Source organism: Streptomyces sp. NPDC089915, from assembly GCF_040684675.1.
GTDB lineage: Bacteria > Actinomycetota > Actinomycetes > Streptomycetales > Streptomycetaceae > Streptomyces.
The window spans coordinates 1-94,497 of sequence record NZ_JBFBGN010000011.1; the positions used below are offsets into that span (position 1 = coordinate 1).

Consider the following 94,497-nt stretch of genomic DNA (forward strand, 5'->3'; position numbering starts at 1 on the left):
GACCGCTACGGCAGCCCCGTCGCCGCCTGGAACTTCTGGCAGAACAACCACTGGTACTAAACCACCAGCGGAAACACACCAGCACCACACGAAGAGCCGCTCCCCGGAGATCCCGGGCGAGCGGCTCTTCGCGTTGCGCTCAACCCCTCAAGCCCGGGGGCCGTCCCAGCGCATCAGGTTCTGGAACAGCTCGCCCTGCTCGATCGCGTCGTCGAGCGCGTTGTGCGTGTGGGGACGGTCCGACAGCAGGTGCCCCGGCATCGACCGCTTCGTCGCCTCCCCGATCCGCACCCCGGCCTTGGCGGCGTACAGCGACTTGAGGTCCAGGCAGCGCGAATGCCCGAAGGGCGAACCCCCGTCGGCGAACCGCATGAAGTACCAGTAGATCCACATCCAGTCGTAGCCGAGCGGGTACGCGACGAACACCGGCGTGGCGCCCAGCTCCGCGCGCACACCGGCGATCCACGCGGCGGCCGCGTTCATGGCCTCGGCGGGCTCCCGCCCCTCCCGCACCAACAGCTCCCGATCCAGCCCCCCGACGGCGAGCGCCTCCGGCTCGTAGGCGTCACTGATCGGCTTCAACTCGGCGTAGAAGGTCCGCTCGACGGGATCGAGAACCCGGAACCCGTCCCCGTCCCGCACCCCGACGACGGCCATCCCAAAACTGGACATCGAATACGGCCCGGGCACGGCCCCATCGGCCTCCACGTCAACGGAGACGTAGAACTCCTTACTGGCCAAACTCCTCACTCGACCTTTCGGAGAATTACCCGATAATTCCGGCTCAAGTGATCCTCCACCCGATCCAGGACCCATGTTCCACCACGGACACTGAACACGTCACCGATGCCGAGTTCATATTCTTCCACTGCATCGACTTTGACCCAGAGGAAAACCTTGACGACCTCACCGTCCGGGGCGTAGACATGGATCGCCATAAGTTCAACCTCAGCACAAATCTGAGGGACGGCGTGGCGCAGCACTACTTCCCCGGCCTTCACATTCACTCCGCCATCGCTTCGCTTCCGCCCAGACTCCTGATTTTTCTCAGGATTCCGGCAGGACGGGCTGCCTTTCATTTCCTCCGAACAGGAAATCGTAGAGATCGCTCAAGTAAACGTGCAGAGCGTCGTCGGTCTCAAACTCGATGGCCGTGAGCGATTCCCATTCCTGCGCAGTGAGCCGTCTTTCGTCCACGACTGCCCGCAGTCCCTTACGTACCCCTTCCGTCCACTCAGGCTTGAAGTGCTTGAGCGTCTCGCGAGTCCCCGGCATGTCGTCGTAGACCACCTCCCGATCCAGATAGACGCTGGCGAATCGGCGGAGTTCTTCATTCATGCTCGGCATCCTAAGGGTGTCTCATGTGTGCGGGGTTCGGGTACATCGTATGCAACTGCCAGTCCCCGTCATGGAAGCGGTATACCGGCTTGATGAACCCGCCCTCAAAGTCCACCTTGAGGGCGGTGTCGGGGTCGGACGGGTCGAGATAGTAGCCATTGCAGCGCTCGTGACCGTTCTCACCCAGAACGTCTTCGATGGGCACCTGATCGGGCGGAACTCCGTTGTCTTCGATGTACTGACGGCAGTACACATCTACGGCGACGAGGTCCTCCGGATTCTCGAACTTGGTCGCATAGGGTCCACACCGGTGCACCCCACCATGGACTCCGTCCACGGTACTGTTCGTAAGCGGGTCCTTCTGGTCCTGCAACTTCATGTGGCCTGCATACTGCGAGGCAGGCCCGTAAAACTTGGGCGAGCCGTCTTCCATGATCGGCTTGCCGAGGCGGTCCTTGAGTTGGCCGTCACTCACCTCCAGATGGCGACCCGGGGCATGACCCTCGCCGCCTTTTCGATCATCCAGCTTATCGATCCGCTGTTTAACGAATTCCGGATCGTAAGCCTCGACGGATTCCTCCCCCTCGTTGCCGTCCTCGTCGCCGCCGGTCGCGCCGCCATCATCGACCTCCTCCATTTCCGACGAATCCGCCTCGGAGCCGGAACTCTCCGGCTGCGCAGGCTGGACGCTCTCGCTCGCCGTCTGGTCGGTGACGCCCTCGGCCGCCTCCTCTTCATCGGACTCCTGGAGCCCGGTACTTTCATCGGAGGACACAGAGTCTCTCGTCCGCCTGTTCGGTACCTCCGGCGCCTTCGTGGATGCCTCATCCGGCTTCCCGGCGCTAAGGGATGCGACGTAGGCGGCCGAGTACGGCACCTCGCGGCGGGGCTTGAGTTCCAGCTCCAGCTCGGGCACTTCCTCGTCGGCCGGTGCTTCCGAGCTGCCGGAAGCGGCTGGTGCTTCCGGGGCCTCGCCGTCGGCGGGCGCGTCCGGCTCGTCGCCTTCCTCTACGTCATCGCGTTCCGGGTCGGCCGTGTCCTGCTCGGAGTCGTCCGGCTCTTCCTCCGCCTCGGGGTCCTCGGAGTTCTCCGGCCGTTCGGGCCCTTCCGGATCGTCCGGTTCGGCCTCCCCGCCATCGTCGCCGTTGTCGGCCGTCAGGGCGTCAGGGCCCTCGGGCCCGTCCGGCTGGGTATCCGCGTCGGTATCGGCCTCGGGCCCCTCCGGCTCTTCCGGCCCCTCCGGCTCCGCTTCGTCATCGGCTCCCGCGTCAGCGGCGTCGGCGTCGCCGTCGTGTTCAGCTGCCTCCTCGGCCGACGCTTCGGGCTCCGCCGGTTCCTCGAAGCCCTCGGGTTCATCGGTCTCATCGGGCTCATCGGAACCGGCATCGGCCGACTCCGGATCCGACTCCGGATCCTCCGGCTCCGCCGTGTCGTCCGGGTCCGGGCGGCGGGTGGGGGAATCGGGGCGGTCCGGTTCCGGGGCCTCCTTCGGTTCTCCGACCGGTTCCGGGCGGTCCGGCGCCGGAGGGGGTGTCGGGGTGTCCGGCCTGGTGGTCTCCGTCGTGTCGAGCCCGCTCATCACTTCTCCCCCGTCGCCGGCTTGCGCGGGCGGCGCTCGAAGACGGTGAGCGCGCGGGCGAAGCGCTTCGGCCACTCCTCCGAGGGGTCCGCGCAGCCGACCGTCCGCTCCAGCACGGACGGCGTGTGACGCCCGTGGTAGTACTGCCTCGTCTTCGTGCCCTTCCGGGCCTTCCACTCCGGCTCGGCGACCGGGCAGGGGTCCTCGCCGTCGAGCTGCGCCCGCATCATCGCCGCGACGTGCCCCGCCAGGGCCTCCGGCGCGTGCGGGGCACCGACGCGGCTGTGGACGGCGCGGTCTACGGCCTGGCCGATGGCGCAGTCCACCAGCCGCCGGTCCGACATCCGGTGGGGGGCCAGATCGCGGAGCATCCCCTCCCCCGGCAGGGGCGTGGCCCAGCCCAGCAGGTGGGCCGCCACGGCCATTTCGGCCCAGAGGGTGATGTGGAGCTCGTCCTGTTCCGTAAGGCGCTGCGCCGTGCGCAGCTGCCGGAGCGTGCAGGGGGCCGCCGAGCACTCCCCGCCGCAGGCCACGCTGCGCGGCGCGACCATCGGGGCCGGGGAGGCCGGGCGGATGGCCGACGCGTCCTCGCGCGCGGTGCCGTCCTCCATGCGGACCAGCAGCGGGTAGTCCATCCCGTCGGTGAAGACCGCTGCCTCGCCCGGCCGCAGGGTGACCAGGTACTCCGACTGCGCCTCGGTGATGTTCATCGTCGCGCCGACGGCCTCACGGTCGTCCTGGGCCGGGAGCCGGTGGACGACCTTGGCGGCGGTGTTCTTGATGACGTCGGGGACCAGCTTGCTCGGAATCTGGTCGGCGATGACCAATCCCTCGCCATAGGCGCGGATTTCGGCCAGCAGACCCGCGAACATCTCGACGGCGTGGGCGCTCGCCCCGCCTTCCTCCGAACGCCGCAGCAGTCGGTGCGCCTCCTCGAAGACCGTTATGTGGCGCAGGGGAAAAGCGATCCGGCGGGTCGTCCGCTGTTCCATCCGCAGGTATTCGATGAGCCGGATCAGGATGGTCCCCATCAGGAACGCCTTGTCCTTGTCGTCTCCGACGTCCTCGATCTCGAAAACGACGTTCCGCTTGAGGAGTTCACCGAAGTCGATGGGGTGGCCGCCCTCGAGGAAGCGGCCGGTGGTGCCGAGCCGCAGGCTCGCCAGCCGGATCTTGATGAAGCCCTGGACGTTGTCGGTGATCTCCTTGCCGTAGCCGATCTCCGCCACGATCCGCAGCGCGGTGTGTTCCAGGTCCTCCAGCGTCGGATAGCGCGGCTCGGTCCCGGCGGACCGCGGTTCGCCGAGAGTGAGGTCCCAGCCCAGGTCCTCGTAGCAGCGGGTGAGCGCGGCGCTCAGTACCTGGGGAAACGGTTCCTGCGGGTCGAAGGAGGCGAGGAAGAGGGCGCGGACCATGTCCAGGTGGGTCTGGAGCGGGAAGCGTTCCCCGTCGGCGAAGACGGAGGGCTCCAGGGGGTTCAGGCCGGCGGGGAGCGCGTCGCGGTCTCCGGGCTTGATCACGATGACCTCGTGCTCGTCGCCCAGGCGCGCGGACATGAAGCGGTACTCCGCCTTGGCCGGCTCGACGACCAGCCACGGCAGCCGCTCCCGCGCTGCCGCTTCGAGCAGTCCGCGTACCGTCTGGGACTTTCCGCCGCCCGTGGCCCCGCACACGAAGGTGTGCCGGTTGAGCGTCGAGCGCGCGAGGTCCAGGGGGCCCACCGGGCCGCGGTTGCGGTCGAGGACCGTGCCGAGCCGGATCGGGGCGGCGCCCGGCTGCGCGGCCCGCGCCGAGGTCTCTGGAGTCACGTCGAACTCGGGCCGCAGCGCGAACCGCACGCCGGGTATCTCCTGGACCGGGGGCCGGGCCAGGGCCGCCAGCAGCTCGGAGCTGCCGAGGAAGGGGGAGTCGGCGGGCCCCGGCGGGACGTCCGCGAGCCCGGCCGTGACCACCGTCGGGAAGTCGCCGACCTGCCCGGTCGGCCTGAGCGCGTAGGGAAGTCCTTCGAGGTCGGCCGACGCGCAGACCAGCGCGGCCACCCGCTGGGCCTCCTCGGGGGTGCGGCCGCCGGTCAGGAGACGGATGCGCCACAGCCCCGTGGCCGAGGCCTTCGCCAGCTCCTTGTGCCTGCGTTCCAGCCGGTCGGCCTCAAGGGCGTACTCGGGCGAGCCCGCCGCCTTGGACTGGGCCCTGCGCTGCCGGTCCGCCGCCTCACCGGTGAGCTCGTCGAGCTCCTCCGGCAGTACCGGGTCGGCCAGCAGCAGCCAGGCGAAGGCCTCCTGCCAGACGCCGAGCAGGCAGTCCTCCAAACCCGGACGCAGCCGGGACGTCCCCTGCTCCCGGGGTTCGTCCCCGACCAGCAGTCCGTCCGCGACCCCGGCCACGGCGGTCCAGTGGGGGAACCGGGCCAGCGACCCGACGACGGCTCCCTGGGCGTGCCGCCGCGCCCGCGCCCCGGCCGGGAGGCGGAGCAGGGTCGTGCCCGGGTCGGCCGGATCGTCGCCGCCGGCCAGTGCCGAGCCGCCCAGGAAGACGTCGAGGGGGTGGGCCGCCGACGGACGCGACCAGCCGACGAGGATGCCGCCCCGGGCCGGGTCGGAGGGCTGTCGGGCGTGGAAGGCGGACACGAGCGCGGCGAACCGGTGCGCACGCAGCTCGTCCTCGGGGCCGGCCGGCCGGGAGGCGTCCGGCCGCTGCCGCGGCACCTCCGCCAGTGCGTAGGTGGGCATGGCGAGGAGCCTGTGCCAGGCCTCGCCGGCGGTTTCGCGCAGCGTGCTCGACACAGCCCCGCCATTCTGTCGCTCGAACTCGTCGGCAGCATCCTAGAGTCGTTCAATGTGGGGTCCAACCCAGACAGGTTCGAAAGGTGTTGGCCGAAAGCGAATTGGACGTCGGGACGTGCGTGATGCAGCATGACCCGACTACAGGCCGATGAATGACTCTCCGCTTCGGCGGTCCGGCAGCGAGCCGAGTCGCCGGTCCGCCGCCCCGTGCACCACCTGCCGGGAGCATTTGGCCAACTGTCTTGATTTCAGCGCCATGTGTAGCGCCAGGTATCCATAGAGCGGACTTCCGTGAACCAGCCAGTCGATCCGAGACAGCCTCATTTCCCGCCGGGGGAAGGCGAATTCGCCGCACCGGCACCGCCGCAGGCGCCACCGCAGGCACCACCACCGCCGAACCCGTACGCGCAGCCGGCCGCGCAGGCCGACCCCCGTGTCCCACAGCAGGGCCACCCCCACCCGCCGGCCCCGCCGACGGCGGCGGCCCAGGGCTACCCCCTCGCACCCCCGGCCCAGACCCCGGGGCACCCCGCGACCCCGGCCCCGCCGCCGTACGCGCCCGGCGGCTTCGCGGCGCCGCCGTACTCCGCGGGGTTCCAGGCCCCCACCGCCCCGCCGCCCCCGTCCCAGGGGCAGGTACCCGGCCACCCCGCCGCCCCGGGTACGCCTCCGCCGCCCGTGCCGCCCACCCTGGCCAAGCCGGAACCCGGTCAGGCTCCGCCGGTGCCCGCCACCGCCCCCGGGTACCCGCCGGCCGCCTACGACCCGGCTCAGCCCCCCGCGTACGACCCGGGCGCGCCGCCGTCGGTCCGACGCGGGGCGGACGCCTCGTCCATCACCACGCTCCTGCTCCACCTCCCCCTGTTCCTGGGCAGCCTCCTCGTCATCTGGCTGGTCTCCCGGCTGCTTCCCGCAGGGCTGGACGTCGTCTTCGTCATCGCCTGGCTCGCGTCGGGCGCACTGATGTTCCACCGGCCGACCGAACGGGCCCTCGCCCGCGTCATGTTCAAGTTCCGCGAACCCACCGCGGCCGAACTCGCCCGGCTCCGGCCGCTCTGGGACGCGGTCACCCGGGACGCCGGTATCGACGGCTCGCGCTACGACCTGTGGGTCGAGGACAGCCTCGAGATCAACGCCTCCGCCGCCGCGGGCCACATCGTCAGCGTGACGCGCACGTCGTTGAACGGTCTTCCCCCGGAGGAGCTCGCGGCCGTCCTCGCCCACGAGCTGGGGCACCACGTCGGCGGTCACGCCTGGTCAAGGCTGCTCGGCGTCTGGTACGCCGTCCCGGCCCGGTTCGTGATGGCCGTCGTGAAGTTCTTCATGAGGGTGGTCTTCTCGGTGGCCTCCAAGGGCACGTCCTGCGTCGCGGCGATCCTCACCCTGCTCATCCTCGCGATCACCATCACCTTCGCCCTCACCTTCCCCCCGGCGCTCGCCCTGCTCGCCGTCCCGTTCCTCCTCGCCTGGGCGGGGCGCCGCGGTGAGCTGCGCGCCGACCGGTTCGCCGCGGAGATCGGATACGGGCCCCGGCTGCACGCCGTCTTCACCGGCTGGCAGGAAGGCGGCGCCGACGACGGCCACCTCCAGCAGGGGGTCGCGGCCCGGCTCATGTCCTCGCACCCGCCCATGCACGAGCGCATCCGCGCCCTGGAACCGTTCGCCACCGCGCCGGGCGGACCCGCCGCGCCGACCGGGGGCCTGCCGTCATGACCGTACGGAGCACCGTGCAGGACACCGAGGCCGCGACGGCCGGCCGGTACCTGCGCCTCTTCGAGCCCGGGCAGCGGCTCGGCTGGACCTACCGCGACCCCGAGGCGCTGCGCAGCCCCTTCCCCGAGCCCGAACCCCAGCGGCAGCCCCTGCCCGTGGCATACCAGAACCGGGCGCAGTCCGCGCGGCTGACGCACGAGGAGCGCAAGGGGTCGACCGCCAAGATCGGCGGCGGGATATCGCTGCTGTTCCTGCTCCTGGCCACGGTCGGCGGCGCCCTCATGGTGGTACTGGCCGTGATCGCGGCGGGGGCGACCGCGGCTCTGGTGCTCACCGCCGGGAGGGCGGCCGCGCAGGCGGGCGCACAGCTGGAGTCCAAGTCCACGGAACTGGAGCAGCACTTCCAGTACGCCTGGCAGTCCTGGCACCAGCGCGGCCTCCAGCACAAGACGGCCCAGGACCAGTGGATCAACGCCATGGACGAGTGGGGCGCGATGCCCGCGGGGTCCGGCACACTGCGGCTGGACGTCTTCGGCGGCAGCCAGCGCAGCCGGGAGGGCTTCCTCACCGTCTTCGGCACGTCGACCCTCCGGCAGCAGCCCCTGATCGTGGTCGACCTGACCCAGGCCCTCATCTGCGAGGAGCTGTCCGCGCTCGCCGGGCTGGCCGGCGTCCCCACGGACGTGCAGCTGCTGCCGAGCCGGATGGCCGAGAGCGGGATCGTCAGCGGTCTCACCGCGCAGGAGCTGGTCGACACCCTCGTGGAGGCGGTGCACGCCGACGACTCCGAGGCCAACCGGGCCACGCGGGCCCTCGACACCAGGATCCTCCAGCAGCTGTGCGGGGTCCTGGGAGCGGAGGTCACCCCGGCCCGGCTGGGCGCGGGCCTGCGCGCCCTGATGGGGGAGATCGACGACACCGACGCCCTCACCAGGGCGGAGCGCAACCGCATCGCGGACGACCTGGTGGCCGACAAGAACAAGGACCAGATGCGGGACAGCCTGCTGCGCCTCGCGTCCCTCCTGCATCCGCTGGAACGTCTGGGTACGGAGCGCGGCGGACGCGGCCCCGGCTACCTCACCTGCATCGCGCTGGACTTCGCCACCGGTTCGGCCAGTACCGAGCTGCTGGGCGACCTGGCGGTCCAGAGCGTGACCCGGCGCCTGGCGTCCTTCCCCGAGGCGGCCCCGTCGGTGGTCGTCGCGCTCGGCGAACGGGGCCTGCAGCGGCGTTACCTGGAGCAGCTGGCCGGCATCTGCGAGCGCCGCGGCGCACAGCTCACCGTCCTGCACCCGCACCTGCGCGAGGGGGCGGAGGAGGTGATCGGCAGCGGCACGGTCGGTTTCATGAAGCTGGGCAACCACCAGGAGGCCGGGATCGCGGCGGACTTCCTGGGCCGCCAGCACTCGTTCGTCCTGCACTCCCTGACGGACACCGAGGGCACGACGGTCAGCACCTCCGTGGCCAAGACGATCGGATCCTCGGTGAGCAGGGGAACCACATACAGCGAGTCGGTGAGCCGGGGTTCGAACTGGGGGAGCTCCGACACCTACCAGGGCGGCTTCAACCCGTTCTCGTCGAGCAGCTCCAGCAGCTCCGGCGGCAGCTACAGCGAGACCACCGGGACGTCGACCAGCACGACGCACTCGACGAACGAGTCCACCACGCACACGACCAGTGAGGGTACGAGCACCAGCCTCGCCCGCGGTGAACAGCGCGTCTACGAGTACGCGGTCGAGCCGACCCGGCTCCAGGCGCTCGCGGAGTTCAGCCTGCTGCTCGTGGAGCGCGGTCCGGACGGTTCCGTGACGGTCCACCCGGCCGACTGCAACCCGAACATCGTCCTGCTCGACCGGGTGAGCACGCGGCCGCTGCCGTAAGCGCCGCGGCGGCGGGCATACGAGGGCCCCGGTGGCCGGCCTCCCCAGGTCCGGCTGCCGGGGCCCTCGCACCCCATCCCACGGGTTCGGTGGGCGCCGTCAGAGGCGCTGGATGATCGTGCCGGTCGCCAGTGCGCCTCCCGCGCACATGGTGATCAGCGCGAACTCCTTGTCGCGCCGCTCCAGCTCGTGCAGCGCGGTGGTGATCAGGCGGGCGCCGGTGGCGCCGACGGGGTGGCCGAGGGCGATGGCGCCGCCGTTGACGTTGACCTTCTCCAGGTCCTGGCCGAAGACCTGGGCCCAGCTCAGGACCACGGAGGCGAAGGCCTCGTTGATCTCGACGAGGTCGATGTCGCGCAGGGACATCCCGGCCTTGCCGAGGACGGCCCGCGTCGCGTCGATGGGCCCGTCCAGGTGGAAGTGGGGGTCGGCGCCGACGAGGGCCTGGGCGACGATGCGGGCGCGCGGCTTGAGCTTGAGCGCGCGGGCCATCTTGCGGGAGGCCCACATGACGGCGGCGGCGCCGTCGGATATCTGGGAGGAGTTCCCGGCGGTGTGCACGGCCGTCGGCATGACCGGCTTCAGCCGGGCCAGGCCCTCCATGCTGGTGTCGCGCAGGCCCTCGTCCCGGTCGACCAGCCGCCACATGCCCTGCCCGGCGGCCTGTTCCTCCTCCGTGGTCGGGACCTGGACGGCGAAGGTCTCGCGCTTGAAGCGCTCCTCGGCCCAGGCGGCGGTGGCCCGCTCCTGGGAGAGGACCCCGAGGCGGTCGACGTCCTCGCGGGTCAGGCCCCGGTGGCGGGCGATCCGCTCGGCCGCCTCGAACTGGTTGGGGAGGTCGACGTTCCACTCGTCCGGGAAGGGCTTGCCCGGGCCGTGCTTGGAGCCGGAGCCGAGGGGGACCCGGCTCATGGCCTCGACGCCGCAGGCGATGCCGATGTCGATGACCCCGCCGGAGACCATGTTGGCGACCATGTGGTTCGCCTGCTGGGAGCTGCCGCACTGGCAGTCGACGGTGGTGGCGGCGGTCTCGTACGGGAGTCCCATGGCGAGCCAGGCGTTGCGGGCGGGGTTCATGGACTGCTCACCGGCGTGGGTGACGGTGCCGCCGACGATCTGTTCGACGCAGTCGGGCTGGATTCCGGTACGGGCGAGCAGTTCACGGTAGGTCTCGCCGAGCAGGTAGGCGGGATGGAGGTTGGCCAGGGCGCCCCCGCGTTTCCCGATGGGCGTGCGTACGGCTTCGACGATGACGGGTTCCGCGGCCATGAGCTCGTCCTCTCCTGCACACTCTGCACAGCACCTGCGCGGCGGGCCGTCCCGGCGGCCGCCGCGCTCGAACTAGTACGCGTTCTAGTTCTCCCCGCAGTCTTATGACCCTGACCCCCGCCACGCAAGGGTCTTGCACGCCCCCTCCACGGATTCCACACGCAACAGTTGACGCCGGGGCCCTTGTCACTTGTAGAACTCGTTACTACCTTCAAGCCAACTTCTGATGGGCCGTCAGACCTTCGCCCGACCTTGGAGTCGCCCGATGTCCTGTCCCGCGCTGCCCGAAGGCTTCGACGCCACCGACCCCGACCTCCTGCGGGAACGGGTCCCGCTGCCGGAGTTCGCGCGGCTCCGGCAGACCGCCCCCGTGTGGTGGTGCGCGCAGCCGCGCGGCATCACCGGGTTCGACGACGAGGGCTATTGGGCCGTCACCCGGCACGCGGACGTCAAGTACGTCTCCACGCACCCGGAGCTGTTCTCCTCCACCACCAACACGGCGATCATCCGCTTCAACGAGCACGTCCAGCGCGAACAGATCGAGGCCCAGCGCCTGATCATGCTGAACATGGACCCCCCTGAGCACACCCGCGTCCGGCAGATCGTGCAGCGCGGCTTCACCCCGCGCGCCATCCGCGGCCTGGAACAGGCCCTGCGCGACCGGGCGCGGAAGATCGTCGAGGAGGCACGGGCGGCCTCGGGCGACGGCGACTTCGACTTCGTCACGCAGGTGGCCTGCGAACTCCCGCTCCAGGCCATCGCCGAACTGATCGGCGTACCGCAGCGGGACCGGGCCAAGATCTTCGACTGGTCCAACAAGATGGTCGCCTACGACGACCCCGAGTACGCGATCACCGAGGAGGTCGGCGCCAACGCGGCCGTCGAGCTCATCGGCTACGCGATGAACCTGGCCGCCGAGCGCAAGGAGTGCCCGGCCAAGGACATCGTGACCCAGCTCGTGGCGGCGGAGGGCGAGGGCAACCTGCGGTCCGACGAGTTCGGCTTCTTCGTGCTGCTGCTGGCCGTCGCGGGCAACGAGACCACGCGCAACGCCATCAGCCACGGCATGCACGCCTTCCTCACCCACCCCGAGCAGTGGGAGCTGTACAAGGCGACCCGGCCCTCGACGGCCGCCGAGGAGATCGTGCGCTGGGCCACGCCCGTGGTCTCCTTCCAGCGCACCGCCACCCGGGACACCGAGCTGGGCGGGCAGAAGATCAAGGCGGGCGACCGGGTGGGGATGTTCTACTCCTCCGCCAACCACGACCCCGAGGTCTTCCGGGACCCGGAGGCCTTCGACATCACCCGCGACCCGAACCCGCACCTCGGCTTCGGCGGCGGCGGCCCGCACTTCTGCCTCGGCAAGTCCCTGGCCGTCATGGAGATCGACCTGATCTTCAACGCCCTCGCCGACACCCTGCCCGACCTGCGGCTCGCCCCGGGGAACGCCGGGCCGCGGCGGCTGCGGGCGGCCTGGCTGAACGGCATCAAGGAGCTCCGGGTCAGCGCCGGTTGACCTGCGGTCAGTGCTGGTTGACCCGTGGTCCGCGACGGTTGACCCGTGGTCCGCGACGGCGGGGGCCGTCACCTCCCACGCCCCCGGCCCCCGCCGTCCACCGGAACGGTTCCGCTCGGCGGGGCGCCGCCGGGCCGCGCCGGCGGCCGTCCGAGTGGCGGGATCCCGCGGGTGGGCCGATCCTTACAGGACGCGGCGATCCACCGAAGGGGCGCCGGGGCCGTCACGCCCCGGCGCCCCTTCGGCCTGCGGGGGCGTCAGGCGGCTGCGGGAGGGGGCGGCGTCGGACGGGCCGGTCAGGCGGGGGCGTCAGGAGGACCCGTCAGGAGGACCCGTCAGGAGTGGCGCAGGACCGCGCAGGTCGTCGTCCCGTGGGCGTAGAGCTTCCCGTCATGGGTGCCGGTGATCCGGGCCTCGGCGGTGGCGGTGGTGCGCCCGACGTGCAGGGCGGTGCCCTCGCAGCGCAGGGTGGGGGTGTCGGCGAGGACCGGGCGGATCATGTGGACGCCCAGCTGGACCGTGGTGTACGCGGTGCCGGCCGGGAGCCGGGTCATCACGGCCGAGCCGAGGGCGGAGTCCAGCAGGGTGGCGAGGAAACCGCCGTGGACCGTGCCCATGGGGTTGAGCAGGTGGTCACCGGGCTCCCCCTCGAAGACGGCGAAGCCCTCGCCGACCTCGGTGAGGCGGAAGCCCAGGGTGCTCGTCATCGAGGCGGCGGGCAGGGTCCCCTTCAGCGCCGCCTGCAGGATCTCCAGGCCGCTCATGTCCGCGAGCCCCGGGACGGAGGCCGGCTGCGGCTCCCAGGTGTGGGTGCGGCTGCGGGAGGCGGGGGTTCCGGTGGCCGCGGGGGCTTCGGAGCCAGGGGTGCCGGGGGCAGGGGTGCCGGCGGCGGCTTCGGGGGCGGCGGTCTCGTACGTGGTCATGGCATCGACCCTAGACAGCCGACCCGGGCGGCGGGAGTGTCGGATCCGGCGCCTTACGGTCGGATTCCGACAGCCGTCGGAACGCTAGGGTGGGTCCGTGAAAGTCGCCGTACTGGCCCTCGACGGGGTGTTCGACTCCGGGATCTCCGCCGTCCTGGACGTGCTCCACACCGCCAACGCCCTGCGCGGGCAGCTCTCCGGCGCCGCACCGCCGGCCTTCGCCGTCCACACGGTCGGCGTGCGCCGGCGCGTCCGTACGGGGCTGGGCCACCGCGTCGACACCGAGCCCGCCGCCCACGCCGAGGACGCCGAACTCCTCGTCCTGCCCGCCCTGATGGAACGCCGGCCCGACGCCCTGCTGGAGACGGTGGCCTCGCCCGCGCACCGCTCCGCCCGCCGGCTGCTGGCCGAGGCCCGCGAGCGCCGCACCCCGCTCGCCTCCTCCTGCACCGGTACCTTCCTGCTCGCCGAGTCGGGGGTACTGGACGGGCTGCGGGCCACGACCAGCTGGTGGCTGGCGCCGGTCTTCCGGGAGCGCTACCGCCGGGTGACGGTGGAGGAGACCCGGATGGTCACCACCTCGGACGGGGTCACCACCGCCGGCGCCGCGTTCAGCCACCTCGACCTGGCACTGGCCGTCGTGGCCTCGCGCAGCCCGGCCCTGGCGGACCTGGTCCGGCGCTACCTCGTCGTGGACGACCGGGTCTCCCAGGCCGCGTACATGATCCCCAGCGCCATGGCCCGCCACGAACCGCTGGTCGCCGCCTTCGAGGAGTGGGTACGCGCCCGCATCGCGGAACCCCTGTCCATCGCCGACGCGGCCCGCGACCTCGGCGTCAGCGAGCGCACCCTCCAGCGCACGATGGCCCGCACCCTGGGCGTCTCCCCCATCCGCCTGGTCCAGGACCTGCGGGTCGAGCAGGCCGAACACCTGCTGCGCACCTGCGGCCTGCCCCTCTCGGCGGTGGCGTGCAGGGTGGGGTACGAGAGCCCCGGCCCGCTGCGCGCCCTGCTGCGCAGGCGGGCGGCGGGCGGGGGCTGAGCGGGGCGGGGACAGAGCGGCCGCCGGGGCAAGGGCGGCCGCAGGGGCAGGGGACAGGGCGGCGCAGGGGCGGAACCGCGCCGGGCGTACGGCGTGCGGGCGCCCCGGCCCGGTGCCAGACTGGGGCCATGGCCACGGTCACGGCTGCGCCCGGCCCCTCCTTCCGGGGGCGGGTGGTGCGGCCCGAAGACCCCACGTACGACGAGGACCGGCGCGTCTGGAACGGCTCGGTGGACCGCCGCCCCGCCCTCATCGCCTGCTGCACGGGCGTGGCCGACGTCATGGACGCCGTACGGTTCGCGGCCGCCGAGGGCCTGCCCCCGGCCGTGCGCTCCGGCGGCCACAGCTTCCCCGGGCACTCCGTCTGCGACGACGGCCTCGTCATCGACCTCTCCGCGATGCGCGGCATCCGGGTGGACCCCGAGGCCCGCACCGTCCGCGCCCAGGCCGGGGTGCTGCTCGGCGAACTGGACCGGGAGACCCAGGCGTTCGGGCTGGCGGTCCCGGCCGGGATCGTCACGACCACCGGCCTGGCGGGGCTGACCCTCGGCGGCGGCATCGGCTGGCTGATGCGCAAGTACGGGCTGACGATCGACCAGTTGCTGTCGGTGGACGTGGTCACGGCCGACGGGTCGTTCCTGAAGGCGAGCGAGAAGGAGAACGCCGATCTCTTCTGGGGGATCCGCGGCGGAGGCGGGAACTTCGGGATCGTCACGGAGTTCGAGTTCCGACTCCACCCGGTGGGCCCCGTGGTCCTCGCGGGCCCGATCCTGTGGCCGATGGAGGAGTCGGCCCGGCTGCTGCGCCTGTACCGGGACTGGATCACCGACGTCCCGGACGAGCTGACCACCGCGGTCGTCCACCGCCGGGTCCCCCCGGTGCCGTTCATGCCGCAGGAGCTGCACGGGCGGCCGGTGGTGATGGTGGTCTGCTGCTACGCCGGGCCGGTCGAGGACGGCGAGCGGGTGCTGCGGCCGCTGCGCGAGGCGGGCCCGCCGCCCCTGCTGGACCTGTGCGCGCCGAAGCCGTTCACCGCACACCAGGCGATGTTCGACCCGTCCTTCCCGCGCGGCCGCTGGTACTACTTCAAGTCCTGCGACGTGGACCGGCTGGAGGACGAGGTCATCGACCTCACCGCCGCCCACGCCGCCCGGATCTCCTCGCCCCTCACCGCCTTCCCCGTCTTCCAGCTCGGCGGGGCGATCCGGCGGGTCGGGGACGACGAGACGGCCTTCGGCGGGCGCTCCTCCGGCCACACCTTCAACATCAACGGGACGACCGAGGGCCCCGAGGGCTTCGAGGCGGAACGGAAGTGGGCGCGCGGCCTCTGGTCGGCGCTGGCCCCCTACCAGACCGGGGTCTACTCCAACTTCCTGATGGAGGAGGGCGAGGACCGGGTCGCCCAGGCATACGGGGAGGCCAAGTACCGGCGCCTGCGGGAGCTCAAGCGCCACTACGACCCCGGCAACCTCTTCCACCTCAACCAGAACATCCCTCCGGCCGCCCCTGACACCCCTGAAACCCCCGACGCCTCCTGAACCCCCGCAGCCCCTACCGCCGTACGGCGGCCAGCCGGTCGGGTTCCCCCGCCCCCGCCTCGACCGGGCGCGGCGCGGGCAGGACGAGCCGCAGCCGGCGCGGCCCGGACAGGACGTGGACCAGCCCGAAGCCCGCCGCGACGACGGCCGCACCGCCCACCGCGTCCAGGACCCAGTGGTTGGCGGTGGCCACGATCGCGCACACCGTGATCAGCGGGTGCAGCGCGCCCAGCAGCTTCTGCCAGCCCTTCGGCGCCAGTACGACCACCACGATCCCGCACCACAGCGACCAGCCGAAGTGCAGCGAGGGCATCGCCGCGTACTGGTTGGAGATCGCGGTCATCGCCCCGTACGAGGGGTTCGCCAGGTCCTGCGCCCCGTGCACGGTGTCGACGAAGCCGAGGCCGGGCATGAGCCGCGGCGGCGCCAGCGGGAACAGCCAGAACCCGGCCAGCGCGATGACGGTCGCCAGGCCCAGCGAGGCCCGCGCCCAGCGGTAGTCGGCGGGGCGGCGCCGGTACAGCACGGCCAGGATCGCGAGCGGCACCACGAAGTGGAAGGAGGAGTAGTAGAAGTCGAAGAACGCCTCCAGCCACGGTGTGTCCACCACCGCCCGGTTGACGGCCCGTTCGATGTCGATGCCGAGGATCCGCTCGGCGCCGTGGATCCGGCTCCCGTTCCACTCGGCGAGGGAGCGGCTGGCGGGGGCGGCGGCGCGGATGTGCGAGTAGATCGAGTAGCCGACCCGTATCAGCAGGAGTTCCAGCGGCAGGCTGGGCCGCGACAGGGCGCGCCGCCAGAACGGCAGCAGCGGCACCCGCGCCCAGCGGGCGGGGGCCGGACGCCCGTAGAGGGCGGGCACGGGCTCGCGCCAGTACGGGGAGGAGCGCGGCAGGAACGGCACGGCGCAGGCCGCCGCCACGGCCGCGAGGAGCGGCACGTTGTCCCGTACGGGGGCCAGCGCGGCCAGGTTGGGCAGCAGTACGGCGCTCGGCAGGGTGATGGCCAGCACCACGGCGACGGGCCACACGCGCCGGTCGGCGGCCCGCTTCCCCACCTTGCCGGCCACCGCGAGCAGCACCCACAGCAGCTGGTGGCGCCAGCCCGTCGGGGACACGGCGACGGCCGCGCAGCCGGTGACGGCGACCGCGAGCAGCAGCTGGCCGTCGCGGGCGTAGCGGGCCGCGCGGCGCAGGGCGGCCCAGGTGACCGCGGCGGCGAGGGCGGCGTAGAGGAGGATCTCGCCGGGCCCGCTGAGGCCGAAGCGGAGCAGGGCGCCGTGGACGGACTGGTTGGCGAGGCCTTCGGGTGAGCCGCCGAGGCCGGTGCCGGCGAGGTGGTGGATCCAGTACGTCCACGAGTCGCGGGGCAGGGCGGCCCAGGCCAGCGCGGTGGCCCCGGCGAAGGTCGCGGCGGCGGCCCGGGCGGTGGGACGGCGTCCGGTCAGCCACAGCAGCGGGGCGAAGAGCAGCAGGGCGGGCTGGAGGGCGGCGGCGAGGCCGACGAGGAGTCCGGCGGGCTTCCCGCCGGGCACCCTGAAGAAGGCGAGCAGCACCAGCAGGACGGGCAGGACGGCGGTCTGGCCCGGGAAGGCGGCCGCGCGGACCGGCAGGGAGACCATCATCAGCGCGACCAGCACGGGCGCCGCGAGCAGCGCGGTCCGGCGCGGCACCGGGTCCGGCAGCCCGCGCGCGGCGACCACCCCGACGGCGGCGACCAGGAACAGGGTCGCGCAGGTCCAGGCCACCTCCAGGGAGGAGGGCGCGGCGAGCTCGGCCAGGGGCTTGAGGACGAGGCCGGCGAAGGGAGTGCCGGTGAACCGCCGGGCGTCGTAGAGGGTGCCGGGGACCGCGGTGCCCGCCGAGAGGTGCAGGTCGCTGAACCACTCGCCCGGGGGCACGCGCAGGACGGAGGCGGCCTGTCTGACGGCGAGGACCGCCGCGAGCGCCCACAGCAGGAGGCGCGCCGCCCCGAGTCTGCCGGCCCCGCCCAGGACCCCGGCATGTCCGTCGGCACCGCCGTGCTCCGCCGCGTCAGCCACGCCTCGCCGTCCTCCCGCCCTGCCACCGGGGTTCACCACCGGGTCGACGATATCCCCCGCGGGATCCCTAGGATGGCGGCATGAGCATCGTGAAGATCAACGCCCTGACCGTTCCCGACGAGCAGCGTGAGGTGCTGGAGCAGCGGTTCGCCTCGCGGGCGGGTGCCGTGGAGAACTCGGACGGATTCGAGTGGTTCGAGCTGCTGCGGCCGATCGAGGGCACCGACCAGTACCTGGTGTACACGCGCTGGCGTTCGGAGGAGGACTTCCAGGCGTGGATGGAGGGTCCGATGAAGGCGGCGCACCAGGGCGGCGGGGACCGGCCGAAGCCGGCGGCGTCGGGGTCGCAGGTGTGGTCGTTCGAGGTCGTGCAGCAGGCGGCGCCGAAGAAGGCGTGAGCGGGGCGGCGTGAGCGGAGTGGAAGGGCCCGGGGGCGCGCGCGTCCCCGGGCCCTTCCGTTCGGCTCCCGGCTCCTTACGACTCCTTAGGGCTCCTTGACGGCTCCTTCGGTCTCCTTACGGCTCCTCCGGCTCGGTCAGCTCGGTCAGCTCCAGAAGGCGTCGCTCTCGTCGATGTCCTGGGTGCACTGGTCGATGTCGGTGATCTTGCCGCCGACGATGGTGAAGAAGAGCCCTTCGTGGATCTCGATGCCCCGGTCGCCGCGGTCCGCCATGGCGAGGTGCGAGGACATCGCGTGGCCCCTGCCGTCGACCAGGACGCGCTCCAGGGTGACCCGGAAGGTGCCGCCGGTCTCCTCTCCCAGGCGGCGGTAGAGGTCGAGGACCGCCTCCCGCCCCTTGTGGTGCCCGGACAGGGGGCTGGTGCCGGGCATGTGGTGGATGACGTCGGCCGTCATCAGGCTGCCCAGGGTCTCCATGTCGCCCTTGCCGAAGGCCTCGTAGCCGCGGCGGATCAGGGCACAGTCCGGATGCTCCGACATGACCGTCCACCCTTCATTCGTGGGATTTACGCCTTTTCTCATCATCGGCCCGCGCCTGTGGATATTCCACGCGGGAGGGCGGGGCGGCTCTCCACAATGGCGGCATGGACAGGAACTCGATCACCACGACCACGACGGGCACGACGAGCACCACGACCACGACGAGCACGATGAGCGCCGCTGACGGCGGCCCCGGCTGGGCCGTCACCGCGGAGCCCTTCACGACCGCCGATGCCACCACGCTGCGGCGCGCGTACTACGCCGAGGTCGCCGGGCGGTACTGGAAGCGGTCCGTCACCGAGGCCGAGGTCGACCAGGGGATGCTGGACGACCCGGCCGACGGGCTCGAACCGCCGACAGGGCAGTTCGTGGTCGGGCGGCTGGACGGACGGCCCCTGGCCTGCGGCGGCATACGGCTGCTGGACCCCGCCACCGCCGAGCTCACGAGGATCTACGTCGACGCGGCCGCGCGCGGCACGGGCGGCGGGGCGGCCCTGCTGGCCGTACTGGAGGAGGAGGCCCACGCGCTGGGCGCCGAGCGGGTGCGGCTGGACACCCGGACCGACCTGGTGGAGGCCCGGGCCCTGTACGCGCGTCAGGGGTACCGGGAGATACCGGCGTACAACTCCGGCCCGTACGCCCAGCACTGGTTCGAGAAGCCGCTGGTCTGACCGGCCGGCCGGGGCCGGCCGGTCCGTCCGTCCGTCAGGGCGCGGCGTGGTCGCGGCGCGGGAGGGAGTCGTAGGGCTCCTCGGCGTCGGATCCGCACAGCTCCCGGTTGAGTTCCTCGACGAGTTTGACGAGGTCGGTGGGGCGTTCGGGGCCCCACCAGTCGCCGAGCAGTTCGGCGAGCGAGTCCTGCCGGGCCCCGGCCAGCCGGTCCGCGTGCTCGCCGCCCCGGTCGGTCAGGACGAGCGAGAGCCCCTGCCGGACGGCGAGCCCGCGCTCCTCGACCTGGCGGGCGGCGTCCGTGATGACCTTGAGGGGGACGGCTGTGCGTTCGGCGAGCATCGCCGGGTCGGTCGAGCCGTACTTCTTGATCCGCAGCAGCAGCCAGCTGGCGGCGGGCAGCAGGTCGTAGCCCGCCCTCGCGGTGATCTTCTCGTAGACGTGGACGCGGCCCTCCCTCGTGCCGAGTACGGACAGGGCGCGGGCGACCTCGTCCCGGGAGGAGCGCTGGACGGGGTTGGAGGCGAGGGTCTCCGTCACATCGGGCGCGGTGACGGAGGCGCGCAGCTTGTCCTCCTTGAGGAACCAGGAGATCAGGAACGCGAGCAGGACCACGGGCACCGCGTAGAGGAAGACGTCGGTGATGGCGCTGGAGTAGGCGTCCAGCACCCGGGGCCGCACGGCGGGCGGGAGGGCTGTGATGGCCCGCGGGTCGGCCTCCAGCCGCTCGGGGCTCGCGGCGGGCGGGAGCGGGATGCCGGCGAGGGTGGCGGTGAGCTTCTCGCCGAGCCGGCTGGTGAAGATCGTGCCGAAGATGGCGACGCCGAAGGAGGCGCCGATGGAGCGGAAGAAGGTGGCACCGGAGGTCGCGACCCCGAGGTCGGCGTAACTGACGGCGTTCTGCACGACCAGGACGAGCACCTGCATGACGAGGCCGAGGCCGGCGCCGAAGACGAAGAAGTAGGCGCTCATCTCCAGGTCCGAGCTGGTCCGTTCCAGCCGGTGCAGGAGCACCAGTCCGACGGCGGTGACGGCGGTGCCGGTGATGGGGAAGACCTTCCAGCGTCCGGTGCGGCTGACGATCTGCCCGGAGCCGGTGGAGGCGATCAGCAGGCCGAGCACCATCGGCAGCATGTGGACGCCGGACATGGTCGGTGAGACGCCCCGGACGACCTGGAGGAAGGTCGGCAGGTAGACCATCGCGCCGAACATGGCGAAGCCGACGATGAAGCTGATCACCGAGCAGAGGGTGAAGGTGCGGATCCGGAACAGCTTCAGCGGCAGGACGGGTTCGGCGGCCCGCCGCTCAACGAACAGGAAGGCGACGAGGAGGACGGCGCCGAGGACGGCGAGGCCCACGATCCGGGTGGAGCCCCAGCCCCAGCCGCCGCCGAGGGAGGCGACGAGGACGAGGCAGGTGGCGACGCCGGCGATCAGGACGGTGCCGAGGTAGTCGATGGTGTGCCGGGAGGAGCGGGCCGGGATGCGCAGGGCCGCGGCGATGACGACGAGGGCGACGAGTCCGATGGGGAGGTTGATGTAGAAGACCCAGCGCCAGGAGAGGTGGTCCACGAACAGGCCGCCCAGCAGGGGCCCGAGGACGCTGGTCGCGCCGAAGACGGCGCCGAAGAGGCCCTGGTACTTGCCGCGTTCGCGGGGCGGGACGATGTCGCCGACGATCGCCATCGACAGCACCATCAGTCCGCCGCCGCCCAGGCCCTGGAGGGCGCGGAAACCGATCAGCTGCGGCATGTCCTGGGCGAGGCCGCAGAGCGCGGAGCCGATGAGGAAGATGACGATGGCGTACTGGAAGAGCTTCTTGCGCCCGTACTGGTCGCCGAGCTTGCCCCACAGGGGGGTGGCGGCCGTGGACGCCAGCATGTAGGCGGTGACCACCCAGGACAGGTGCTCCATGCCGCCCAGCTCGCTCACGATCGTGGGGAGGGCGGTGGAGACGATGGTCTGGTCGAGGGCGGCGATCAACAGGCCCAGTAGCAAGGCCCCGATCGAGACGAGCACCTCGCGCGAGGCGTGCTCGGCGCCCTGGGCGGGGTTCGCTGGCGAGGCGGTCACATCCTGAGCCATCGGCTCCTCCTCACGCCGGATCAACATCTCCATCCTGAGCGGTCTGTCCCGTTATGGCCTCTCGGAAGGGTTGGGTGGGGCCGAAGGGGTCTGCATAATCGCTGGCAGTGTCCAGGGAGGGGTTATCAGTGAGCGCTGAGCGCTGTCCGGAATGCGGCGCCGTGGGCGCCGACTGCGCGTGTGCGCGCGGGGTGGGGTTCAACCCGCTGCGCATCCGCCCGTACATGCCCGCACCCGACGCCGAGGGGACGGTCCCGGCACAGACGCCGCCCCAGCCGGTCCTGGGCGCCGTGGCCCACCCGGGCCCCACCACCGGCTCCCCGTTCCCGACCGACCCGCCACGACCGGCCTCCGGCACCCCCGAAGCCCCGACGACGGCGATCCCGCACCTGCCGCCGGGCGCCCACCCCGGAACCCCACAGGATCCGGCGGCACCGACGACGACCATCCCCCACCTCCCGAGCAACCCGGGCCCCTGGCCCGCAGCGCACACGGAGGCCCCGACCACCATGATCCCGCCCGTGACGGGCCCGGGCGCCGGGGGGCCGGGTGGCCTCGACGCGGCGACGGCGGCCGTCCCGCACCTGCCGGGCGGCCCGGGCGCCGGGGGGCCGGGGGGCCTCGAAGCACCCACGACCGTGATCCCGCCGGTCTCCGCCGACGCCACCGACGCCTCCGCGCGGGCGGCCGGTGCCGCCGAGGCCCCGACGGCCATGTTCCCGCCCGTCCCGGCGCCGCCGCACGGCACCGGCATACCCGGCCCGCCGCCGGCCGATCAGACCATGCGACTGCGGACCGTACCCCCGCAGGGGCCGGGCCCGCGCGGCCCCCGGCCGGGTGCCCGGCGCCCGGAGCCGAAGCGGCGGCGGCGCGCCGTCCCGCTGCTGGCCGCGGCCGGCGCGGTGGTGGCCGCCGGGCTGGTGGCGCTCGCGCTGGGGCTGTTCACCGACTCGGGGAAGGACGGCAGCACGCTCGCGGACCCCAAGCCGTCGGTCCCCGTGACCGGCGCGGCCCCGGGCCCGTCGGAGTCGTCGGCCGGCCCCACCGAGAGCGCCTCGGCGTCGGCCTCGCCGTCCGCTTCGGCGAGCGCGTCCCGGTCGGCCTCGCCGTCCGCGTCCCCCAGCCCCTCCCGTACGTCGGCGGCCCCGTCGCCGAGCCCGTCCGCGAGCGCGCCCCGCGCCACCAAGCCCGTCGCCCCGCCCCAGCCGCCGCCCGCCAAGCCCGCGACCCTGCGCTCCGGCGACTCGGGGCCCGAGGTGCTGAAGCTCCAGCGGCTGCTGGCGGACCAGGGGATGTACGACGGCCGCTTCGACGGCCGGTACGGCCGCTCCGTCGAGCGGGCCGTCGCCGAGTTCCAGATGCAGTCCGGGGTCTACGAGGACTCCTGGGGCGTCTACGGTCCGGCGACCCGGCGGGCCCTGGAGGGATAGATCACGCGACCGGCGGTGGCGCGCACCGCCCCCGGTTTTGTATCGTGTAGGAACAAAGTGGTTCCGTCCACACCCCCTGACCGGTGGACGGAACCACTTGTTCTCTTCTCCCGCCCGTCTGGAGCCCCGCCGATGTCGGCCAGCACCGCTTCCGCCGCCCCCGTCGTCCTCACCGCCAGGGCCCTGCTCCTGGACATGGACGGCACCCTCGTCAACTCGGACGCGGTGGTCGAACGCTGCTGGCGCGCGTGGGCGCTGTCGCACGGGCTGGATCCACAGGAGGCCCTCAAGGTGGTCCACGGCCGCCAGGGCTACGCCACCATGGCCGTCCTGCTCCCCGAGCGCCCGATGGAGCTCAACCACGCCGAGAACGCCGAGATGCTGGCCCGCGAGACGGCCGACACCGAGGGCGTGGTGCCCGTCGGCGGCGCGCCGGAGTTCATGGCCGCGATCGCCCGCCTCCCGCACGCCCTGGTCACCTCGGCCGACGCCGCCCTGGCCCGGGTCCGCATGACGGCCGCCGCCCTGCCGATGCCGCTGGTGCGGATCACCGCCGAGTCCGTGGGGGCCAGCAAGCCCGACCCCGAGGGCTTCCTCCAGGGCGCCGCCGAGCTGGGCGCGGACCCGGCCGACTGCGTGGTCTTCGAGGACTCCGGCGCCGGCATCGAGGCGGGCCTGGCGGCCGGCATGCGCGTGGTCGGCATAGGCCCCCGCGCCGCCGCCCACGGCCCGACGGTCCACGTCGACGACCTCACGTCGGTCCGCGTCGAGGCGGACGAGGACGGCACGGTCCGCCTCACCCTCACCCCGTCGCGGTAGCCGCACGGGGTGAGGGGCGGCGGAACGGGCGTCAGCCCGCGATCGCCTCGTAGAGGGAGAACCCGGCCAGCGCCAGCATCACGCACGCCGCGACCTTGGTGATGAGCCGCAGCGGGACGTACTTCATGAGGGTGCGCCCGCCCAGGATGCCGATGCCCGCCACCGCCCAGAGCGCCAGCACGGCGCCGAGGCCGACGGAGAGCGGGTTGTCGTAGCGCGCCGCGAGGTTGGCGGTCATGATCTGGGTCAGATCGCCGAACTCGGCCACCAGGATCAGCATGAAGCCCGCGCCGGAGACCTTCCAGAAGGACTGGTCGGCCGGTGCCTTGACCTCTTCCTCCCCGTCGCTCTTCTTCAGCAGCAGCATGGCCGCGCCCGCGAGGAAGAGCACGCCGACGACGGCCTGGACGAGCCGGTGCGGCAGGAGGGTGAGCACGCTGCCCGCGGCGATGGCGAGCGCGACGTGCACGGCGAAGGCGGCGGCCACGCCCGCGAAGACGTACGAGGCGCGGTAGCGGGTGCCGAGCATCAGGCCGGCCAGGGCCGTCTTGTCGGGGAGCTCGGCGAGGAAGACGACGCCGAAGGCGATCGCCAGCACGGTGAAGCTGAACACGGGGAGAAACCTCGATCGGTCGGGCAGGACGCCATCGGGACCGAGAGACCTGGGGTGTTTCAGGGGTCGCTTCGGCTCGGCGGCGCCCTGGGATACGTCAACACGATGAACGCCGCGCGCATGCCGCGTGGGCATGCTGCGCCGCGCGCGTCGCGTCACATGGACAGGACACTGCGGCCGAAGGTCTCGCTGGCCGACCGCTGACGCGGTCCACCTCCGGGCGCCGGCTGGGGTGACCCAGCAGTATGTCGACGTTCCGGCGAAGAGCTACTCCCCTTCTGCTCCGTCCAGGGTACGCGACGACGGCCGCGACACCAGGCCGTCCGGAATGTGAGCTTGACCCCACCCTGCCCCCATCTCATCGGGCGGAATCTCAACCTCCCCTTGAACAGGGGCCGTTGATCTTCTTGATGTGACGTGCCCATGTCGGCAATCTGTCACCTGGCGCCCATCCCCTCGACATCCGGCGCCGCCACCATGGCCGCGCCCCGCCGGGGCCGAACGGCCACCACCCCCCGCTTCAGGGAGCCCCTCATGGCCCTCACGTCCGCCCGCACGCCCTCCTTCTACGCGCGTCACATCCGCCGCGCCGGACGCGCCGGCGTCCTCGCGTCCGCCGTCGCGCTCGCCGCCCTCACCTCCCTCGTGAGCGCCCCGGCCGCCCTCGCCTCCCCGCCCACCCCGATCAGCGCCGCCGAGGCCCGCGCCTACCTCGACACCGTCACGCCGGCCCCCGAGGGCTCCCTCACCGGCTACAGCCGCGCCCAGTTCCCGCACTGGATCACGATCTCCGGCACCTGCAACACCCGCGAGACGGTCCTCAAGCGCGACGGCGTCAACGTCGTCACCGACTCCTCCTGTGCCTCCGTCAGCGGCAGCTGGTACTCCGAGTACGACGGCGCCACCTGGACCGCCGCCTCGGACGTCGACATCGACCACATGGTCCCGCTCGCCGAGGCCTGGCGTTCGGGCGCCAGCACCTGGACGACCGCCAAGCGCCAGCAGTTCGCCAACGACCTCACCCGCCCGCAGCTCATAGCCGTCACCGACAACGTCAACCAGGCCAAGGGCGACCTCGACCCCGGCAAGTGGCTGCCGCCGCGGACCGCTTACCGCTGTACGTACGCCCGCTCCTGGGTCCAGGTGAAGCAGTACTGGGGGCTGAGCATGGACTCCGGGGAGAAGACCGCCCTGGTGAACATCCTGAACGGCTGCTGACCCCGCTCCTCCTCTCCTCACCCCGCCCCTCCCGGGAGGGTTTTCACCCCCGGTATCCCCCGCCAGGGGGAGGCCGGGCCCCCGCCCCGACCCGTACCGTGATCGAAAGGGCTGTCGAGGAGGGGGAGTCTGATGGCCGGACTGCGACTGGGACCGCTGCTGCGCCACGTCGACTGGGACACGGGCGGCTCCGCCACGATATGGATCGAGGCGGACCGCCCGTGCACGGCCGAGGTGCGGTGCGCCGACGGATCGGGCGGGAGCACCCGCACCTTCCAGATCACCGGCCACCACTACGCGCTGATACCGGTCACCGGCCTGACGGCCGGGACGGTCACGGCGTACGAGGTACTGCTCGACGGCGTCCCCGTCTGGCCCGAGCCCGGAGGCCGCTTCCCGCCGAGCACCATCGCCGCCCCGGCGGCCGGCGGCCCCGGCCGTCCCGAACCCGGCCTGCGGATCACCTTCGGCTCGTGCCGGCAGGCCGCCCCGCCCGCCGGCCGGCGCGGACCGCACGGCGCGGACGCCCTCGACACCCTCGCGGCGCGGCTCGCCGCCGAACCGTCGCAGACCCGGCCGGACCTCCTGCTGCTGCTCGGCGACCAGGTCTACGCCGACCAGCTGTCGAAGGGGACCCGGCGGTGGCTGGCGGCCCGCCGGGACCTGCGCGAGGCCCCCGGCGCGCAGGTCGCGGACTACGAGGAGTACACCCGCCTCTACGACGAGTCCTGGGGCGACCCGGAGATCCGCTGGCTGCTGTCCACCGTCCCGAGCCTCCACGTGTTCGACGACCACGACGTGATCGACGACTGGAACACCAGCGCCGCCTGGCAGGCGGAGATGCGCGCGACCCCGTGGTGGCCGGAGCGGGTCCTCAGCGGGCTGATGTCGTACTGGGTATACCAGCACCTCGGCAACCTCTCCCCCGCCGAACTCGCGGCGGACCCGGTCTACGCGGCCGTACGCGCCACCCCGGACGGCACGGACGCGCTGCGCGCCTTCGCCGCCGCGGCGGACGCCGATCCGGCGTCGGTGCGCTGGAGCTACCGGCGGGACTTCGGCCGGACCCGGCTGCTGATGGTCGACACCCGGGCCGCGCGGGTGCTGGCCGAGGACGGCCGGGCCATGCTCGACCCGGCGGAACAGCGCTGGCTCCGGGAGAACGCGCTGTCCGGGCACGGCGGTTACGACCATCTGCTGATCGGCTCCTCCCTGCCGTGGCTGATGCCGCCGCTGATCCATGACGCGGAGACGTGGAACGCCGCGCTCTGCCGCGGGGAGCGCGGGGAGCGGTGGGCCCGGATCGGGGAGGATCTGCGGCGGCGCGCCGATCTGGAGCACTGGGCGGCGTTCCCGGCGTCCTTCGCCGCGCTGAGCGATCTGATCGAGGAGGTCGGGACGGGGCCGAAGGCTCCGGCGACGGTCGCCGTCCTGTCGGGGGACGTCCACCACGCGTACGTGGCCGAGCCCCTCATACCCAGTACGGCGCGGGTCTTCCAGTTGACCTGTTCGCCGGTGCACAACTCCATCCACACGCTGGTCAAGTGGGGCTTCCGGCTGGGCTGGTCACGGCTGGGCCGCTGGCTGGGGCGCGGCTTCTCGCGCCACGGCCGCACGGGGCGGCCGCCGCTGAGCTGGCGGCGTACCGCCGGGCCGTGGTTCGGCAACCAGCTGATGACGCTGACCCTGACGGGGCGCGAGGCGCGGCTCAGGCTCGACCAGGCCCGCTCGCCGGGGCCCGGGGCCCGTCTGGTGACGGTGCTGGACCGGCGGCTCACCGGAGCGGCGGAGTAGGCCGGGGCACCGGAGCGGCGGAGTAGGCCGGGGCACCGGAGCGGGGGCGCCGGGCGTACGCTGTATGGCTGTCAAGCCGCCCCTGCCGCCTCCCCGCGACCACGCGGCGCTCCGGACTGGGGAGTCCCGCTGTGATCGAGACGATGGGGTCGCTGACCGCGAGCCCGTGGATCTACGCCCTCGTGGCGATGTCGGTCCTGCTCGACGTGTTCCTGCCGGTGCTGCCCAGCGGGGTGCTGGTGATCAGCGGCGCGGCGGCCGCGGCGGCGGCCGGCGGGCAGCCCGCGCGGGTGCCGGACGTGGCGGTGCTGCTGGCGGTCGCCGCTACGGCCTCGGTGCTGGGTGACATGGCGGCGTACCGTCTGGCGCTGCGCGCCGGTCCGCGCCTGGACCGGGTCATCGCCCGCTCCCGCCGCCTGACCCGGGCCCACGAGCGGCTGGGCGAGGCCCTCGCCCGCGGCGGCGGTCTGCTGGTGGTCCTCGCCCGTTTCGCCCCGGCCGGCCGGTCGGTGGTCTCGCTGGGCGCGGGCAAGACGCGGCGCAAGGTCGCCGAGTTCCTGCCCTGGTCGGTCCTGGCGGGCATCAGCTGGGCGAGCTACAGCGTGGCGCTCGGCTATTTCGGCACCCAGTGGCTGGGCACGGCCTGGCTCGGCACGGCGGTGTCGACGGCCGCCCTGTTCGCGGCGGGCTCCCTCGCCGCCGTCCTCCTGCGCCGCCCGGCGCCCGCCCCGGCGGCAACGGCCTGACCCCGGGCTTCGGGACCTGACGCCGGGCTTCGGGACCGGGCCACAGGACCAGGTCGCGCGGCCGGACCCCCGCTCGGACTAGGCCGGGCGGGGCAGCGGGTCACCCGTTCACCCGGCAGCGATCGCCGCCTCCCGCCCGGGCTTCTAGCGTCCAGAACACGGCGCGACACCGAATCGGCGTCACATCCGTGCCCCGGCCGCGCCGTTCCAGGAGCCCGAGGAGATCCCCGCCATGCCCCCCACGCGCATCCGGCATCGCCTGACCGGAGTCGCCGCCGCGACACTGGTCATCACAGCCGCCTCACCCGCCACGCTCGCCTCCGCCGTACCCGCCGGCGGTGCCACCCCCTCCGCCACCGTCTCCCCCGGCACCGTCTCGCCGGGCGGCCGCGTCGCCCTCAACGTCGACGGCTGCAGCACCCGGACCGGCCGGGCGTCCTCCCGGGTCTTCAACGCCGTCGCGCTGGCCCCCGGCAGCGCGAGCGCCTCCAACCTCTTCGGCTCGGCCACCGTCTTCAGCGACGCCACGCCCGGCTCCTACCCCGTCACCTTCGAGTGCGGCGGCCGCCGGGTCTCCGTCACCCTCCAGGTCGCCCCCGGCGCCGCCCGCGGCGGCCTCGGCGGCAGCGTCGACGCGATGAGCCGGTCCCAGATCGCGGTCGGCGGCACCCTGGCGGCCGGCGCGCTCGGTGCCGGGATCTGGCTGCTGCGCCGCCGCGCGGCGGAGGCCCGCTGACCCCCGCCCGGCCTCAGACGGCGGTGGCGGCCCGTCCGCGCACCTGCACCCCGTCCAGCAGCAGCCGCGTCGCCTCGGCGACGGCGTCCACGGCGGCGTCGAACACCTCCCGGTTGTGCGCGGCCGGCGCCCGGAACCCGGAGACCTTCCGCACGTACTGGAGCGCGGCCGCGCGGATCTCCTCCTCGGTGGCCTTCTCGGGGATGGCGGGCGGGCGCAGGGTCTTGATGGAGCGGCACATACCTCCACTATGACCCCGCGGGCGGCAGCTCCGCGCCGGAAAGCCGCATGATGAGCCCGGCCTGCAGCCGCCCCCGCAGGTCCGGGTCGGCGACCTCCTCCAGCAGGGCGATCGCCCGCCGGGTGTTCTCCTCGGCCCGCCGGTCCTGCCGGAGGGAGGCCGTCTGGGCCGTCATGTGCCGCAGGGCGGCGTCGGCCCGCCGGTGGAACAGCTGTCCGACGAGGGTGACGACCAGGCCGACGGAGCTGGTCACCACCCCGATGTACGCGTCCCCGGCGCTCTCGGCCTTCCACACCCCGAGCGCGATCCCGAAGAGCAGCACGGCCGCCCCGACCCCGGCGAACCGCTGGCTGGTGGCGAAGCTGCTGCGCGCCTGCGCCAGCCCGTACGCGTAGTACTCGACCAGGACCGTCGTGAAGTCGTCGCGCCGCTCCCCGGGCCCCTCCCCCCGCCCCGTCGAGGCGTCGACCAGCCGTGGGTCCCCCGTCTCCGCCGCCTCGGGCGGCCGCTCCCCCAGCCGCGCGAGCAGCCGCTCCCGCTCGGCGTCCCGCTCCCGCTCGAACCGGCCCCGGCCCGGCCACCAGGCCGCCAGCCCGAGCCCCAGCCCCCCGGCGCCGAGCCCGAAGGCCGCGACGGGCCAGACCCACTCCCCGACACCGGCCACACCCCTCACCTCCTGCGGGATGGTCCCCGCCCCGCCGTGCGGGAAACCGCCCCGGATCCTAGACTGACGAACGCCCGGAATGTCCGTTACAGGGGAACCGAGGGAGACGCCCGATGGCCAAGCGAGGAAACAAGAAGCGCGCCCGCAAGAAGAAGAAGGCCAACCACGGAAAGCGCCCCAACGCCTGACCGAGGCCCCCGCACCACCCCGAAGCCCCCGGCCGCGAGCGGCCGGGGGCTCGTAGATAGAGGATCACCTCCCGGGTACGCCGATCGGCATCGGCCCGTCGTGGATCAGCCGCCCCTGCTCCACGGCCGCGGGAGCCCGGGGCGCGCCCGCCGCCGAGGCCGGCGCCGCCAGGGACGCGATCCCGCCGGCGATGAAGGCCGCCGCGGTCAGGACCATCATGTAGCGGAACATCCGGCGCCTGGCCGGGGCGGGGCTCACGGTGTGCACGGGATGGGACATGACTGCTGCTCCTCTGCGCTCTCCGTCGCTCCGCCGTTCCGTCGCGACCTGACCTCAAGTAGGCGCGAGACGGGCACCCCGGGTCACGCCCCGGAAGAACGTGACTTGACGAACCGCCCCGCACCTGCACGACCGACGAACCCTCCACCGGATCTGATCGGACGACCCCCTCATCCGATCGAAAGGCAGAACCGGTGGACCTCGACGCATTCCTCGCCCGCCCCCTCGTGGCACGCGTCGCCACACAGGGCCCCGAGGTCCGGCCCGTGTGGTTCCTCTGGGAGGAGGGCTGCTTCTGGTGGCTGACCGGGCCCTACTCCCGCATGGAACGCATCCTCGCCGCCGACCCCCGCGCCGCCCTGGTCATCGACACCTGCGACCTCGCGGACGGCACGGTCCTGTCGGTCACCTGCCGGGGCACGGCCGCCACCGTCCCCCTCGACCGCCCCCGAGCCCTCCGCAAACTGACCCGCTACCTGGGCCCCGACCCCCACACCTGGCCGCCCCGCTTCTCGGACCCGCTGAACGACCCGGCGACCAAACTGATCCGCTTCACCCCGGCCCACCCACCCCGCCTGCGAGACCTCTCCTGGTGACCCCACAAACGCAGAAGGCCCCCAACCGTGACCGGTTGGGGGCCTTCGTACTGGTGGGCGCGGACGGTTTCGAACCGCCGACATCTGCTTTGTAAGAGCAGCGCTCTACCCCTGAGCTACGCACCCGTGGACGAGTGGACAGCCTACATGGAGGGCGCACCCCCCACGCAAACGCGTTCCCGTGGGGGAGAATGGACCCGGGCTAGGCGGACGGGGCACGGGAGAGGGATTGTGACGACGGCATCCCGGCGGTGGTTCGGAGGGCGGGACGAGGGGCGGCGGGCCGACGCGCAGGCGGCCAAGGATGCCGCCGCGGCCGCGTTCTACGAGCTGGACACCGCCCAGCGGGACCTGCGGATCTCGATGGAGACCATCGCCGCCGCCGACGGGTCTCCCGCCGCGCGGCAGGCCGCCGAGGGGTTCGCCGCGCTCGGGCGGCGGATCGACGAGGTCAGCCAGGTCTACATCGAGGCCGTCGACGCGCACGACCTGGACCGGGTCGATCTGGAGGGGTCCGTCGCCGCGCAGGCCAGGCAGCAGCTGACCCGGGCCCGGGAGGAGCTCGTCCGGGTCAAGGGGGAGCTGGAGCGGTTCGCGCAGGGGCTGCGGCCGCTGCTGGACACGGCCGCGACGCAGCTGGCCCGGGTCGCGCCGGCGCGGGAGCGGGCGAAGGCGGCGCTGCTGGCCGCGAGTGACGCGCTGGACTCCGTACGTGCCAAGGGGATGCGGGCCGACGACCTGGCCGCGCGCCTCGCCGCGCTGGGGCCCGAGCTGACGAAGCTGAACCAGGGCGCGGCGCAACACGGGGTGCAGGAGACCGTGCAGCGGGCCGACCGGATCCTGCGGGCCGCGGAGGGCATACGGGCCGAGGCGGAGCGGCTGCCGGAGCGCGCGGCGGAGATCGACCGCCGGCTGGTGAGCCTGCGGACCCGGGCGCAGGCGCTGCGCAACCGGGCGGACCGGGTGGATCCGGTGCTCAGCGAGTTGCGCCGCCGGTTCAGCGCTGCCTGCTGGCAGGACCTGCAGCACGTCCCCGACCAGGCCGTACGGGATGTCGCGCAGGCCGAGGAGCGGCTGGCGGAGGCGGGCCGGGCGCGTGACGAGCAGCGCTGGGCCGATGTGACGGCGCTGGTCGAGGCGGTGCGGACGGGCCTGGACGCCACCGACGAGGCGGTGTCGGCGGCGCAGGACCGGCTGTCGCGGCTGGAGGCGGTGGCGCGGGACCCGCAGGCGGAGGTGCAGCGGACCCGGTTCGCGATTCGGGACGCGCAGCGCCTGGCGATGGAGGGCCGCAGCGTGCCCGACCCCCGCCACGCGCGTCCACTGGACGAGGCGGTGGCCCGGATGGAGCGGGCGCTCGCCGGGCTGGAGGGGCGCCACCCCGACTACTGGCACTTCCTCCAGGAGATGGAGGAGGTCCGGGCGGCGGTGGGCCGGGTGGTGGCAGACATGCGGGGACGCCGCGCGAGCGGCTGAAACCGGCGGCGCGTGAGGAGCCGGCCCGCGCCCGGGGCCGGCGGCGTGCGGAGTCGACCGACGCCCGGGATCAGCCGGCGTGCAGAGCCGACGGGTGCCCGGAATCAGCGGTTTGCGAAGTCTGCCCGAGCGGCAGGATCAGCCAGCGCGCGAAGTCGACCGGCCCCCGGACGCAGCGGCGTACGGAGCCGGCCCGGGCCCGGGATCAGCCGGCGTGCAGCATCGGCGGACGTCAGGAACCAGCCGGGGTGCAGCGTGGGCCCGCCCCCCGACGCAGCGGCGTACGGAGCCGGCCCGGGCCCGGGATCAGCCGGCGTGCAGCATCGGCGGACACCCGGGACCAGCCGGCGTGCAGAGCCGGCCCGCCCCCGGACCCAGCGTCACGCGAAGTTCGCCCGCGTCCGGAGTTGTCCGTGCGTCCGCATCGGCGGATGCTGGAGGGTGCCGGGAACGGAACAGAGGAGGGCGCCATGGCTGCCCACACCTTCCACAGGCCCCGCGAGCGCCAGGCACCCCCCGCGCGCCCCGAGACTTACGTGCCGCACGCCGCCTACGGCTGCACCGAGCCGCACGAGCACTACGCGCCCTACGTCCCCCACGAGCCCTACGGTCCGCCGCCCGAGCGGCAGGGTCCGCGCCTGGTGGAGCGCATGCTGCACCCGGTCAACGCACGGCTCGACGAGCACCTGCCCACCGACCACAAGCTGAGCCAGGTCTACCGGGTCGGCGCCGGGCTGACGGGCCTGTTGCTGATCGCCTTCGGCATCCTCGGGCTGGTCCACCGGATCGGCTTCTTCGACACCGGCGGCGCCACCGTGCTGGCCCTGAACACCAACGGCGCGCTGAGCGTGCTGTCGATCTGCATCGGCGCCCTGCTGTTCGGCGGGATGGTGGTCGGCGGGACCTTCGCCTCCACCCTCAACATCGTGCTGGGGCTGCTGTTCATCGCCAGCGGGTTCGTGAACCTGGCCCTGCTCGACACCGGTCTGAACTTCCTGGCCTTCAAGATCCAGAACGTGCTGTTCAGCTTCGTCGTCGGCGTGATGCTGATGTGGTTCGGCATGTACGGCCGGGTGGGCAGCGCCCTCCCGCACGACAACCCGTACTGGCGCGCCCGCCACCCCGACCAGGCGGCCCGCGAGGAACGGGCCCGGGGCAGGGCGGCGGCCGGTTAGCCTGTGCCCATGCCTCGTTACGAATTCCGCTGCCGGACCTGCGACGACACCTTTGAGGTCAGCCGTCCCATGGCCGAGTCGTCCGCCCCCGCCGACTGCCCGGCCGGGCACGCCGACACCGTCAAGCTGCTGTCCGCCGTCGCGGTCGGCGGGACCGGCAGTGCCCCCGCGCCCTCCGGCGGGGGCTGCTGCGGCGGGGGCGGCTGCTGCTGACCCGTCAGGCGGTGGCCTGGCGCTTGCGCGAGAGGGTCAGGCCGTCCGAGACGGCCAGCAGGACGGAGTCCATGCGGGTGTCCGCCTTGGCGTGGTCGTTGAACGCGCGGACGGCCGCGCCCCTGCTGTCGGGGGACTCGTCCAGGACCGTCCCGTGGAAGAGGGTGTTGTCCGTGACGATCAGCCCGCCCGGACGCAGCCTCGGGACGAGCTCCTCCCAGTAGAGGATCTGGTTCTGCTTGTCCGCATCGACGTAGGCCAGGTCGATGTGCGGCTCCTCCGGCATGGCGCGCAGCGTGTCGAGGGCGGGGGCGATGCGCAGGTCGATGCGGTCCGCGACGCCCGCCGCCTCCCATGCCGCGCGGCCGTACGAGGTCCACTCCTCCGAGACGTCGCAGGCGATGAGGCGGCCGCCGGCCGGCAGGGCCTGGGCCATGGACAGGGCCGAGAAGCCGGTGAAGGTGCCGACCTCCACGATGTGCCTCGCGCCCGTCAGCCGGACCAGGAAGGCCAGCAGCGGGCCCTGCTCCTCCGCCGACTGCATGCCGGCGGAGTCGGGGAACTTCTCCCAGGTGACGGCGACCAGCCCCCGCTGGAACTCGTCCAGCGGGGGGTTGTGCGCGAGGACGTAGCGGTAGAGCTCGTCGGTGATCTTGGTGCTGTTGCCCTTGGTCATGCGGTCAGTGTCGCAACCGCCTGCCCGAAGGAGCGGACGATCTCCTCACCGGCGAGTACGCCGGCCTCGTGCAGGGCGGTCACCGTCGGCGCGGTCCAGCCCGCGTCGGCCAGTTCGCCGTGGCCCGGCCGCCAGGCGCGGTCGGCGGCCAGCAGCAGGTCCGCGTCGAGCAGCGAGTCGCCCGCGGCGAGGGTGGTGGTGGCGCCCGTGCGGCGGGCGACCTCGCGCATGGCGGCGCTCTTGGTCAGCGGGCGGGGGACGGCGTAGATCTTGCGGCCCTGGAGCGAGACGGTCCAGCCCCGCTCCTCGGCCCACCGGGTGAGGGACTTGAGCCATTCGTCGGGGACCAGGTCCCGCTCGACGACCAGGTAGGCGAAGAGGTCCTCCGCGAGGCGCGCCTTGCGCAGCCACTGCGGGTCGGCCACCTCCAGCAGGTGCCGGTGGACCTCCTCCAGCGGGGCGCACTCCGCCGCGAGCCGGGCGGCCACCGCGCGCCGCCAATCCCGGTCGGGTACCCCGTCCACCAGCAGCTGTCCGCCGTTGGCGCAGATCGCGTACGGCGCCGGGGGGCCGGGGAAGCGGATCCGCTGGTACTGCTTGCGCGTGCGGGTGGTGGTCGGGACGAAGACCGCCGCCGGGTCGGCGGCGAGCTGGGCCAGCAGGGCGGCCGCCGTCTCCGTCATGAAGGACAGCGGCCTGCCCTCGTGCACCTCGACGCACAGCAGCCGGGGGGCCTGCGGGTCGGGCATGGTCAGGCCGAGGGCGGCCGACGAGTAGATGAGCGTACGGTCGAGGTCGCTGGCTACGAGGACGGTTCCCTGGCGGGACACTTGGCTGGTCACTGGGCGGCCACTGCCTTTCCGTCGGCGCCCGTGGCGCCGCGCGTGAAGCGGGGGTGGATGAGTCCTACACAGGTGTACGGGAGGTCGTCGACCTCCTCGACGGGCACGCCGCGCTGCCCGGCGAGCAGGCGTACGTGGTCCAGGTCGGGGCCGGCGCCGCGCCGGGCCAGGATCTTCCACGGGACGCGGCGCAGGAGCACGCGGGTGGTCTCGCCGACTCCCGGCTTGACCAGGTTGACGTCGTGGATGCCGTACTCCTCGCTGATCCGCTCGACCGCCGCCCAGCCCACCCAGGTCGGGGTGCGGTCGGCGGCGAGCAGCTCCTTGACCTCGGCGGCGACGGCGTCGGCGACCTCGTCGAAGCGGGCGGCGACGGCGTCCACGAAGGCGGCCGAGACGTCGGCTCCGGCCAGCTCGCGGTAGAACTTCGCGCCGTGGAAGTCGTCCGGGCCGACCAGGTCGGACCGCAGGACCGTGCGCGAGACCAGTCCGGAGACGGTGGAGTTCAGGCAGGCGGAGGGGATCAGGAAGTCCTCGCGGGTGCCGTACGTGTCCACGCAGGCGCCGGGGTCGGCGAGGACCACGATCTCCGGGTTGAAGCCCGGGAAGGCGGCCAGGGCCTCGCGCAGCTCGCGGGTGATGGCGCCCTTGCCGGTCCAGCCGTCCACGAACACCACGTCGGCCGGGTCGTGGTGGGCGGCGAGCCAGCGCAGGGCGTTGGCGTCGATGCCGCGGCCGCGCACGATGGAGACGGCGTAGTGCGGCAGGTCCAGGCCGTGCCGGGCGGCCGCCCAGCGGCGCATCAGCACGCCGACGGGGGTTCCGGCGCGGGCCAGGGAGACCAGCACGGGGGACGGGGAGCGTTCGGCGAGGACGGTCTCGGTGACGGTGCCGACGGCGCGGGCGACGCGGGCCGCCGAGGTGGCCAGGGCGTCCTGGTAGAGCTGCTGGTAGCGCTCGGAGGGCTGGTACTCGACGGGCAGGGACTCGGCGTAGTGCGCGCCGCCGGCCTGGATGGCCTCCTCCCGCTCCTCGGTCGGGGCCTCCAGCTCGACGGAGGAGAGGTCCTGGAGCAGCCAGCCGACGTCCTCGGGGGCGTAGGAGGAGAAGGCGGGCCCGCGCAGGGGCTCCGGCAGGCACGGCTCGGACATGGTCGGCTCCTGCCGGTGGGTGGTCTCGGACGTACCGGGCGCGTGCGCGGCGGCGTGCGCGGCTGCGTGCGCGTCGGCGCGGCCCGAGGCGTGTGCGTGGGCCTGGCCCGGGGCATGTGCGTCGGCCTGGCCCGGGGCATGCGCGGCGACGAGGCCCGGGGCCTGCACGTCGGCGAGGACCGGCACGTGCGCGGCGGCCCGGCCCGGGGCCTGCGCGGCGACGAGGCCAAGGGCCTGCGCGTCGGACCGGCCCAGGGCCTGCGCGTCGACGAGGCCCGGGGCCTGTGCGGCGGGGGCTTCGGCGCCGCAGGGTACATACGACGGGACGACCGCCAGTACGACGCGGGCGGTGTGCGGGGCCAGGGCGGCGAGGAGGCCGGTGTGCAGGACGGGGGTGTCCCCGGCGGAGTCCACGACCGCGACGACGGCGTCGAAGCCGGCGCCGGCGACGTTGTAGGCGTAGCGGTCGCCGGGGCCGTCGGCGGGGGCGTCGTGGGCGGGGAAGACGAGGCGGGTGCGGATGGCGTACCCGGGGTCGTCGACGGCGAGGACGGGCGAGCGGGTGGTCGAGGAGAACCGCACCTCGGCCGCCGCCCCGGTCTCCTCCAGGGCCGCGGCGAGGCGCAGCGGCGCGTACATCAGCTCCTCGTTGCCGAGGACGAGGACCCGCCCGGGCCGCTCGCCCAGCGCGGCCGCCACCTGCCGGGCGAGCCCGGGCAGGGCCGCCTCCAGCGCCTCACGGTGGCCGGGGGTGAACCCGTGCCGCCCCCCGTCGGGCACCCCGGCGGGCCACTCCAGGGCGACCCGCACATAAGCGTCCGCGCCGGGACCGCCGAAGGCGCCGGCCGGGCCGGGGGTCTCGTACCGGTCCACCAGGGCCTGGCCCTTCGTCAGGACGTCCTCCGGGAGGGTGACCGTGCCCGAGGCCAGGGCGATCAGGTCCACGCGGGCGCCCAGCTCGGCGGCGAAGGCCGTGAGCCGGGCCCGGTCGGCGGCGGAGCGCATGTCGACCAGGGCGACGACCACGTAGTGGCCGCGCGGGTGGCGTCCGTGCAGGTCGCGGATGGTGTTCAGGACGGTGTTGCCGGTGGAGAACTCGTCGTCGACGAGGACCAGCGGCCCCTCCCCCGACAGCAGCCGCGGGTCCTCCGGCAGCAGCAGGTGCGAGGTGGCGTGCGAGTGCGCCTCCTCGAACCCGCCGGTGGGCCGCACCCCCGGCACCGGGCGGCGCGTGGAGTGCAGGTAGGGGGCCCCGCCCAGGCCGTCGGCGACGCAGTGGCCGAGCCCGGTGGCGGTCTCGGCGTAGCCGAGGACCACGGCGGAGGCGGCGCGGTCGCCGAGCAGGGCCCGGACCCTCTGCCCGAGCCCGTGCCCGGCGGCGTACACCGTCGCGGGCGACTGCGGGACGTGCTTGCCCAGCACCTGCGAGACCAGCAGGTGCGCCCGCTTGGGGTTGCGCCGCAGGGCCAGACCGAGGAGCTCCGTCAGGCTCTCCCCGCCGCGCGGCCCCGGCGCGTCCTCCAGGCGTACGCCCAGCCGCTCGGCCACCCAGGTACCCGGCCACACCGTGTCGATCGTCTTGCCCTTCATCGTCATCCTCGTCGTCGGCTGCGGCGGCCCGCTCACAGCTGGAGCCCGGCCGTCAGGAGGTCGACGAAGCCGACCTCCTCCTTCGCCACACCGAAGACCTCGGCGCGCAGCATGGTGCGCTCGGCCCAGGCCCGGTGGGGCTTCACCTCGTTCATCTTGTTCGTGTAGGCGGAACGCATCACTCCGCCGCCGTCGCGCTCGGGTCGCAGGATGTCCTGGGCGTCGCTGAACTCCTCGTGGGAGACGACCGACAGCGCGTGCACCGGGGTGACGTGGGCGGGGTGGATGCAGGTCTTGCCCAGCAGCCCGTTGGCCCGGTCCAGCTCGATCTCGCGCAGCAGCCCGTCCAGATCGTGTTCGATCAGCGCGGTGCGCAGCTCCTCGACGCCCTCCTCCAGGAAGGGGCTGCGGCGCAGCTGCGGCTTGAAGAGGCGCTGCTGGCTGCGGAAGTACTCCCAGACGGGGCCGGTGACGGTGAAGCCGGTGCCGTCGGCGCGGCTGAGGACGTTGACCACGTCGGCGATGACGCCGGCCACGATCTGGACGTCGTACGCGGTCATGTCGGGCGTGCGGCGCAGCCCGTAGACGGAGCAGAAGTCGGTGACGCCCAGGCGCAGGGCCAGGACCCGGTCCCGGTAGCGGTTGACGGTGCGCGAGATGCCGGCGAGGGCCTCGACGCGGGTTTCGAGGTGGAGGAGGTCGGGGGTCTCCAGCACCGGCATCGCGTACAGCCGGGGCAGGCCGCAGGCGGCCTCGGCGTGGGCGACGGCGTCGAGGAAGGCGGTGCCCCGGTCCTCGGTGAACTTCGGAAGTACGAATCCGGCCAGGTTCCGCGCGGACGCGCCGAGGCGCCGTACGAGGTCGGGTATCTGCTCGGGGGTGCGGACGCGGATGAAGAGGAGCGGGAGCTCCCCGGCGCCCGCGCCCTCGGCGTCGAGCTCGGCGAACTGCCGGACGAGGTTCTCCTCGCCGTCCACCACGTCGGCGTCGCTGATCGAATCCTCCAGGCAGAGGACCATCGAGACGACACCGCGGCCGGCCTGCTTGCGGATGTCGACGGCCAGGCGCGGGCGGGTGGCCGGGCTGTAGAGGGTGGCCCCGAGCGCGGCGGCGAGGGTACGGGCGGGGGAGGCCAGGGTGAAGTCGGCGGGCTCCTGGTGGAAGAGGCCCTTACGGGCGGTGGGCGATATGTGCCCGAAGTGACGCATGTGCTTCCCCCGTACTGCCTCGGCGGCCCGACTGGCGTGGCCGGTAATAGTACGTACGAACGTGAGTCAAGAGTTCCTCAAGCACATGAAGTTCCGGTAACCCTCTCGCACCATGCCCAGGTCCTCGGTCGGGGACAAGGCCCTACGGGGGGCCGCATTGTTCCCGCACCGTCCGGGAGGGCAGGATGACGGGCATGACGCACGCGATGCAGAAGGGCTCGAACATCCCGGTGGCCGCCACGGCGGTCCGGGCGGTGCTGCGCTGGACCACCGGGCCCGAGGTGCCGGACGTGGACGCCTCCGCGCTGCTCGTGGGGGCGGACGGGCGCGTGCGCTCGGACGAGGACTTCGTGTTCTACAACCAGCCCCGCCACCCCTCGGGGTCCGTCTGGCGCCTGGGCAAGAAGCAGTCCGGCGACGAGGTCACCGACGCGGTCCAGGCGGACCTGCGGGCCGTGCCCCCGGTCGTGGACCGGATCCTGGTGGTGGCCTCCGCCGAGGACGTGCCCTTCCGACGGGTCCACGACCTGCGGATCCAGCTGTACGACGCCTCCCCTGGCGCGGGCGGTGAGCCGGTGGCCCACTTCGACGTGCGGCCGGAGACGGGCTCCGAGACGGCGCTGATGTGCGGCGAGCTGTACCGCCGGGGCGAGGGGTGGAAGTTCCGCGCCCTGGGCGAGGGCTACTCCGACGGCCTGGTGGGGCTGGCGACGGACCACGGGATCTCGGTCGACGAGAACGCCGCGGCCGAGGGCGGTGAAGCCGCCGCGCTCGCCGCCGCGGCGGGCGACGACCGGACCGCCGCCATGCGCCCGCCGACCCCCGCCCCGGCCCCGGCTCCGGCCCCCGTCACCCAGGCCCCGCCGCCGGTGCAGCCCGCGTACGGCTACCCGCAGCAGGTCTCGCCCGTGCCCGTGCCGGCGCCGGGCGGGGACCCGTCGTTCCGGCTGCCGGTGCAGGGGCCCCAGTTCATCCGCCGCTGACGACGCTGACGCCGCCGACGGCTCGGGGCGAGGACGGCGGGCCGGCGGGGCTCAGGCCTTCGTCTTGTAGCCCCGCCCCCACTGGAGCCCCCAGCCGTACAGCCGGTCGAGCTCGGCCTGGAACCCGTACACGAACTTCACCTCGCGGCGGACGACCAGCTCCCCCTTGACGTTCTGCAGGGAGACCACCGCGCAGGAGCGGGCCTGCGGGTGGCGCTCCTCCAGCGGGATCTCGATCCTCGGGCCGGCGGTCGGGTAGAGGGTGACCAGGGCGTGCGTACGGTCGAAGGCCGGGGTCTGGTCGTAGATGTAGACGAAGACCAGCAGCCGCTTGATCTCGTCGGCGTGGTCGAGGTTGACGTAGAGGGTCTCCCCGGACGGGGAGCCGAACCGGTCGTCCCCGCTGAGCTTCACGTACGGCGGGTCGTTGAGGTCGCCGAGCAGGTTGCCCAGCGGCTGGACGGCGCCGCGCGTCCCGTCCGTCAGCTCGTACAGGCACCCCATGTCGAGGTCGACGTTGACCATGCCCTGGGTGTGGGCCTGCACCATGTCGGGCTTGAACAGCTTGAACGGGTGGCGGAAGAGCTGCCCGCTCTGGCCGGAGCGGCCGCCGATGTCCGAGGTGCGCATCCGCCAGGAGAGGTTCACCCGGAGGTTGCCGTGGACGGCCTCCTGTTTGGTGAGCGAGACGGTCGGCTGCCTCTTGGTCAGCTCTATGGCGTTCGACGAGGCGTGGCCCGAGTCGAACCGCATCGCGCGGGCGCCCCTGATCCCGTCGAAGAACCCGTCGAAGAACCCCATGTGCCCCAACCCCCCTGGTCGGTCCGTGCGCGGCCGGGCCGCGGATATGCCGCGGGGCGGCCACGCGGTTCCCGTGGGATCCGCGCGGCCGCCCCGCCGAAGAAGAGACGGCTCCTGTAGGAGCGTTCCGCAATCCGGGCCGGGTCACACCCCGGCGCCGACCTCCGCGGGCTCTCCGTCGCCGCCCTCGGCCTCCAGCCGCTTGTTGCGGCGGACGGAGGACCAGAAGGACCAGGCGATCAGGACGACGCCGACGAGGCCGGTGATGACCTCGTTGATCTCGTGCTGGATGGTGACGAGCAGGATCACGGCGAGGGCGCCGATGGCGTAGTGCGCGCCGTGCTCCAGGTAGACGTAGTCGTCGAGGGTGCCCTGGCGGACCAGGTAGACCGTGAGCGACCGGACGTACATGGCACCGATGCCGAGGCCCAGGGCCATGAGCACGATGTCGTTGGTGATGGCGAAGGCGCCGATGACGCCGTCGAAGGAGAAGGAGGCGTCCAGGACCTCGAGGTAGAGGAACATGAAGAACGCGGCCTTGCCGGCCATCGCGACGGCCGAGACGGACTTGCCGCTCTTCTTGGCGGCTTCCTCGGCCTCGTGCTCGGCCTCCTCCTCTTCCTCCAGCTTGTTCTCGAAGTAGCCGGAGAGGCCGCCGACGATCATGTAGGTGATCAGGCCGAGGATGCCGGAGACCAGGACGGTCTGCGCCTTGTCCACGTGGGCGCCGCCGTGCTGGTGGGCCTGGGTGGCGAAGGTCATCGAGGTGATGACCAGGACGATCAGCGCGATGCACGCGGACAGCATGTCGATCTTGCCGAGCTTGGCGAGCGGGCGCTCCAGCCAGGCGAGCCACTTGATGTCGCGGTCCTCGAAGATGAAGTCGAGGAAGATCATCAGCAGGAACATGCCGCCGAAGGCGGCGATGGACGGGTGGGCGTCCGTGACCAGCTGCTTGTACATCTCCTTGTCGGTCATCGCGAGATCGACCGCGTCGATCGGGCCGATCTTCGCGCTGATCGCCACGATCACGACGGGGAAGACCAGGCGCATGCCGAACACGGCGATGAGCACGCCGACCGTGAGGAAGATCTTCTGCCAGAAGGCATTCATCTTCTTCAGGATTCCGGCGTTGACCACCGCGTTGTCGAACGACAGCGAGATTTCGAGGATCGACAGGATCGCCACGATCCCAAAAGCGGTCCACCCCCCGTAGAACACCGCTGCGACCAGACCGAGCGCAGTGACTGCGAACGACCAGCCGAAGGTTTTGAGAACCACTGGCACCCCATCGTCTTGTACGGCTTTACGAAACGTTGACCCCGAAGTCTAGAGCGATGCCCCGCAGGCCCGACGCGTACCCCTGCCCCACCGCTCGGAACTTCCATTCGCCGCCGTACCGGTAGACCTCACCGAAGATCATCGCCGTCTCGCTGGAGGCGTCCTCGGTCAGGTCGTAGCGGGCCAGTTCCTGGTCGTCCGCCATGTTCACCACACGGATGAAGGCATTGCTGACCTGGCCGAAGCTCTGCCGCCGGCTGTCCGCCTCGTGGATGGAGACCGGGAAGACGATCTTGTCGACCTGGGCCGGGACCTTGGTGAGGTCGATGATGATCGACTCGTCGTCGCCCTCACCCTCGCCGGTGAGGTTGTCGCCCGTGTGTTCCACGGAGCCCTCGGGGCTCTTCAGGTTGTTGTAGAAGACGAAGTACTGGTCGCCGAGCACCCGGCCGTCGCGGCACAGCAGCGCGCTGGCGTCGAGGTCGAAGTCGGCCCCCGTGGTCGAGCGCGCGTCCCATCCGAGCCCGATCAGAACCCGGGTGAGGTTCGGTGCCTGCTTGGAGAGGGAGACGTTGCCCCCCTTGGCGAGTGTGACGCCCATGATGTGGTCCTCCCCGAACGACGTGGTGCGTGGTGATGGTGGCCCGGCCACCCGCCTCCATGGTGGCAAAGCCGGTCCGGCGCCGTACACAGAGGTGCACGGCGCCGGACGGACGAACTTGATGCGGCTCGGGCTCAGACGTTGACGCCGAAGTCCTGCGCGATGCCGCGCAGACCCGAGGCGTAGCCCTGGCCGATGGCACGGAACTTCCACTCCGCGCCGTTGCGGTACAGCTCGCCGAAGACCATGGCGGTCTCGGTGGAGGCGTCCTCGGAGAGGTCGTAGCGGGCGAGCTCGCTGTTGTCGGCCTGGTTCACCACGCGGATGTACGCGTTGCGGACCTGGCCGAAGCTCTGCTGGCGGCTCTCGGCCTCGTAGATGGAGACCGGGAAGACGATCTTGGCCACGTCGGCCGGGACGCCGGCGAGGTTGACCTTGATCGCCTCGTCGTCGCCCTCGCCCTCGCCGGTCAGGTTGTCACCGGTGTGCTCGACCGAGCCGTCCGGGCTCTTCAGGTTGTTGAAGAACACGAAGTTCGAGTCGGTGGCGACCTTGCCCTGGTCGTTGGTCAGGATCGCGCTGGCGTCGAGGTCGAAGTCGACACCGGTGGTGGTGCGGGCGTCCCAGCCCAGACCGACGATGACCGCCGTCAGGTTGGGCGCGGCCTTGGTCAGCGAGACGTTGCCGCCCTTGCTGAGGCTGACTCCCACGAGTCCTCCATTGGTGTGTGTGGGGCGGTGCCCCGCGTGCGTTGCTACCGGATCAACGGTTGGATCCTAGTGACGGGTTCCCGCCCGCAGGCGGTTTTCGCGACGAACCCGTCGGCAAGTCCTCAGAGGCTGTCGAGGGCCTTGATGTACTCGTTCAGGTCACGCGCGTCGGGCAGGCCGTTGACGACGGTCCAGCGGACGACGCCGTCCTTGTCGATGACGAAGGTGCCGCGGACCGCGCAGCCCTTCTCCTCGTCGAAGACGCCGTAGGCGCGCGAGGTCTCGCCGTGCGGCCAGAAGTCGGACAGCAGCGGGTACTCCAGGCCCTCCTGCTCGGCGAAGACGCGCAGGGTCGGCACGGAGTCGTTGGAGACGGCCAGGAGCTGGACGTCGTCGTTCTGGAAACGGGGCAGCTGGTCGCGCAGCTCACACAGCTCGCCGGTGCACACACCGGTGAAGGCGAACGGGTAGAAGAGCAGCACGACGGCCTTCTCCCCCCGGAAGTCGGAGAGCCGCACGGTGGCGCCGTGGTTGTCCTTGAGCTCGAAGTCCGGGGCCTTCTGTCCGACCTCGATCGCCATCTCTCGCATCCCTTCGTTCCTGCCGTCCCGCACGGGGCCGTTCGGGTGAGACCCACCCTAAGGGTGGTCGCCCCGGATCGTGCCGCCGACGGGGCCGAGGCGCGCGCGGCGGGTCCGACGGGGCACGTCAGGGGCTCGGAAAGGGGCTCGGAAAGGGCCCGGAACGCGCACACCCCGCCGGCCCCGGGGTGATCCGGGTCGGCGGGGTGTAGGTCCGCTCGGCTGCGGGGCGCGGCTTACTTCTTGGACTTGGCCGCCTTGGGCGTCACCAGCTTGGTGGAGGTCCACTCCTTGCCGACGGGCAGGCCCTTGGCCAGCGAGAGGCCGGCGGTCTCCGCGGCCTCGCTGATGTCGCTGGCCTCGACGTAGCCGTCGCGGCCGGTCTTGGGGGTCAGCAGCAGGATCAGTGCGCCGTCCTCGACCATCTCGGTCGCGTCGACCAGGGCGTCCGTCAGGTCGCCGTCCTCGTCGCGGAACCACAGCAGCACGGCGTCGGCGACGTCGTCGTAGTCCTCGTCGGCGAGCTCACTGACGAGTGCCTCGACGGTTTCCCGGAAATCCTGATCGACGTCCTCGTCGTAGCCGATCTCCTGGACCACCTGTTCGGACTGGAAACCCAGCCGGGCGGCCAGGTTCTCCGCGTGGTCCGCGGTCGCGCTCACGGGGTGCCTCCTGCTCATGTTCGGTGAATGTCTTTCGGCGGCGCGCGTACGCGCAGCATTGGGCGTAGTCCACACGGGCGCGGCGGATCGCGCAAGTACCCGGCCGCCGAGACCGTCGAAACGGTGACGATTGCGGCCGTCTCGCCGCAACTTTCAGGCTTCCCGGGTGGAGCTCCGGTGATTCATCCCACACCATTCCGGGCCATTCGGCATCGCATGAGGACTTTCTTACCTGTTTGAGGGACGAACGGCCTTACGAACCCGTTGATCGCCCTGGGCGTAAGGTTGCGATTCGGCCCCGCCGCTTCCAGGACCGGCGCGGCCCGTCAGGCGCTCCTTCCCCGCTCCAGGTGTTACCCAGTGGTAGAGGTGAAGATTTCGGCCGGGCGTAAGACCATGGGAGGCGGCGACCCAAGGCACGACTCCCCTGACAGCGAAGGAACAGCGTGGCTTCCGCATCCGATCGCAATCCGATCATCATTGGCGGCCTGCCGAGCCAGGTCCCGGACTTCGACCCGGAGGAGACCAGGGAGTGGCTCGACTCCCTGGACGCCGCCGTCGACGAGCGGGGCCGCGAGCGCGCCCGCTACCTGATGCTGCGACTGATCGAGCGGGCCCGCGAGAGGCGCGTGGCCGTACCCGAGATGCGCTCCTCGGACTACGTCAACACGATCGCCACGAAGGACGAGCCCTTCTTCCCGGGCAACGAGGAGATCGAGCGCAAGGTCCTCAACGCCACCCGCTGGAACGCGGCCGTCATGGTCTCGCGCGCCCAGCGCCCCGGGATCGGCGTGGGCGGCCACATCGCCACCTTCGCCTCCTCCGCCTCCCTCTACGACGTGGGCTTCAACCACTTCTTCCGGGGCAAGGACGAGGGCGACGGCGGCGACCAGATCTTCTTCCAGGGCCACGCCTCCCCCGGCATCTACGCCCGCGCCTACCTCCTGGACCGGCTCACCGAGCAGCAGCTCGACGCGTTCCGCCAGGAGAAGTCGAAGGCCCCGTACGGCCTGTCGAGCTACCCGCACCCGCGGCTGATGCCGGACTTCTGGGAGTTCCCGACCGTCTCGATGGGCCTCGGCCCGCTCGGCGCCATCTACCAGGCCCGGATGAACCGGTACATGGAGGCGCGCGGCATCGCCGACACCTCCCGGTCCCACGTCTGGGCGTACCTCGGCGACGGCGAGATGGACGAGCCGGAGTCGCTCGGCCAGCTCTCCATCGCCGCCCGCGAGGGCCTGGACAACCTGACCTTCGTCGTCAACTGCAACCTCCAGCGCCTCGACGGCCCGGTGCGCGGCAACGGCAAGATCATCCAGGAGCTGGAGTCGATCTTCCGCGGCGCCGGCTGGAACGTCATCAAGCTGATCTGGGACCGCTCCTGGGACCCGCTGCTGGCCCAGGACCGCGACGGCATCCTGGTCAACAAGATGAACTCCACCCCCGACGGGCAGTTCCAGACGTACGCCACCGAGTCGGGCGCGTACATCCGCGAGCACTTCTTCGGCGGCGACCAGCGGCTGCGCGCGATGGTCGAGAACATGACCGACCGGCAGATCCAGCACCTGGGCCGCGGCGGCCACGACCACAAGAAGGTCTACGCGGCCTACGCGGCGGCCAAGGCCCACAAGGGCCAGCCGACGGTCATCCTGGCGCAGACGGTCAAGGGCTGGACCCTCGGCCCGAACTTCGAGGGCCGCAACGCCACGCACCAGATGAAGAAGCTGACGGTCGACGACCTCAAGCGCTTCCGCGACCGCCTGCACATCCCGATCACCGACGCGCAGCTGGAGAACGGCGCCCCGCCGTACTACCACCCGGGCCGCAACTCGCCCGAGATCCAGTACATGCACGACCAGCGCAGCGCGCACGGCGGTTACGTGCCCACCCGCGTGGTGCGCGCCAAGCCCCTGGCGCTGCCGGACGACAAGGCGTACGCGGCCGCCAAGAAGGGCTCGGGCCAGCAGTCGATCGCCACGACGATGGCGTTCGTCCGCGTCCTGAAGGACCTGATGCGGGACAAGGAGATCGGCAAGCGCTTCGTGCTGATCGCACCCGACGAGTACCGCACCTTCGGCATGGACGCCTTCTTCCCGAGCGCCAAGATCTACAACCCGCTGGGCCAGCAGTACGAGGCGGTCGACCGCGACCTGCTCCTGGCGTACAAGGAGTCCCCGACCGGCCAGATGCTGCACGACGGCATCTCGGAGGCGGGCTGCACGGCCTCGCTGATCGCCGCGGGTTCGGCGTACGCGACGCACGGCGAGCCGCTGATCCCGGTCTACGTCTTCTACTCGATGTTCGGTTTCCAGCGCACGGGTGACCAGTTCTGGCAGATGGCCGACCAGCTGGCGCGCGGTTTCGTCCTGGGCGCGACCGCCGGCCGGACCACCCTGACGGGTGAGGGCCTCCAGCACGCCGACGGTCACTCCCAGCTGCTGGCGTCGACCAACCCGGGCTGCGTGGCGTACGACCCGGCCTACGGCTACGAGATCGCGCACATCGTCCAGGACGGCCTGCGGCGCATGTACGGCCCGACGGAGAAGAACGAGCCCGGCGAGGACGTCTTCTACTACCTGACGGTCTACAACGAGCCGATCCAGCACCCGGCCGAGCCGGCCGACGTCGACGTGGACGGCATCCTCAAGGGCATCCACCGCGTCTCCCAGGGCACCTCGGGCGCCATCGGGGCCCAGATCATGGCCTCGGGCGTGGCGGTGCCGTGGGCGCTGGAGGCGCAGCGGATCCTTGCCGAGGAGTGGAACGTACGGGCGGACGTCTGGTCGGCGACCTCCTGGAACGAGCTGCGCCGCGAGGCCGTCGAGGTGGAGGAGCACAACCTGCTCCACCCGGAGGAGGAGCAGCGCGTCCCGTACGTGACCCGGAAGCTGTCGGGTGCGGAGGGGCCGTTCGTGGCGGTCTCGGACTGGATGCGCGCGGTGCCGGACCAGATCGCGCGCTGGGTGCCGGGTACGTACACCTCGCTGGGCGCGGACGGGTTCGGCTTCGCCGACACGCGCGGCGCGGCGCGGCGCTTCTTCCACATCGACGCCCAGTCGGTGGTCCTGGCGACGCTCACCGAGCTCGCCCGTGAGGGGAAGATCGACCGTTCGGCGCTGAAGCAGGCCATCGACCGGTACCGGCTGCTGGACGTCTCGGCCGCCGACCCGGGTGCGGCGGGCGGGGACGCGTAGCCTCGGCGGCGGGCGTCGCGGGAGGAACCACTCTTGCGTGGGGGCGTTGGGACACCAGTCCCAACGCCCCCTTCCGCTTTCCCTACGATGATCCTCATGAAGGAAACCTCCCGCCAGGCGCGGTGGGAGCGCCGTACTCAGGTCCCCCTGCTGGTGCTCGCCGTGGCCTTCGCCGTCGCCTACGCCGTGCCCATCGTCGCGCCGGACGCGGGCGAGGGGGTGCACCGGGCCTGCACCCACGCGGAGTGGGCGGTGTGGGCGGCGTTCGCGGTGGACTACGTGGTGCGGCTGGGGCTGTCGCGGGACCGGAAGGTCTTCGTGCGGACGCACTGGCTGGACCTGGCGGCGGTGGTGCTGCCGCTGGTGCAGCCGCTGCGGCTGCTGCGGCTGGTGGCGACGCTGATGCTGGTGGGGCGGCGGGCGCGGATGGCCCCGCAGATCCGGCTGACCACGTACGTGGCGGGCGCCGTGGTGGGGCTGCTGATGTTCGGCTCGCTGGCGGTGCTGAGCGTGGAGCGGGACGCGCCCAACGGGAACATCAAGAACCTGGGCGACGCGGTGTGGTGGTCCTTCACCACCATGACGACCGTCGGGTACGGGGACCACTCCCCCACCACCGGGCTGGGCCGGGTCCTGGCGGTGGGGCTGATGCTGTCGGGGATCGCCCTGCTCGGTGTGGTGACCGCCAACATCGCGGCCTGGTTCATCGCCCGGTTCGAGCGCGACGACCAGGTGGAGCGGCTCCAGCTGGCGGCCGTCCGGGAACTCCAGGAGGAGGTGCGGGCGCTGCGGGCCGAGGTCGCGCGGCTGGGCCGCGGTCCCGGGTGCGCGATGCCCGCCCAGGCCTCCCCCGGGCCCGGCGAGGCCGCCGCCGGGCAGGCGGGGCCTACCGCTCCCACACCTTGAACGCCCTGACCTGGTAGGGGGACTGGGGCAGCAGGACCCCGTCGCCCGGGTAGGTCTGGAACTCGCCCGTCTCCGCGCATTCGGCCGACTGGTAGGTGGTCACCGGGCGCCCGGTGCGGTTGACCAGGGACTGGAAGCCGGCCTTGGGCGGCAGGGTGGTGCAGCTGTTGATGTCGAGGGTGCTGAGGTCGTAGGTCTGCCGGGTGCCCTTGAAGTCCGGTTTCGTCCACAGGCACAGCTCTCCCGTGGCACAGGGCGGTGAGGCGGCGTGGGCGCCGGTGGCGGTGGACGGGATGAGGGCGCAGGCGGCCAGGAGGGCGGCGGCGAGGGTGGTGGCGCGAGTGGTGCTCCACGTACGCATGACGGGGTCAACTCCTTGTGGACTTCCGGGCCCCGGACGGTTTCCGAGGCTCCGTGGCACCACGCTGACCTGCGACGACGCATGAGCGGAAGGGGCTGCGGACGGGTCCACCCTGATAGGCGACAGCCCCGCCGCGGGGTTGCGGCGGGGCTGTGGCGGGCGCGGGGTTGACGCGGCCGTAACGGGCGGCGGCGGGGCTCAGATGTGGGCCGCGCCCGCCCCGGCGCCGGCGTTCGCGCCGCGCTTGGTGAAGCAGGCGACGACGGCGGCGAGGACGGCAACGACGGCGGCGCAGGTGAAGGCCGTGCTCATACCGGACACGAAGGTCTCGTGCGCCACGGAGGAGATGGTCCGGGCGACCGGCTCGGGCACCCCGGGCGGGACGGGGGCGATGCCGACCTGGACGCCCTTCTCGGCGAGTGCCAGCTGTTCGGGGGTGAGCGGGGGCAGCCCGGCCCGCTGCCAGTTGTCCCCGAAGGTGTCACTGACCTCGGCCGCCATGACCGCTCCGAGGACGGCGGTGCCGAGGCTGCCGCCGACCTGCATGGCGGCCTGCTGGAGTCCGCCGGCCACACCGGAGAGCTCCAGCGGGGCGTTGCCGACGATGACCTCGGTGGCGCCGACCATGACGGGCGCGAGGCCCAGGCCGAGCAGGGCGAACCAGAGGGACATGGTGAGGGTGCCGGTGCCGGGGGTCAGCCGGGACATCCCGAAGCAGGCGACGGCGGTGGCCACCATGCCGGCGACGAGCGGGATCCGGGGGCCGACCCGGGTGATGGCGGCGCCGGCCAGCGGCGAGCCGATGATCATCATGCCGGTGAGCGGGAGCAGGTGCAGTCCGCTGTCCACCGGGCGCATCCCGTGCACGTTCTGCAGGTAGAAGGTGACGAAGAACAGGCCGCCCATGAAGGCGAAGGCCATCAGCACCATGAGCACGGTTCCGGCGGACAGCGCCAGCGAGCGGAACATGCCGAGCGGGATCAGCGGTTCGGCGACCCGGGTCTCCCAGAAGGCGAAGAGGGCGAAGCACACCAGGGAGCCGATGAGGAAGAGCACCGTCTTCGCGTCGCCCCAGCCCCACTCGGCGGCCTTGATCAGCGCCCAGATCAGGGAGAACATCGCGGTCGACAGCAGTACGACACCCGGCAGGTCGAAGGAGCGCGGGGCGTTCTCCGCGCGGTGGTCGAGCAGGATGAACAGGCCGAAGGCCAGGGCGACGACGCCGACCGGCACGTTGATGAAGAAGACGGACTGCCAGTTGACGTGTTCCACGAGCAGGCCGCCGACGATGGGCCCGGCGGCGGTCGAGGCGCCGATGACCATGCCCCAGATGCCGATGGCCATGTTGAGCTTCTCGGCGGGGAAGGTGGCGCGCAGCAGGCCGAGGGCCGCGGGCATCAGCAGGGCGCCGAAGAGGCCCTGGGCGACGCGGAAGCCGATGACGAGCCCGACCCCGGTCGACAGGCCGATGACCGCCGAGGAGAGCCCGAAGCCGGCGATGCCTATGAGGAAGGTCTGGCGGTGCCCGAAGCGGTCGCCGAGCTTGCCGGCGGTGATCAGGGAGACGGCGAGGGCCAGCAGGTAGCCGTTGGTGATCCACTGCACCTCGGCCAGGCTGGCGCCGAGGTCCTTCTGGATCGCGGGGTTGGCGACGGCGACGATCGTGCCGTCGAGGGTGACCATCATGACGCCGATCGCCACGGCGAACAGCGTGAGCCAGGGATGGCCGCGCAGACCGGCGCGGACCGGTGACGGACTCGATTCCTTGGCGAGGGTGATCTGACCAGTCATGCCCAGCAGGTTAGTGACAGCGACTGACAGTTCACAAACGGCTTAACGCGGCAGTAGCTGTCAGCTCGGTCACAGGTACCCTGACCGCTCACTCAGCGTCAGATTGAGCGGCAGAGAGGACCCCGCGGTGATGACCGACGAGCAGCCCGCCCGGGCGGCCGGCCTGCGCGAGCGCAAGAAGCGGCGCACCCGGGACGCGCTGCTGCGCGCCGCGCTGCTCCTGTTCGTCGCGCAGGGCTACGAGCGGACGACCGTCGACGAGATCACCGAGACGGTCGAGGTCTCCCAGCGCACCTTCTTCCGCTACTTCGCGAACAAGGAGGAGGTCGCCTTCGCCGTCCAGGACCTGGTGGAGTCGCACTTCCTCGACGCGCTGGGCGCCCGCCCGGCCGGGGAGCCGCCGCTGGAGGCCATGCGCGGCGCCGTGCTCGCCGCCTGGGACACCCTCGACGAGGCCCTTTCCGAGGTGGTCCCCGTCGACCTCTACATGCAGTCCTACCGGCTGATCGAGTCCACCCCGGCGCTGCTCGCCGTCCACCTGCGGCGCTCCACCGAGCTGGAGGAGAGGATCGCGCGGCTGATCGCCGACCGCGAGGGGCTCGACCCGGACACCGATCCGCGGCCCCGCGTGGCCGTCGCCGCGTTCTCCGGGGTGATGCGGGTCACCGGGCGGCTGTGGGGGCAGGGCGAGGACGTCAGCGTCAGCGCGATCCGCCGGATGACCGAGGCCCATCTCGACCAGATCGGCCCCGCCCTGGCCTCGGACTGGCGCCGTTCGGAGTAACCGACGGCGAGTTCCGGCCGGACCCGGCCGGAGCCCAACCGCCCCCGTGGCGACGGAGCGTGACCGTACGGGTCGAGGCGTCGCACGGTCGGCCGTGAGTCCCGTCACCCCTGACACCACTGGCTCCAGAGGTCTCCTAGTCTGGCTCCAGTGAACCTGCCCGGCCCCCTCGCCCACCCCGCCGCCGACGCCCCCGCGCGCCCGGCCGTCCTGCGCATGCTGCTCGCGCTCGGCATCGTCTTCCTGATGCTGGCGACGACCGGCTGGACCGCCGTGCACCGCCCGGAGACGGTGGTCCCGGCACGGGCCGCCGCGCTCACCGCCTGGGCCACGGCACGGATCGACGGCCGGCCGGTGCCGGCCGCCGACGCCCCCGTACGGACGGTCGCCCGCTTCTTCGCCGGCCTCGACGCCGCCCAGCGGGCCCACCTCGCCGACGGCTACCCGCTCGTGGTCGGCAACCTCGACGGGGTGCCCTCCACGACCCGCTACCGGGCCAACCACAACGCGCTCGCCCAGACCGCACGGCTGGAGGAGGCCCGGGGCAAGGACGTCGCGCTCACCCCGGCCGACCGCGCCGACGCCATACGCCGGGCGCACCGCTTCGAGTCCCTCGCCGAGCCCGGCCGGCAGATCTTCCTCTTCGACCCCACCGGCGACGGCCTGGTCGCGGAGGTCTACGGCGACCTCGACTCCGCCCGCCGGGTCTCGGTGATCATCCCCGGCGTGGACACCGACGCCCTCACCTTCGAGCGCAGCCAGCGCCGGCTGACCGCCCCCGCCGGCATGGCCGACTCCCTGTACCAGGCCGAACGCGCCGCCGCCCCCGCCTCCCGTACGGCCGTCATCGCCTGGGCCGGCTACGTCGCCCCCGCCGGGGTCGGCGTGGACGCCGCCACCGGCCGGCTGGCCGTCCAGGGCGCCGTCCGGCTGCAGTCCCTGGCGGCGGCCCTGCCCGGGAACGCGAGCGTGGCCCTGTTCTGCCACAGCTACGGCTCGGTGGTCTGCGGGGTCGCCGCGCACGGGCTGCCGCAGCGGGTGACCGACGTGGTGGTGGCGGGCAGCCCCGGGATGCGCGTGGGCAGCGCCGGGGAGCTGCACACCACCGCCCGGGTGTGGGCCACGCGGGCCGAGGGCGACTGGATCGCGGACGTGCCGCACGTGGAGGTCGGCGGGGTCGGCCACGGCGCCGACCCGGTGTCGCCCGGGTTCGGCGCCCGGCTGTTCTCCTCCGCCGGGGCCCACAGCCACACGGGCTATTTCGAGCCAGGCACCGCCTCGCTGGAGAACTTCGCCAAGATCGGAACCGGCGGTTTCGGTTCCGTCGCGTGCGCGAACGGCAGCGACGACTGCCGGGCCGGAATTTCCGGCACGGACGGTGACTGACGGCGGCCGATCCGCCGCAGACCCGTAGCAAGTCGAAAAAAACGGGCCGGAAGACGAGGGGGACGCGCGGGGGCGCGTCCCTTTACCATGTGCCGCATGGGTGACGTACTGGCCGGAAATCATGCCGTCTGGGAGTTCGACGCCGACTCGGACTCGATGCTCATCCGCTTCGTACGGGGGATACGCACGCCGAGGCTCTGGCACGCGCTGGGCGAGCGCCGGATCCCCCTCGAAGCGCTGTCCGGGGTGGCGGTGGGCACCGCCACGCCCGGAGTCGGGCGCCGGGAGACCGTGGTGCTCCGCGCCACGCCGCGGCCCGGGGCCGATCCGCTGATGGAGGCTGCCGCCGGGCAGCTGAAGGAAGCGTGCGATCCGTACCGCCTGGTGCTGCCCGCCGACCGGGCGGAGCAGGCGGCGGCCTTCGCGGAGGCGCTGCGCGAGCGGCTGGGGCCGGACGACGCGGCCGCTCCGGCGGAACGGTTCCTCGTGGCCGTCCCGCAGCCGCCGCTCCAGCTGAAGGCGTACGACGCGCGGGTGGGCTTCGACGGCTCCGCCGTGACGTTCCACTGGTCGCGCACGGGCGCGAGCAGTGCGAAGTGGCGGGCCGGGGACCAGCGCTTCGCGCTGGGGGCGCTGACCGGGGTGAAGTGGGTCTCCCCGGACCGGCCGGGCGGCGGGCACCTGCGGCTGGTGCCGCGGGACGCCGCCGAGGCCGTCACGGCCCCCGACCACGACCTCGCGGCGGCGGTGTTCGGCGTGGGCTACGGGGCGGTGCACGAGTCGCTGCCGTTCGCCGCGGCCGTGCTCGCCGCGCTGCGGGAGCGGGCGCCGGTGGGGGCCGTACCGCGGGCACGGGTGTCCGGGGAGCGGCTCCGGCACCTCAGCGAGCTGCACAGCACGGGGCTCCTGACGGACGCGGAGTACGAGACCCTCCGGGCACGCTTCACGGCGGGGGCCTAGCCCCCTCCCGGGGACTCCGCCCCCGGACCCCCGCGCCTCAAACGCCGGCGGGGCTGGAATCGCCCGGCGGCTACGCCTCGCGGGCCGCCGACGTGGACGTCATGTCCGGGTAGCGGGCGCCCGCGACCTGAGACGCGATCGGCTCCAGCAGGGCCAGCTCGGCCTCCGTCAGGGTGACCCGCGTCGCCGCCGTGTTCTCCGCGAGCCGCCCGGGCTTGCGGGTGCCCGGGATCGGCACCACCGTCAGCCCGTGCACCGCGGACCGCTGGTGCACCCACGCCAGCGCCACCTGCGCCGCCGTCACCCCGTGCGCGGCGGCGATCTCCCGGACCGGCACCAGCAGCGCCGCGTTGGCCCTGGCGTTCTCCCCCGTGAAACGGGGCTGCGCGCGCCGGAAGTCGCCGGCCGACAGCTCGGCGTCCGCGTCCGCGAAGGCCCCCGTCAGGAATCCGCGCCCCAGCGGCGAGTACGGCACGAAGGCCACCCCCAGCTCCGCCGCCGCGCCCACCGCGCTGCGCTCCACGTCCCGGCTGAACAGCGACCACTCCGACTGGAGGGCCGCGATCGGGTGCACCGCGTGCGCCTCGCGCAGCTCGGCGCCGGTGACCTCGCTGAGCCCCAGGTGGCGCACCTTCCCCTCGCGCACCAGCTCGGCCATCGCGCCCACCGACTCGGCCAGCGGCACGGCCGGGTCGCGCCGGTGCATGTAGTAGAGGTCGATGACGTCCACGCCGAGCCGCCGCAGACTGCCCTCGACGGCCTCCCGGACGTACGCGGGGTCGTTGCGGATCCCCCGGTACGCCGGGTCGTCGCTGCGCTCGATGGCGAACTTCGTGGCGAGGGTGATCTCGTCCCGGTGGGCGGCCACGAAGGGCGCCAGGAACTCCTCGTTCGCCCCGCGCCCGTAGACGTCGGCCGTGTCGAAGAGGGTGACCCCGGCGGCCAGCGCCGCGTCCAGGGTCGCGCGGGCCGCCGTCTCGTCGGTGTCCCCGTAGAACTCGCTCATGCCCATGCAGCCGAGGCCCTGGATCCCGACGACCGGGCCGCCCTTGCCCAGCTCGGCGCGTGCGATGGTGGTCTGCTCCGTCATGACTGTGCCTTCCCCGTTCCCGCGTACATCGCGATCTTGCAGTCCAGGACGTCGAGCGCGTCCGTCAGCTCGGCGACCCGCGCCAGTACCTCCCGGCGCGTCCGCTCCAGCAGTGCGCGGCGCTCGTCGACCGTGTGGTCCCCCTCGCGGACCAGCTCGGCGTAGCGGACCATGTCCGCCACCGACATGCCGGTGGCGCGCAGCTTGCCCACGAAGGCGAGCCAGCCGAGGTCCTTGTCGCTGAACCGCCGCTGTCCCGAATGGGAGCGGTCCACGTGCGGCATCAGGCCGATCCGCTCGTACCAGCGCAGCGTGTGCTGGGTCAGACCGGTCCGGGCCTCGACCTCGCTGATCGTGTACCGCGTCTCCGTCAGGTTCATGGCCTCCACGCTAGAACCCTGGAGTGCACTCCAAGCAAGTAGGCTCGGGGCCATGGAGAGCATGGAGGGCGTCAACAGCCTGGAGAGCCTGCGGGCCGTGGAGAACTGGCCGGTGCCCACCGCCGCGGCGGCCGTCGTGCGCGCCGACGGGAGCCTGGCCGGCTCGCACGGGCCGGTGGACCACCGTTTCCCGCTGGCCTCGGTCACCAAGCCGCTCGCGGCCTACGCGGTCCTCGTCGCCTACGAGGAGGGGGCGGTGGAGCTCGACGAGCCGGCCGGCCCCGAGGGCTCGACGGTCCGTCACCTCCTCGCGCACACCAGCGGACTGGCCTTCGACGAGCACCGCGCGACGGCCCCGCCCGGGCAGCGCCGGCTGTACTCGAACGCCGGCTTCGAGGTGCTCGGCGACCACCTGGCGAAGGCCACCGGGATCCCCTTCGCGGACTACCTCCGCGAAGCCGTGTTCGAGCCGCTGGGCATGAGCTCCTCCAGCCTGGAGGGCTCCCCGGCCAAGGACGGCGTGTCGACCGTCTCCGACCTGGTGCGCTTCGCCGCCGAACTCCAGGCGCCCCGGCTGCTGGACGTCCGCACGGTCGCCGAGGCCACCTCGGTGGTCCACCCCGGCCTCAAGGGCGTCCTGCCGGGCTACGGGCACCAGTCCCCCAACGACTGGGGGCTCGGCCTGGAGATCCGCGACGGCAAGTCCCCGCACTGGACGGGGCTCACCTCCTCCCCGCGCGCCTTCGGGCACTTCGGCCAGTCCGGCACCTTCCTGTGGGTGGACCCCGACGTCCGCGCGGCCTGCGTGGCCCTGACGGACCGCGCCTTCGGCCCCTGGGCCGTGGAGGCCTGGACCCCCTTCACCGACACGGTCCTGGCGGAGCTCCGCTCCCGCTAGGCGGGCAGCTCCCAGACCAGCAGTTCGGCCGGGGAGCCGGCCGTGATCTCCAGGCCCTTCTCGCCGGTGATCCGGGCCGAGTCCCCGGGCCCCAGCTCCGCCCCGTCGAGCCGCAGGTCCCCGTGCACCACGTGCAGGTAGACCCGTTCCGCGTCCGGTACGGGGACCCGCTCGCCCGCGCCCGGCCGCCGGACGCGCAGGACCGCGCCCGCCGCCGGGACCTCGTACGGGGCGCCGTCCGCGAGGTCCCGTACGACCTCGTACGAGGGCTCCCCGCCCGCGGCCAGCGGCGCGAGCCACGTCTGCACGAACCGCAGCGGCCGCTCGGCGTCGTTGCGCTCCTCGTGCCGGGCCCCGGAGCCGGAACCCAGCCGCTGGACGTCCCCGGGGCGGACCGCGGCGGTGTCCCCCGTGCTGCCGTCGCGGTGGGTGAGCTCGCCCTCCACCACCCAGGTCACGATCTCGGTGTGGCTGTGCGGGTGCTCGTCGAAGCCGGAGCCGGGGGCGAGGAGCTCCTCGTTGCAGGCGAGCACCGGGCCGAAGCGGATGTTGTCCGGGTCGTAGAAGGACCCGAAGGAGAAGGCGTGCCGGGTGGTGATCCCGGCCTGCGGATCCCCTCCCGCGTACCGGTCGGCGGCGCGGCGTACATCGATCATGGGAGTCACGGTAGCCGCCCCCGGGGGAGCCGGGCCCGGGACCCGAGTCCGCGCCGGGCCTTCGATAAGGCAGTCTTGTCCCGTGCCCCAACCCGAACGTGAGCATTCCCCCGAGACCCGTCCCGCGCATCCGCCCCATCCGCACGCCGCGACGCTGCGCCGGCTGGAGAAGTCCTCCGGCCGGCTCGCCGCCAACGCCATCGCGCGCATGGACGAGGCCCTGCCGTGGTACCGGGCGATGCCTCCGGAGAACCGGTCGTGGATCGGCCTGGTCGCCCAGGCGGGCATCGCCGCGTTCACCGAGTGGTTCCGGCACCCGGAGACCCCCCAGGCGATCTCCACCGACGTCTTCGGGACGGCCCCCCGGGAGCTGACCCGGGCGATCACCCTGCGCCAGACCGTGGAGATGGTCCGGACGACGATCGAGGTCATGGAGGCCGCGATCGACGAGGTGGCGGCCCCCGGGGACGAGTCGATCCTGCGCGAGGCGCTGCTGGTCTACGCCCGGGAGATCGCCTTCGCGACGGCCCAGGTGTACGCGCAGGCGGCGGAGGCCCGCGGGGCGTGGGACGCCCGGCTGGAGTCCCTCGTCGTCAACGCCGTGCTGTCGGGCGAGGCCGACGAGGGCGCCCTGTCACGGGCCGCCGCGCTCGGCTGGAACTCCCCCGAGCACGTGTGCGTGGTCCTGGGCACCGCCCCGGAGGGGGACAGCGAGCTGACGGTCGAGGCGATCCGCCGCGCGGCCCGCCACCACAAGCTCCAGGTGCTCACCGGGGTGCTCGGCGACCGGCTGGTGGTGATCGCGGGCGGCAGCGACAACCCGCTCCAGGTGGCGAAGTCGCTGATCGGCCCGTTCGCGGCCGGTGCGGTGGTGGCGGGGCCGGTGGTCCCCGACCTGCTGAACGCGACGAAGTCGGCGCAGGCGGCGGCGGCCGGACTGAAGGCCTGCACGGCCTGGCAGGACGCCCCCCGACCGGTTCTGGCGGACGATCTCCTGCCCGAGCGGGCGATCGCCTCGGATCCCTCCGCCAGGGAGCAGCTGGTGGAGGAGATCTACAGACCGCTGGAGGAGGCGGGCTCGGCGCTGCTGGAGACGCTGAGCGTCTACCTGGAGCAGGCGAGCAGTCTGGAGGGGGCCGCGCGGATGCTGTTCGTGCACCCGAACACGGTGCGCTACCGGCTCCGACGTGTGACCGACGTCACCGGCTGGTCACCCTCCGATGTCCGCTCGGCGTTCACGCTGCGGATCGCCCTGATCCTCGGGCGTCTGGCCGACGGAGATCAGCAGCCCTAGACTTTTGTCGGACATCAACAATTACCCCGACGGTTCTTCGTCCCTGTCCCCACGGGCGGCGGAGACCGCCCACAAGAGAGAGTGTGAGGGTGCTCGTACTCGTCGCTCCCGGCCAAGGCGCTCAGACGCCCGGCTTCCTGACTCCCTGGCTCGAACTCCCCGGCGCCGCCGAGCGCGTCGCGGGGTGGTCCGACGCCATCGGGCTCGACCTCGTCCACTACGGCACCAAGGCCGACGAGGACGAGATCCGCGACACGGCGGTGGCCCAGCCCCTGCTGGTCGCGGCCGGCCTGCTGTCCGCCTCCGCGCTGAACACCACGGCCTTCGGCGCCGTCGCAGGTCACAGCGTGGGTGAGATCACCGCGGCCGCCTACGCCGGCGTGCTGGGCGAGGGCGACGCGCTGTCGTTCGTCCGCACCCGCGGGCTGGCCATGGCCGAGGCCGCCGCCGTCACGAAGACGGGCATGGCCGCCGTCCTGGGCGGCGACCAGGACGTGGTCGTCGCGCACCTGGAGAAGCTGGGGCTGACCCCGGCCAACATCAACGGTGCGGGCCAGATCGTGGCCGCCGGCACCGCGGAGCAGATCGAGGCCCTGGTCGCCGACAAGCCCGAGGGCTCGATGAAGGTCGTGGCCCTCAAGGTCGCGGGCGCCTTCCACACGCACCACATGGCGCCCGCCGTCGCCACGCTGGAGCAGGCCGCCCAGGCCCTCGCCCCGGCCGACCCGGCGCTGAAGTACGTGTCCAACAAGGACGGACTCGTGGTCGAGTCGGGCGCCGACGTCGTCGCCCGCCTGGTCGGCCAGGTCGCGAACCCGGTGCGCTGGGACCTGTGCATGGGGACCTTCTCCGAGCTGGGCGTCACCGGGATCGTCGAGCTGAGCCCCGGCGGCACCCTCACGGGTCTGGCCAAGCGCGCGCTCAAGGGCGTGCCGAACGTGGCGCTGAAGACGCCGGACGACCTCGACAAGGCCGCGAAGCTCATCGCCGAGCTGACGGCCTGAGAGTAGGAGCCCACACAGCATGTCCAAGATCAAGCCGGCCAAGGGCTCCCCGTACGCCCGCATCCTCGGCGTCGGCGGGTACCGCCCGACCCGTGTGGTGCCCAATGAGGTCATCCTCGAGAAGATCGACTCCTCGGACGAGTGGATCCGCTCGCGCTCCGGCATCGCGACCCGGCACTGGGCCTCGCCCCAGGAGACCGTCGCCGCGATGTCGGTGGAGGCCTCCGGCAAGGCGCTCGCCGACGCCGGGGTCTCCCCGGAGCAGATCGGCGCGGTGATCGTCTCGACGGTCTCGCACTTCAAGCAGACCCCGGCCGTCGCGACCGAGATCGCGCACCGGATCGGCGCGGTCAAGCCCGCCGCCTTCGACATCTCCGCGGGCTGTGCCGGCTTCGGCTACGGCCTGACCCTGGCCAAGGGCATGGTGGTGGAAGGTTCCGCCGAGTACGTCCTGGTCATCGGGGTCGAGCGGCTGTCGGACCTGACGGACCTGGAGGACCGGGCGACGGCCTTCCTGTTCGGCGACGGCGCGGGCGCCGTGGTCGTCGGCCCCTCGGACGAGCCGGCCATCGGCCCCACGGTGTGGGGTTCGGAGGGCGACAAGTCCGAGACCATCAAGCAGACCGTGCCGTGGGACGAGTTCCGCAGCACGGACGCCGCCCAGAAGTTCCCGGCCATCACCCAGGAGGGTCAGGCGGTCTTCCGCTGGGCCGTCTTCGAGATGGCCAAGGTGGCCCAGCAGGCGCTCGACGCCGCCGGGATCACCCCGGATGACCTGGACGTCTTCATCCCGCACCAGGCGAACATGCGGATCATCGACTCGATGGTGAAGACTCTCAAGCTGCCGGAGCACGTCACGGTCGCCCGTGACGTGGAGACCACCGGCAACACGTCGGCCGCCTCGATCCCGCTCGCCATGGAGCGGCTCCTGGCGACCGGAGCGGCGAAGAGCGGCGACACCGCGCTCGTCATCGGCTTCGGGGCGGGGCTCGTCTACGCCGCGACGGTCGTTACCCTCCCCTAGGGCCCGGATCACTTCCGGACCTGAACCACCAGCTAGCTAGCTACAGAAGGAGCGCCACATGGCCGCCACGCAGGAAGAAATCGTCGAGGGTCTCGCGGAGATCGTCAACGAGATCGCGGGCATCCCGGTCGAGGACGTCGAGATCGACAAGTCCTTCACCGACGACCTGGACGTCGACTCGCTGTCCATGGTCGAGGTCGTCGTCGCCGCCGAAGAGCGCTTCGACGTCAAGATCCCCGACGAGGACGTCAAGAACCTCAAGACGGTCGGCGACGCCGCGTCTTACATCCTGAAGCACCAGGCCTGAGCCTGACGAGCGTTTGTCGCCACCCGGCGGTGGCGCCGTGACAATTCAGCACCCCCTTAGACGTGGAGAAAGAATTCCTGTGAGCCCGACCAATCGCACCGTGGTCGTCACCGGTATCGGCGCAACCACTCCGCTGGGTGGCGACAGCGCTTCGACCTGGGAAGGTCTGCTCGCCGGCCGGTCCGGCGTCTCGCCCCTGGAGGGCGAGCGCTTCGCCGAACTGCCGGTCCGTATCGCCGCCCAGGCCGCCGTGGACCCGAGCGAGGTACTCCCCCGCCCGCTGGCCCGCAAGCTCGACCGCTCGGCGCAGTTCGCCCTCATCGCGGCCCGCGAGGCCTGGGCCGACGCGGGTTACACCGCCCCGGCCGGCGAGGACGAGGCGATCGTCCCCGAGCGTCTGGGCACCGTGATCGCCTCCGGTATCGGCGGTGTCACCACCCTGCTCGACCAGTACGACGTACTGAAGGAAAAGGGTGTGCGCCGGGTCTCCCCGCACACCGTCCCCATGCTCATGCCGAACGGCCCCTCCGCGAACGTGGGCCTGGAGGTCAACGCCCGCGCCGGTGTGCACACCCCCGTCAGCGCGTGCGCGTCGGGCGCCGAGGCCATCGGCTACGCCGTCGAGATGATCCGTACCGGCCGTGCCGACGTGGTCGTCGCGGGCGGCACCGAGGCGGCGATCCACCCGCTGCCGATCGCCGCGTTCGCCAACATGATGGCGATGTCCAAGAACAACGAGAGCCCGACCACGGCCTCCCGTCCGTACGACAAGGCCCGCGACGGCTTCGTCCTCGGCGAGGGCGCCGGTGTCGTGGTCCTGGAGTCCGCCGAGCACGCCGCCAAGCGCGGTGCCCGGGTCTACTGCGAGGTGCTGGGCCAGGGCCTGTCCGCGGACAGCCACCACATCGCGCAGCCGGAGCCGACGGGGCGCGGTGTCGCCGCGGCCCTGCAGAACCTGCTCGACAACACGGAGCTGGACCCGTCCGAGCTCGTCCACGTCAACGCGCACGCCACGTCCACCCCGCAGGGTGACACGGCCGAGCTGAAGGCGCTGCGCAAGGTCCTCGGTGACGACCTCGACCACATCGCGATCTCCGCGACCAAGTCGATGACCGGCCACCTGCTGGGCGGCGCGGGCGGCATCGAGACCGTGGCGACCGTGCTGGCGCTGTACCACCGGATCGCCCCGCCGACGATCAACGTCGACGAGCTGGACGACGACGTCGACGCGGACATCGTGCGCGGCGAGCCCCGCAAGCTCCCGGTCGACGGTCCGATCTCCGCGATCAACAACTCCTTCGGCTTCGGCGGCCACAACGTCTCCCTGGCGTTCCGCACCGTCTGACCGTAGGGACCCGCACGACGCGAAGGCCCCCTCCCGGCACTGCCGGGAGGGGGCCTTCCGCATGTCCCGCGGTCTCTCTCAGACCACCTGGTGGAGCCAGCGGACCGGGGCGCCCTCGCCGGCGTAGCGGAAGGGCTCCAGTTCGTCGTCCCAGGGCTTGCCGAGCAGCTTGGCGAGCTCCGCCTCCAGCTCCGTCTCGCCGCGCGCGGAGCGGGCCAGGGCGGCGCGGAGCCGGTCCTCGGGGACCAGGATGTCGCCGTGCATGCCGGTGACGGCGTGGAAGATGCCGAGCTCCGGGGTGGAGCTGTAGCGCTCGCCCTCGGCGGTCGGGCAGGGTTCGGCGGTCACCTCGAAGCGGAGCAGGTGCCAGCCGCGCAGGGCCGAGGCGAGTCTTGACGCGGTACCCGCCTCGGCCTGCCAGGAGAACTCGGCTCTCCAGGTGCCGGGGGAGGCGGGCTGCCGGATCCAGTCGAGGTTCACCCGCACCCCGAGCACGCCCGCAACAGCCCATTCCACATGCGGGCAGAGCGCGCGCGGTGCGGAATGCACGTACAGAACTCCACGTGTCGTCACCGGGACCTCCAGTGTGGGACGAGGTCGGGAATAAACTCCAGAAAACGGACAGTATGTGACGTGATGTAATGTAACGGAAAATATTAGACATTATGTAGCGGCACGTGCGGCCGAAACGCCACGGGAAAAAGCTACCGTGCGCCAGGGGTCATGGTGTGACGTACGGTCGCTCCGAAGCCCGTAAACCCAGAGCATTCACTCAGCAGGACGCCCCCGGAAGGACGCGGGGCGACGAGGGAGGACCACCCGATGCGCACCACCGCCGCGCGCCGCCGCGTACGCCGGACCGTAACCGGCGCGGGCGTGGCGGTGGCCGTCCTGGCGGCGACGGTCACCGGCTGTGACGACGGCGCCCCGCCGGCGAAGGCGGGCGAGCGCGGGGCGCAGGCGAAGCCGCGCTGGAACCCGGCGCCGGCCTCGGTCGCCGCCGTCGGGGACTCCATCACCCGCGGCTTCGACGCCTGTTCGGTGCTGGCCGACTGTCCCGAGGTCTCCTGGGCCACCGGCAGCGATCCCGCCGTCAACTCCCTGGCCGCCCGGCTGCTGGGCGGGGCGGAGGTGGCCGGGCGCAGCTGGAACTACGCGGTGACGGGCTCGCGGATGGCGGACCTGCCCGGGCAGTTGGCGGAGGCGGCGCAGCACAAGCCGGGCCTGGTCACGGTGATGGTGGGCTCGAACGACGCCTGCCGGCCCACGGCTTCGTCGATGACCTCGGTGGCGGACTTCCGCGCCGGGTTCGAACAGGCCCTCAAGGAGCTGCGGGCGGCCTCGCCCGCCTCCCAGGTGTACGTGTCCTCCGTGCCGGACCTGCAACGGCTGTGGGAGCAGGGCAAGGACAATCCGATGGTGCGGCAGATCTGGAAGCTGGGGATCTGCCAGTCCATGCTGGCCGAGCCGCTGGCCGCCGACGCGGGGGCGACGGCCCGGCGGGAGAAGGTCCGGGCGCGGGTGGTCGAGTACAACGAGGCGCTGCGCCAGGTCTGCGCGCAGGACGAGTTGTGCCGCTACGACGGCGGGGCCGTGTTCCAGTACCCGTTCGGGGCGGACCAGCTGAGCCACTGGGACTGGTTCCACCCCGGCCGGGACGGCCAGGCGCGGCTCGCGGAACTGGCCCACCGGCAGGTGACGGCGGCGCAGCCGCCGCGTTGACGCGGGGCCGCGCGCGGGGACGGGAGAGGGCCGGGAGCCGCTGTCAGGGGCTGGCTCCCGGCCCGGTCTTCCGGCCGGGGCGGGGGTGAATTCCGGCCAGTCCCCCGCCCCGGCGTGTCGTGGTGCCCCGGCGGCTACAGGCCGAGGGTGGCCGTCAGCCGCGTGTCGGCGTGCGAGTGGCTCGCGCGGACCTCGTAGGCGCCGCCGACGCGGCGCCAGCCGTACGCCTCCTCGTCCCAGACCTCGAAGGCGCGGGCGGGCAGCGGGATCTCCACCTCGACGCTCTCTCCGGCCCCGGCGCTGACGGCCGCGAAGCCGGCCAGCCAGCTCGCGGGGCGCTCCACGGTCGTGCTCCGCGCGCCATCGGACGCGGTGGAGACGGGGGCCAGGTAGACCTGGACGACCTCGCGGCCGGGCCGGGTGCCGGTGTTGGTGAGGCGGACGCGGACGGACTCGGCGGTGGCCTCCAGGGACTCGTAGGCCCAGTCGGTGTAGCCGAGGCCGTGCCCGAAGGGGTAGGCGGGCCGGATGCCGCGGGCCTCGTAGGCCCGGTAGCCGATGAACAGCCCCTCGCGGTACTCCAGGCGCCCCTCCTCGGGGACGACCTCGGTGACGGGCGCGTCGGCGAAGGAGGCGGGCCAGGTGGTGGGCAGGCGGCCGCCGGGCTCGGCGTCGCCGAGCAGGACGTCGGCGAGCGCGGCCCCGCCCTCCTGGCCGGGGAACCAGGTCAGCAGGACGGCGGCGACGTCCTCGCGCCAGGGGAGTTCCACCGGGGAGCCGGCGTTGACGACGACCACGGTGTTGGGGTTGGCGGCGGCGACGGCCCGGACCAGGTCGTCCTGGCGGCCGGGGAGCGCGAGGCCGGTGCGGTCGAAGCCCTCCGACTCCACCCGCTCGGTGGTGGCGACGACCACGACGGCGGTGTCGGCGGCGCGGGCGGCCCGTACGGCCTCGGCGATCAGCTCGTCGGGGTCGCGGCGCGGGCCGAGGTGGAGCAGGGAGAACATGACCGCCTTGAGCGGGAGCGCGGCCATGTCGGGCACCTGGTAGGTCAGCGAGACCTCGACGGGCTCGCCGGCGGTCAGGGCCACCGTCGCCCGCTCGTTGGGGGCGCCGAAGAAGGCCTCGAAGGGGTCGGCCTCGGAGCCCAGCTCCTGGACGCCCTCCCAGCGGGTGCGGCCGTCGACGGCGAGGCGGAAGCCGCCGAGCCCGCGGGTGCCGAAGACGTGGTCGCCGCTCTCGCGCGGCAGGAACGTTCCGGTGACCTCGATGCTGGCCATCGTCTCGTACGCGACCCCCTCGGGGAGGTCGTCGCCGATCCACTGGACCTGCCCGGACGGCAGGCTGCCCTCGCCGAGGACCGTTCCGGAGGCGTCGCGGCAGACGGCGCGCAGCTCGAAGCCGGCTCCGGCGGGGACGGGCTCCTCGCTCGGGTCGGCGCCGACGGCGTAGGTCAGGGCGCCCTCGGGCAGGGCGGCGGTGAGCCCGTCGAGCGGGGAGACCACCCGTTCGGGGAAGACGGTGGCGCTGCCGCCGCCGAGGACGCGGGCGTCGCGGGCGGCGGCGCCGAGCAGGGCGACGGTGCGGCCGGCGGCGCGGTCGAGCGGGAGGGCTTCGTCCTCGTTGCGGACGAGGACGAAGCCGCGGACGGCGAGTTCGCGGGCCAGGGCCTGCCCGTCGAGCGGCGCGGGCGGCTCGGTGACCGCGGCGGGGGCGCCCTCCAGGAGGCCGGTGCGGGCGGCGAGGCGCAGGACGTTGCGCACGGCCCCGTCGACGGCGGCCCCGTCGGCCTCCCCGGCGCGGACGGCGGCGGCGAGGGCGGGCCCGTAGACGGTCGTGGGGCCGGGCATGACCACGTCGAGGCCGCCTTCGAGGCAGCCGGTGGTGGAGCGGGCGGCCATCCAGTCGGAGACGTTGTAGCCGTCGAAGCCCCACTCGCCGCGCAGCACGCCGTTCACCAGCTGGGCGTGCTCGGTCATGGTGATGCCGTTGACCCGGTTGTAGGCGGTCATGACGCCCCAGGGGCGGGCGCCCTTCACGATGGCCTCGAAGGGCGCGAGGTAGAGCTCGCGCAGCGGGCGCGGGGCGATGGCGCAGTCGACGGTGAAGCGCTCGGTCTCGGCGTCGTTGCCGACGAAGTGCTTGACGGTGGTGCCGACCCCGCCGTCCTGGACGCCCTGGACGTAGCCGGTGCCGATGGCCCCGGTCAGGTGCGGGTCCTCGGAGTAGCACTCGAAGTGGCGGCCGCCGAGCGGGGAGCGGTGCAGGTTGACGGTGGGCGCGAGGAGGACGTGGACGCCCTTGCGGCGGGCCTCCTGGGCGAGGAGCCGGCCGGCCCGGCGGGCCAGGGCCGGGTCCCAGGAGGCGGCGAGGGCGGTCGGGGAGGGCAGGGCGACGGAGGGGTCGTCGGCGGTCCAGCGCACGCCCCGGACGCCGATGGGCCCGTCGGACATGACCAGGGAGCCCAGCCCGATCTCGGGGAGGGCCGGCAGGGACCACATGTCCTGGCCGGCCAGCAGCCGGGTCTTGGCGTCGAGGTCCAGCTTGTCCAGGGCGGCCTCGACGGCGTCTTCGCGGAGCTGCTCGCTCGCGCGCTCGTCGGGGACCTGATCGGCAGCGGTCACGGCCGTGCCTCCTCGCTCTGTGGGTGCGGTGCGGTGGGCCCATGGTGGACCTTTTACTTGTAAGACGGTAGGTGTTGTAATCTTTTCGTGATGTTGGGATGGCGTACGGTCGTACGACCGGCGGGCCGGTCCGATCGAGAAGGGGTGCGGCGGGACGATGGTCAGGGCGAAGAGCGAGGAGCGGCGCGGCGAGATCGTCCGCGCGGCGGTCGAGGTGATCGCGGAACGCGGCTACCGGGGCGCGTCCCTGGGCTCCGTCGCCGAACGCGTGGGCCTGACCCAGCAGGGCCTGCTGCACTACTTCCCCACCAAGGAGGCCCTGCTGGTCGCCGTCCTGGAGGAGCGCGACCGCTGGGACACCGGCGGCGGGTCCCGCGCCTCCGCGGGCTCCTGGCGCCTGGACCTGCTGGCCTCGCTGGTGGAGTACAACGCCATGCGCCCCGGCATCGTCCAGACCTTCTCCGCCCTGCTCGGCGAGAGCGTCACCGACGGCCACCCGGCCCGCGCCTTCTTCACCGAACGCTACGAACAGGTCCGCGAGGAGATGGCCGCCGTCCTGCGCGCCGAGTTCGGCGAGCTCCTCCCCTCGGGCCTCACCCCGGAACAGGCCGCCCCGCTGCTGACCGCCGTCATGGACGGCCTCCAGTACCAGTGGCTGCTCGCCCCGGAATCGGTGGACATGCCCGCCGCGTTCCGCTCCTTCCTCACTCTGCTGCGGGGCCCCGGCGCATAGCCGCCCGCCCCCACCGGGCATCCTTTCCCCCGGACTTCGAGCGGGGGGACACGACATGGAGCCGGAAGAACGCGAGAAGAAGGTCGCGTGGTCGGAACTCTTCTTCGACCTGGTACTGGTGTTCGCCGTGACCCAGGTCTCGGCACTGCTGCACCACGACCACGGCTGGGCCGGCACCGGCCGGGCCCTGATCGTGTTCATCCCCGTCTACTGGGTGTGGGTGGGCAACACCGTCCACTCCAACACCCATGACGCCGACCGGCCCCTGGAACGGCTCGGCCTCTTCGCCGCCGGACTGTGCGGCCTGCTGATGGCCCTGGCCCTGCCCGACGCCTTCGGGGACCGCGGACCGCTGCTGGCCGGCGCCTACTTCTGCGCCCGCCTGGTACTCGCCGCCCTCGCACACGGCCGCGGCCGCCGCCTGAGGATCACCCCGGTGACCCTGTCGGTGCTGGTCAGCGGCCCCCTGCTGCTGGCCGGCTCCCTCCTCGACGGACCGGCCCGGATCTCCCTGTGGGCAGTGGCCGCCGCCGTGGACCTGGCCGCGCCCCGGCTGACCCGCCGCAACATGGTCCGCATCGCCTTCGACTCCGGCCACCTCGCCGAGCGGTTCGGCCTGTTCGTGATGATCGCGCTCGGCGAGTCGATCGTGGCCGTCGGCGCCCCCGTCGCCTCCTCCCCCGACCTGGACGCCGGCTCCCTCGCCGCCGTCGCCGCGGCCTTCGCCCTCGTCTGCGGCCTGTGGTGGGTGTACTTCCACCTCGCGGCCGACGCCGTCCGCCACGGGCTGGAGACCGCCGCCGTACGCGCCGACGTGGCCCGGCAGGTCCTCTCGTACGGGCACCTCTCGCTGATCGCCTCCGTCATCGCCGTCGCCGTCGGCATGGCCGAGGCCGTGGCCCGCCCCGGGGACCGGCTCCCGCTCGGCGTCGCCGCCCTCCTCTACGGGGGCTGCGCCCTCTTCCTGGCCACCTTCGGCTACACCCGCTGGCACCTGTTCCGCTCCTGGTCGGTGACCCGGCTGGCGGCCTCCGGCGTCGTCCTGCTCCTGCTGCCCGCCGCCGTCCTGCTGCCCTCCCTGGCGGCGCTCGCGCTGCTGGCGGCGGTGGTGACCGGGCTCAACCTGGTCGAGCTGGCCTTCGTCCGCCGCCGGGGTCAGCTGCCCGGCGCCGCACTGGCATCCTGACCGGCATGAAGATCGCCGCCGCACAGCTGACCTGCGTACCCGCCGACGTCACCGCCAACGCCGCGGCCGCCGCCGCCCTCGCCGCCCGGGCCCGCGACGAGGGCGCGGAGCTCGTCGTCCTCCCGGAGTTCACGCTCACCGGCTACGAACTGGACTCCCTCGCCGGGGACCCCTCCCTGTGGCTGGCCGACGCCGACGACCCCCGCCTGGACGGGCTGCGCTCCTGCGGCACCGCGGTCGCCGTCAACGCCGCCCTGCGCACGGCCGGCCCGCTGCCGGCCATCGCCACCCTGGTCTACGACGCCGACGGCGCGCACCTCACCACGTACGCCAAACAGCACCTCTACCGGCACGAGCAGGGCGCCTTCACCCCCGGCACCGAGGACGGCCGCTTCGAACTCGGCGGCATCCGCTTCTCCCTGGGCGTCTGCTTCGACAACCACTTCCCGGACCTGCCCGCCCGGGGCGCGGCCGACGGCTGCCGGGTCCATCTGGCCAGCTCCCTGTACGGCACCGGCGACGGCATATCCGAACGCGCCGCCGTCTACCCGGGCATGGCGAAGGAACACGGCCTGTACGTGGTCCTCGCCAACCACGTCGGCCCGGCGGGCCCCTGGACGGGCTGCGGCGGCGCGGCCGTCTGGTCCCCCGACGGCACCCTCCTCGCCGAGGCCGACGCCCTCACCCCGGCGGTGGCCACGGCCGACATCCCCCCGGCCTAGGCCGAATCGGGCAGCAGGTGCTTGGCGCCCCACTCCCCCAGGGACCCCAGGGCCCCGTTCAGCTCCTGGCCGAGCGGGGTCAGGGAGTACTCCACCCGGGGCGGCACCTCGTCGTAGACCTCGCGGTGGACTATGCCGTCCGCCTCCAGCTCGCGCAGCTGCGCCGCGAGGACCTTCTCCGACACCCCGGGCACCAGACGGCGCATCTCACCGAACCGGAGGCCCGGGCGCTGGTCCAGCTCCCACAGGATCGAGACCTTCCATTTGCCGTCGATCACCGACATCGCCGCCGCGATCCCGCAGTGGTCCGCACCCGGCCTGCGCGTCAACGCCATCCCGTCCACCCCTCCCACCTGCTCGCTCACCTCGGGGTAAGCACCCACTCCGAAGTGCGTACTTGAGCACCCGTCAGCCTGACACCAGGCTAAACGGCATGACCGACAACGACACCGGACACCGCCCGCTCACCCTCCTCGGCCTCGGCGAGATGGGCACCGCCCTCGCCCGCACCTGGCTCGCCGCCGGGCACCCCCTCACCGTCTGGAACCGCAGCCCCGCCAAGGCGCGGGCCCTGGCCGCCGAGGGCGCGGCCGTCGCCGCCGGCGCCGCCGAGGCCGTCGCCGCGAACACCCTGATCGTGCTCTGCCTGCTGGACGACGCGTCCATCGCCACCGTGCTCGACGGGGTCGACCTGACCGGCAAGGACCTCGTCAACCTCACCACCGGCACCCCCGCCGAGGGCCGGGCCCGGGCCGCCTGGGCCGAGGAGCGCGGCGCCCGCTTCGTGGACGCCGGGATCATGGCCACCCCGTCGATGATCGGCGTCCCGGAGGCCGGCGGGTACGTCTTCTACAGCGGCTCCCGCGCCCTCTTCGACACCCACCGGACCGCCCTGGAGGTCCCGGCCGGCGCCCGCTACGTCGGCGGGGACCCGGGCCACGCGGCCCTGCACGACGTGGCGCTGCTGAGCGCGATGTACGGGATGTTCGCCGGGATCTCGCAGGCCTACGCCCTGATCGAGGGCGAGGACATCGCCCCGAAGGACCTGGCCCCGCTGCTGTCGGAGTGGCTGGGCGCGATGGGCTTCTTCGTCGGGAACGCCGCCGAGCGGCTGACCTCCCGGGACTTCACCACCGGGGTCGTCTCCAACCTGGCCATGCAGGTCGCGGGCAGCGGCACGCTGCGGCGCACCGCCGCCGGCCAGGGGGTCGGCACGGAGCTGATCGATCCGTACCTGGAGCTGATGCGGGAACGGCTCGACGCCGACCCGGCCGCCCACGCGGGCGAGGACACGGTGGGGGCGATCACCCTGCTGCGGCGCCGGGGCGCCGCCGCGCTCTAGGAGTACGAGCCCGGGTACCCCTGGCCGTACCCGGGGCCCTGACCCTGGCCCTGACCGTAGCCGGGACCCTGACCCTCGCCGTGGCCCGGAGCCGGCGTGTACCCCTGGCCGGGGGCCGACGGGTAGGCCTGCCCGGAAGCGTAGGGGTTCCCCTGGCCGGGGGCCGGAACGGCCGGAACGTAGCCCTGGCCGTAGCCCGGCGCGGGGGCGCCGCCCTGGCCGCCCTGGCCGTAGGCCGGACCCGGAGCCGGTGCCGAGGGGTGGCCCTGACCGGGCGCCGGTGCGTAGCCCTGCGCGGGCCCCTGCCCGTACACCGGTCCCTGCCCGTACACCGGTCCCTGCCCGTACGCCTGCCCCTGTCCGTACGCCTGCCCCTGGCCCGGGGCCTGCCCGTACGGCCCGCCGGGGGCGTGGGGGGTCCGGGCGTCGGTGTCTTCGTCCCGCTCGGCGGCGTCCTCGTCCTCCGCCCCGCCCTCGGAGGTGAGGTCACGCGCCAGCAGGGTCGCCCCCGCCACCGCGCCCGGCATCAGGAAGACCGCGACGAACGGGATCAGGAACAGCAGGACCAGCGGCACTCCGAAGCCGAGCGCCGTCGCGCGCCGCCCGCGCAGCAGGACGAGCTGCTCGTCCAGGTCCACCCGGCGCCGCTGGAGGGCGACGGAGGTGAGTTCCTGGGTGAGGAAGAAGCCGGAGACGCCGAAGCCGATCGCCGGGACCACCGTCTGCCCGATCACCGGGATGAACCCGAGCGCGAAGAGCAGGATCCCGTAGAGCATCACCCGCACCAGCAGCCGCAGGCTGTCGCGGGCGGAGATCCACAGGTCCTCCCAGAACGAGCGCCCCGACTCCGGGACCTCGCCGCCCTCGGTGCGGTCGACCTGCTCGGAGAGGGACTCGTAGAAGGGCTGGCCGACCAGCAGGGTCACGGCGGTGAAGGTGATCACCGACAGGAAGAGCCCGAGCGAGACGACCACGGCGGTCAGGAAGCCTCGGAAGATCCCGAGCCAGGGCGAGGACCAGTCCGAGGCGAAGGGCGTCGCCCAGGCCGTGAAGTCGTCGGCGCCGTAGAACAGGCCGGTCAGCGCGGCGCCGTACAGCACCAGCGAGACCAGGCCCGGCAGCAGGCCGAAGCCCAGCCAGCGGCCGTTGCCGAACACCCATCTCTGTCCGGCCATCAGGTACCGGAAGCCCCCCGCAAGATCACGCATGCGGCCAGTTTACGGCGGAGGCCGCACCCCCTGGTGGGTGCGGCCTCCGTGGAGCGGTGCGGCCGGTGCCGGCGGTGCGGCAGCCGTACGGCGGGAACGTCAGGCGACGTTCAGCTCGACCGTGATGTTGCCGCGGGTCGCCTTGGAGTACGGGCAGATCTGGTCGGCCTTCTCGACCAGGTCCTTCGCCACGGCGGCGTCCACGTTCGGGATCGACGCGGTCAGCTTGACGATGATGCCGAAGCCCTCGTCGTTCTTGCCGATGCCGACCTCGGCGGTCACGGTGGAGCCGGTGACGTCGACGTTCTCGTTGCGGGCCGCGACGCTGAGGGCACCCTGGAAGCAGGCGCTGTAGCCGGCGGCGAACAGCTGCTCCGGGTTGGTGCCGGCGCCGCTGCCGCCGAGCTCCTTCGGCGGGTTCACGACGACGTCGAGCTGGCCGTCGTTGGTGGCGACGCGGCCGTCACGGCCGTTCTCGGCGGTGGCGACGGCCGTGTACGCGACGTCGGACTGGGTGATGGACATGAAAGTGGATCCTCCAGATAGTCGCCGCGACTCGCGCCCACGATCGCGACGGTATGGAGTGAGCCTAACGGGTGAACGTGACGATCATCTTTCCGGTGTTCTCGCCGCGCAGCATTCCGAGGAAGGCGTCGGTGGCGTTCTCGACGCCCTCGACGACCGTCTCGTCGTAGCGGAGCTCGCCGGAGGCCAGCCAGCCCGCGACGTCCTTGACGAACTGCGACTGGAGGGCGGCGTGGTCGCCGACCATCAGGCCCTGGAGGCGCAGGCGCTTGCCGATGACCAGGGTGAGGTTGCGCGGGCCGGGGGCGGGCTCGGTGTCGTTGTAGCCGGCGATGGCGCCGCAGAGGGTGGCGCGGCCGTGCGTGTTCATCTCGGAGATGGCGGCCTCCAGGTGGTCGCCGCCGACGTTGTCGAAGTAGACGTCGATGCCGTCGGGGGCGGCCTCCTTCAGCTGCCGGGCGACGGGGGCGTTCTTGTAGTTGAACGCGGTGTCGAAGCCGTACTTCTCCGTGAGCAGCGTCACCTTCTCGTCCGAGCCGGCGGAGCCGATCACCCGGGAGGCGCCCTTGATCTTCGCGAACTGGCCGACGAGGCTGCCGACGGCGCCCGCCGCGCCGGAGACGAAGACGGAGTCGCCCTCCTTGAAGGAGGCGACCTCGAAGAGGCCCGCGTAGGCGGTGAGGCCCGGCATGCCGAGGACGCCGAGGTAGGCGGAGAGCGGGGCGAGGGAGGCGTCGACCTTGGTGGCGTGCTTCGCGTCGAGCTCCGCGTACTCGCGCCAGCCCAGCATGTGCAGGACGTGGTCGCCGACGGCGAAGCCCTCGGCGTTGGAGGCGACGACCTCGCCGACCGCGCCGCCCTGCATCGGCTCGTCCAGCTGGAAGGGCGCGATGTAGGACTTGGTGTCGTTCATCCGGCCGCGCATGTACGGGTCCACCGACATGTGGAGGTTGCGGACGAGGATCCGGCCGGCGCCGGGCTCGGCGGAGACGGGCACCTCACGGAGGGCGAAGTCCTCGGCCACGGGCCAGCCCTGCGGACGGCGGACGAGGTGCCACTCGCGGCTGACGGCGGGGATCTGAGACATGAGGGCTCCAGGGAGAGGGGAGGGGTGAGGGCGGAAGTGGAATGCTTCACGACCTGAAACAACCATGCTCCTGGATATTTCATGTTGTCAAGCAAGTGGGTACCCTGGTGCCATGTCCAGTCGTCGCGCAGACCCAGTGACCGTCGAGGTCGTCGAGCTCATCGGCGACGTCGTGGCCCGCTACCACACGGAGTACGAGGAGGCGGCCGCCCGCCACCAGCTCACCGGCGCCCAGGCGAAGGTCCTGACGCTGCTGTCGCTGGAGCCGCTGCCCATGCGCCGCATCGCGCAGAAGCTGCGCTGCGAGCCGTCCAACGTCACCGGCATCATCGACCGGCTGGAGACCCGCGGCCTGGTCGAACGCCGTCCTGACCCGGCGGACCGCCGGGTGAAACTGGCCGCGCCCACCGCGGAGGGGGCCGAGACGGCGGAGCGGCTGCGCGAGTCCCTGGACTTCGCGCGCGAACCGCTGGCCGGGCTGTCCGCCGAGGAGCGCACGGCCCTGCGGGACCTGCTCAAGCGGATGCTGGGCTGAGACCCGGGGGCGGGGAGAGGTCCCGGCTCACCAGCAGAACAGCCAGCAGGCGTCCTTGGTCGGCTTCGGCTTCGGGGTGGGCTTCGGCTTGGCCGTGGGCGGCTGCGCCGTGGCGGAAGCGGTGTGCGTCGGCTGCGCCGGCGTCGCCGTCTTTACGACTCCCCCTCCGGCGGAACCTTTCTGCGAGGGCGTCCCCGCCGAAGCGGAGGGGCTCCCGCTCGGCCCCGACGGGGAGCCGCTCGGGCTCTCGCCGGGCCGCGCGGACTTCGACGGCCCGCCGGCGGCCTTCGGCAGGGCGGACGGCGCGGCCGGCGCCTCGCTGGGCAGGGCGTCGGGCTGCTTGGGCCCGGAGTCGGTGAGCACGACCTGGTCGGCCCGGTTCACGCCCTCGTCGTCGCCCACGATCCGGGCCACCGCGATCGAGCCCCCGGTCGCGAGCACCAGCCCGAGGCCGACGGCCAGGGCCGTCCGCCCCCGCCTGCGGCGGGAGGCCGCGCGCTTGCGCGTCCCGGCACGGCCCCCGTGGGGGGCGGTCAGCACGACGAGGGAGTCCGCGAACACCTCGGCCAGCGCGGGCTGCGGCTCGGGGCCGGGGGCGGGCGCGCTGGGCACGGCGGCCACCAGCTGCTCGGCCGGGGTACCGCACCCGGCACACGCGAGCGCGCCGTTGAGGTGCCTCTGACAGGCGGGGCAGAAGTAGTTCATGGCGCCCGCAGGCTATGCGGTCCCCGGCAACATAAGTATTCCGGGAGCGTGAGGATCCTGTGTGGAATCGTGTCCTCCATGGCCGCGACCCCGAACCCGCGGCGCCCGGGAGCCTTCGGGCCGGGCGCCTTCCAGCTGGTGCTGCTGCGCAGGATGGCGGACTTCCAGCCCGGCCTCGCGGAGGCGGCCCGGCTGCGGCTGGGCGCCGGGCTCGCCGAGCAGCGGGAGGCCAACCGGCGCTGGCAGGCGATGGTCCGCTCGCCCCGTTCGCGCGGGGCCCTGGCCCGCTACCGGTCGGTGCTCGGCCCGCCGGAGTCGGCGGAGCCCCGCCGGATCGGGGACCTGGAGTGCGAGGCCCTGCTGTGGCCGGTGCCGCTCTGGCCGGAGCTGCGCTTCGAGGTGCTGGCCGCGCCGGACGGGGCGGTGTGGAACGAGTGGCTGGTGCGGGCCCCGGGCGCGCCGGGACCCGTACTGGAGACGGAGGCCGACCTGCTGCCCTGGTCGGCGACGGTGGACGAGGTGGCCCGGGCCTTCGCGCCGGCCCGGCCGATGGAGGGCACCGCCCCGACGCGGTGGCGGCTCGCGTTCACCGCGTCGGGACGGGCCCTGGTGGCCGAGTTCACGTACGGGCTGCTCCAGCGGGTGCAGCCGGCGGGCGAGGCCGGGGCGTAGGGGCGTCCGGGTGTCCGGGTGTCCGGGGTTCAGGAGCGCAGGAAGGCGCGGACCCCGGCCGAGGTGGCGTCGTCGCCGAGCAGGTCGTTGTGCTTCAGGCAGCCGACCGGCGTGTTCAGGGCCCCGGAGAGCGGGACGCTGCTGTCGGGGTTGACCACCTCGTCGCAGTCCGACCAGAAGGTCGCGTACTTCACCGCGCCGGGGGTCTCGTCGCCGGCGGCGAGGTTCTTCACCACGTAGGAGCCCGGGGTCATGTCCCGGCAGGCCTGGTCCCACAGGGCGCAGGCCCAGGCGGTGGAGGTGCCGTGGTTGGGGCCGGCCAGGGAGACCCAGTGGTCCACGGTCGCCGTCCCGCCGCCGTACTTGACGTACCAGCGGCTGACCAGCGAGCCGAAGGAGTGGCCGACGATGTCCACCCGGGCGGCGCCGGTCTGGCGGCGGACCTCGTCCACGTAGGCGGCGAGGCGGCCGGAGAGCACCTCGTTGACGGACTGGTGGGTGTCGTAGCCGAAGGAGAAGAGCTCGGAGTCCGCGTACCCGTCGGCTCTCAGGTCCTCCCGGAGGGAACCCCAGACGCCCGGGTCGGCGTTGTAGCCGTGGACGAAGACCACCGGATTGCGGGCCGCGGCGGGCGCGGCGGCCGCGGCCTGGGCCGGGACGGGTGCGAGGAGGGTGAGGCAGAGGGTCAGGAGCGCCAGGAGTTTCTGGCGGGGCGTCAGCATCGGGTCCCCTTTACCTTGTTACGCACGGGTAGCGCGGATGGTGCGCGCATGGTGCTGCCTGTCGGTACAGAAATCCACCCCCGTGCAGCACGCCCGTCCCCTGCGACACGCCCCGGCCGGAGCATTCCAGCAGGCGGTTTGTCCTATTAACCCGAGAAGATATGGATTGCGACCGGCGTCCGTCGGTCCCTTCTGCACCAGCGCTCTCGGGAGGACCTGCCGTGACCGTCAGTCTTGAGCAGTTGCGCCGCTGCCACGTCGCCGTCGACCTGGGAGCCGCGAGGACCCGCGTCTACGTGAAGGGCGCCGGCCTCGTCGTCGACGAGCCCAGCGTCGCCGCCGTCAACACCCGCACCGGCGCCCTCATCGCCGTCGGCACCTTCGCCGAACGGATGACGGGCCGCACGCCCGACTACATCCGCGTGGTCCGCCCCGTCTCCGGAGGCACCGTCGTCGACATCGAGATGGCCCAGCGGATGCTGCGTCACCTCCTCGGCGAGAAACTGCGCCGCGCCCTGCGCCGCAAGCCCCGGCTGCGCGCCGCCTGCTGCACCCCGCACGACGCCGACCCGCTGGCCCAGCGCGCGGCCGTCGAGACGATGGTCGGACTGGGCGCGCGGCGCGTCGAACTGGTCGACACCCTGATCGCGGCGGCCGTCGGCTGCGGACTGCCCGTGGAGCAGCCGACCGCGACGATGATCATGGTGTGCGGGGCGGCGGCCACCCAGGTCGCGGTCCTCTCCCTCGGCTCGATCGTCACCGCCGAACGCATCCCGGTCGGCGGCGAGGCCATCGACCACGCGGTGGTCCAGCACCTGCGGCACGCCCACGAGCTGATGCTGCCGAGCCAGGCCGTCCGCCCCCTCCAGCTGGCCCTGCACGGCAACGGCATCACCCCGGACGGCCCCGCCTCCACCCTCATCCACGGCCGCGACGTGGCCACCGGGCTGGCCCGCTCCGTCCACGTGGACACCGCCGCCGTGCGCGACGCCATCCACACCCCGCTGACGGCCGTCCTCGACGGCATCGGCAAGGTGCTGCGCGACTGCCCGCCCGACCTGGTCGCGGACCTGACGGACCGGGGGATCATGATGGTGGGCGGCAGCGCCCTGCTGCCGGGGCTGGACCAGATGCTGAGGGATTCGACGGGAATGCCCGTGGCCATCGCGGAACGGCCCGACGTGTGCGCCGTCCTGGGTCTCGGCGCGATGCTCGAAGGGAAGATCGCCCCGATGGTCCTCAACCCGCTGGCCGAATGACGGGGAAACCTGCCGACGAAGACCCGGACGCGACGCCCGACGGGGGGCCGCGTCCGGGCTCCGCCACGACCACCGGCACGACCACCGGCACGGGCGCGGACCGGGCCGTGGGACCGGGTGCCGGTGCGGGGGCGGGCACGGGTGCGGGGCCGGGTGCGGAGCCGGGCGCCGGTACGGGCCCCGGTCAGGCCCTGGATCCGGGTGCCGGGCCGGAGCCGGGCGGGGTGGCCGCCGGCGCGGCGCCGTCCAGCCTTCCGGTGCTGCTGGACGCCGTCCTCAGCGTCGGCTCGGAGCTGGAGCTCCAGGCCACCCTCCAGCACGTCGTGGACTCCGCCACCGAACTGTGCGGGGCCCGCTACGGCGCGCTCGGGGTCGTCGACCCCGAACGCGGCCGGCTGACCCAGCTGTTCACCGCCGGGATGACCGAGGCCGAACGGGCCGCGATCCCCCGGCTGCCCGACGGCCGCAGCGGCGTGCTCGGCGCGCTGATCGCCGACCCCCGGCCGCTGCGCCTGGACGACCTCACCCGCGACCCCCGCTCGGCCGGCTTCCCTCCCGGGCACCCGCCCATGCGCAGCTTCCTGGGCGTGCCCATCCGCGTCCACACGGAGGTCTTCGGGAACCTCTACCTCACCGAGAAGCGCGGCGGCCCCTTCACCGACGAGGACCTCGCGCTGATGCGGGTCCTCGCCTCGCAGGCCGGGATAGCGATCGGCAACGCCCGGCTGTACGAGACCGCCCGCCGCCGGGAGCGCTGGATCGAGGGCGCGGCCGCCGTCACCACCACCCTGCTGGCGGGGCGCCCGGCGGCCGACGCCCTGATGTGCGTGGCCGAACGCGCCCGGCTGCTCGCCGACGCGGCGGCCGGCGTGGTGCTCCAGCCGACGCCGGAGGGCGGCATGGAGATCGTCGCCGCCTCCACCCACGGGGACCCCGGCGACCTGATCGGCACGACCATCGCCCCGGGCTCACCGGTGCTGGTGCAACTGCTGGGCGGGGAACCCGTCTTCATAGAGGACTCCGCGACCGACCCCCGGATGACCACGCACGTGCGCAAGCGCTTCGGACCGAGCATGATGCTGCCGCTCCAGAGCGGCGGCCAGCTGATCGGCACCCTCGCCCTGCCCAGGGCCCGGGGCGGACGCCCGTACGACGCCGTGGACCGGCTGCTGGCCTCCCAGTTCGCCTCCCAGGCGGCCCTGGCCCTCGTCCTGGCCGACGCGCAGCACGACCGCGAGCAGCTCGCCGTCTACGAGGACCGCGACCGCATCGCGCGCGACCTACACGACCTGGTCGTCCAGCGGCTGTTCGCGACCGAGATGATGCTGGAGAGCACCCGCCGCCGCTCCTCGAACGCCCCGGCGGGCGACGCGGAGAACGTCGGCCACGAACTCAGCCGGGCCGTGGACGAGCTGGACTCCACCATCCAGGAGGTCCGCACGGCCATCTTCGCCCTCCAGCAGCCCCCGACGGACGCCCCGACGACCTTCCGGGGCCGGGTGCTCAGGGAAACCGGCGGGGCCGCCGTCCTGCTCGGCTTCCAGCCGTCGGTCCACTTCGCGGGCGCGGTGGACGCCCTCCTCCCGGACCGCGTGACGGACGCCCTCCTGTCCACCCTCCGCAGCGCCCTGGCGGCGGCCCACCGCCGCAGCGGGGTCACGACGATCGAGGTGGAGATCGACGCCACCCCCTCCCGCGTCCGCCTCACGGTCTCGGACGACGGCCACACGGAGGCCGGCACCCGGGGCACGACGGTGACGTGGGAGTCGGGGCTTTAGCCGGAGCCCGCCATCTCCCCCTCGAGGAGCCGGGGGAGGGCGGGGTCCGGGCTGGGCGGTCTCAGAGACGGTTGGGGGCTTCCCGCCAGTCTCATCGTCCTTCCGCGTCGGGCCGGTCAGTCAAGGGCGCTCCTTCGTCGCGTCGCTTCGCGATCGCCTTCGGCGACCCTTGACAGACCGTCCCGCCACGGAAAAACGAAGACTGCCGGGAACCCCCCAAAGGAACGGGACGGATGTAGATCAGAGGACCGGCGGGATCAGCGCCGAGTCGGGGTCGTCGGGACACGGCAGACCGGGCATCCGACCCCCCGACCGGCAAAGCCGGACCCGGGCGCCGCCCCACGCATCAGATCGCTACGCGCTTCTCTCATTTCGGCGTCCGGCGGCCGTCTGGGGCCGCTACCCGCACCACAGGACGACAGGAAGGTTCCCGAGACACGGCAGGCGCGGCAGATCGCTACGCGCTTCCCAGGTCCCGGCGACCAACGGTCGTCGGGGGCTGGTCGTAGGCGGGTACGACGTTGGCGACGGCGGTGGTGAACTCGCGGCCGGAAGCGCCCCGGATGTAGGCGAGTTCCATCCAGCGCTCGTAGGTGAGGCAGTTCGAGACGTTCTCGTTGATGACGGCCATCAGTTCGCCCTCAACGCCCGATGCGATGTCGCGGACACGGCGCCGGAGGAGGCGGTGGGGGACGTATCCGTACTGCTCATTCATCGGAGAGGTCCTCGATGGAGTCGATGAAGCGTTGCCAGCCCGATCGTGCGCGGTCGAGAAGCGCCTGGCTGGGTGCCGGAACGCCGAGCGACTTCGGCTCACGAGCCCTCGGGCGGTCACCGCGTTCCGCGTCAGCCGGACTGTTCTCTGCCACGTCCAAGACGACCTCCTTACCGCTACGCTGAGTGGTCTGTTTGTCACTGCCTACATGAGCGTAGGTACGCAGCCGACTTGGTCGAAGTGACCGTCGGTACGGGTACTCGGCGAAGAAACCGAAGGCAAAGAGGTGCCGTGGTCGGCAATGGACGTTCCACCCTGACCGACAGTCCGGGAAGTCGGCGGTCCAACCGTCTCGGGACGATCTCCGGGTATGTCTTCCGGGTCATCCGGGAGCAGCTCGGACACACCCAGGACAGCTTGGCGGAGGCCTTTCGCATCTCGGCTGACGCCATCGCGGGATGGGAATCCGGAAGACGGCCGCTCACGTCCCTCTCCGTCGGGCAGATGCTTGTTCACCGGCACTGCCTCATGCGCATGGGGGCCTCGACAGCCTTGCTCATTGCCTTGGAGAGGGCGATGGAAGCGGATGTCGTGCTCGTCAGCTCTCTTGCCGGGAAGGCCTCGGCCGCCACCAGCCCACTCGGATCGTGGGTCATGCAGCGGGACCTCGTCGAAGTCGTGGCATGGCCGTTGAACGGCGCTGCTCCGGACGCCATGCGTGTGCTGCCGCCTCGGCCCCGCCGTGGGCCGGTGCCGAGCAAGCCCGAACTCAGTGCGGGCGAGCGCATTCAGTTCTTCCAGAACGTGCGCAGGACGGCAGAGGAGGCCCGTGGCGCTGATCAGTTCCTGCTGAGGCGACAGGCCCTGTACATCGCGGGCTACGACCAGGCAGCGGACACCATCGGGTGGCTCCAGGAGCAGCAAGGGATGAAAGGGCCCGGTGATTGGCTCACTTGTTGGCTCAGCGCCCGCTCCGTGGCTGCCGTCGCAGCGCGGCAGGGAGACAGGGACCGGATGCGGCACTTCATTTCCGCCCGGCTCGAGGGTGACGAGGCGGGCGAGGCCGCCAACCTCAACTACTGGGCGTACTGGATCGGCGAAGCCACGCACCCCCAACTGTCCGACGATTTCATCGTCGAGACCGACGCCACGTCCTGGCAGGGCCACAAGCTGTTTCAGCATCTGGTGAAGGGGCTCACTCCGCAGCACGGCTTCTTCGACCTGAACGTCCACACGCTGTGGGCACTCCTGGCCGCCCGGCCCAGCCTCCTGCGGACCGCTTCCGCCGCCAGCCGAGACCTGCGTGCCCGACTGCCCGTGCTGTTGGATGGCACAGAGCCCTCGACCGACGCACGTCGCGAGCTCGAAGGCATTCGGTACGCGATCCGCCTCGCAGAGGCGTGAGAAGGAGACAGATGTGGCTGACGACCTGTCCGCGGTTGCCCACTTCCTCTACGAGGCCGGCACTCTCAAGAACGCACGCCGTACAGGCTGGTGGATGGCCGGTGTGAACAACCCCGAGAGCGTTGCGGACCACTCCTGGCGTACCGCACTGATCGCTTCCGTCATCGCCAAGCTGGAGGGGGCGGACCCGGCCCGCGCGGCGTTCCTCGCGGTGTGGCACGACACCCAGGAGACCCGCACCGGAGATGTGAACCACCTGGGCAAGAAGTACTCCACGGCCGCCGACCCCATCGCCGTCACGGCGGACCAGACGGCAGGCATGCCCGACCTGCTCGCCGACACCATCCAGGACCTGGTGGCGGAGTACGAAGCCAAGGAGACGGCCGAATCGATCTGCGCGCGTGACGCCGACAAACTGGAATGCATGCTGCAGGGCATCGAATACAAGGCACAGGGCTACGCGAACGCCCAGCGGTGGATCGACAACAGCCGCAGCCGCCTCACCACCGAAACCGCCCAACGCCTCGCCGATGAACTGCTCGAACAGGACACCCTCGCCTGGCTCCGCGCAACCATGAACGAGCAGCCCTGAGCCTGCTGACGCACAGGACTCTCTGTCCGTCATTTTCTACGGGTACCAGCTCCCGAAGGCCGCCGGACGCCTAAACGAGGGCAGCGCGTAGCGATCTGCTGCGCCCACCGGCCCCGGATGCCGCTCCGATTGGCATTTCGTGCGGGTAGCGGCCCCAGACGGCCGCCGGACGCTGAGAAATGAGGAGCGCGTAGCGATTTGATGCGTGGGGCGGCATCGGATGCCGATTACCGGTCTTGGGGGCCGGATGCCGGGTCTGCCGGCCCCCGGTCTGCCCGGCTGGTCGCTGATCCCGCCGTATGTCCAATTGACATCCGTCCCGTTCCTTTGGGGGGTTCCCGGCAGTCTTCGGCATTTCGTGGCGGGTCGGTCTGTCAAGGGTCGCCGAAGGCGATCGCGTAGCGACGCGACCGAAGGGAGCGCCCTTGACAGGGCGGCCCGACGCGGAAGGACGATGAGACTGGCGGGAAACCCCCAACCCTCTCCGAGACCGCCCCGCTCAAGTCCCGCCCCTCCCGGCCCCGGCCAGCCGCCCGATGCCGCGCCGGCGGGACCCCGCCCCCACCCCGCCGGCCCGCAGACAGGAAGGCGGGTGGGCGGCCACCGACCCGCCCCCGGCGCCTCCCGGCCGGAGATGGCGGGCCCCCGCCACGAGCCCCCGTACCCCGCCCCCACCGCCTACGCTGGCCGTGTGACGACCCGTCTCTCGGCCCGTGCCGCCATCGCCTCCCTGACCGACCCCGGGAGCTTCGAGGAGTTGCCCGCGCCCCGGGTGGAGTATCCCGATGACGACGGGCCGCTCGGCTGGGCGGGGTACGACGCCTCGCTGGCCCGGGCCGCCGCGCGGACCGGGGAGCGGGAGTCCGTCGTCACCGGCGCCGCCCGGATCGGCGGCCGCGAAGCCGTGGTCGTCTCCTTCGAGTTCGGGTTCCTCGGCGGCAGCCTCGGCCGGCGCACCGGTGACCGGCTGGAGGCCGCTTACGCGCACGCCCGCGAACGCCGTCTGCCGCTGGTCTCCCTGATCGCCACCGGCGGGTCCCGCATGCAGGAGGGGATGCTCGCGCTGGCGCAGCTCCAGCGCGTGGCCCGCCAGTGCGTGCTGACCCGGGCCGCCGGGCTCCCCCAGGTCGCGGTGTTGCGCGACCCCACCACCGGCGGCGGTTGGGCCACCCTCGGGGCGGGGGCCGACGTGGTGCTGGCGCTGCCCGGGGCGCAGGTCGGCTTCGCCGGGTCCCGGGTGCGGCCCGCCGACGCCGATCCGGCGGCCTACACCGCCGAGGGGCAGTACGGTGCCGGGCACGTCGACGCCGTCGTCCCCCCGGCGGAGCTTCCGGCGACGGTCGGGGAGTGGCTGCGGGTGCTGGCCGCGCCCCGCGCCGCCGGCCCGGTGGAGCCCCCGGCGGCGCTGGGCGGCGTCACGCCCCCGCTGACCGGCTGGGACGCCGTCCGGCTGGCCCGGCGGCCCGAGCGGCCCCGCGCGGAGGCGTACCTGGACGCCTACTTCGAGCTGCGGCTGCCGCTGCGCGGGGACCGGGCCGGGGCCGCCGACCCGGGGATGCTGTGCGGGTTCGGGCTGCGGGAGGGCAGGGCGGTCGCGTACGCCGCCCAGTGCGGCACCGCCACCCGTCCGGCGGGCTACCGCACGGCCGCACGCGTGATCCGGCTCGCGGACCGGCTCGGCGTGCCGGTGCTCACCCTGGTCGACACCCCGGGCGCGGCCAACGACGCCGCCGCCGAGCACGCGGGCGCCGGCCCGGCCATCGCGGACTGCTTCGCGGCGGTCGCGGCGGCCACCGTCCCGGTGACGACCCTGCTGATCGGCGAGGGCGGCTCGGGCGGGGCGCTCGCCCTGGCGGCGCCCGGGAACACCTGGGTGACCCCGGACAGCTACTTCTCCGTCATCGCCCCCGAACTGGCGGCGGCCATCCTCAAGCGCCCGCCGGAGGAGGCCCCGGCGACGGCGGACCAACTCCGCATCCGCCCCCAGGACCTGGTCGACCTGGGCGTGGCCCGGGGCATCGTGGGCCCGAAACCGTAAGCCGTCCCCCAGCACCCCGCCCCGCTCACCCCTCCCCCGGCGAGGCCCCCGCCCCCTGCCCCGACCGCTCGCGGAACGCCCGTTCGTCGGCGTTCGCCAGCCAGAGGAAGACGGGCGGGAGGACCAGCTCGATCACGGTCAGCACCACCTGGAACCACTGCGGCCACCCGTGCACGGCCAGGGACAGCAGCCGTCCCGCGGCGCCCAGCAGGAACACCGCCGCGAGCCACCGCACGACGCGCGCCGGGACCGGGTCCTGGCGGGCGGCCCACAGCCAGGCCGTTCCGTAGCCGGCGAACACGGCGCCGAGGAACCGGCCGAGGCTGTCCACGGTGGCGCCGGCGTCGGCCTCGCCCGGAATCGCGAGGTTGCCCGCGACCACGTGGAACAGCCCGATCGCCGTGCACGCGAGCCCCATCGCCCACGCGAGTACCCGGAGCGTCCTGGCGGCCACGGCCCCACCCCACTCAGTCGACGTGCACCCGGTCGAACCAGGGCCCCAGGGTAGACCCCCGCCCCGCCGCCCCGCCGGTCTTTCCGGCCCCGCCCCCGAAGGCCGCGAGGCGCGACGGGCCGCGGACCAGACCTACGGCCGCCGCGCCGGGAGCCGTACGTCCACCCGGTACAGCCGGGTGATCTGCTGCGGGAGTTCGTTGTCGTCGCTGGCCAGCAGCAGCCGGACGCGGCCCGCGCCGTCGTGGCCGAGGACGGTCATGCCCTCGATGTTGTCGACGAGCGGGTGGTTCTGCGGGAGCTTCGAGGGGGCGCCCAGCGTCGGGCAGGTGTCGAAGTCGCCGATCGGGGTCTTGCGGGCGGGGCGCAGCCCCCGGCCCTCGGTCAGGGTCTCCGTCTTCGAGGTGTCACTGGCGCCCAGCGGGTCGGCCGCGTACAGCCGGGCGGTGATCTTGAACTCGCGGGTGAAGCCCCGTTCCAGGACGATCAGCCGCCCGTCCCGGACCGCCGCGAGCTCGGCGATCCCGTGGCCCTCGTCGACGGGGTACGCGTACTGGCGGCCGAGGGCGAACTCCCCGTTCCGGCCCCGTTCCCAGGTCTGGATCCGCTGGAGGGTGCGCCCCCGCGCGTCCTTGCCGTCCCCGGCCAGCGGGCCCTCCAGGGCCGCGACGAGGGTGTGGCCGCCGGGCAGGAGGGTGAGCGATTCGAGGGTCTGGTTGACCGCGGCCCGGCCCTCGGGGGCGATGCGGAACGCCGGCGGGAGCGGGAGGGTCGCGAGGAGGCGGCCGGTGCGGTCGTAGCGGCGGACGGCGGGGGCGGTCTCGTCGGTGATCAGGTAGGTCCCGTCGCGGTCGACGACCACCGCCTCCGAGTCGAGGACCTTCCCGGCGCCGTCCGTGAGCGGCAGCCGCGCGGTGGCCGTGGCGGACGGGGTGTCGCCCGGCGCCACCTTCAGCCGGTACAGCGCCGACTTGTCGGAGACGGCCGCGACCGAGCCGTCCCGGTCGACGGCGAGCCCGGAGATCCCGCCGACGAGCTTCCCGTCGAGCTGGGCCTTGTCCAGCGCGTCGGAGTAGCCGGCGACGGACATGTACGGGGAGCAGGCCCGGCCCCCGGGCGCAGGCGCGGGCGCCGGCGCGGCGTGGGCCGTCGGGGCGAGCAGTGCGCAGACGGCGGCGGTGGCCGTCGCGGCGGGAACGAGCGTACGGAGGCGGGGCATGGGGGCCTTCCTGGTGGTTCGACCGGTACGGAGCAGGCGAGGGGCTTGCGAACCGTCATATGCCGAACAGAAAGAAAGGGGAAGGGGAGGAGGCGGTCCGGCAACGAACCCGCCAACTCCCGTTCACAAGGGGCCTCCAGGCCCTCCCGCTACGCCTCCGGCGACCGCGAGTCGTACCGGGCGAAGGACCGCCACCGTGCGGCCAGCAGCCCCAGCACGACCACGCACGCGAGGCCGCCGCCGGTGACGGCGACGGTCGGGGAGGCGAGGTCGCCGACGGTGCCGGCCAGGAAGTCCCCGAGCCGGGGTCCGCCCGCGACGACCACGATGAACACGCCCTGGAGCCGGCCCCGCATCCCGTCCGGGGTCGCGGTCTGCATCATCGTCGAGCGGAACACCATCGAGACGGTGTCGGCGCATCCGGCCAGCGCGAGGAAGAACAGCCCCAGCCACAGGTTGCGGGTCAGCCCGAACACGGCGATGGCCAGGCCCCACGCGGCGACGGACAGCAGGATCGCCAGCCCGTGCCGCCGGATCCGCCCCTGCCAGCCGGAGAACAGCCCGCCGAGCAGCGCACCCACGGCGGGGGCGGCGACGAGCAGGCCGACGGTCCTGGCGTCGCCGCCGTACCAGAGGACGGCGATGGCCGGGAACAGCGCCTTCGGCTGCGCGAAGATCATCGCGGCCATGTCGGAGAAGAAGGTCATCCGGATGTTGGGCGTGGTCCCGAGGAAGCGCAGCCCGTCCATCACCGAGGCCCGCCCCTTGCGGCCCTCCGGCAGCATCGCGGGCAGCCGCCACATGGCGTAGAGGGCGGCGACGAAGGTCACCACGTCGATCAGGTACGCCGCCTGGTAGCCCCACCAGCCGACGATCAGCCCGCCCAGCACCGGCCCCAGCATGGTCCCGGAGGTCATGGTGACGGAGCCCAGCGCGTTCGCGGCGGGCAGCTGTTCGGGCGGCAGCAGCTTGGGGATCATGGCCGAGCGGGCGGGCCCGTTCAGCGCCCCGCAGACGGCCTGGAGGGCGACGACGGTGTAGAGCAGCCAGACCCGGTGGTAGTCGAGCAGGGCCGCGGCGGCCAGGCCGGCCGACAGGACGGTGAGCCCGATCTGGCTGTAGAGGCCGAGCTTGCGCCGGTCCACGGTGTCGGCGATGGCGCCGCCGTACAGGCCGAAGGCGACGAGCGGGACGAGGGAGAAGAGGCCGACCAGCCCGACGGAGAAGCTGGAGCCGGTGATCTCGTAGACCTGGAGCGAGATGGCCAGGGCCGTCATGGCCTGGCCCATCCAGGAGATCGTGCCGCCCACCCACAGGCGCCGGTAGTGGGCGGAGGTGCGCAGGGGGGTCAGGTCGGCGAGTATGCGTCGCTTCGGTCGGGGCGGGGAGGCTGTACCAGTCACATCGGATGGTAACCGGGCCCGTCTAGGGCGGCCCTGGAGTCCGGAGGGCGTTCACACGGGCCTCACGCGCCCGCAATACGGGGCGCGACGCCCGGCGGACCGCCGACCTCCGACCCCCGACCCCCGACCGCACACGCGCACCGCGCGACCCATCCGGACCGGGTGTTTCAGGACGGGATCGTTCTTGCCGCTAACTCGCCATTATCACCCGACATTTGACCGGATCGGCCTTGCCTCCGCGCCGCCTGTTCGGCCCATGATGAAAGACTCGTATGTCCAGGGAGGCGTAGTGATCGATCCTGGCAACAGCACCACGAGCACCAGTGACACCGGCCCCGCGGGCCCCGGCCTGCGCACCGCGAACGGTGTCACCACCCCCCTCACGGTCGGGGTCGAGGAGGAGTTCCTGCTCGTCGACGACCGCACCTTACGGGTGGTCCCGGCGGCGCCGCTCGTCCTCGCCACCGCGGCCGGACTCCCCGCGCAGCTGCACCCCGAGGGGACCCGGTACCAGGTGGAGATCTCCACCCCGGTCGCCGATTCGGCGATCACCCTGCGCGAGGAGCTCGCCACCTTGCGGCGGACCCTCGCCGCGGCGGCCCGCGAGCACGGCTGCCGGCTGCTGGCGGCCCCCTCGCCCGTCGTGGCCGTCGAGGGTCCGCTGCACCTGACCGACGACGAGCCGCGCCAGCGCGAGCAGCACCGCCGGTTCGGCGCGCTGACCGACACCCTCGTCAGCTGCGGCCGGCACATCCACATCGGCACCCTCGACGTGGACACGGCGGTCGCGGTGTCCAACCGGGTCCGTCCCTGGCTGCCCACGCTGATCGCGCTGGCGGCCAACTCCCCCTTCTGGGGCGGCCGCGACACCGGCCACTCCAGCTGGCGGGCGATGGCCTGGTCGGGCTGGCCCTCGGCGGGTCCGCCCCCGCACTTCCCGTCCACGGCCCACTTCCGGCGCTCGGTGCAGACCCTGCTCGGCTCCGGGGCCGCCCTGGACACCAAGATGGTCTACTGGGACCTCCGCCCCTCCGGGAACTGGCCGACGCTCGAGATCCGGGCGCCCGACATGTCCCCGGACATCGACACGGCCGTGCTCCAGGCCGAGCTGGGCCGCGCCCTGGTCTCCTCGGCGCTGCGGGACATCGCGGAGCAGCGGCCCGACCGGCCCGTACGGGACGAGGTCCTGCGTCTCGCGCGGTGGCGGGCGGCACACGACGGCCTGGAGGGCTTCGGCCTGGACCCGTACACGGGCGCCGAGCTCCCCGCCGCCGACCTGGCGGAGGCCCTGCTCGACCTGGTGGCCCCGGACCTGGCCGCCGCGGGCGACCTGGACCACGCGGCGCGCACCCTGGGCGGCCTGCTGCGCGGCGGCTCGGGCGCGGCCCGTCAGCGGGCGGCCTTCGCACGCCGCCAGGACCTGACGGACGTACTGCGCCACCTGGTGGAGGAGACCGAGAAGTTCTGACCCCGGCCACCGCCCGGAACCCGGGGCCGCAGGCGCCGCCCCACGCGCCCGCGGCCCCTTCGCGCGTTCCGGGACAAAAAAATGCCCCGGCCCAGAAGACTGGACCGGGGTACGACCGCACCCGCCGCAACGTTTCTGCGGATCGGGCCTCGTGGTGGGGCGGGTGGGACTCGAACCCACGGCCGACGGATTATGAGTCCGCTGCTCTAACCGGCTGAGCTACCGCCCCTTCACGGCGTGGCGCGTACATGTGTGCGCGCCGTCTGCCGCAGCATAGCCGCTCATACGATCTCCTGCTTCGGATGCCCCGCAAGATCGGCTTCGCTTGTTCAGAGAGACCGCGCTGAGCGCTGCCCGGTTCCCGGTCCGGGGCAAAAAGAAAGAGGACCCGACCGGGTCCTCTTCCCTTCCTGCTCCCCCGACTGGACTCGAACCAGTAACCTGCCGGTTAACAGCCGGCTGCTCTGCCAATTGAGCTACAGGGGACCGCGCTCCCCCGACTGGACTCGAACCAGTAACCTGCCGGTTAACAGCCGGCTGCTCTGCCAATTGAGCTACAGGGGATTGCTGCGGTGCCACGAACAGCCCACCTCCGGCCTTGCCGGGGGGCGAGTGCCCGTTGCGAGTCATAGATTAGCGCAAGCAGGGGGGTGCTCCGCCAATCGGTATCGCAAGCCGGCCGGGCACCGACACGACGAAGGGTGGCAGGCATGCGGTACAAGGTCACGTTCCTCGCCGGAGTGGCCCTCGGGTACGTGGTGGGAACGGCCGCGGGACGCGAGCGCTACGAGGTGATGAAGAAGTCCGCGCGGCGCCTCGCGCAGAACCCGGTGGTGCGCAACGCCGCCGAGACGGCGGGGCAGAACGGGCGGGCGTTCGCGGGCAAGGCGTTCGCCGCCGTCGGCGACAAGGTGGGCGACGCGCTGCCGCCCTCCGTGGCGAAGCGGGTGCCCGGCCTGCGCGAGCGGGGGCAGGGGTACGAGGACGAATGGGGAACCAGCAACACCTGACCCTGCTGGTGGGGCCGCCCGGTGGGGCAGAATTCTCCGCATGGGGATAGTCGCCGGGCTGGACAGCTCTTCCACCTTCACTCGCATAGTCGTCTGTGACACGGACACGGGCGCCGTGCTGCGCCAGGGCTACGCGCCCCATCCGCCGTCCGCGGGTGAGCCGGTGCCGGGCGAGACCGACGCGCAGGCCTGGCTGCTCTCCCTCGGCGAGGCCGCGGGCGGCGGGCTGCTGGAGGGCGTCCAGGCCATCGGGGTCTCCGCGCGGCGCGGCCTGCTGGCGCTGGACGCACAGGGCGGGCTGGTCGGGCCCGCCCTGGTCGGCAACGACCGGCGCGGGCAGGTCGCCGCGGCGGACCTGGTCGAGGCGCTCGGCGGCAAGTCCGCCTGGACGGCGGCCGTGGGCTCGGTCCCGCACCCCGCGCAGCCGATCGTGAAGCTCGCCTGGCTGGCCCGTACCGACCCCGAGGCCGCGCGCCGGGTGGCGGTGCTGATGTCCCCGCACGACTGGCTCGTCTGGCAGTTGCTGGGCCGGCCCGCCCGCCGCACCACCGACCGGGCCGACGCCTCCGGGACCGGGTACTGGTCGGCTGCCACCGGCTCCTACCGCCCGGACCTGGTCGAGCTGGCGCTCGGGCACCAGGCGCTGCTGCCCGAGGTGCTCGGCCCCTGCGAGGCCGCCGGGATGACCCCGGAGGGGCTGCTGATCTCCGCCGGGACCGGGGAGACCACGGCCGCCGTGCTCGGGCTGGGTCTCGGTCCGGGGGACGCGGTGGTCTCGCTGGGGGCCACCGGTTCGGTGATGGCCGTGCACCACGAGGTCGTCGCCGAGCCGAACGGGATGATCACCTCCCTCGCCGACGCCGGCGGCATGCACCTGCCGGTGGTGAACACCTCCAACGCCGTACGGACCCTGCGCGGCACCGCCGACATGCTGGGCACCGACCTGGAGGGGCTGAGCGCGCTCGCGCTGAAGTCGACGCCGGGTGCACACGGACTCGTGCTCCTGCCGTACCTGGACGGGGAGCGCACCCCGAACCTGCCGAACGCCGCCGGGACCCTTTCGGGGCTGCGCCGGGACTCGATGAAGCCGGAGCACCTGGCGCGGGCCGCGGTCGAGGGGATGCTGTGCGGGCTGGTGGACGCCCTGGACGTGCTGCGGCACCGGGGCGTGGGGATCCGGCGGGTGTTCCTGCTGGGCGCGGCGGCCGAGCTGCCCGCCGTACAGGCCGCCGCCCCGGGGCTGTTCGGGACGCAGGTCGTCGTGCCCGCCCCGGCGGACTACGCGGCGCTGGGCGCGGCCCGGCAGGCGGCGTGGGCGCTCGGCGTGCAGCAGGGCGCGATGGCCCCGCACACCCCTCCGGTGTGGCCGGCGCCGGCCGCGCAGGTCTTCGAGCCGGGCGAGGATTTCGCGGCCTGGCAGGCGGTGCGCCAGCAGTACGTCACCACCCGGGAGCAGCTGCACCCGGGCGCCTTCTGAGGCGCCCGGACTGGGGCGCGCGCCCCCCGCGCAACCCCTTGCGGCCGCGAATCCGGGCCGCAAGGGGACCTTGGCACGAGGCCACCTCATCCTTTTGACCCGGCTTTGCGAAAAGCGGTAGGGATCAAGCCGCCGCTTGGCACAAGATGGACTGAACCCCCTCGATCTTGCCTACCGGAGCCTGCGCGTGCTCATACGACTTCTGCGGACGTATCTGCGTCCGCACCGCAAACCCATCGCCGCACTGGTGTTGCTGCAGCTCCTGCAGACCAGTGCGAGCCTCTACCTGCCCACCCTCAACGCCGACATCATCGACAACGGTGTCGTCAACGGTGACACGGGCTACATCCTGCGCTTCGGCGCGCTGATGCTCGGTGTCTCGCTCGTCCAGCTCAGCTGCAACGTCGGGGCCGTCTACTTCGGTGCGCGGACGGCCGCCGCGCTGGGCCGGGACCTGCGGGCCGCCGTCTTCGACCGGGTGCAGAGCTTCTCCGCCCGCGAGCTCGGCCAGTTCGGCGCTCCCTCGCTGATCACCCGGACGACCAACGACGTCCAGCAGGTGCAGATGCTGGCGCTGCTGACCTTCACGCTGATGGTCTCGGCGCCGATCATGTGCGTCGGCGGCATCGCGATGGCGCTCTCCCTGGACGTGAAGCTGTCGGGCGTGCTGCTCGCCGTCGTCCCCGTGCTGGGCGCGTCGGTCGGCGCCATCGTCTGGAAGACGCGTCCGCTGTTCCGCCGGATGCAGGTGCGCCTCGACGTGGTCAACCGGGTGCTGCGCGAGCAGATCACCGGCAACCGCGTGATCCGCGCCTTCGTCCGCGACGGTTACGAGGAGGAGCGCTTCCGCGGGGCGAACACCGAGCTGACCGGGGTCTCGCTGGCGTCGGGCCGGCTGCTCGCGCTGATGTTCCCCGTCGTCATCATGGTCGTGAACATCTCCAGCGTGGCCGTCATCTGGTTCGGCGCGATGCGCGTGGACGGCCGGGAGATGGAGATCGGCCAGCTGACGGCCTTCCTCGCCTACCTGATGCAGATCGTGATGGCCGTGATGATGGCCACCTTCATGTTCATGATGGTGCCGCGCGCCGAGGTCTGCGCCGAGCGCATCCAAGAGGTCCTGGACACCGAGTCCAGCGTGGTCCCGCCGGCCGACCCGGTGCGCACGCTGTCGGTGCGCGGGCGGCTGGAGCTGCGCGGCGCCGACTTCCGCTACCCGGGGGCCGAGGTGCCGGTGCTGCGCGGGGTGGACCTGGTGGCCCGCCCCGGCGAGACCACGGCGGTGATCGGCTCCACCGGCAGCGGCAAGTCCACACTGCTGGGCCTGGTGCCGCGGCTGTTCGACGCGACCGGCGGCGAGGTCCTCGTCGACGGTGAGGACGTGCGCCGGCTGGACCCGGAGCTGCTGGCCAGGACGGTCGGCATGGTCCCGCAGAAGCCGTACCTGTTCTCCGGGACCGTCGCCTCCAACCTGCGCTACGGGCGCCCGGACGCGACGGACGAGGAGCTGTGGCGGGCCCTGGAGGTGGCCCAGGCCAAGGAGTTCGTCTCCGCACTGGACCACGGCCTCGACGCGCCCATCACCCAGGGCGGCACGAACGTGTCGGGCGGCCAGCGCCAGCGTCTGGCGATCGCCCGCACGCTGGTGCAGCGCCCGGAGATCTACCTGTTCGACGACTCCTTCTCCGCGCTGGACTACGCGACGGACGCGGCGCTGCGCGCGGCGCTGGCCCGTGAGACGGAGGAGGCGACGGTGGTCATCGTCGCCCAGCGGGTCTCCACGATCCGCGACGCCGACCGGATCATCGTCCTCGACGAGGGCCAGGTGGTCGGCGAGGGCCGGCACCACGAGCTGATGGCCGGCAACGAGACCTACCGGGAGATCGTTCTCTCCCAGCTGACGGAGGCGGAGGCCGCATGAGCGGGCCCGGAGGACGGATGATGACGGGCTCGCCCCAGAGGTCCCTGGACTTCAAGGGGTCGGGCAAGCGGCTGCTGGGGCAGCTGGCGCGGGACAAGGCGAAGCTGTGGGGCATGGTCGCGGCCGTGGTCGGCAGCGTCGGCTGTTCGGTGGTCGGGCCGAAGATCCTGGGCGAGGCCACGGACCTGGTGTTCGCGGGCATCGTCGGCCGGGAGATGCCGGCGGGCCTCACCAAGGAGCAGGCGCTGGAGGGGCTGCGCGCCCAGGGGCACGGCGGCATGGCCGACATGCTGGCGAGCACCGACTTCACGCCGGGCGAGGGCATCGACTTCGGTGCCGTCGGGGTCGTGGCGCTGTGGGCGCTGGCGATGTTCGTCATGGCGGCCCTGCTGATGCTGGTCGCGACGCGGCTGTCGAACCTCGTGCAGAACGGCACGGTGTTCCGGATGCGCGAGGAGCTCCAGGCGAAGCTGTCGCGGCTGCCGCTGTCGTACTTCGACCAGCAGAAGCGCGGCGAGGTGCTGAGCCGGGCGACGAACGACATCGACAACATCGGGCAGACGCTCCAGCAGACGCTGGGGCAGCTGATGAACTCGCTGCTGACGATCGTCGGCGTGCTGGCGATGATGTTCTGGATCTCCCCGCTGCTGGCGCTGGTCGCGCTGGCGACCGTGCCGGTGGCCATGGTGGTCGCGGCGAAGATCGGCAAGCGGTCGCAGCCGCAGTTCGTGGCGCAGTGGAAGACCACGGGCGCGCTGAACGCCCACATCGAGGAGATGTACTCCGGCCACGCGCTGGTGAAGGTCTTCGGGCGGCAGAGGGAGTCGGCGGAGGTCTTCGCCGAGCAGAACGAGGCGCTGTACCGGGCCTCGTTCAAGGCGCAGCTGGTCAGCGGGATCATGCAGCCGGTGATGTTCTTCATCTCGAACATCAACTACGTGCTGGTGGCGGTCGTCGGCGGTCTGCGGGTGGCCTCGGGCACCCTGTCGATCGGTGACGTGCAGGCCTTCATCCAGTACTCGCGCCAGTTCTCGATGCCGCTGACGCAGGTGGCCTCGATGGCGAACCTGGTGCAGTCCGGCGTCGCGTCGGCGGAGCGGGTGTACGAGCTGATGGACGCTCCCGAGCAGGAGCCGGACGCCGAGGTTCCGGAGCGTCCGGAGGAGCTGCGCGGGCAGGTCGTCCTCGACAAGGTGGCCTTCCGCTACGAGCCGGACAAGCCGCTGATCGAGAACCTCTCGCTGCGCGTGGAGCCGGGGCAGACGGTCGCGATCGTCGGCCCGACGGGCGCGGGCAAGACCACGCTGGTCAACCTGCTGATGCGGTTCTACGAGGTGACCGGCGGCGAGATAGCCCTCGACGGGGTGGACATCGCGAAGATGACCCGCGAGGAGCTGCGGTCGGGGATCGGCATGGTCCTCCAGGACACCTGGCTGTTCGGCGGGACCATCGCGGAGAACATCGCGTACGGCGCCGCGCGCGAGGTCACGCGCGCGGAGATCGAGGAGGCCGCGCGGGCGGCCCACGCGGACCGGTTCGTCCGTACGCTGCCCGACGGCTACGACACGGTGCTCGACGACGAGGGCGCGGGCGTCAGCGCGGGCGAGAAGCAGCTGATCACCATCGCCCGGGCGTTCCTGTCGGACCCGGTGATCCTGGTGCTCGACGAGGCGACGAGCTCGGTGGACACCCGTACCGAGGTGCTGATCCAGAAGGCGATGGCGCGCCTGGCGCACGGCCGTACGTCCTTCGTGATCGCGCACCGGCTCTCCACGATCCGCGACGCCGACGTGATCCTGGTGATGGAGAACGGCTCGATCGTGGAGCAGGGCACGCACACGGAGCTGCTGACCGCCGGCGGCGCGTACGCGCGGCTGTACGCGGCGCAGTTCGCGCAGGCGGTGGCCGAGGTCGACTGACAGTGATGATGTTCGTGGTGATGTTGCCGGTGGGTCTGACTCATCGACTGACTGACGCTTCGGCTGTCCTGTTTGGGATTTGTCGGC

87 protein-coding genes, 4 tRNA genes and 1 pseudogene are annotated in these 94,497 nt (G+C 72.7%); 46 read left to right on the forward strand and 46 right to left on the reverse strand.

All coding sequences use genetic code 11. From position 1 onward, the window contains the following. Positions 1-147 precede the first annotated feature (147 nt). The 5 genes from AB0O29_RS05540 to AB0O29_RS05560 form a co-directional block, all read right to left on the reverse strand. Positions 148-657, reverse strand: coding sequence for an exonuclease (locus AB0O29_RS05540; RefSeq protein ID WP_365146524.1), 510 nt, complete (start codon positions 655-657; stop codon positions 148-150). 89 nt (positions 658-746) lie between these two features. Then, positions 747-1,001, reverse strand: a complete 255-nt coding sequence (locus tag AB0O29_RS05545; protein WP_365146527.1) for a DUF6406 domain-containing protein — start codon at positions 999-1,001, stop codon at positions 747-749. Positions 1,002-1,047: 46 nt separating this feature from the next. Further along, positions 1,048-1,338: a hypothetical protein gene (locus AB0O29_RS05550; protein WP_365146530.1), complete on the reverse strand. Its 291-nt coding sequence runs from the start codon at positions 1,336-1,338 to the stop codon at positions 1,048-1,050. 10 nt (positions 1,339-1,348) lie between these two features. Next, positions 1,349-2,917 (reverse strand): hypothetical protein, encoded by a 1,569-nt coding sequence (locus tag AB0O29_RS05555; protein ID WP_365146533.1) that lies wholly within the window; start codon positions 2,915-2,917, stop codon positions 1,349-1,351. Beyond that, a complete protein-coding gene (locus AB0O29_RS05560) occupies positions 2,917-5,700 on the reverse strand; it encodes an ATP-binding protein (protein WP_365146536.1) in 2,784 nt (927 codons plus the stop codon). Before AB0O29_RS05560 ends, AB0O29_RS05555 begins: the two co-directional genes overlap by 1 nt. 723 nt (positions 5,701-6,423) lie before the next feature. Here AB0O29_RS05560 and AB0O29_RS05565 point away from each other — a divergent pair. Both AB0O29_RS05565 and AB0O29_RS05570 read left to right on the forward strand, forming a co-directional pair. After that, positions 6,424-7,413: a M48 family metalloprotease gene (locus tag AB0O29_RS05565; protein ID WP_365146539.1), complete on the forward strand. Its 990-nt coding sequence runs from the start codon at positions 6,424-6,426 to the stop codon at positions 7,411-7,413. Further along, positions 7,410-9,293 carry a hypothetical protein gene (locus AB0O29_RS05570; protein ID WP_365146542.1) on the forward strand — a complete coding sequence of 628 codons (1,884 nt, stop codon included), beginning with the start codon at positions 7,410-7,412 and terminating at the stop codon, positions 9,291-9,293. Before AB0O29_RS05565 ends, AB0O29_RS05570 begins: the two co-directional genes overlap by 4 nt. Positions 9,294-9,392: 99 nt before the next feature. Here the strand turns inward: AB0O29_RS05570 and AB0O29_RS05575 are convergent, their stop codons facing one another. Next, positions 9,393-10,562, reverse strand: coding sequence for a steroid 3-ketoacyl-CoA thiolase (locus AB0O29_RS05575; protein WP_365146545.1), 1,170 nt, complete (start codon positions 10,560-10,562; stop codon positions 9,393-9,395). Positions 10,563-10,827: 265 nt separating this feature from the next. Between AB0O29_RS05575 and AB0O29_RS05580 the strand changes: the two genes are divergently transcribed. Next, positions 10,828-12,078 (forward strand): cytochrome P450, encoded by a 1,251-nt coding sequence (locus AB0O29_RS05580; RefSeq protein WP_365146548.1) that lies wholly within the window; start codon positions 10,828-10,830, stop codon positions 12,076-12,078. 335 nt (positions 12,079-12,413) lie between these two features. On the opposite strand, the gene AB0O29_RS05585 is transcribed toward AB0O29_RS05580, so the two are convergent. Continuing rightward, positions 12,414-13,001 (reverse strand): PaaI family thioesterase, encoded by a 588-nt coding sequence (locus tag AB0O29_RS05585; RefSeq protein ID WP_365146551.1) that lies wholly within the window; start codon positions 12,999-13,001, stop codon positions 12,414-12,416. Positions 13,002-13,098: 97 nt separating this feature from the next. Between AB0O29_RS05585 and AB0O29_RS05590 the strand changes: the two genes are divergently transcribed. Both AB0O29_RS05590 and AB0O29_RS05595 read left to right on the forward strand, forming a co-directional pair. Continuing rightward, positions 13,099-14,043, forward strand: a complete 945-nt coding sequence (locus AB0O29_RS05590) for a helix-turn-helix domain-containing protein (RefSeq protein ID WP_365146554.1) — start codon at positions 13,099-13,101, stop codon at positions 14,041-14,043. Between the two features lie 128 nt (positions 14,044-14,171). Continuing rightward, entirely contained in the window at positions 14,172-15,581 is a 1,410-nt protein-coding gene (locus AB0O29_RS05595) for an FAD-binding oxidoreductase (RefSeq protein WP_365146557.1), read from the forward strand. 13 nt (positions 15,582-15,594) lie between these two features. On the opposite strand, the gene AB0O29_RS05600 is transcribed toward AB0O29_RS05595, so the two are convergent. Beyond that, positions 15,595-17,538, reverse strand: a complete 1,944-nt coding sequence (locus AB0O29_RS05600) for a phosphatase PAP2 family protein (protein WP_365146740.1) — start codon at positions 17,536-17,538, stop codon at positions 15,595-15,597. A 164-nt stretch (positions 17,539-17,702) separates the two neighbouring features. On the opposite strand from AB0O29_RS05600, the gene AB0O29_RS05605 reads away from it, so the two are divergent. Further along, complete coding sequence (locus AB0O29_RS05605) at positions 17,703-18,020, forward strand: antibiotic biosynthesis monooxygenase (RefSeq protein WP_042815147.1); 318 nt, start codon at positions 17,703-17,705, stop codon at positions 18,018-18,020. A 146-nt stretch (positions 18,021-18,166) separates the two neighbouring features. On the opposite strand, the gene AB0O29_RS05610 is transcribed toward AB0O29_RS05605, so the two are convergent. After that, entirely contained in the window at positions 18,167-18,562 is a 396-nt protein-coding gene (locus AB0O29_RS05610) for a nuclear transport factor 2 family protein (RefSeq protein WP_365146560.1), read from the reverse strand. Between the two features lie 170 nt (positions 18,563-18,732). On the opposite strand from AB0O29_RS05610, the gene AB0O29_RS05615 reads away from it, so the two are divergent. Next, positions 18,733-19,233 carry a GNAT family N-acetyltransferase gene (locus AB0O29_RS05615; protein ID WP_365146743.1) on the forward strand — a complete coding sequence of 167 codons (501 nt, stop codon included), beginning with the start codon at positions 18,733-18,735 and terminating at the stop codon, positions 19,231-19,233. 34 nt (positions 19,234-19,267) lie between these two features. Here the strand turns inward: AB0O29_RS05615 and AB0O29_RS05620 are convergent, their stop codons facing one another. After that, a complete protein-coding gene (locus AB0O29_RS05620; protein WP_365146563.1) occupies positions 19,268-21,316 on the reverse strand; it encodes an MFS transporter in 2,049 nt (682 codons plus the stop codon). Between the two features lie 128 nt (positions 21,317-21,444). Here AB0O29_RS05620 and AB0O29_RS05625 point away from each other — a divergent pair, with 128 nt between their 5' ends. Next, entirely contained in the window at positions 21,445-22,746 is a 1,302-nt protein-coding gene (locus tag AB0O29_RS05625) for a peptidoglycan-binding protein (RefSeq protein ID WP_365146566.1), read from the forward strand. Between the two features lie 132 nt (positions 22,747-22,878). Further along, a complete protein-coding gene (locus AB0O29_RS05630) occupies positions 22,879-23,565 on the forward strand; it encodes an HAD-IA family hydrolase (protein WP_365146569.1) in 687 nt (228 codons plus the stop codon). Positions 23,566-23,596: 31 nt separating this feature from the next. Here AB0O29_RS05630 and AB0O29_RS05635 read toward each other — a convergent pair whose 3' ends face one another. Beyond that, positions 23,597-24,178 carry a TMEM165/GDT1 family protein gene (locus AB0O29_RS05635; RefSeq protein ID WP_365146572.1) on the reverse strand — a complete coding sequence of 194 codons (582 nt, stop codon included), beginning with the start codon at positions 24,176-24,178 and terminating at the stop codon, positions 23,597-23,599. Between the two features lie 534 nt (positions 24,179-24,712). Between AB0O29_RS05635 and AB0O29_RS05640 the strand changes: the two genes are divergently transcribed. From AB0O29_RS05640 to AB0O29_RS05655, 4 genes are all read left to right on the forward strand, one after another. Next, complete coding sequence (locus AB0O29_RS05640; RefSeq protein ID WP_365146575.1) at positions 24,713-25,396, forward strand: HNH endonuclease family protein; 684 nt, start codon at positions 24,713-24,715, stop codon at positions 25,394-25,396. A gap of 132 nt (positions 25,397-25,528) precedes the next feature. Then, positions 25,529-27,190: an alkaline phosphatase D family protein gene (locus AB0O29_RS05645; protein WP_365146578.1), complete on the forward strand. Its 1,662-nt coding sequence runs from the start codon at positions 25,529-25,531 to the stop codon at positions 27,188-27,190. 131 nt (positions 27,191-27,321) lie between these two features. Further along, positions 27,322-27,936 carry a VTT domain-containing protein gene (locus tag AB0O29_RS05650; protein ID WP_365146581.1) on the forward strand — a complete coding sequence of 205 codons (615 nt, stop codon included), beginning with the start codon at positions 27,322-27,324 and terminating at the stop codon, positions 27,934-27,936. A 232-nt stretch (positions 27,937-28,168) separates the two neighbouring features. Then, complete coding sequence (locus AB0O29_RS05655; RefSeq protein ID WP_365146584.1) at positions 28,169-28,672, forward strand: hypothetical protein; 504 nt, start codon at positions 28,169-28,171, stop codon at positions 28,670-28,672. 13 nt (positions 28,673-28,685) lie between these two features. Here the strand turns inward: AB0O29_RS05655 and AB0O29_RS05660 are convergent, their stop codons facing one another. From AB0O29_RS05660 to AB0O29_RS05670, 3 genes are all read right to left on the reverse strand, one after another. Then, positions 28,686-28,913, reverse strand: a complete 228-nt coding sequence (locus AB0O29_RS05660) for a DUF2277 domain-containing protein (RefSeq protein WP_344155728.1) — start codon at positions 28,911-28,913, stop codon at positions 28,686-28,688. Positions 28,914-28,920: 7 nt separating this feature from the next. Continuing rightward, positions 28,921-29,577, reverse strand: a complete 657-nt coding sequence (locus AB0O29_RS05665) for a hypothetical protein (RefSeq protein ID WP_365146587.1) — start codon at positions 29,575-29,577, stop codon at positions 28,921-28,923. Between the two features lie 252 nt (positions 29,578-29,829). After that, positions 29,830-30,045 (reverse strand): hypothetical protein, encoded by a 216-nt coding sequence (locus tag AB0O29_RS05670; protein ID WP_365146590.1) that lies wholly within the window; start codon positions 30,043-30,045, stop codon positions 29,830-29,832. 194 nt (positions 30,046-30,239) lie between these two features. Here AB0O29_RS05670 and AB0O29_RS05675 point away from each other — a divergent pair, with 194 nt between their 5' ends. After that, entirely contained in the window at positions 30,240-30,641 is a 402-nt protein-coding gene (locus AB0O29_RS05675) for a pyridoxamine 5'-phosphate oxidase family protein (protein ID WP_365146593.1), read from the forward strand. Between the two features lie 51 nt (positions 30,642-30,692). On the opposite strand, the gene AB0O29_RS05680 is transcribed toward AB0O29_RS05675, so the two are convergent. Next, positions 30,693-30,767: transfer RNA gene (locus AB0O29_RS05680), tRNA-Val, on the reverse strand. Positions 30,768-30,872: 105 nt separating this feature from the next. Between AB0O29_RS05680 and AB0O29_RS05685 the strand changes: the two genes are divergently transcribed. From AB0O29_RS05685 to AB0O29_RS05695, 3 genes are all read left to right on the forward strand, one after another. Then, the gene (locus AB0O29_RS05685; RefSeq protein WP_365146596.1) at positions 30,873-32,117 is read left to right on the forward strand and encodes a hypothetical protein; all 1,245 of its coding nucleotides are present in this window, start codon (positions 30,873-30,875) and stop codon (positions 32,115-32,117) included. Between the two features lie 650 nt (positions 32,118-32,767). Next, positions 32,768-33,292, forward strand: a complete 525-nt coding sequence (locus AB0O29_RS05690; RefSeq protein WP_365146746.1) for a DUF4383 domain-containing protein — start codon at positions 32,768-32,770, stop codon at positions 33,290-33,292. Between the two features lie 9 nt (positions 33,293-33,301). Next, complete coding sequence (locus AB0O29_RS05695; protein WP_365146599.1) at positions 33,302-33,505, forward strand: zinc ribbon domain-containing protein; 204 nt, start codon at positions 33,302-33,304, stop codon at positions 33,503-33,505. Between the two features lie 4 nt (positions 33,506-33,509). Here the strand turns inward: AB0O29_RS05695 and AB0O29_RS05700 are convergent, their stop codons facing one another. Genes AB0O29_RS05700 through AB0O29_RS05715 form a run of 4 tightly spaced genes read right to left on the reverse strand, consistent with a single transcriptional unit; the run spans position 33,510 to position 38,972 of the window. Continuing rightward, entirely contained in the window at positions 33,510-34,181 is a 672-nt protein-coding gene (locus AB0O29_RS05700; RefSeq protein WP_365146601.1) for an O-methyltransferase, read from the reverse strand. After that, positions 34,178-35,023, reverse strand: a complete 846-nt coding sequence (locus AB0O29_RS05705) for an HAD family hydrolase (protein WP_365146603.1) — start codon at positions 35,021-35,023, stop codon at positions 34,178-34,180. Before AB0O29_RS05705 ends, AB0O29_RS05700 begins: the two co-directional genes overlap by 4 nt. Then, a complete protein-coding gene (locus AB0O29_RS05710) occupies positions 35,020-37,764 on the reverse strand; it encodes a phosphoribosyltransferase (RefSeq protein WP_365146606.1) in 2,745 nt (914 codons plus the stop codon). Before AB0O29_RS05710 ends, AB0O29_RS05705 begins: the two co-directional genes overlap by 4 nt. Positions 37,765-37,796: 32 nt before the next feature. Further along, on the reverse strand, positions 37,797-38,972 hold the full coding sequence (locus tag AB0O29_RS05715; protein WP_365146609.1) for an HpcH/HpaI aldolase/citrate lyase family protein: 1,176 nt from the start codon (positions 38,970-38,972) through the stop codon (positions 37,797-37,799). Between the two features lie 185 nt (positions 38,973-39,157). Between AB0O29_RS05715 and AB0O29_RS05720 the strand changes: the two genes are divergently transcribed. Next, positions 39,158-39,955 (forward strand): TerD family protein, encoded by a 798-nt coding sequence (locus tag AB0O29_RS05720; RefSeq protein ID WP_365146612.1) that lies wholly within the window; start codon positions 39,158-39,160, stop codon positions 39,953-39,955. A 51-nt stretch (positions 39,956-40,006) separates the two neighbouring features. Here the strand turns inward: AB0O29_RS05720 and AB0O29_RS05725 are convergent, their stop codons facing one another. From AB0O29_RS05725 to AB0O29_RS05750, 6 genes are all read right to left on the reverse strand, one after another. After that, on the reverse strand, positions 40,007-40,756 hold the full coding sequence (locus tag AB0O29_RS05725) for a Tellurium resistance (RefSeq protein WP_365146615.1): 750 nt from the start codon (positions 40,754-40,756) through the stop codon (positions 40,007-40,009). Positions 40,757-40,900: 144 nt separating this feature from the next. After that, positions 40,901-42,037, reverse strand: coding sequence for a DUF475 domain-containing protein (locus AB0O29_RS05730; RefSeq protein ID WP_365146618.1), 1,137 nt, complete (start codon positions 42,035-42,037; stop codon positions 40,901-40,903). 25 nt (positions 42,038-42,062) lie between these two features. Continuing rightward, a complete protein-coding gene (locus AB0O29_RS05735) occupies positions 42,063-42,638 on the reverse strand; it encodes a TerD family protein (protein WP_344155774.1) in 576 nt (191 codons plus the stop codon). A gap of 134 nt (positions 42,639-42,772) precedes the next feature. Next, the gene (locus AB0O29_RS05740; RefSeq protein ID WP_042816748.1) at positions 42,773-43,348 is read right to left on the reverse strand and encodes a TerD family protein; all 576 of its coding nucleotides are present in this window, start codon (positions 43,346-43,348) and stop codon (positions 42,773-42,775) included. Positions 43,349-43,470: 122 nt separating this feature from the next. Next, complete coding sequence (locus AB0O29_RS05745; protein ID WP_344156794.1) at positions 43,471-43,929, reverse strand: peroxiredoxin; 459 nt, start codon at positions 43,927-43,929, stop codon at positions 43,471-43,473. Positions 43,930-44,165: 236 nt separating this feature from the next. After that, positions 44,166-44,591, reverse strand: coding sequence for a DUF3052 domain-containing protein (locus tag AB0O29_RS05750; RefSeq protein ID WP_365146622.1), 426 nt, complete (start codon positions 44,589-44,591; stop codon positions 44,166-44,168). Positions 44,592-45,037: 446 nt separating this feature from the next. Between AB0O29_RS05750 and aceE the strand changes: the two genes are divergently transcribed. Continuing rightward, positions 45,038-47,785 carry a pyruvate dehydrogenase (acetyl-transferring), homodimeric type gene (gene aceE / locus AB0O29_RS05755; protein ID WP_365146625.1) on the forward strand — a complete coding sequence of 916 codons (2,748 nt, stop codon included), beginning with the start codon at positions 45,038-45,040 and terminating at the stop codon, positions 47,783-47,785. Positions 47,786-47,881: 96 nt separating this feature from the next. Further along, entirely contained in the window at positions 47,882-48,691 is an 810-nt protein-coding gene (locus tag AB0O29_RS05760; protein ID WP_365146628.1) for a potassium channel family protein, read from the forward strand. Here the strand turns inward: AB0O29_RS05760 and AB0O29_RS05765 are convergent. Further along, positions 48,672-49,052, reverse strand: a complete 381-nt coding sequence (locus AB0O29_RS05765; RefSeq protein ID WP_365146631.1) for a peptidase inhibitor family I36 protein — start codon at positions 49,050-49,052, stop codon at positions 48,672-48,674. The genes AB0O29_RS05760 and AB0O29_RS05765 overlap by 20 nt on opposite strands. Positions 49,053-49,250: 198 nt before the next feature. After that, positions 49,251-50,843, reverse strand: coding sequence for an MFS transporter (locus tag AB0O29_RS05770; protein WP_365146634.1), 1,593 nt, complete (start codon positions 50,841-50,843; stop codon positions 49,251-49,253). 130 nt (positions 50,844-50,973) lie between these two features. Between AB0O29_RS05770 and AB0O29_RS05775 the strand changes: the two genes are divergently transcribed. From AB0O29_RS05775 to AB0O29_RS05785, 3 genes are all read left to right on the forward strand, one after another. Continuing rightward, the gene (locus AB0O29_RS05775) at positions 50,974-51,627 is read left to right on the forward strand and encodes a TetR family transcriptional regulator (RefSeq protein ID WP_365146637.1); all 654 of its coding nucleotides are present in this window, start codon (positions 50,974-50,976) and stop codon (positions 51,625-51,627) included. Between the two features lie 216 nt (positions 51,628-51,843). Continuing rightward, complete coding sequence (locus AB0O29_RS05780) at positions 51,844-53,013, forward strand: alpha/beta hydrolase (RefSeq protein WP_365146751.1); 1,170 nt, start codon at positions 51,844-51,846, stop codon at positions 53,011-53,013. An 87-nt stretch (positions 53,014-53,100) separates the two neighbouring features. Then, positions 53,101-53,973: a DUF4429 domain-containing protein gene (locus tag AB0O29_RS05785; RefSeq protein WP_365146640.1), complete on the forward strand. Its 873-nt coding sequence runs from the start codon at positions 53,101-53,103 to the stop codon at positions 53,971-53,973. A 70-nt stretch (positions 53,974-54,043) separates the two neighbouring features. Here AB0O29_RS05785 and AB0O29_RS05790 read toward each other — a convergent pair whose 3' ends face one another. Further along, the gene (locus AB0O29_RS05790) at positions 54,044-55,063 is read right to left on the reverse strand and encodes an aldo/keto reductase (RefSeq protein WP_365146643.1); all 1,020 of its coding nucleotides are present in this window, start codon (positions 55,061-55,063) and stop codon (positions 54,044-54,046) included. Next, positions 55,060-55,443, reverse strand: a complete 384-nt coding sequence (locus AB0O29_RS05795; protein ID WP_344155801.1) for a MerR family transcriptional regulator — start codon at positions 55,441-55,443, stop codon at positions 55,060-55,062. The genes AB0O29_RS05790 and AB0O29_RS05795 overlap by 4 nt, the downstream gene beginning before the upstream one ends. 79 nt (positions 55,444-55,522) lie before the next feature. Here AB0O29_RS05795 and AB0O29_RS05800 point away from each other — a divergent pair, with 79 nt between their 5' ends. After that, on the forward strand, positions 55,523-56,341 hold the full coding sequence (locus AB0O29_RS05800) for a serine hydrolase domain-containing protein (protein ID WP_365146754.1): 819 nt from the start codon (positions 55,523-55,525) through the stop codon (positions 56,339-56,341). On the opposite strand, the gene AB0O29_RS05805 is transcribed toward AB0O29_RS05800, so the two are convergent. Next, positions 56,338-56,997, reverse strand: a complete 660-nt coding sequence (locus tag AB0O29_RS05805; protein ID WP_365146646.1) for a pirin family protein — start codon at positions 56,995-56,997, stop codon at positions 56,338-56,340. The genes AB0O29_RS05800 and AB0O29_RS05805 overlap by 4 nt on opposite strands. A gap of 82 nt (positions 56,998-57,079) precedes the next feature. Between AB0O29_RS05805 and AB0O29_RS05810 the strand changes: the two genes are divergently transcribed. From AB0O29_RS05810 to fabF, 5 genes are all read left to right on the forward strand, one after another. Beyond that, positions 57,080-58,291, forward strand: a complete 1,212-nt coding sequence (locus AB0O29_RS05810; protein ID WP_365146649.1) for a helix-turn-helix domain-containing protein — start codon at positions 57,080-57,082, stop codon at positions 58,289-58,291. 89 nt (positions 58,292-58,380) lie between these two features. Continuing rightward, positions 58,381-59,295 (forward strand): ACP S-malonyltransferase, encoded by a 915-nt coding sequence (locus AB0O29_RS05815; protein ID WP_365146652.1) that lies wholly within the window; start codon positions 58,381-58,383, stop codon positions 59,293-59,295. A 19-nt stretch (positions 59,296-59,314) separates the two neighbouring features. Next, entirely contained in the window at positions 59,315-60,319 is a 1,005-nt protein-coding gene (locus tag AB0O29_RS05820) for a ketoacyl-ACP synthase III (protein ID WP_365146655.1), read from the forward strand. A gap of 58 nt (positions 60,320-60,377) precedes the next feature. Next, positions 60,378-60,626 carry an acyl carrier protein gene (locus tag AB0O29_RS05825; RefSeq protein ID WP_215013752.1) on the forward strand — a complete coding sequence of 83 codons (249 nt, stop codon included), beginning with the start codon at positions 60,378-60,380 and terminating at the stop codon, positions 60,624-60,626. A 79-nt stretch (positions 60,627-60,705) separates the two neighbouring features. Then, positions 60,706-61,971, forward strand: a complete 1,266-nt coding sequence (fabF, locus tag AB0O29_RS05830; protein WP_365146659.1) for a beta-ketoacyl-ACP synthase II — start codon at positions 60,706-60,708, stop codon at positions 61,969-61,971. Positions 61,972-62,049: 78 nt separating this feature from the next. Here the strand turns inward: fabF and AB0O29_RS05835 are convergent, their stop codons facing one another. Beyond that, positions 62,050-62,544 carry a DUF3145 domain-containing protein gene (locus AB0O29_RS05835; protein WP_365146662.1) on the reverse strand — a complete coding sequence of 165 codons (495 nt, stop codon included), beginning with the start codon at positions 62,542-62,544 and terminating at the stop codon, positions 62,050-62,052. Positions 62,545-62,793: 249 nt separating this feature from the next. Here AB0O29_RS05835 and AB0O29_RS05840 point away from each other — a divergent pair, with 249 nt between their 5' ends. Beyond that, complete coding sequence (locus AB0O29_RS05840) at positions 62,794-63,693, forward strand: SGNH/GDSL hydrolase family protein (RefSeq protein ID WP_365146665.1); 900 nt, start codon at positions 62,794-62,796, stop codon at positions 63,691-63,693. Between the two features lie 134 nt (positions 63,694-63,827). On the opposite strand, the gene AB0O29_RS05845 is transcribed toward AB0O29_RS05840, so the two are convergent. Beyond that, on the reverse strand, positions 63,828-66,317 hold the full coding sequence (locus AB0O29_RS05845; RefSeq protein ID WP_365146668.1) for a glycoside hydrolase family 3 C-terminal domain-containing protein: 2,490 nt from the start codon (positions 66,315-66,317) through the stop codon (positions 63,828-63,830). 157 nt (positions 66,318-66,474) lie between these two features. Between AB0O29_RS05845 and AB0O29_RS05850 the strand changes: the two genes are divergently transcribed. Genes AB0O29_RS05850 through AB0O29_RS05860 form a run of 3 tightly spaced genes read left to right on the forward strand, consistent with a single transcriptional unit; the run spans position 66,475 to position 68,958 of the window. Beyond that, a complete protein-coding gene (locus AB0O29_RS05850; protein ID WP_365146671.1) occupies positions 66,475-67,050 on the forward strand; it encodes a TetR/AcrR family transcriptional regulator in 576 nt (191 codons plus the stop codon). Positions 67,051-67,105: 55 nt separating this feature from the next. Then, positions 67,106-68,236, forward strand: coding sequence for a low temperature requirement protein A (locus AB0O29_RS05855; protein WP_365146674.1), 1,131 nt, complete (start codon positions 67,106-67,108; stop codon positions 68,234-68,236). A gap of 5 nt (positions 68,237-68,241) precedes the next feature. Then, positions 68,242-68,958, forward strand: coding sequence for a carbon-nitrogen hydrolase family protein (locus tag AB0O29_RS05860; RefSeq protein ID WP_365146677.1), 717 nt, complete (start codon positions 68,242-68,244; stop codon positions 68,956-68,958). Here the strand turns inward: AB0O29_RS05860 and AB0O29_RS05865 are convergent. Next, positions 68,955-69,293, reverse strand: coding sequence for a helix-turn-helix domain-containing protein (locus tag AB0O29_RS05865; RefSeq protein ID WP_365146757.1), 339 nt, complete (start codon positions 69,291-69,293; stop codon positions 68,955-68,957). The genes AB0O29_RS05860 and AB0O29_RS05865 overlap by 4 nt on opposite strands. A gap of 98 nt (positions 69,294-69,391) precedes the next feature. On the opposite strand from AB0O29_RS05865, the gene AB0O29_RS05870 reads away from it, so the two are divergent. Continuing rightward, entirely contained in the window at positions 69,392-70,300 is a 909-nt protein-coding gene (locus AB0O29_RS05870; RefSeq protein WP_365146679.1) for an NAD(P)-binding domain-containing protein, read from the forward strand. Between the two features lie 482 nt (positions 70,301-70,782). Here AB0O29_RS05870 and AB0O29_RS05875 read toward each other — a convergent pair. The 3 genes and pseudogenes from AB0O29_RS05875 to AB0O29_RS05885 form a co-directional block, all read right to left on the reverse strand. Next, a pseudogene (locus AB0O29_RS05875) lies at positions 70,783-71,508 on the reverse strand (EI24 domain-containing protein); the annotation flags it as partial. Between the two features lie 99 nt (positions 71,509-71,607). After that, positions 71,608-72,033, reverse strand: a complete 426-nt coding sequence (locus AB0O29_RS05880) for an organic hydroperoxide resistance protein (RefSeq protein ID WP_042819132.1) — start codon at positions 72,031-72,033, stop codon at positions 71,608-71,610. A 64-nt stretch (positions 72,034-72,097) separates the two neighbouring features. Then, positions 72,098-73,120: an NADP-dependent oxidoreductase gene (locus tag AB0O29_RS05885; protein ID WP_365146683.1), complete on the reverse strand. Its 1,023-nt coding sequence runs from the start codon at positions 73,118-73,120 to the stop codon at positions 72,098-72,100. 112 nt (positions 73,121-73,232) lie between these two features. Between AB0O29_RS05885 and AB0O29_RS05890 the strand changes: the two genes are divergently transcribed. Next, positions 73,233-73,655, forward strand: a complete 423-nt coding sequence (locus AB0O29_RS05890; RefSeq protein ID WP_365146686.1) for a MarR family transcriptional regulator — start codon at positions 73,233-73,235, stop codon at positions 73,653-73,655. A gap of 27 nt (positions 73,656-73,682) precedes the next feature. On the opposite strand, the gene AB0O29_RS05895 is transcribed toward AB0O29_RS05890, so the two are convergent. Further along, positions 73,683-74,360 (reverse strand): hypothetical protein, encoded by a 678-nt coding sequence (locus AB0O29_RS05895; RefSeq protein WP_365146689.1) that lies wholly within the window; start codon positions 74,358-74,360, stop codon positions 73,683-73,685. A 78-nt stretch (positions 74,361-74,438) separates the two neighbouring features. Between AB0O29_RS05895 and AB0O29_RS05900 the strand changes: the two genes are divergently transcribed. Further along, positions 74,439-75,032, forward strand: coding sequence for a hypothetical protein (locus tag AB0O29_RS05900; protein WP_365146692.1), 594 nt, complete (start codon positions 74,439-74,441; stop codon positions 75,030-75,032). A gap of 29 nt (positions 75,033-75,061) precedes the next feature. On the opposite strand, the gene AB0O29_RS05905 is transcribed toward AB0O29_RS05900, so the two are convergent. Next, on the reverse strand, positions 75,062-75,754 hold the full coding sequence (locus AB0O29_RS05905) for a triacylglycerol lipase (RefSeq protein WP_365146695.1): 693 nt from the start codon (positions 75,752-75,754) through the stop codon (positions 75,062-75,064). 221 nt (positions 75,755-75,975) lie between these two features. Here AB0O29_RS05905 and AB0O29_RS05910 point away from each other — a divergent pair, with 221 nt between their 5' ends. Both AB0O29_RS05910 and AB0O29_RS05915 read left to right on the forward strand, forming a co-directional pair. Then, positions 75,976-77,013 (forward strand): rod shape-determining protein, encoded by a 1,038-nt coding sequence (locus AB0O29_RS05910; RefSeq protein WP_344155861.1) that lies wholly within the window; start codon positions 75,976-75,978, stop codon positions 77,011-77,013. Next, on the forward strand, positions 77,010-78,791 hold the full coding sequence (locus AB0O29_RS05915; RefSeq protein ID WP_365146698.1) for a GAF domain-containing protein: 1,782 nt from the start codon (positions 77,010-77,012) through the stop codon (positions 78,789-78,791). Before AB0O29_RS05910 ends, AB0O29_RS05915 begins: the two co-directional genes overlap by 4 nt. Positions 78,792-79,248: 457 nt before the next feature. Here AB0O29_RS05915 and AB0O29_RS05920 read toward each other — a convergent pair whose 3' ends face one another. Together AB0O29_RS05920 and AB0O29_RS05925 are read right to left on the reverse strand one after the other, a co-directional pair. Continuing rightward, positions 79,249-79,506 carry a hypothetical protein gene (locus AB0O29_RS05920; RefSeq protein WP_365146701.1) on the reverse strand — a complete coding sequence of 86 codons (258 nt, stop codon included), beginning with the start codon at positions 79,504-79,506 and terminating at the stop codon, positions 79,249-79,251. Further along, positions 79,499-79,666 (reverse strand): hypothetical protein, encoded by a 168-nt coding sequence (locus tag AB0O29_RS05925; RefSeq protein WP_365146704.1) that lies wholly within the window; start codon positions 79,664-79,666, stop codon positions 79,499-79,501. The genes AB0O29_RS05920 and AB0O29_RS05925 overlap by 8 nt, the downstream gene beginning before the upstream one ends. A gap of 131 nt (positions 79,667-79,797) precedes the next feature. Here AB0O29_RS05925 and AB0O29_RS05930 point away from each other — a divergent pair, with 131 nt between their 5' ends. The 3 genes from AB0O29_RS05930 to AB0O29_RS05940 all read left to right on the forward strand — a co-directional run bounded on the left by AB0O29_RS05930 (position 79,798) and on the right by AB0O29_RS05940 (position 83,540). Next, the gene (locus AB0O29_RS05930; RefSeq protein WP_365146707.1) at positions 79,798-80,910 is read left to right on the forward strand and encodes a helix-turn-helix transcriptional regulator; all 1,113 of its coding nucleotides are present in this window, start codon (positions 79,798-79,800) and stop codon (positions 80,908-80,910) included. 13 nt (positions 80,911-80,923) lie between these two features. Next, entirely contained in the window at positions 80,924-81,502 is a 579-nt protein-coding gene (locus AB0O29_RS05935; RefSeq protein ID WP_365146710.1) for an HD domain-containing protein, read from the forward strand. A gap of 691 nt (positions 81,503-82,193) precedes the next feature. Next, positions 82,194-83,540 (forward strand): carboxyl transferase domain-containing protein, encoded by a 1,347-nt coding sequence (locus tag AB0O29_RS05940; protein ID WP_365146713.1) that lies wholly within the window; start codon positions 82,194-82,196, stop codon positions 83,538-83,540. 25 nt (positions 83,541-83,565) lie between these two features. Here AB0O29_RS05940 and AB0O29_RS05945 read toward each other — a convergent pair whose 3' ends face one another. The 3 genes from AB0O29_RS05945 to AB0O29_RS05955 all read right to left on the reverse strand — a co-directional run bounded on the left by AB0O29_RS05945 (position 83,566) and on the right by AB0O29_RS05955 (position 86,615). Continuing rightward, a complete protein-coding gene (locus AB0O29_RS05945; RefSeq protein WP_365146716.1) occupies positions 83,566-83,994 on the reverse strand; it encodes a DUF4345 domain-containing protein in 429 nt (142 codons plus the stop codon). A gap of 132 nt (positions 83,995-84,126) precedes the next feature. Beyond that, positions 84,127-85,212 (reverse strand): esterase-like activity of phytase family protein, encoded by a 1,086-nt coding sequence (locus AB0O29_RS05950; RefSeq protein WP_365146719.1) that lies wholly within the window; start codon positions 85,210-85,212, stop codon positions 84,127-84,129. A 149-nt stretch (positions 85,213-85,361) separates the two neighbouring features. Then, the gene (locus AB0O29_RS05955) at positions 85,362-86,615 is read right to left on the reverse strand and encodes an MFS transporter (protein ID WP_365146722.1); all 1,254 of its coding nucleotides are present in this window, start codon (positions 86,613-86,615) and stop codon (positions 85,362-85,364) included. Between the two features lie 289 nt (positions 86,616-86,904). Between AB0O29_RS05955 and AB0O29_RS05960 the strand changes: the two genes are divergently transcribed. Continuing rightward, positions 86,905-88,083, forward strand: a complete 1,179-nt coding sequence (locus tag AB0O29_RS05960) for a glutamate--cysteine ligase (RefSeq protein WP_365146726.1) — start codon at positions 86,905-86,907, stop codon at positions 88,081-88,083. A 152-nt stretch (positions 88,084-88,235) separates the two neighbouring features. On the opposite strand, the gene AB0O29_RS05965 is transcribed toward AB0O29_RS05960, so the two are convergent. The 3 genes from AB0O29_RS05965 to AB0O29_RS05975 all read right to left on the reverse strand — a co-directional run bounded on the left by AB0O29_RS05965 (position 88,236) and on the right by AB0O29_RS05975 (position 88,647). After that, positions 88,236-88,312 (reverse strand) — tRNA-Ile (locus tag AB0O29_RS05965). A 184-nt stretch (positions 88,313-88,496) separates the two neighbouring features. Continuing rightward, positions 88,497-88,569: transfer RNA gene (locus AB0O29_RS05970), tRNA-Asn, on the reverse strand. A gap of 5 nt (positions 88,570-88,574) precedes the next feature. Continuing rightward, positions 88,575-88,647 (reverse strand) — tRNA-Asn (locus AB0O29_RS05975). 146 nt (positions 88,648-88,793) lie between these two features. On the opposite strand from AB0O29_RS05975, the gene AB0O29_RS05980 reads away from it, so the two are divergent. The 4 genes from AB0O29_RS05980 to AB0O29_RS05995 all read left to right on the forward strand — a co-directional run bounded on the left by AB0O29_RS05980 (position 88,794) and on the right by AB0O29_RS05995 (position 94,410). Beyond that, positions 88,794-89,093, forward strand: a complete 300-nt coding sequence (locus AB0O29_RS05980) for a YtxH domain-containing protein (RefSeq protein WP_365146729.1) — start codon at positions 88,794-88,796, stop codon at positions 89,091-89,093. A gap of 40 nt (positions 89,094-89,133) precedes the next feature. Then, on the forward strand, positions 89,134-90,570 hold the full coding sequence (locus tag AB0O29_RS05985) for an FGGY family carbohydrate kinase (protein ID WP_365146732.1): 1,437 nt from the start codon (positions 89,134-89,136) through the stop codon (positions 90,568-90,570). 187 nt (positions 90,571-90,757) lie between these two features. Next, on the forward strand, positions 90,758-92,491 hold the full coding sequence (locus tag AB0O29_RS05990; protein WP_365146735.1) for an ABC transporter ATP-binding protein: 1,734 nt from the start codon (positions 90,758-90,760) through the stop codon (positions 92,489-92,491). Beyond that, entirely contained in the window at positions 92,488-94,410 is a 1,923-nt protein-coding gene (locus AB0O29_RS05995; protein WP_365146738.1) for an ABC transporter ATP-binding protein, read from the forward strand. The genes AB0O29_RS05990 and AB0O29_RS05995 overlap by 4 nt, the downstream gene beginning before the upstream one ends. The last annotated feature ends 87 nt before the right edge of the window (positions 94,411-94,497 follow it).

Excerpts from the sequence above, each read along its gene's own strand:
- AB0O29_RS05715 (WP_365146609.1), bottom strand. The coding sequence starts at position 38,972 with ATGCGTCACTTCGGGCACATATCGCCCACCGCCCGTAAGGGCCTCTTC.
- AB0O29_RS05690 (WP_365146746.1), top strand. The coding sequence starts at position 32,768 with ATGCTGCACCCGGTCAACGCACGGCTCGACGAGCACCTGCCCACCGAC.
- AB0O29_RS05900 (WP_365146692.1), top strand. The coding sequence starts at position 74,439 with ATGGCCGCGACCCCGAACCCGCGGCGCCCGGGAGCCTTCGGGCCGGGC.
- AB0O29_RS05860 (WP_365146677.1), top strand. The coding sequence starts at position 68,242 with ATGAAGATCGCCGCCGCACAGCTGACCTGCGTACCCGCCGACGTCACC.
- AB0O29_RS05605 (WP_042815147.1), top strand. The coding sequence starts at position 17,703 with ATGAGCATCGTGAAGATCAACGCCCTGACCGTTCCCGACGAGCAGCGT.
- AB0O29_RS05700 (WP_365146601.1), bottom strand. The coding sequence starts at position 34,181 with ATGACCAAGGGCAACAGCACCAAGATCACCGACGAGCTCTACCGCTAC.
- AB0O29_RS05805 (WP_365146646.1), bottom strand. The coding sequence starts at position 56,997 with ATGATCGATGTACGCCGCGCCGCCGACCGGTACGCGGGAGGGGATCCG.
- AB0O29_RS05610 (WP_365146560.1), bottom strand. The coding sequence starts at position 18,562 with ATGTCGGAGCATCCGGACTGTGCCCTGATCCGCCGCGGCTACGAGGCC.
- AB0O29_RS05550 (WP_365146530.1), bottom strand. The coding sequence starts at position 1,338 with ATGAATGAAGAACTCCGCCGATTCGCCAGCGTCTATCTGGATCGGGAG.
- AB0O29_RS05770 (WP_365146634.1), bottom strand. The coding sequence starts at position 50,843 with ATGACTGGTCAGATCACCCTCGCCAAGGAATCGAGTCCGTCACCGGTC.
- AB0O29_RS05620 (WP_365146563.1), bottom strand. The coding sequence starts at position 21,316 with ATGGCTCAGGATGTGACCGCCTCGCCAGCGAACCCCGCCCAGGGCGCC.
- AB0O29_RS05745 (WP_344156794.1), bottom strand. The coding sequence starts at position 43,929 with ATGGCGATCGAGGTCGGACAGAAGGCCCCGGACTTCGAGCTCAAGGAC.
- AB0O29_RS05645 (WP_365146578.1), top strand. The coding sequence starts at position 25,529 with ATGGCCGGACTGCGACTGGGACCGCTGCTGCGCCACGTCGACTGGGAC.
- AB0O29_RS05670 (WP_365146590.1), bottom strand. The coding sequence starts at position 30,045 with ATGTCCCATCCCGTGCACACCGTGAGCCCCGCCCCGGCCAGGCGCCGG.
- AB0O29_RS05735 (WP_344155774.1), bottom strand. The coding sequence starts at position 42,638 with ATGGGCGTCACACTCGCCAAGGGGGGCAACGTCTCCCTCTCCAAGCAG.
- AB0O29_RS05785 (WP_365146640.1), top strand. The coding sequence starts at position 53,101 with ATGTGCCGCATGGGTGACGTACTGGCCGGAAATCATGCCGTCTGGGAG.
- AB0O29_RS05825 (WP_215013752.1), top strand. The coding sequence starts at position 60,378 with ATGGCCGCCACGCAGGAAGAAATCGTCGAGGGTCTCGCGGAGATCGTC.
- AB0O29_RS05630 (WP_365146569.1), top strand. The coding sequence starts at position 22,879 with ATGTCGGCCAGCACCGCTTCCGCCGCCCCCGTCGTCCTCACCGCCAGG.
- AB0O29_RS05660 (WP_344155728.1), bottom strand. The coding sequence starts at position 28,913 with ATGTGCCGCTCCATCAAGACCCTGCGCCCGCCCGCCATCCCCGAGAAG.
- AB0O29_RS05885 (WP_365146683.1), bottom strand. The coding sequence starts at position 73,120 with ATGTCTCAGATCCCCGCCGTCAGCCGCGAGTGGCACCTCGTCCGCCGT.
- AB0O29_RS05915 (WP_365146698.1), top strand. The coding sequence starts at position 77,010 with ATGACGGGGAAACCTGCCGACGAAGACCCGGACGCGACGCCCGACGGG.
- AB0O29_RS05980 (WP_365146729.1), top strand. The coding sequence starts at position 88,794 with ATGCGGTACAAGGTCACGTTCCTCGCCGGAGTGGCCCTCGGGTACGTG.
- AB0O29_RS05720 (WP_365146612.1), top strand. The coding sequence starts at position 39,158 with ATGACGGGCATGACGCACGCGATGCAGAAGGGCTCGAACATCCCGGTG.
- AB0O29_RS05615 (WP_365146743.1), top strand. The coding sequence starts at position 18,733 with ATGAGCGCCGCTGACGGCGGCCCCGGCTGGGCCGTCACCGCGGAGCCC.
- AB0O29_RS05880 (WP_042819132.1), bottom strand. The coding sequence starts at position 72,033 with ATGTCCATCACCCAGTCCGACGTCGCGTACACGGCCGTCGCCACCGCC.
- AB0O29_RS05995 (WP_365146738.1), top strand. The coding sequence starts at position 92,488 with ATGAGCGGGCCCGGAGGACGGATGATGACGGGCTCGCCCCAGAGGTCC.
- AB0O29_RS05540 (WP_365146524.1), bottom strand. The coding sequence starts at position 657 with ATGGCCGTCGTCGGGGTGCGGGACGGGGACGGGTTCCGGGTTCTCGAT.
- AB0O29_RS05850 (WP_365146671.1), top strand. The coding sequence starts at position 66,475 with ATGGTCAGGGCGAAGAGCGAGGAGCGGCGCGGCGAGATCGTCCGCGCG.
- AB0O29_RS05725 (WP_365146615.1), bottom strand. The coding sequence starts at position 40,756 with ATGGGGTTCTTCGACGGGTTCTTCGACGGGATCAGGGGCGCCCGCGCG.
- AB0O29_RS05780 (WP_365146751.1), top strand. The coding sequence starts at position 51,844 with ATGCTGCTCGCGCTCGGCATCGTCTTCCTGATGCTGGCGACGACCGGC.
- AB0O29_RS05710 (WP_365146606.1), bottom strand. The coding sequence starts at position 37,764 with ATGAAGGGCAAGACGATCGACACGGTGTGGCCGGGTACCTGGGTGGCC.
- AB0O29_RS05585 (WP_365146551.1), bottom strand. The coding sequence starts at position 13,001 with ATGACCACGTACGAGACCGCCGCCCCCGAAGCCGCCGCCGGCACCCCT.
- AB0O29_RS05575 (WP_365146545.1), bottom strand. The coding sequence starts at position 10,562 with ATGGCCGCGGAACCCGTCATCGTCGAAGCCGTACGCACGCCCATCGGG.
- AB0O29_RS05775 (WP_365146637.1), top strand. The coding sequence starts at position 50,974 with ATGACCGACGAGCAGCCCGCCCGGGCGGCCGGCCTGCGCGAGCGCAAG.
- AB0O29_RS05840 (WP_365146665.1), top strand. The coding sequence starts at position 62,794 with ATGCGCACCACCGCCGCGCGCCGCCGCGTACGCCGGACCGTAACCGGC.
- AB0O29_RS05765 (WP_365146631.1), bottom strand. The coding sequence starts at position 49,052 with ATGCGTACGTGGAGCACCACTCGCGCCACCACCCTCGCCGCCGCCCTC.
- AB0O29_RS05920 (WP_365146701.1), bottom strand. The coding sequence starts at position 79,506 with ATGAATGAGCAGTACGGATACGTCCCCCACCGCCTCCTCCGGCGCCGT.
- AB0O29_RS05820 (WP_365146655.1), top strand. The coding sequence starts at position 59,315 with ATGTCCAAGATCAAGCCGGCCAAGGGCTCCCCGTACGCCCGCATCCTC.
- AB0O29_RS05595 (WP_365146557.1), top strand. The coding sequence starts at position 14,172 with ATGGCCACGGTCACGGCTGCGCCCGGCCCCTCCTTCCGGGGGCGGGTG.
- AB0O29_RS05790 (WP_365146643.1), bottom strand. The coding sequence starts at position 55,063 with ATGACGGAGCAGACCACCATCGCACGCGCCGAGCTGGGCAAGGGCGGC.
- AB0O29_RS05570 (WP_365146542.1), top strand. The coding sequence starts at position 7,410 with ATGACCGTACGGAGCACCGTGCAGGACACCGAGGCCGCGACGGCCGGC.
- AB0O29_RS05870 (WP_365146679.1), top strand. The coding sequence starts at position 69,392 with ATGACCGACAACGACACCGGACACCGCCCGCTCACCCTCCTCGGCCTC.
- AB0O29_RS05695 (WP_365146599.1), top strand. The coding sequence starts at position 33,302 with ATGCCTCGTTACGAATTCCGCTGCCGGACCTGCGACGACACCTTTGAG.
- AB0O29_RS05795 (WP_344155801.1), bottom strand. The coding sequence starts at position 55,443 with ATGAACCTGACGGAGACGCGGTACACGATCAGCGAGGTCGAGGCCCGG.
- AB0O29_RS05760 (WP_365146628.1), top strand. The coding sequence starts at position 47,882 with ATGAAGGAAACCTCCCGCCAGGCGCGGTGGGAGCGCCGTACTCAGGTC.
- AB0O29_RS05905 (WP_365146695.1), bottom strand. The coding sequence starts at position 75,754 with ATGCTGACGCCCCGCCAGAAACTCCTGGCGCTCCTGACCCTCTGCCTC.
- AB0O29_RS05555 (WP_365146533.1), bottom strand. The coding sequence starts at position 2,917 with ATGAGCGGGCTCGACACGACGGAGACCACCAGGCCGGACACCCCGACA.
- AB0O29_RS05895 (WP_365146689.1), bottom strand. The coding sequence starts at position 74,360 with ATGAACTACTTCTGCCCCGCCTGTCAGAGGCACCTCAACGGCGCGCTC.
- AB0O29_RS05950 (WP_365146719.1), bottom strand. The coding sequence starts at position 85,212 with ATGCCCCGCCTCCGTACGCTCGTTCCCGCCGCGACGGCCACCGCCGCC.
- AB0O29_RS05865 (WP_365146757.1), bottom strand. The coding sequence starts at position 69,293 with ATGGCGTTGACGCGCAGGCCGGGTGCGGACCACTGCGGGATCGCGGCG.
- AB0O29_RS05580 (WP_365146548.1), top strand. The coding sequence starts at position 10,828 with ATGTCCTGTCCCGCGCTGCCCGAAGGCTTCGACGCCACCGACCCCGAC.
- AB0O29_RS05890 (WP_365146686.1), top strand. The coding sequence starts at position 73,233 with ATGTCCAGTCGTCGCGCAGACCCAGTGACCGTCGAGGTCGTCGAGCTC.
- AB0O29_RS05985 (WP_365146732.1), top strand. The coding sequence starts at position 89,134 with ATGGGGATAGTCGCCGGGCTGGACAGCTCTTCCACCTTCACTCGCATA.
- AB0O29_RS05640 (WP_365146575.1), top strand. The coding sequence starts at position 24,713 with ATGGCCCTCACGTCCGCCCGCACGCCCTCCTTCTACGCGCGTCACATC.
- AB0O29_RS05855 (WP_365146674.1), top strand. The coding sequence starts at position 67,106 with ATGGAGCCGGAAGAACGCGAGAAGAAGGTCGCGTGGTCGGAACTCTTC.
- AB0O29_RS05655 (WP_365146584.1), top strand. The coding sequence starts at position 28,169 with ATGCCCCCCACGCGCATCCGGCATCGCCTGACCGGAGTCGCCGCCGCG.